The organism is Streptomyces sp. NPDC006872 (genome assembly GCF_040635845.1).
GTDB lineage: Bacteria > Actinomycetota > Actinomycetes > Streptomycetales > Streptomycetaceae > Streptomyces.
This window is the reverse complement of record NZ_JBEYIL010000007.1, coordinates 57,672-173,014: the sequence shown is the minus strand read 5'-3', so window position 1 is coordinate 173,014 and position 115,343 is coordinate 57,672. Positions and strand designations below refer to the sequence as shown.

Sequence of the window (115,343 nt, the reverse complement as noted above, 5' to 3'; positions counted from 1 at the left end):
GACGATCTCGTGGATGTTGGGGGAGGTGGGAATGCCGCTGCCGATGTCGAGGAACTGACGTATCCCCGCCTCCCGGGCGAGATGGCGCACCGCCCGGTTCATGAAGTCGCGGTTGGCGCGCATATGGACGGGGAGCGCGGGCCACTCCCGCACCATCGAGTCCCCCGCCTCACGGTCCGCGGGGAAGTGGTCCTTGCCGCCGATGATGTAGTCGTAGATCCGCGCGGAGTGCGCCGTCCCGGTGTCGATGGCGTTGTCACCGTCGATTTCCGTCTCATCGCTGCTCATGTGTCTCAACCTCCCACTGTCGGAGGGCGGTTGAACCGAGAAGTGGGATTTCTTCGCCGCAGGGGCTTTCGACGGAGGGGAACGCCGTTCCTGGGAGCCTTCCGCGACCGCGCGCCGAAGGCCCCGGACGCCGGCAGGCCCGTCTCAGTCCTCGCCCCCGGTCCTCACCCCTCTTCCTCCTCCTCTTCCTCTCCTTCGAGGAAGTCACCGATCTCGTCGACCACTTCGGCCGCGACCATGCCGACGACGACCCCCACGGCCAGCCCCGCCGCGCCCGCGGCGACGGCCGTGCCCAGGCCGGACCCGCCGTCGTCCGACTTGTGGTCCGACTTGTGGTCCGAGCCGCCGTCGGTGTGCGGCGCGGAGTGGACGTACGCCTGAGCGCCGTAGGCCTCGCGATGCTCGGTCAGCCGGCGTATCCAGCCGTCGACCTCGCTGTTCCAGTCGAGGACGGCGACGTCCTCATGGCGCACGGTGAAGCGGGTCAGCGCGTCGTGCCCGGGGGTGAGCGGGCCGCCGCGCTTGTCGGCCTCCAGCACGACCTCCAGGCCGGACGGTGTGGCGAGGAACGTCAGCTCGATCTCGGTCACCGCGTGCGCGTACCGCGGGGGAGGCGTGAGCTCGATCTCCTGATAGAAGGGGAGCCGTTGCCCGGTGCCGCCGATGCGACCGTGCTCCAGGTCGGCGGAGCGGAAGCCGAACTCCAGCTGCCCGAGCGCTTCGAGGATCGCCTCCTGCACGGGCAGCGGACGGACCGTGAGCGGGTCGAGATCGCCCCGGTCGCGGCCGTCGGCCACCACGAGCTCGGTGCGCACGCCGAGGACGACGCCCAGCGGCTGACCGTACAGCTCGGTGACCGGCGTCTCCCACGGCACCGTGACCGTGAACGGCACGCTGCGCTCTTCGTCCGCACCCAGCCGGAAGCCGCCGCCCACGACGTACCGCTCGAAGGCGACGGCGCCCTCGCTCTCGCCCTCCTCGTGCTCCGCCTCGACGCGCGCGACCAGCTCCAGGCCGATCTCCTCGATCTCCACGACCGCACCGCCGCCCCGGAGGCGGACCTGACCCGACAGCGCTCCGCCCGGCAGCACCGCCCCGCCGTCGAGCACCGTGTCCACCGAGGGGCCGCCTATGCCGATCGCCCCGAGCAGCCGTTTGAACACCATGCCGGTGTCGCTCCTTCACGTCGAACCCATTGCAGTGATCTTTCGCTGAACTCCTCGCGGCGGCAAAGAAGTTCCCAAGTCACCTGTTCGAGTGAGGTGGACCGAGACGGGCGGGGCGGAGACCGGCGGGGCCGAGACCGGCAGTGTGGAGACGGGCAGCGCAGAGACCGGCGGGGCCGGGAGCGGCCCGCTGTGTGCAGGTCGTCCCGGCCCCGCCGGTGCAATCACGTACGTCTACTGGGCGTGGCCCAGGCTCCGTGTCGTCAGGCGGGTTCCCCCGCCTCGGGCAGGGAGCCGCCCTGCAGAACCGCGTCCGCCTTCTGCTCCGTCGCCCGCGCCTCCTTGCGCCGCTTGCGACGGCTCTTGCGCGGCTCCTGGTCGGGCAGCCACCCGAAGGCGATGGAACTGCCCACGACGCCCATCGTGAGGCCGATGACGAAGCCGCCGATGTTCGAGGTGAGCCAGGTGCCCAGGGAGAGCAGGATGGCGATGATCGAGTAGAACAGCCGTTGGGCCGGGTTGAAGATGATCAGCAGACCGCAGAGCATCATCAGGGTGGGCAGAAGGTAGCCCGCCAGGCCCTGCATGCCGACGTGCAGGATGACCGGAAGCGGTGCCTTCATGGTCACCAGGATCTCGCCGCCGCCCAGGACGAGCAGCAGGCCGCCCGCGAAGGGCCGTTGACCCCTCCACTTCCGGAAGCCGTCCCGCCACTGGGTGAAGGTCACTGCGGACAGCCCTCGCTCTTGAAGCTCATGTGCAGACCGGGAAGCTTGAAGACGGCCGCGGTGGCCGCGTAGTTGTGCTGGTACAGGTTCTTGATGACGACCGTGTCGGCCTGCTGGCCGTAGACGCCCGGCGAGCCCTGGATCGGGACCTTGTCGAAGGTGCTGGAGTCCCGGCCGATCTCGATGTTGTTGAACTCGGCGTCGCCCGAGATCTCGTCGGAGTCGATGGCCAGGTTCTTCACGCTCACCGGGGTGGACCCGCCGCCGGCGGTGAGGACCAGCTGGATGCCGCCGAGGTCGACGCTCTGGCACATGTTGGTGATCTTGCCGTTCTTCACGACCGAGGTGACGACCAGGACCTGGCCGCCGGTGTCACCCTCGTTGGGGCTGTTCTCGATCATGTGGTCCAGCGTGCCGAACTGCGCGAAACCCTCTCCGTCGAGTCGGTCGGCGGTGACCACGAACGGCATCCCGGAGATCGCGAACTGCACCCCCAGGGCGCCCTGCGCGGTGAGGACCGCGAGCGTCGCGGCGACGAAGGTGGCGGGCACCGCCATCACGGCGGCCCGGCGCAGCCGGACCTGGCCGCGTCTCTCTGCGGAACCGGTTTCAGGATTCTCGGGGGTGTTGTCGGCGGACGACGTGACGTCCGAGGACGAAGCCATGTCTGCTCCCATGCGCTAAGTGATGCGGGTTGGGCTTCAGCGGCACGTTGTCCTGGCGCGGACAGCGGCTGCTGCGCACGCCTCCTCACAACTCCCGGAAGCCGTAAGGGCTTTCTGGTTACGCAGCAGTAGCCGCCGAGGAAGTTACCGATGGTTACATCGGCGGGTCAAGGGAGATGTGGAAAAAGAGTGTTCATTATGTGCCGCCTGTGGGCTGCAGGTTCTGCCGGCCTTGCACTCGGCCCCCGTCCCTGGCTTTCGCATATATCTGTCGGATCATCAACTTCGTTTCCAGGCCTTGACGTTGACTGTCCATCAGGTCTACAACTCTCCTGGCTCAGCCCGGATCCGTGGCGCCGGATCCGCAGCGCGGCTGCACTGTCCGCGCTCCCGGATCCATTTCGGCCAGTACGGGCCCCTCGGTCCCGAGTTCGATCCCTCCATGGCACCGGCACGGCCGCTTCCCCCCGCGGGTCACGACCGGTCGCCCCTCCCGCCCGGCCCGGCCGGAGTCACCCACCAGTGCCTTCGGCCGGTCACCGGCCGGCTGCCGTTGCCGGTCCGTCACGTACGGAGAAGGCGTCACGGGCCGGCAGCGGCGGACGCCGATCCGCGTCCCCATAGGTCGCGACAAGCGACACGCTGGTTCATCTCGTACCGGGCAACCCCCGAGGAGTCACCCACTCGAGACCCCTCGAGGCTCCTCGGGGCTCGGGGCCGCTGAATGCCCCTGTATCCCCTGAGATCTCAACTCCCCCTCAGCAAGACCCACTTGAGAAAGAGGCACCACATGCGCACCCGCCCCCGCACCCTCCTCGCCCTCGCGGGCACCGTCGCCGCCCTCTCCCTCACGGCTGTCAGCCCGGCCTCCGCGGCCGGCGCGGTGCTGACGACCGCCAGCGGCGACGTCGCCGTCGGTGACGTCCTCAACGCGTCCCTGGCCAGCGGTACCACCGCGACGCTGTACAACAGCGCGACCGGCACCAGTGGCATCTCCTGCGCCACGTCCGGGTTCACCGCCACGGTCACCGACAACCCCACCGCGCCCGGCACCGCCACCGAGTCGCTCACCGCGCAGACCTTCAGCAACTGCACCTCGAACGTCCTCGGCGTCACCGGTGTCACCAGCATCACCGTCAACAACCTGCCGTGGGCCACCACCGTGGCCTCGGACGGCACGGTCACCGTCACCGCGCCGAGTGGTACCGCCGTCCAGACCACGGTCGTGCTGCGCACCCTGCTGGGCAGCGTCACCTGCGTCTACCAGGCGCCCAGCGGTCTGGTCGGCACGGCGAGCAACACCGACAACAGCATCACCTTCGCCAACCAGGCGTTCACCAGGTCGTCCGGTTCGACCCTCTGCCCCGCGGCCGGCTACTTCACCGCCAAGTACGCCCCGGTGACCAACGCCGCGGGCGAGGTCGTCACCGTCAACTGATCACCGTCCGCGCGGCCGATCCGCCTACGGACGGCCGAGGGCCGGACGGTCGGCTGAGCCATAGAAGCGGCTGAGCCGTGCGAACGGCTGAGTGCCCTACGGATCCCGAAGTGCCCCTGTGGGCAACCGGGCTCCGTGGGGCCGGAGTTCAGCGCCGACAGTTCAGCGCCGACGCAGGCGCACGACCAGGGCGGCGCCGCCGGTGAGCACCAACACCGCCGCGGCGCCGCCCGCCAGCATGGGCGCGGACGGTCCCGAGCCTTCCCCGGTGGCGGACGCCACCGGGGTGCTCTCGGGCGTGGCCGCGGCAGCCTGCGCGGGTGCGTCGCCCGAGGCCGCCGAAGCCGACGCGCCGCCGGACGCCGATGCCGAGGTCGGCGTCGGGCTCGTGGACGCCTTGGCCGTGGCCGAAACAGGTGCCTTCGTCGTCGGCGTGCTCTCCGCCCCGCCCCCTGGCTCGTTTTCCGAAACCGCTTCCGGGAACACCACGTCCGAGCACGAGTAGTACGTGTCGGGCGTGCTGCTGTTCTGCCAGATCGTGTACAGCAGCTGACGTCCCGTCCGGTCGGCGGGCAGTTTCGCCGTGAGGTGGTACGCGCCGTCGGTCAGCGCCGGGTCCTTGACCTGGGCGAACGGACGTTCCGGCAGATCAGCCCAGGTAAGCGGTTCCGACGGGTCGTACCCCGGTTTGGTCAGATACAGCTTGAACGTGCCCGTGTGCGGGATCGTCGACGCGTACGTCATCTTCAGGGTCCCGCCCGGGGAGAGCCGGGTCGACGGCCAGTCGGCGCGGGCGAGGTCGAGTCCCTTGTAGGCGGCCAGACCGCCGCTGCACAACTGCCCGTCGGGGATGGTCTGCCGGTCGCGGCCGTTCACGTTCGCGACCCGCAGGTTGTCCCAGGCGGCGAAGGACGTGCCGTTCGTGTCGACGGCCGCCCGGCAGGCGGCGGACTCGGCGGCAGGGCCGCCCTCGGGGGAGCAGGCGTACACGCGGCTCGTCGGATTCGTCGGGGCGCCGTGCGCCTGGGCCGGTCCGGCGGCCCACAGGGCCAGCAGGAGCGGGCTCACGGCGGCGGCCGCCAGGGCTGCGGTGCGTTGTGCGGTCGTGCGGGGCATCGGGGACGTCTCCTCGGCCGGCGCGGGAACGGTCTGTCGTCAGTACGGGAACCCGGCCCGGCGCGTTCAGTACGCCTCCGTACGCCCTCCCTGGCGCACGCCACCGGTCAAAATCGGGCGATCACTGACCGATCGTGCTCGTCGAGGGTGGGTTTCCGGCCGGATCGAGGGTTTCCCCTGTATCCGTATGACTGATCCTTTGCCTATCGTTCCAGCACAGCCGACCCACAGGTAACCCCGACGGGGTCGGCGTCCGCGTCTGGCCGGCCTTCAGCGCTGCTCTTCGATTCACCCCCCGCCGCTTCGATGCCGAAGCGAATCGACCGCCGCTCCGCACTGTCCGGAGCCGGCCACGAAAGGCACGCCCTTGCGCACCTCACCCGCCCTGAGACGGAAGCTGATATCCGCCGCCGCGGTCTCCGCCGCCCTGCTCACCGCCGCGTCGACCGCCTCCGTCGCCGCCGCCCAGGAAACCGTTTCCCAGGGTTCCGCCGTCCCCGCCGCCCAGACCGAGGCCGCGCCCGGCACCCCGGCCGAGCGCCTCATCGTCGGCTACAAGTCCGGTGCCGCCGAGGCCAGTTCCAACCCGGCCGCCGAGGCCGACGCCGCCGCCAAGGGCAAGGAGGCCGGCGAGGACGTCGACTTCCAGCGCCGTCTCGGCACCGGCGCCGCCCTGGTCGACCTGGGAGAGGACCTGACCAAGGCGGACGTCGCCGACGTCGTCGCCCGGTACCAGGCCGACCCGCAGGTCGCCTACGTGGTCCCGGACCGGCTGAACAAGCCGAAGGCGGACCCGAACGACACCGAGTACGCCAAGCAGTGGGACCTTTTCGAGTCCACCGCCGGCATGAACGTGCCCGGAGCCTGGACCACTTCGACCGGCACCGGCGTCACCGTCGCCGTCATCGACACCGGTTACGTCGCGCACACCGACCTCGCCGCGAACATCGTGAGCGGTTACGACTTCATCGGCGACACCGCGGTCTCCGTCGACGGCGACGGCCGCGACAGCAACCCGGCCGACCCGGGCGACTGGTACAACGCCAACGACTGCGGCTCCGGCATTCCGGCCAGCAACTCCTCCTGGCACGGCACCCATGTGGCCGGCACCATCGCCGCGGTCACGAACAACGGCAAGGGCGTCGCGGGCATCGCCTATGGCGCGAAGATCTCCCCGGTCCGGGTGCTCGGCAAGTGCGGCGGCTACGACTCCGACATCATCGACGCCATCACCTGGGCGTCCGGCGGCACCGTTTCCGGTGTTCCAGCCAACTCCAACGTCGCCAAGGTCATCAACATGAGCCTGGGCGGCGACGGGGCGTGCACCTCGGCGACGCAGAGCGCGATCACGGCCGCCGTGAACCGCGGTACGACCGTCGTCGTGGCAGCCGGCAACGAGAGCGACAACGTCGCGAACCACTCTCCGGGCAACTGCAACAACGTGATCTCGGTGGCGGCGACCAACCGCACCGGCGCGAAGGCGTCCTACTCCAACTACGGCTCCCTCGTGGACATCTCGGCGCCCGGCGGCCAGACCAGCACCGGCACCGCGAACGGCATCCTGTCCACGCTCAACTCCGGCGCCAAGACGGCGTCGAGCGAGTCGTACGCGTACTACCAGGGGACCAGCATGGCCACCCCGCACATCGCGGGCCTGGTCGCGCTGATGAAGTCGGCGAACTCCACGCTGACCCCGGCGCAGATCGAGACGGCCATCAAGAACAACGCCCGTGCCCTGCCCGGCGCCTGCTCCGGCGGCTGCGGCGCGGGTCTGGCGGACGCGGCCAAGACGGTGCAGGCGGTGAGCGGCTCCGGCGGCTCCACGGGGGGCACCACCTACACCAACACGACCGCGGTCTCGATCCCGGACAACGGTTCCGCGATCGAGTCCTCGATCGCCGTCAGCGGCCGCACGGGCAACGCCCCGTCCACCCTTCAGGTCGGCGTCGACATCACCCACACCTACCGCGGTGACCTGGTGATCGACCTCGTCGCGCCCGACGGAACCGTTTACCCGCTGAAGGCGGCCAGCTCCTCGGACTCCGCGGACAACGTCAGCACCACCTACTCGGTGAACGCCTCCAGCGAGACGGCCAACGGCACCTGGAAGCTGCGCGTCCAGGACACCGCCGCGCAGGACACGGGCAAGCTCAACAGCTGGAAGCTGACCTTCTGAGCGGACTCTCTCTCAGTCGCCGCGGGCGACGAACGGGCGGGCCGGTCGGTGTGCATCCACACCGACCGGCCCGCCCTACGTCTGTTTCCAGTGAGCAAGTGCCCTTTGTCGAGGGCGAGTTGACTGATGGGGCGTCGACGGACGGCCGTCTTCTGGTTCCATGGAAAGCCAACCGGTCGCCTCGTGTTCCGCCCCGGCCGGAAACAGACGGTTCTTCGTGTGCCGAGGGGATCCGAAGCGCACCGTTACACGTGTCGCCCGACCGCTCCAGCGCCTCACGCTTCGGAAAATGCCTCAGAAACCGCGCACCCCGTCTCTTTTGATCGTCTCCGCGACCGTGCCCCGGATGCTGGTCCTATGGGAGGCTGTGTCCCGGCGGGCCCGTCGTCGACAGGCAAGTCGGGGGAGCGCAGGGGGAGTCGGCGATGTTCGGCGGTATTCACGTACACGGCCGGTACCGCCGTACGGTGAGCTATTGTGTACGCGGGGTAAGAAAAAACGGCATGACCCGTTCTTTACCGGCCCGGGAGAGTATCAGTCGATGGCGAGGCAGTTACGCGCCGAACAGACCCGCACGACGATCATCACGGCCGCTGCCGACTTGTTCGATCGGCATGGCTATGAGTCGACAAGCCTCAGTGACATCGTCGCGCACGCCCATGTCACCAAGGGCGCCCTGTATTTCCACTTCGCGGCGAAGGAGGATCTGGCCCACGCCATCATGGAGTTGCAGTCCCAGGCCGCCCGCCGGGTCGCCGGTGAGATCGACGACCGTGGCTACGCGTCCCTCGAAGCCCTGATCCGTCTGACGTTCGGTCTGGCGCGACTGTCGGTCGAGGGCCCGATCGCCCGGGCCGGCCTACGACTCGCCACCGGGGGAGTGGCCGTCCGGCCGCCCCTGCCGCATCCCTTCGTGGAGTTGCTGGACCTGATCTCCCGGCGGCTGGGCGGCGCGGTCAAGGAGTCCGACATCCACTCGGACGTCGACGTCGACGCCGTGGCCCACTCCCTGGTCTGCTTCGTCGTCGGCACCCGCGTCGTCGGGCGCACCCGCGAACCCGCCGGCCGGCTGCCCCGCCGGACGGCCGAGATGTGGCAGGTCCTCATCCGCGGCCTCGTACCGGTGCCGCGCCGACCGCGCTTCATGAGCCTCGCCGCGCGGCTGGAGCGGGAGATCATGGTCATGGTGTGAGGGTCGACCACACGCGGAGGGAGGGGCGCGCGGCCTGCGTGACCCGCCCGATGCATGAGCGACGTTCGTCGTACGCCCCCGCGATACGGTGAGCCGTATGCACCGTGCCCCCGCCCAGCCCGTGATCCTCGGCAACGAGCCCGGCTCGTTCCCCCACAGCGTCCTGGCCGAACGGCATCCGGCGATCATCCGGCAGGTGCGGGACGCCTTCCCCTACGGTCCCGACATCCTTGAGCGCCTGGACGCGCTGTCGGCCGGCTGCGTCAAGGGCGCGATCGAGCCGCTTCCCGCCGAGGCGCACGACCTGGATCGGTGGCGGGCCTGGGGTCTCGACGTCTATGCCGGCCGTTCCTGGTTCGATGTGCCCTGGCTGTGGTCGGAGAGCTACTTCTACCGCCAACTCCTGGAAGCAGTCGGCTACTTCGGGCCCGGCCCGTGGCAGGGCATCGACCCCTTCCGCCCTTTCAAGCTCGCCGAGCTCGAAGCGCCCGAGACCGACGAGGAACTGGCCGTACTCGACACCCTGGAGAACCGCCCGGTCGAGGAGCAGGACCGCGCACTTCTGCACGGCTCGCTCTGGGGCAACCGTGCCGACCTCGGCTTCCGGCTGTCCGACGCCGAGGCCGAGGAGCGGGCCGCCGCCACGGGGCTGGTCGCCGACGACAGCGAGACGTTGTGGGCGCTGCTGTCGGATACGGATACGGATACGGATACGGATACGGATACGGGCGCGGTAACCGGTACCGCAACGCCAACGCCAGCGGAAACTGCTACCGCAACGGAAACGGCTACCGCAACGGAAACTGCTACCGCAACAGAAACCACCACCAGCGCCGAAGCCGGCACCCTCTGTCTGGTCGCCGACAACGCGGGCCGCGAACTGATCCCCGACCTCCTGTTGGCCGCCCACCTCCTGGCCCATGGGCGGTGCCGCCGGGTCGTCCTGCACGTCAAGCCGTATCCGTACTACGTCTCCGACGCCACGACGGCCGATGTCGTCGACGCGCTCCGGAAACTCACGAGCGCGCCAGGAGCGGCCGCGGACCACGGCCGTCGGCTCTGGGCCGCGATGGCCGACGGCACCCTCACGGTGCGCGCCCACCCGTTCTCCGCAGCCCCGCTGCCGTACGCGGAGATGCCGGACGACCTCCGGACCGAGTTCGCGGCGGCCGCCCTGACGATCGTGAAGGGCGATCTCAACTACCGTCGCCTGGTCGGTGACAGCCGCTGGGCCCCGACGACCCCCTTCGCGGACGTCACCGCTTACTTCCCCGGCCCGGTCGCCGCTCTGCGCACGCTGAAGTCCGACGTGATCACCGGCCTGGACGCCGACACGGAGGCCTCCCTGGTCGCGGCCGAGGGACAGCGCTGGCGCACCGGCGGAACGCACGCGCTGATCCAGGTGCGGGAGTGAGGCGCCGGGCGCGGTCGACTCGCAGGCGTGCTCGGTCGGCTTGCTGAAAACGTTGTCGCGCATTTCTCCGAAGAGCGATGAATCGACCCAACCGACATGTAGTGATCATGTCAAAATCCTGGTAGTCGTGCCGGTATTGCGTTACATCGCTTGCGGACGGGAACGAACCGTTTTCTGCGCGACACCGGCATGGCCACCGTTCCCGGAAACCCCGGAAACCCCGGAAACCCCGGAAACCCCGGAGACCTGGACCACGGCCCCGCGCAGGCGGCCTGGCTGCTCGCCGGCACCGGCATCGTCACGACCCTCGCGCCCCACTCCGTGCTGTGCGCAAGTGATCCGGGGACCGGGTGAGGGCGGATGCTGCGACTCGAGTCCGTCGGCCGGTCCTACGGCGATCACCGCGTCCTGGACGGCATCGACCTCACCGTGCCCGACGGCCAACTCCTGTGTGTCGTGGGCCCGTCGGGCTGCGGCAAGTCCACTTTGCTGCGCACGATCGCCGGGCTCACTCCCGCCGACCGGGGCACGATCACCGTCGACGGGACGCCCGTCACCGGCGTCCCCGACCGTCTCGCCGTCGTCTTCCAGGACTACGGGCGCTCGCTCCTGCCCGCGCTCACCGTCCGCGACAACGTGGCCCTGCCGCTGCGCTGCCGGGGCCTGGACGGGGCGGCCCGCCGCGCCGAGGCGACCCGCATCCTCGCGCGCGTGGGCCTCGACGGCACCGCCCGCCGGCACCCCTGGCAGCTCTCCGGCGGCATGCAGCAACGCGTCGCCATCGCCCGCGCGCTGGTCTGCCGGCCCGCCCTGCTCCTCATGGACGAACTCTTCGGTTCCCTCGACGCCCAGACCCGCGAGGACCTGGAGGACCTCCTCCTGGAGGTGCACCGCGCCGACGGCCCCACCATCGTGTTCGTCACCCACGACATCGACGAGAGCGTCTACGTCGGCGACCGCGTCGTCGTCCTGTCCCCGGGGCCCGGCTCCCGCGTCGTCCTCGACCTGCCGGTCGAACTCCCGGACGAACGCGACCAGATCACCACCCGGGGCCTGTCCGGGTTCACGGCGCTGCGCGCGAAGATCGGGCAGGTGGTCCGGGGGGCACGCTGACGGACATGGCAACTCCCGTACGGTTCACCGATTTCCGCCGATTCACGCGATGGTGTGATCATGTGCCGCCCCGCGGATGGCGGTCGGCGACCCCGGGTAGGGCCCGGCCATGACTCAACCGTTCGAACTCCCGCACTTCTACATGCCGCATCCGGCGCGGCTGAACCCGCATGTCGATCAGGCGCGGCTCCACTCGACGCAGTGGGCGCGCGACATGGGCATGCTGGAGGGGTCCGGGATCTGGGAGCAGGCCGACCTGGAGGCGCACGACTACGGCCTGCTCTGCGCCTACACCCACCCCGACTGCGACGGCCGCGCGCTGTCGCTGATCACCGACTGGTACGTGTGGGTGTTCTTCTTCGACGACCACTTCCTCGACATGTTCAAACGCACCCCCGACCGCGCCGCGGGCAAGGCCCATCTGGACCGGCTCCCGCTGTTCATGCCGCTGGACCTGTCGACCCCCGTGCCCGAGCCGCAGAACCCGGTCGAGGCGGGCCTGAGGGACCTGTGGGCGCGCACCGTGCCGGACATGTCGCAGGACTGGCGGCGCCGGTTCGCCGTCGCGACGGAGCATCTGCTCAACGAGTCGATGTGGGAGCTGTCCAACATCCACGAGGGGCGGATCGCCAACCCCGTCGAGTACATCGAGATGCGCCGCAAGGTGGGCGGCGCGCCCTGGTCGGCGGGGCTCGTGGAGTACGCCACCGCCGAGGTGCCGGTCGCCGTCGCCGGGTCGAGGCCGCTCAGGGTGCTGATGGAGACCTTCTCCGACGCCGTGCACCTGCGCAACGACCTGTTCTCGTACCAGCGCGAGGTCGAGGACGAGGGGGAGAACAGCAACGGCGTGCTCGTCCTGGAGACGTTCTTCGGCTGCACCACCCAGGAGGCCGCCGACACCGTCAACGACATCCTCACCTCCCGCCTCCACCAGTTCGAGCACACCGCCTTCACCGAAGTGCCCGCGCTCGCCCTGGAGAAGGGCCTCAGGCCCGACGAGGTCCTCGCGGTCGCCGCCTACACCAAGGGTCTGCAGGACTGGCAGTCCGGCGGCCACGAATGGCACATGCGCTCCAGCCGCTACATGAACAAGGGCGTCGCCCTCGACGCGCCCTGGCAGAAGCTGACCGGACCCGGCACCTCAGCCGCCGACGTCGGCGCGCTGCTCGCCTCGGCCGCCGCCGAACGCCTGCGCGGGTACGCGCACGTGCCCTTCCAGAAGGTCGGCCCGTCCCTGTTGCCCGATTTCCACATGCCGTACCAGGTCACGCTCTGCCCGCACCTGGAGGCGTCCCGCCCACGTCTCACCGCCTGGTCGCACCGGATGGGCATCCTGGAGGAAGGAGTCTGGGACGAGGACAAACTCGCCGCCTACGACCTCCCCCTGTGCTCGGCAGGCCTCGACCCGGACGCCACCCCGCAGGCGCTCGACCTCAGCGCCGCGTGGCTCGCCTGGGGCACCTACGGCGACGACTACTACCCGCTGGTCTTCGGCGGGCGGCGGGACCTCGCGGCGGCCCGCCTCACCACGGCCCGGCTGTCGGCCTGTATGCCCCTCGACGGCGAGGCGGCGCCCGTCGTCCCCGCCAACGCCATGGAATGCGGCCTGCTGGACCTGTGGGCGCGCACCACCGCGGACATGACCCCCGACCAGCGGCGCACCCTGCGCGACTCGGTGGACGTCATGACCGAGAGCTGGGTGTGGGAGCTGTCCAACCAGCTCCAGAACCGCGTCCCCGACCCGATCGACTACCTGGAGATGCGCCGCGCGACCTTCGGCTCCGACCTCACCCTGAGCATGTGCCGGATGGGCCAGGGGCCCGCGGTCCCGCCCGAGGTGTACCGCGCCGGACCCGTCCAGGCGCTGGAGAACGCCGCCATCGACTACGCGTGCCTCACCAACGACGTCTTCTCGTACCAGAAGGAGATCGAGTACGAGGGAGAGATGCACAACGCGATGCTCGTCGTGCAGAACTTCTTCGGCTGCGACTACCCGACCGCGCTCGGCATCGTGCACGACCTGATGACCCAGCGCATGCAGCAGTTCGAACATGTCATCGCGCACGAACTGCCGGTCGTCTACGACGACTTCGACCTCTCGCCCGAGGCCCGCGAGGCGATGGGGCACTACGTCGCCGACCTGCAGAACTGGCTGGCGGGCATCCTGCACTGGCACCGTGAGGTCGACCGGTACAAGTCCGGTTACCTGGCCCGCCGCACCCACGGCTTCCTGCCGGACCTCGCGCCGGCCGCACCCGCCCCGTACCTGTCGACCCTGTCGACGTCCGGACTCTCATACACGAGATAGATCCCCCGGAGCGCTGCGGCGGGTGGCGTGTTGGACGGCGGCTCGGGCCAGCGCCCGGACGATCGAGTGAGGGCGAGCGCCGTCGCCGGACAGCTCCGGCTGGAAGAGGGAGGCCAGGAAGAAGGGATGGCCCGGGAGTTCGGCGATGCGGACATGGCCGTCCTCGTCCTGGCCGCTGAAGCGCAGCCCGTGGGCGCGCAGGGTGTCCAGGTGCCGGGAGGGGCCGTACGCGCAGAAGTAGCGCTCGACCGTGCGCTCCGAGCCGATCACGGACTGGGCGAGCGAGCCCGGCTCGAGTGTCACCACGCCCTCGTGGCCCACGAGCGAACAGGCCAGCGGCTCGATGAGCAGGTCGTCCGCGTCGGGATCGGTCTCGGCGTGCGCCGCCCGTGTCAACCCGCAGACATTGCGGGCGTACTCCAGCAGCGCGTGCTGGAAGCCGGCGCAGGTGCCGAGGAACGGGATGCCCTCCTCGCGCGCCGTACGGATCGCGGACAGCACGCCCGCCTCGCTCCGGTAGGGGCTGCCCGGCACCACCCACACCGCGTCGAAGCCGCGCACCGCGCCCTCGGCCCCCGCTTCCTCGGAGGGGATCCAGTAGGCGTCCAGGACCAGCCGGTCCCGGGCGGCGAGGGCGTCCAACAGAAGCGGGATCCGGGTGTGCGAGACGACGTTCGGGGAGCGGTCGCCGACCAGGGCGACCCGCGCGATCTGAGCTGCGGTGTCGGTCATGCCCCTCATCCTGGGCGCGCCGCCACTTCACGTCCAACGATGATTCCTGCACTCTCCATAAGCAGAGCTGATGCAGAGCGGATGCGGAACGGACGCAGGCCGTTGCATCCCTGCGACCCTGGACGCATGGACCCGCACCTCCTGCGCACCTACGTCACCGTCGCCCGCCTCGCCTCCTTCTCCGAGGCCGCCCGGGAACTCGGCTACACCCAGTCCGCCGTCTCCCAGCACATCGCGAGCCTCGAACAGGACCTCGGCGCAGCCCTGCTCACCCGCCGCCCCGTCACCCCCACCACGGCCGGTGAGCGGCTCCTCGAGCACGCGGGACCGCTGCTGCTGCGCCTGGACGCGGCCCGCGCGGACGTCGTCCGGATCGCCTCGGCGCCCCCGCACGGGCTGACCCTGGCCGCCACGCCGACCGCCCTCGGCCCCGCCGCCCTCGCCGCGCTGCCGCCGGCCGGCGTGACGCTGCGCGTCCTCGGCCGCGACGACGTACCCGCCGCCGTCGCCGAGGGCGCGGCCGATCTGGGCCTCGTCGACGGCCTGGCCGCGCCCAGCGACCCCCTGCGCCTGCCCGACGTGGCGCCGCTGACCACGAGCGGCGTCGGCGAGGAGCCGGTCGCCGTCCTGCTGCCCGCGAGCCACCCCCTGGCCCGGCGCGGCGGGCTGCGCCTCGGCGACCTCGCCGACGCACGCTGGCTGGACGCCCCCGACGCCGCGCTGCCGCTGGCCCAGCTGCGGGCGGCGGGCGGCGGCCACGGCTTCCGCCCCGCCCTGCGCTACGACGGCGCCGACGTCCGCGTCCTGACCGCCCTGGCCGCCGCCGGACACGGCCTGACCCTGCTGCCCCGCTCGGCGGCCGCAGGAGTCCCGGGAACGGTCGCCGTCCCGGTCGTCGAGCCGCGGGTCGTACAGCGGGTCGAACTCGTGTACGCAGGTGTGCCGTCGGGCGCCGCGCGGACGCTCGTGGAGGCGCTGTCCACGCGCGCGTGAGACGCGGTCCAGCGCGGAGGGGCCCGCGTTCGGGGTGACCGCGCTGTCCACGCGCGCGTGAGACGCCGGTACGGGTCGGCCGTACCGCTCCTGACCCTGGGTCAGTCTCACTCGTTCGTGGCTAGTGGTGCGTCGGAGCGCCGGGTAGAGCACCAGCCGGAGGCGATCCATGGAACAGACAGCGTTGCGTCCCAAGCCCATGCCGGGTCAGGAGCCCGGCGGCGGCGCCAGACCGGGCGGCCGGGGCCGGCGTCCGCACGCCGCGCGCCGCCGCGGCCGACGGCTGACGACCCTGCTGCTCGGTCTGTTCGCCGGCACCGTCCTGGTCCTGTCCGGCGTCGGACTCGGCACCCTGGGGGCGACCGTGATCGGCATGAGCAGGCTGGCCGAGCTGCAGCGACAGACGGCGGCGCAGGGCGCACCGGGCGCACCGGGTTCAGCAGGCGCACAGGGCTCCCAGGGCTCCCAGGGCGCGCTGGGCATCGCGTCCGCCCCGGGCCCGTCGAGTCCGTCCGGGCCGCCGAAGTCGTCCGGCTCCCTGGGGCCGTCCCGAGCGGCCCCCGCGTCCCCGCGCCCCGCCGAAGCCACCCTCGGCCTGGAGGCCGTGGACGCGGAGAAGGCGGGCGCCGAGATCGTCGCCGTCCACGTGCCCGGCCCCGGCTACGCGGCGGGCCTGGTCCGCGGCGACGTCCTGCTGGCGTTCGGCAGCACCAGGATCGACTCGGCGACGGACCTCGCGCGGGCGGTCGACGAGGCGCGACCCGGCGAGGGGATCAAGCTGACGCTACGTCACCGAAGCGGTGGATACCAGCAGTTGACGGTGACCCCGGGCGTCGTCACCTGAGAGCGGCCCGAGGCCTGCCCGAGGTCGCCCCGGGGCCGGCCCCGGGACGGGCGGGCGGCGCGCAGAGCGGCCGGGCGGCCTGTCGGGGCGGGCCGCCACCGAAGCGCGCCGACCCGAGGACCACCGTCCTCGCCCGCCCTTCCTGGCACGGTTCGCGCCGAAGGACGGCCGACTCGACCGGGAAACGTGCCGAAACCCTTGTCGACCGGCTCGCGCGACCCCCGCCGGACGGGCAGGATGCTGCCCGTGGTCGTCACGTCAGTGCGACCACGTCCGTCACACCCCAGTCGCCACGTCCTTCCCGGGAGGCCCGGATGACCGGCACCGCCGCCGCGCCGTTCACCGCCGACGACTACCGGGCCCGCATGGAGCGGGCCGCGCGCGAGGCCGCCGAGGCCGGACTCGCCGGAGTTCTCGTGGCGCCCGGACCCGACCTCGTATGGCTCACCGGCTACGCGCCCACCGCCGCCACCGAACGGCTCACCCTGCTCGTCCTCGCGCCCGGCCGGGACGCCGTCCTCGTCGTGCCGACGCTGGAGGCCCCCGACGCCGCGAAGGCGGTCGGCGCCCCGGCGCTCACCCTGCGGGACTGGACCGACGGCAAGGACCCCTACGCGGCCACCGCCGCCCTCCTCGGGGCAGGCGGCCGGTTCGGGATCAGCGACAACGCCTGGGCGCTGCATCTGCTGGGCCTGCAGAAGGCCCTGCCCGCCACCTCCTACGCCTCCCTCACCGAGGCCCTGCCGATGCTGCGGGCGGTCAAGGACGCGGCGGAGCTGGAGCTCATGGCGGCCGCGGGAGCGGCCGCTGACGCAACGTTCGAGGAGATCCGGAAGGTTCCCTTCGCCGGGCGCCGCGAGACGGAGGTCGGCGCCGACCTCGCCCGGCTGCTGCGCCGCTTCGGGCACTCCCAGGTCGACTTCACCATCGTCGCCTCCGGGCCGAACGGCGCCAACCCGCACCACGAGGTCGGCGACCGCGTCATCGAACGCGGCGACATGGTCGTCCTCGACTTCGGCGGCCTCAAGGACGGCTACGGCTCCGACACCTCCCGCACCGTCCACGTCGGCGAGCCCACCGACGAGGAGCGCCGCGTCCACGACCTGGTGCGCGAGGCCCAGGAGGCGGGCTTTCGGGCGGTGCGGCCCGGCGTCGCCTGCCAGGAGGTCGACCGGGCCGCCCGCGCGGTCATCGCCGACGCCGGCTACGGCGACCGCTTCATCCACCGCACCGGCCACGGCATCGGCGTCACCACCCATGAGCCGCCGTACATGATCGAGGGCGAGGAGCGGCCCATGGTGCCCGGCATGTGCTTCTCCGTCGAGCCGGGCGTGTACCTGCCCGGCCGGTTCGGGGTGCGCATCGAGGACATCGTCACCGTCGCCGAGGACGGCGGCCGCCGTCTCAACGACACCACCCGCGAACTGGTCATAGTGGACTGACCCACCCCCACCAGGAGTTCCCGGCACCCACCCGAACGGCAGCGGCGCGACCATGACCCAGGCACCGACACCCACCCCGGACACCGTCCGCCGACTGGTCCGTGCGCTCCTGGAAGGGGGCGGCGCGAGCGGTTCCGGACCGGAGGTGCGGCCTGTCGCCGAGGACGGCTCCCCCTTCACCTGGTGGGTCGGCGCCCGCCATGTGCTGCGCCTGGCCCCCGACGCCGAGGCGACCCTGCGCCGCCGCCGCGAACTGCGGCTGCGCGACCTGGTCCGCCCGCACGTCCCGGTCGCCGTGCCGACCAGCGTCGCGCACGGCGAGTGGTCCCCCGGGCTGGCCTACACCCTCGACGCCAAGCTGCCCGGCGACACGGCCGAGGAGCACGACGTGTCGGCCGTCGGCGAGGCCGATCTCGCCGGACTGCTCCGCGGGCTGCGCGAGGTGCCGCCCCGGCAGGCCGAGGCGCTCGGTGTGCCGCGCGCCGCCCCGCGCTCCCTGGAGGCGCTGCGCCGGATGGCCGTGGCCGCCGCCGAACGCCTCGCCCGCGCCGACGAGTTCGACCCCGCCCGCCTGCACCAGCTCACCCCGCTCGGCGCCGCGCAGCTCGCCGCCCAGCCCGCCACCGCGGTCCTCGTCCATCACGCGCTGTACGGCGAGCACCTCCTGGTGAGCGCAGACGGCCGGGTGCGCGGCGTCCTCGACTGGACCGCCACGGTCCTCGGCGACCCCGCCGAGGACATCGCCGGGCTCGCCCTCGCGGTCGGCTCCGGCGCCGCCGTCCGCGCCGCCACGCTCGCCGGCTACGGCGCCCGCCCCTGTCTGCGCGGCCTGTGGCTGGCCCGCTGCGACACCGTCGTCCGGCTCGCGGACCGCCTCAAGGGCACCGCTGCGGGCCGGCCGGACCCCGAAGCCCTCTCCCTCCCGCGGGCCCGGCTGCGACGGGCCTGGGAGGCGATCCTGCTGGAACGGGTGACGGAGTTCCGCGAGGACGGCGAGAGCGGGGCGGACGGGGCGGACGAAGAGGGGTAGCCGGGCTCACTCCTGCTCCAGCACCACGCACGCCTCCCCGGGCAGCTGCAGCAGTCCGTCCGGACCCGGTACGGCCACCGGCTCCCAGGCGGCCAGCACGCGGGCCGGGCGCGGGCCCAGCGGGATCGCGGCCGGCTCCTTGCCGAGGTTGACGGCCACCCGGACGTCGCCCCGCCGGAACGCCAGCCAGCGGGCCTGCGCGTCATGGGCGACCTTGATGTCGGCCAGGTCGGGATCGGTGAGGTCCGCCGTCGCGTGCCGCAGCGCGATCAGCTCGCGGTACCAGGCCAGCACGCGCGCGTGCGGCTCGCGCCGCGGCTCGGACCAGTCCAGGCAGGAGCGCTCGCGCGTCGCCGGGTCCTGTGGGTCGGGGACGTCCTCCTCGGCCCAGCCGTGCGCCGTGAACTCCCGCCGTCTGCCCCGCCGTACGGCCTCCGCGAGCTCCGGGTCGGTGTGGTCGGTGAAGTACTGCCAGGGTGTGCCCGCCGCCCACTCCTCGCCCATGAACAGCATCGGCGTGAACGGGGCGGTCAGCGTCAGCGCGGCCGCGCACGCCAGCAGACCGGGGGAGAGGGACGCCGAGAGACGGTCGCCCCGCGCGCGGTTGCCGATCTGGTCGTGGGTCTGGCCGTAGCCGAGGAGACGGTGCGCGGGGACGCGCGCACGGTCCAGCGGGCGGCCGTGGCGCCGGCCGCGGAACCCGGAGTACGTGCCGTCGTGGAAGAAGCCGCCGGTGAGGGTCTTGGCGAGGGCGGCGAACGGGTCGCGCGCGAAGTCGGCGTAGTAGCCCTGGGACTCGCCGGTGAGCGCGGTGTGCAGGGCGTGGTGGAAGTCGTCGTTCCACTGCGCGTGCAGGCCCAGGCCGCCCTCCCGGCGGGGTGCGATCAGTCGTGGGTCGTTCAGGTCGGACTCCGCGATCAGGAACAGCCGCCGGCCCGTCTCCGCGGCGAGGGCGTCCACGGCCGTCGACAGCTCCTCCAGGAAGTGGCACGCGCGCGTGTCCGCCAATGCGTGCACCGCGTCCAGCCGCAGCCCGTCGAGCCGGTAGTCGTGCAGCCAGGCCAGCGCGCTGCCCACCAGGTACGCGCGCACCTCGTCCGAGCCGGGTGCGTCCAGGTTGACGGCAGCCCCCCAGGGCGTGTGGTGCGTCTCGGTGAAGTACGGGCCGAACGCGGGCAGATGGTTGCCGGACGGGCCCAGATGGTTGTGCACCACGTCCAGGACGACGCCCAGGCCGAGTTCGTGGGCCCGGTCGACGAACCGCTTCAGCGCCTCGGGACCGCCGTACGGTTCGTGCACCGCCCACGGCGACACCCCGTCGTACCCCCAGCCGTGCCGGCCGGGGAACGCGCACAGCGGCATCAACTCCACGTGCGTCACGCCCAGTTCGGCGAGGTGTCCGAGCCGCTCGGCGGCCGCGTCCAGCGTGCCCTCGGGGGTGTACGTGCCCACGTGCAGCTCGTACAGGACGGCGCCCGGCAGCGGGCGACCGGACCACTGCGTGCGCCAGGCGTAGCGGTTGTGGTCGACGACCGCGCTCGGCCCGTCGGGGCCGTCCGGCTGGCGGCGCGAGCGGGGATCGGGCCGGACGGGGCCGTCGTCCACCGCGAAGCCGTACCGGGTGCCGTCCGCGGCCTCCGCCTCACCGGTCCACCACCCCGCCCGCTCCGGATCGCGTTCCATCGCGCGCGCGGCGTCGCCGCACCGGAGCGTCACACGTTCGGCCTGCGGTGCCCACACCTCGAACTGCACGGACGGTTCCCCTTCGTCTGTTCACCGTGATGTAGCCCGTCCCGTCCATCGTGCTCCACACGAGATCAATCCGTGTTCGGAACACTCCCATTGGCGCACGCGCGCGTGGGGTGGGCGTTTCCCGTCTTCTGGACACCCGGGGTTCACTGACCGACAATCACGAGCGTGACGTCGTCTTTCGAGTTCAACACGTATCCCGCGCGGTTGTCGGACGCGGAGCGCGACCACGCGCTGAAGGTGTTGCGGGACGGCGTCGCCATGGGGCGCCTGTCGCACGACACGTTCATCCGGCGCATGGAGCTCGCTCTGGCCGCCCGCCGCTCCGACGAGCTCGCCGTCCTGACCGCCGACCTGCCCGAGGAGAAGCGCTTCTCGCGGGTCGTCCTCGGCGCCGTCGAGGCGGTCTCGGGCTTCACCGTCCGGCTGCGCAGGGCCTGGCAGGCCGAGCGGCTGCCCAAGCTGCTGCTGCCGCACCCGGGCACCGCGCACGCGCTGCGCATCGGCCGCGACCCCGCGAGCGGCCTCAGGCTGACCCACGAGAGCGTCTCGCGGGTGCACGCCGAACTCAGCCGCCAGGGCGGCATGTGGGTGCTGCGCGATCTCGGCTCCACCAACGGGACGACCGTCAACGGACGTCGGGTCATCGGCGCGGCCGTGGTCCGTGAGGGCGACCAGGTCGCCTTCGGCCGGATGGGGTTCCGCCTCTCGGTGGACTGACCCCGGACCCCGGACCCCCGCCCTCGGACCCCCGACCGGTCCGGGGCGAACGACCTGCCCGGCCAAGTACCCGCGCGTGCGGCGGTGTTGACGTACCCCCGGCCGATGACTCACTGTGCGTACACCAGATACGCCAGGTGAACCGACGGCGCCGCCTTGTGGAGGTGTGTCCTGCCGCCACTCCTCCGCTACCCGACCGTGGACGAACTCGCGGCCCGCGCGGCCGCGCTCGCCGTCCGCAGCTCCGGGGACGTCCGGTTGCGCCGCGTCGGGGTCTCCCGCGCGGGCACGCCCCTGTGGCTGCTCTCCGTCGGCCGGGGCGCCCGCCAGGCCCTCGTCGTCGCCGGACCGCACGCCAACGAGCCCGTCGGCGGCGCCACCGTCCTGCGGCTGGCCGAACGCGTCCTGGCCGACCCGCGGCTCACCGTCGGCGCCGATGCCACCTGGAACCTGCTGCTCTGCCTGGACCCCGACGGCCTGCGCCGCAACGAGGGCTGGCTGTCCGGCCCCTACAGCCTCGGCCGCTACTTCCGGAACTTCTTCCGGCCCGGCTTCCTGGAACAGCCCGAATGGCTGCCCGACGGCGCGGCCGCCGCCGCGCTGCCGGAGACCCGTGCGCTGCTCCGCCTCCAGGACGAACTGAAACCTTTCTTCCAGTGCTCGCTGCACGGCGTCGACGTCGGCGGCGCCTTCGTGGAACTCACCCGTGACCTGCCCGGACTCTCCCGGCGGGTGGCCCACGCCGCCGCCCGCCTCGGCATCCCCCGCGAACTCGGGCCCTACGACGCCCTGTACTGGCCGCGCCTGGCGCCCGCCGTCTACCGGATCCCGCCCCCGCGCGTGGGCGATCTGGCCGCCGCCATCACCGAGGCCGCCGTCGAGTCGACCTGGTACCACCCGCACCGGCACGGCACGGTCACCGCGGTCGTCGAGGCGCCCATGTGGGGCGTCGCCGCCGTCGAGGACGGCTCCCCGCCCGCCGACCGGGACGCGGTGCTGCGCGCCGTGAGCCATGCCCTGCGCCGTGACACAGAGCTGCTGGAACGTATCCTCACGCGGGTGCGGCCCCGCCTCGCCGATCTCCCGGACGCGGCCCGCCTGCTCGCCCCGGTCGACGACTATTTACTGGTCTGCCCCGGCCTCGCGGACGCCTGGGACCCCGACACCGCCGACCCGGCCCGCCCGCTCCCGCCGCTCAGCACCGCCCATCTGACCGCCCTGCGCATCGCCGGCCGCCGGATCGCCGTCCGGACGGCGGGCCTGCTGCACCAGCTCGTCACCGGCGCCGGAGCCGACCCCTGCGGCGCGCTGCCCGAGCTGGACGGGCTCATCGACGCGTGGTGCGCCGGCTACCAGGACGACTGCGGAGCGCGCTGGATCCCCGTCGCACGGCAGGCGGAGTACCAGGCGCGGGTCGTGCTCGCCGCGTTCGAGCTGGCCGGACGGCCGCCCGCAGCACCCGCACGTGCCCGTTCGGGTGAGTCGGACTGGGGTACCCAGCCCGCCGTGCCGATGCACCGGGAATGACGCACTTCCGCAACCCTCTCCGCTCGGCGAAAGCCGTCCGGCGCACCCTGGCGGCCGCGGCCGCCCTCCTCCTCGCCGCCGGAGCCGCCCCGGCCCTGGCGGCCTCCCACGACGCCCTCCCCGGCAACTGGCTCCAGCTCACCGTCGTCCGCGGCGACGCCCGCTCCAGCGACAGCCGCGGCACCCTCCTGATGTGCGACCCGCCCCAGGGCCACTCCCGCGCCGCCGAGGCCTGCGACGTCCTGGCGAGGGCCGACGGCGACGTCGGCGCCCTCACCGGGGACGGCAGCCGCATCTGCCCGCTCCTGTACGCCCCGGTGACCGTCCGGGCGCAGGGAGAGTGGAACGGGCGTCCGGTCGACTACCAGCGCACCTTCGGCAACGACTGCGAGCGGGAGGCGCTGACGGGGGCCGTGTTCGCCCTGGACGACGACGAGCAGGTGCCCGAGGTCTGAGCAGGAAAGGCGGCCACGGCGGCCGTGGGCCCGCGCGCGTGCCCGCGGCCGCCGTCCGGGTGGCCGCCGTTCGGCTCTACGCAGCCCGTTCGCGCGCGTGCAGGGCCGCCGCCACGACCGTGCGGGACTGATGCTCGACCTGGTGCTCCAAGGGCACCCAGCGGGCCCGGAAACGGTCGGCGAAGGCGTCGCTCCAGGTCTCGACGAGCTGCTCCAGGCGCGGGGCCGCGTGGTCGTCGCTCTCCTGCAGGACCCGCCACAGCATCGCGGCCGCCCGCAGCGGCAGCCGGCGCGCGAAGGCGTCCACGCTGCCGACGTACGCCATCGTCGTGCCCGCCGGCGGTGTGTGGGTCCAGTCCGCGGCCAGCCCCGGCACCAGCTCCAGCGCCCATCTGGCCGCCCGCAGCAGGGGACCGTCGACGCCCTCCAGCCGCGGCAGCGCCTCGACGAGCACCCGCTCCACCTCCGTGGTGTCCCGCAGCAGCCGTCGCGCCAGCCGCTGGATCGCCGCGGCCGGCGCGGGATGCTGGGCGGGGTCGTCCACCATGTCGCTCGCCCACATCGGCACCTCCACCACCGCGGTCAGACCGCCGTAGCGATGGGCGTGGTACCAGGTGCTGTGCCGCGCGTCGTCCGGCATGCTCGGGTAGGCCGCGTCCGCCCCGGCGGCCGGCATCACGTGCACGCCGGGCCCGGAGGCCGGCCAGCCCGCCGCGTCGGAGGCGCCCGTCTCCACCGGGATGTGCAACTGGGCCGCGGACTTCGCGAACGGCTCGGCGAGACCCGGGATGTCCTTGGTCAACTGCACCCAGCTGCCGCCCAGGTCGGTGCCGTGCAGGGTCACCTGGAGGTAGGGCCGCAGCTCGTCGATGACCCGGGTCAGCGCGCGCGTCTCGGGCGGCAGCCGGTCCGGCGGCAGCACGGCGGGGGACCACTCGGGCTGCTCCGGACCGGCCGGCCGGAAGAAGCCGAGGTGGTACTCCAGCAGGCTGCGCGGCGCCGGGGTCACATGCAGACTCGCCCCGTCGGGGTCCGCGCACAGCAGGAAGTGCCAGGACGTGCCGTCGCGCAACTCCCGCTCGTACAACACCCGTTCGGCGAGCGCCAGCAGGGTGGAACCCCCGGTCGGCTCGTTCGCGTGGGCGCCCGCGACGACGAGCACGGCCCGCGGGGCGTGTCCCACGGACAGCAGGTGCAGAGGCCGGCCCGCGCGGGAGACCCCCACCTGCCGCAGCGCACACACGCCGGGTTGATGCGTGGCCAACGCCCGGGCAAAGGAGGTCAGTTCGATCACCGTGGGGTAGCGCAGCTCCGGCAGGAGACTCACCCCCGTATTGGTCCGCCCGGCCTTCGCATCCGCAGTACCCCACGGTCTCTGTGAACTGTCAAGGAGGCCTCGGGGGAGGCTCCAGGGGGCGCTCGGATGCGCGCGCCGGCGGTGGGGTACGGCCGTTCACCCCCGATTCTCCAAGTCCTGTGGACGGCAACGGAGTTCAGTCGCCGACGCCCTCCGCCCGCTCCAGCAGCGCCACCGGCAGCGCCTCGAAGAGTTCCGCCACGCGCGCGTGCCCCGTGAACTCCCGCGCCGGAGCCAGCGCGTCGATCCACCGCCCCGGCGGCAGCGCCAGCCGCGTCTCGCGCCAGCCGCCCGCCTCCGCCAGCCGCAGCGACAGCCGCGTCACGGCCGTCACCACCCGGCCCGAGCGGGCGAACGCCAGACAGTGCGCCGCGGCCGCCCCCTCGGCGGCCAGCGGCTCGTACGTCGCCGGGACCCCGAACACCCCCGGCCGCCGCCGGCGCAGTCGCAGCGCGGCCGCGGTCACCGCGTCCTTGACGCCGGGACGCTCCGGCGGGAACCGCACCGGGCGCCGGTTGTCCGGGTCCACCAGCGCCCGGTACTCGCTCTCCGTGCCCTGGTAGAGGTCCGGCACCCCCGGCATCGTCAGCTGCACCAGCGCCGTGCCCAGCACGTTCGCCCGGATGTACGACTCCAGCTCGCCGCGCAGCGCGGCGATCCGCTCGCCCGGCGGCCCGCACGGCCCGGCCGCCACGAACGCGGCCACCGCCTCCTCGTAGGGCGGCTCCTGCTCCGTCCAGCTCGTGTACAGCCCCGCCTCGCGCGCGTGCTTGAGCAACGCCTCCTGAACGCGTTCCGGGGCCGCCGGACCGAGGCCGAAGACCGTCTGCCAGGCCGCCCACGCCAGCTGCCCGTCCGGCACCTCCGGTTCGTCCTGCTCGCCCTCCTTCGCGCGCGTGACCTCCTCCAGGACGTCCGCCCAGCGCCGCGGGCACTCGGTGAGCACGGCGAGCGCGGCGCGCACATCGGCGCTGCGCTTGGTGTCGTGCGTCGACACGACCGTCCCACCGGTCGGCCAGTCGCGCTGCACGCGCGCGCAGTACGCGTGGAAGTCGGCCGGGGACCCGCCCGGGGCGCCCGGGTCGCCGCCCACCTCGTTCGCCGCCAGCAGCGGCACGTACCGGTAGAACGCCGTGTCCTCCACCGACTTGGCCCGCAGCGCGGACGCCGTCTGCGCGAACCGCACGCGGAACTCCGCCCCCGCCGCACCCTCCCCGCCGAGCACCAGGCCCCGCACCACGTCGACCGCGCCCGCCTCCTCGGGCACGACGAACGCCTGGCGCGCCGCCCGGGCCGCCGCCTCGGTGACGACGGCCGCCGGGTCGCCCGAGGCGTACGGCCGGTAGACCTCCAGCCGGACGAGCAGCTCCTCCAGCGCCGTGCGCAGCGCCCAGGGCGCCCGGTCGCGCAGCGCGGGATCCGCCGACGCGGCGCACACCCGGGACGCGACCCGGGTCAGCCGGTCCGTCTCGGCCGCCAGCTCATGGCCGAGCACCCCGTACGCCGCTCGCCGCACCGTCGCCGCCCAGTCGCCGCCCCGGTCCGTCTGCGGGGCCGCGAAGCGCCGGTAATGGGCCCGGAGCTCCCCGACCCCCGCGGGGTCCGTGAAGAGGCCGTCGACGCGGCGCAGGGCGTCGTAGCCGGTCGTGCCGGCGACCGGCCAGGAGTCCGGCAGCCGCTCCCGGTCCGCCAGGATCTTCTCGACGACCGTCCAGCGGCCGCCGCTCGCCTCGTGCAGCCGCTCCAGGTAGCCGTCGGGGTCGGCGAGGCCGTCGGGGTGGTCGACGCGCAGCCCGTCGACCACGCCCTCGTGCAGCAGCCGCAGGATCGTGCCGTGCGTGGCCTCGAACACCTCCGGGTCCTCCACCCGCACCCCGATGAGCTCCGAGATGCTGAAGAAGCGCCGGTAGTTCAGCTCGGTGCGGGCCAGCCGCCACCACACCGGCCGGTACCACTGGGCGTCCAGCAGCCGCGGCAGCGGCAGCCCCTCGGTGCCTTCGCGCAGCGGGAAGGCGTGGTCGTGGTAGCGCAGGACGTCCCCGTCCACCCGCAGATGCGCCAGCTCCGACCCGAGGGGACCGCCGAGCACCGGGAGCAGGACCTGTCCGCCCTGCGCCGCCCAGTCGATGTCGAACCAGCGCGCGTACGGCGACTCGGGGCCCTCTCGCAGCACCTCCCACAGGGCGCGGTTGTGACGCGGGGCCATCGCCATGTGGTTGGGCACGATGTCCACGACCAGCCCGAGCCCGTGCTCCCGCGCGGTGCGCGCCAGCGCCCGCAGCCCCTCCTCCCCGCCCAGCTCCCCGCGTACGCGCGTGGGGTCCACGACGTCATACCCGTGCGGGGAGCCGGGGACGGCCTCCAGGACCGGGGACAGATGCAGATGCGAGACGCCGAGCGAGTCCAGGTACGGCACGGCCGCCGCCGCGGCCCGGAACGGGAACCCGGGCTGCAGCTGCAGCCGGTAGGTCGCCGTCGGCGTCACGGGAACAGGGGCGTCACGTCGCTCAGAGGTCATGACCACCTACGTACCCGCCCGGCCGCGTTTCGTGTCAAACCTGCCTGCGCCCCCTCCGTCCGCCCCCGGCTAGGTCGGCCGTTGCAGCACGGTCATGCTCCGGTCCACCAGCGTCAGCCGGGCCCCGGCCTGCACCTTCGTGCCCGCGCCCGGCGCCACCGCCGCCGGGTTCGCCGTGTCCACGACCACCTGCCACTGCCGCCCGTGGTCGACCGGGACCACGAACTCCAGGGTCTTGGCCGAGGCGTTGAACATCAGCAGGAAGGAGTCGTCGGTGATCCGCTCGCCGCGCGCGCCCGGCTCGGAGATCGCGTTGCCGTTGAGGAACACCGACAGCGCGGACGCCTGCGCCCGGTCCCAGTCCCGCTGGGCCATCTCCGTCCCCTCGGGCGTGAACCAGGCGATGTCCGACAGCTCGTCGTGGGTGCCCTCCACCGGCCGGCCGTGGAAGAAGCGGCGCCGCCGGAAGACGGGGTGCTCCTTGCGCAGCCACACCAACGCGCGCGTGAACTCCAGCAGCTCGTTGCCGTCCTCGGGCGGCCACTGAACCCAGGCCAGCTCGCTGTCCTGGCAGTACGCGTTGTTGTTGCCCTTCTGGGTGCGACCGAACTCATCCCCATGGCTGATCATGGGCACGCCCTGGGACAGCATCAGCGTGGCGACGAAGTTCCGCATCTGGCGGGCGCGCAGCGCCAGCACCTCGGGGTCGTCGCTCGCGCCCTCCACACCGCAGTTCCAGGACCGGTTGTGACTCTCGCCGTCCCGGTTGTCCTCCCCGTTGGCCTGGTTGTGCTTGTGGTCGTAGGACACCAGGTCGTGCAGGGTGAAGCCGTCGTGGCAGGTCACGAAGTTGATGGAGGCCAGCGGCCGGCGCCCGTCGTCCTGGTAGAGGTCCGAGGAGCCGGTCAGCCGGGAGGCGAACTCGCCGACCGCGCGCGGCTCGCCCCGCCACACGTCCCGCACGGTGTCGCGGTACTTGCCGTTCCACTCGGTCCACAGCGGGGGGAAGTTCCCCACCTGGTAGCCGCCCTCGCCCACGTCCCACGGCTCCGCGATCAGCTTCACCTGGGACACCACCGGATCCTGCTGCACCAGGTCGAAGAACGACGACAGCCGGTCCACCTCGTGGAACTGGCGGGCCAGGGTCGCCGCGAGATCGAAGCGGAACCCGTCGACATGCATCTCCAGGACCCAGTACCGCAACGAGTCCATGATCATCTGCAGTACGTGCGGGGACCGCATGAGCAGCGAGTTCCCGGTCCCCGTGGTGTCCATGTAGTAGCGGCGGTCGTTCGTCAGCCGGTAGTACGACCGGTTGTCGATGCCCCGGAAGGACAGCGTCGGCCCCAGGTGGTTGCCCTCGGCGGTGTGGTTGTAGACCACGTCGAGGATGACCTCGATCCCCGCCTCGTGCAGCGCCCGTACCGCCGACTTGAACTCCAGCACCTGCTGGCCGCGGTCGCCCCAGGAGGCGTAGGCGTTGTGCGGGGCGAAGAACCCGATCGTGTTGTAGCCCCAGTAGTTGCTCAGGCCCATGTCGACCAGCCGGTGGTCGTTGACGAACTGGTGCACCGGCATCAGCTCCAGGGCCGTCACCCCGAGCTCCGTCAGATGCTCGATGACCGCCGGGTGCGCCAGGGCCGCGTACGTCCCGCGCAGCTCCTCCGGCAGCCCCGGGTGGCGCATCGTCAGGCCCTTCACATGGGCCTCGTAGATCACCGTGTGGTGGTACTCGGTGCGCGGCCTGCGGTCGTCGCCCCAGTCGAAGTAGGGGTTCACCACGACCGACGTCATCGTGTGCGGCGCCGAGTCCAGGTCGTTGCGCCGTTCGGGGGCGTCGAAGTGGTAGCCGTACACCTCCTCGCCCCACCCGATCGAACCGCTGATCGCCTTCGCGTACGGGTCGAGCAGCAGCTTCGCCGAGTTGCAGCGCAGCCCGCGCGCGGGGTCGTACGGGCCGTGCATCCGGAAGCCGTAGCGCTGCCCCGGCATGATGCCCGGCACGTACGCGTGCCGGACGAACGCGTCGCTCTCGCGCAGTTCCACCGCCGTCTCCGAGCCGTCGTCGTGCAGCAGACACAGCTCTACTCGGTCCGCGGCCTCCGTGAAGACCGCGAAGTTCGTGCCGGCGCCGTCGTACGTGGCACCGAGGGGATACGCCTCTCCAGGCCAGACCTGCATGGACACGACTCTTTCAGGTGTGTCGCCCCGCCGGGGGCGCCTTGGCTTCGAGTCTCCCGGAAAGTGAGGGAACCGCCTGTGACTTACGCCCCTCTTACCCGACGACCAGTGCAGACGACGCCATGAGCCACCACGAGCCATGCGTCGGGTGCCGAATCCGTGGGGCAGACACGTACTCCCGGGCAACAGGGGGAGTAGGGGGAAGATGTGCGCACGACAGTGCGTCGCCACCTGGGCAAGGTGGTGGCGGGTACGGCCATCGCGGTGGCCGCGACGGCCATGATGGTCGGGATCACCCTGCCGGGCACGGCGGGGGCGGACGACACGGGGGGCGGCAAGGCCGGGCAGAGCGCCCAGCAGGCCGCCGGACAGCAGCAGGGGGACACGGCGGCGGTGCAGCCCGGTGTCGTCGAGGAGGCGCCCGCCGAGGGCGAGAAGGGCGTGGGCCGCGATCCCCTGACCGACGACGAGATCGCGCGCGTCGAGAAGATCGCGCTCAACCGACAGCAGTTCAACGCGAGCCAGGACGTGGACGGCGACCGCGGCCCGCAGAGTCTCGGCGTCGACCTCGCCGAGCCCGAGGCCGACGAGGTGGACGACGCCCGGGCGCCCCGGCGCGCGGAGGTGTCGTTCTACGACTACAAGACCGACACGCTGCTCACCAAGACCGTCAACCTCGACACCGGCAAGGTCGAGAGCACCGGCACCCAGCAGGGCGTCCAGCCGCCGCTCAGCTCCGCCGAGCAGAACGAGGCCGCGAGCCTGCTGATCGCCGACCCGCTGGGCGCGGACCTGAAGGCCGACTTCAAGGACGCCACCGGCAAGGCGCTCACCTCCCCGGACCAGCTGCAGCTCGCCAGCATGGTGTACCGGGCGGCGCCGGGCGCCCAGAGCGCCGTCCTCGACAAGTGCGGGGAACACCGCTGCGTCCGGCTGCTGACGAAGGTCAGGAACGGCCCCTGGATCGACACCCGGTCCCTGGTCGTCGACCTCAGCACCCGCAAGGTCGCCCGGCTCGCCGGCTGAATCGTTCGCAGGCCCGTCCCCCACGTCCGTTCTTCGAACTTGCCTCCTGTCACAGGGATGCAAAGGGAGTCATGTCGTCATGCGCGTTCCGAATCTGATCAGCGGCCGCCGTGCCCGTACGGGGGCGCTCGTCGGCCTCTCCGTGGCAGCGCTGGCCACCGGTGCGGCCGCCGGAGCCGGCCCGGCCGCCGCCCAGCCCAAGGCGGCCCCCGCGGCGGCGGCCGCCGACTGCAGCGCCGCCTACCGCATCGAACAGAAGCTCTCCACCGGCACGACCTGGCGCATGTGCTGGCGCTTCGAGTCCAAGTCGGGCCTGATCCTGGAGAAGATCTCCTACCAGCCCCCCGGCGAGGCCAAGCCGATCCGCGTCCTCAACAGCGCCAAGATCGCCCAGATCCATGTGCCGTACGACGACGGCACCAACGAGTACAACGACATCACCGACTACAACTTCGGCTCGGGTCTGGTGAACATGGCCCCCGCCGAGTGCCCCGGCGGCACCATCAGAACGGTGAAGGTCCCCGACCCGTTCAACGGCGTGAACGCGAACGTCAAGGGCCTGTGCACCACGACCCGTTCGCGCGGCCATGCCTACCGCATGCAGGCGGACTCGAACAAGGTCTTCCAGGCCCAGGGCAAGGACCTGTTGATCTACACCGTCAACAAGGTCGGCTGGTACGAGTACATCACCGAGTGGCGCTTCTCCGACGACGGCGCGATCAACATGAACGTCGGCGCCACCGGCAGCCTCTCGCCCTTCGACTACGACGCCGGCGACGGCCGCGGCTGGCCCATCGGCAAGGGCGCCAAGTCCTCCGCCACCAGCCACAGCCACAACGTGTTCTGGCGGCTCGACTTCGGCCTCGACGGCTCGTCGAACACCAAGGTCGAGCAGTACGACTCGGTGGTCAGCCCGCCCGCCGGCGGACAGCAGGGCCCGACCAACAAGACCACCCGCACCGCCGTCACCAAGGAACTCGCGGGCGACGCCGCGAACATGCGCTGGTGGCGCGTGGTCAGCGCGACCGGCAAGAACAAGGACGGCCACGCGCGCTCCTACGAGTTCGTCCCCGGCGCGACCACCAAGTACTCCGGGCGCCCCTTCACCAAGCACGACGTCTACTTCACGCAGTACAACAACTGCGAGCAGTACGCCAGCAACAACGTCCGCAGCTGCGGCGGTCCGCTGCACGGCTACTCGGTCGACAAGTGGGTGAACGGAGAGACCCTCACCCACCCCGTGGCCTGGGTGAACGTGGGCTTCCACCACATCGCCCGGGACGAGGACCAGGAGCCCATGCCGGTCCACTGGCAGGGCTTCTCCCTGGCCCCCAGGGACGTCACCGCTATGAATCCGCTCACTCCGTCCGCCCTGGCCGGACAGAACGGCGAGCCGAACGGCGGTAGTTGAGAAACGACCTGTCCATCCGGCTGCACCGCCCACCGCTCCCGGAGTACCCTTCCTTGATCGTTGGGACGGGGAGTGCTCGGGGGAGCGGAAGGCGGTGCGCGGGTGGGCTCGGGAGGGCTGGAGCTGCCCCCTGGTGACGAGGGTCACGAGGGAGGCTCCGCAGACGTCCCGCCCGGCACGGTGTCCCTGGCCCGGCCGATGGAGACGAACGCCATCGGACCGGAGCTGGACTGGGACGCCGACGCCTGGCGCGAGGTACGGACCCGCGCGCAGCGGGCCGGCCGGGCCTACATCTGGCTGAACCTCGTCGAGCAGCGGCTGCGGGCCGTGGTGGCCGCCGTGCTGCGGCCCATCTACGAACCCGTCCACGGCGACGAGTGGGTGGTCGCCGCGGCCGGGCCCGCCGGCCAGGAATGGGTGCAGCGCGCCGTCGCCGTCCGCGAAGTCAGCCGCCGCAAGGGCTACTTGCTCGACCCGGCCGACGACAACGTGATCTCCTTCCTCACCCTGCCGCAGCTGCGCGAACTGATGGTCCAGCACTGGCCGTGCTTCGAGCCCTACTTCGACGACCGCAGGGACGTCGAACTCGCCCTGGACGAGCTGGAGGTGACCCGCAACGTCGTCTCCCGCAACCGGGCCCTGTCCGAGGCCGTCCTGAACCAGGCCGAACGGGCCTCCGCGCGGCTGCTGGAGATGCTGGGCACCAGCGGCGACGTGCCCTCGGCCCGCCGGCTGCCCGTCGACGCGGTCGAGGACCTCGTCGGCGACCGGTACGCGGACGTGGTCGCCGTCCACACCGACCGGGTGCGGCTGCTGCGCCAGTTCCCCGCCGAGGACATCTTCGACGGGTCCCGCCGTATCGACGCCATCGGCATCGGCCTCAACCTGCTCGTGCAGAACTTCTCCGGCCGCCGTCTGGTCCGCCTCGCCGAGGCCGGCGCCCGCGTCCGGCTGCTCTTCCTCAACCCGGCCTCCAGCGCGGTCAAGCGCCGCGAGCGCGAACTGGGCATGAAACGGGGCGAGTTGAGTCGCGCCGTAGAGATGAACATCCTGCACATGCGCCGGGTCCGCGCCCGACTGCGCGACCCGGGCGCCTTCCAGATCCAGGTCTACGACGAGACGCCCCGCTTCACCGCCTATCTCGTCGACGGCGACGGCACCGACGGCATCGCGGTGATCCAGTCCTACCTGCGGCGGATGCGCGGCATGGAGGCCCCGGTGCTGGTGCTGCGCAACGGCAACCGGGTGGTGAAGTCGGGCGAGGTGGACGAAGGCGGACTTTTCTCGGCATACCGCGAGGAGTTCGAGCTGGCCTGGGCGGACTCGCGACCGGTGTCCTGATTCACCCCGACTCGGACAGACTTTGACGGACTCGTGCGGACGTGGGTGGCTTCCGGGGGCTTTCGGGACGTCCCCTCGCACCGGTAAGCGGAACGCGATCCTCTGATTGTCAGTGGTGCATGGCAGGGTGGAGACCACTGGGGGAAGCACCACCAAGAAGGGGGGCCGACATGGCCTGGTACCGGGAGCTGCTGATCGGCTTCGACCTGGAGACGACCGGGACGGACCCGCGCGAGGCGCGCATCGTCACGGGAGCCGTGATCGAGGTCAGGGACGGGCAGGTCCTGGGACATCGCGAATGGCTGGCCGACCCGGGCGTGGAGATCCCGGCGGACGCGGTCGCGGTGCACGGGATCAGCAACGAGCGGGCCGCCGGCGAGGGCGCCCCCGCCGACCGGGTCGCGAACGCGATCGCCGAGGTCCTCGTGGGGTACTGGCGCACGGGTGTCCCGGTCGTCGCCTACAACGCGGCCTTCGACCTCACCCTGCTCTCCGCCGAACTGCGCCGCCACCAGCTGCCCTCCCTGCGGGACCGGCTCGGCGGCCAGGATCCGGCGCCGGTGGTCGACCCGTACACCATCGACCGCTCGGTCGACCGCTACCGGCGCGGCAAGCGCAACCTCGAGGCGGTCTGCGCCGAGTACGGCGTCCCTCTCGAATCCGCCCATGACGCCTCGGCCGACGCCCTCGCCGCGGCCCGCCTGGCCGGTGCGATAGCCGCCCGCCACCCCAAGGTCGCATCCCTCGGCCCGGCGGAGCTGCACCTCCGGCAGATCGAGTGGTACGCCGAGTGGGCGGCGGACTTCCAGAGCTTCCTGCGCCGCAAGGGCGACGAGGACGCGGTGGTGGACGGCGTCTGGCCGATGCGGGAGCCGGCGCAGAAACCCGCCTGACGCCGGTGCGTCCCGTCCGGCGCCGTCGTGCGCGGCGGCGGGCCCGCTACTTCATGCGCCTGAGCCGGGCGGCGGCCCGCCACGCCCGCAGCGCCTGGATCAGAACGGATACCACCGGACCGCCTCGTCCCCGTCCCGCAGCGATGCCACCCGGCGCCGGAACTCCGCGAGCGCCTCGGGGTTCGTGGGCGCGTGCTGGGCGACCCACGCGCAGCTCGCGGTCTCGCGGGCGCCCCGCAGGACCGGGCAGCCCGCCCACTCCCGCACGTCCCAGCCGTACGCCGAGGTGAAGGCGTCGTAGTCCGCGGCGGGCAGACCGTACCGGTCGCGGGAGAGCGCCATGACGACCAGGTCGTGCTCGCGCAGATCGGCGGAGACGGTCTCCAGGTCGACCAGGACCGGGCCCTCGGGGCCGATGTGCACATTGCGGGGGAGCGCGTCGCCGTGGATCGGGCCGGGCGGCAACTGCGGGGTGAGCGCGGCGGCGGCCGTGGCGAAGCCGTCGCGGCGCGCCCGCAGATACGCCGCGTCCGCCGGGTCGATCGCGTCGCCCGCGAGCCGCAGCCAGCGTTCGACCCCCGACAGCAGGTCGCGCGGGGGCAGCCCGAAGGCAGGGGCGGGCAGTGCGTGCACCAGGCGCAGGAGTTCGGCCAGATCCCGCGGTCCGGCAGCCCGTACGGGGTCGGGCAGCCGCTGCCACAGGGTCACCGGGTGTCCCTCGGCCAGCAGTGGCTTCGGCTCGGCCGCCCGCACCGCCGGGACGCCCGCCTCGGCCAGCCAGACCGCGATGTCCAGCTCGCGCCGGGCCCGGTCGAGGAGTTCGGCGTCGCGTCCCACCTTCACCACCAGGTCACCGGCGGCGAACACCGCGTTCTCGCCCAGGGCGAGGAGCCGCGCGTCCGCCGCCGGGCCGGGCAGTACCCCCGCCGCGGCCAGTACGTCCCGGGCCCGTGCCTCGTCCATCGTCCGCCTCCGTGTCGCTTGCCGCCCGGCCTCACCGGACGGCGTCGGGATCCGGCCATCCGACGGCCAGTGTCGCATTCGCACAGATCGGACCGCGCGCGTGGTGTCTTGACGGCGTACAGCACCTTCACGACCATGGCGAGGCCCGTCGAAGCCGCGGGAAGGGGGCCGCACACGTGTCGCTTGCGACCGAGAAGAGACGGACCGTGCGCCGGGCGTCCGCCGCCGGACCGCCACGCCGAGCCTCCGGCCACGGCGCCTGGTTCCTCGTCCTGCCCGCCCTCATCCCCATTCTGGGCCTGAGCGTCGGCCCGCTGCTCTACGGGATCCTGCTGGCGTTCACCGACGCACAGTCGGGCCGGACCACCTCCACCCAGTGGATCGGCGCCCTGAACTTCTCCGACCTGCTGCACGACACCCTGTTCTGGGAGTCGTTCCGCATCGGCCTGGTCTGGGCGGTCGCGGTGACGGCCCTGCAGTTCGTGCTGGCTCTCGGCCTCGCCCTGCTCCTGAACGAGGAGTTACGCCTGCGCTGGCTGGCCCGCGCCCTCGCGATCGTCCCCTGGGCGATGCCCGAGGTCGTCGTCGGCGTCATGTGGCGGCTCGTCTACAACCCGGACGCCGGCATCCTCAACGAGACCCTGCGCGACCTGGGCCTGGGCCACGGGCGGGACTGGCTCAGCGGCCTGACGACCGCCCTGCCCGCGGTGATCGTCGTCGGCGTGTGGGCGGGCATGCCGCAGACCACGGTCACCCTGCTCGCCGGTCTGCAGAACACCCCTCGCGAACTGCACGAGGCGGCCGCGGTGGACGGCGCGGGCGCCTGGCGTCGCTTCCGCACGGTCACCTGGCCGGCCGTGCGGCCCATCGCCCTCGCGATCACAGCGCTCAACTTCATCTGGAACTTCAACAGTTTCGCCCTGGTCTACGTGCTGACCAGCGGCGGACCCGGCGGCCGCACCCGGCTGCCCATGCTCTTCGCCTACGAAGAGGCCTTCCGCTACGGCCAGTTCGGGTACGCGGCGGCGATGGGCTGTGTGATGGTCGCGGTGATCTCGGTGTTCCTGGCCCTCTTCCTGGTGGGCCGGATCAAGGGAGGCGACGACCGTTGAGGACCCGCCCCGCGGCCCGCGCCGGTCAGTACACGGCCCTGCTCGCCTACCTCGTCTTCCTCGCCTTCCCCCTCGTCTGGCTGATCTCCGTCGCGTTCAAGCCCGCCCGCGAGCTGGGCAGTCTGCACCCCACCTGGATCCCGAAGGACCCCACCCTCGCCAACTTCCGCCGCGCCTTCGACGAACAGCCCCTGCTGCACGCCGCGTTCAACTCCCTCCTCGCCGCGCTGGGCGCCGCCGTGATCGCCGTGTGCCTGGCCACGCCGATGGCGTACGTCATGGCCCGGCAGCGCACCCGGCTCGCGCGGGCCGCCTCCGGCTGGGTGGTGGTCAGCCAGGCGTTCCCGTTCGTGCTGGTGATCATCCCGCTGTTCCTGGTGCTGAAGAACCTGCGGCTGATCGACTCCGTGCCGGGGCTGGTCATGGTGTACGTCGTGTGGGCGCTGCCGTTCGCGCTGTGGATGCTCGTCGGATACGTCCGCGCCGTCCCCGTCGAACTGGAGGAGGCGGCGGCGATCGACGGGGCCGGACGGCTGCGGACCCTGGTGTCGGTGACGGCGCCGCTGCTCGCGCCGGGGATCGTGGCGACGGCGCTGTTCGCGTTCATCACCGCGTGGAACGAGTTCTTCTTCGCGCTCGTGTTACTGAAAACGCCTGAGAAACAGACGCTGCCGGTCGTCCTGACCCACTTCATCGGGGCGGAAGGGGTCGCAGACCTGGGCCCGCTGGCCGCCGCCGCGTTCCTCGCCACCCTGCCTTCGCTGGTCGTCTTCGCCCTCATCCAGCGACGGATCACGGGTGGCATGCTCACCGGGGCGGTGAAGAGCTGATGCGGACCAGACTGCTGATCGCCGTGGTCCTGCTGCTCCTCGCGGGCTGCTCCTCCGGCGGCGGAGGCGACGACGGCCCCGTCACCCTCCGCTTCCAGTCCCTGGCCTGGCAGGAGGAGTCCGTCACGGCCAACAAGGAACTGGTCGAGGAGTGGAACGCCGCCCACTCCGACGTCAAGGTCGAGTATGTACAGGGGAGTTGGGACAGCGTCCACGACCAGCTTCTCACCTCCTTCGAGGGCGGCGAGGCCCCCGACGTCATCCACGACGCCTCCGACGACCTCGCCGACTTCGCCTACGGCGGCTACCTCGCCGATCTGACCGACCTTCTGCCCGCTCGCCTCAAGTCCGACATCCCGCAGCGCAGTTGGGAGACGACGACCTTCGGCGACGGCGTCTACGGCGTGCCCTTCCTGCAGGAGCCGCGCGTCCTCGTCGCCAACGCGACCTGGCTGCGGGAGTCCGGCGTCCGTATCCCGACCCCCGAACACCCCTGGAGCTGGCCGGAGTTCCGGCAGATCACCGAACAGCTCAGCGGCGACGGCCGATACGGTGTGGCCTGGCCGCTGAAGGACCCCGTCTCCGCCACCCTCAACCTGTCCCTGTCGGCGGGCGGGCAGCTGTTCCACCGGGACGCGGACGGCAAGGTCACCATCCGCTTCGAGGCCGGCGACGAGGTCGTACCGCGCACCGTCCACGAGCAGGTCGGCAGCGACCGCAGCGCCTCGCCCACGACGCTGGGCAGCGGCGGCTCGGACACCCTGCCGGGCTTCTTCGGCGGCCGGTATGCGATGGTCCCGCTCGGCTTCTCCTACCGCCAGCAGATCGTGCAGCAGGCGCCGAAGGGCTTCGACTGGCAGGTGCTGCCCGCCCCGGCGGGCGCCGACGGACTCGCCCAGGGAGTCAGCCCGCAGACGCTCTCCGTCGCCCAGGACAGCCCGCACCGCAAGGAGGCCGTCGAGTTCATCGACTTCCTGCTCCGGCCGAAGAACATGGTGCGCCTCGCGCTGGGCGACTGGATGCTGCCGACCGGCGCCCAGGCCCTCGCCGACCCCGCGCTGCACACCACGAAGGACGACTGGGCGACCGGCACGGCCCTCGCCGCCCATCTGAGCCCGGCGCCCGCCCAGTCCGTCCGGGGCTACCCCGAGTGGAAGGACAAGGTCGCGACCCCCGCGTTCCAGGAGTACTACAGCGGGGCGATCGGCCTCGGCGAACTGCGCGAACGGCTGGAGAAGGACGGCAACCTGGTGCTGGCGCGCTACCAGCGATGAACGGGCGGTCCAGGCCGGGTCGGTCCAGGTCGAGGCGGTCCAGGTCGGGGCGAAGGCCGCCACGGCGAACGGCCGCTTCAGGAACGCGAGTTCAGGAGGGCGAGTTCAGCGAGGCAGATTCGGGAAGGGCCGGTTCGGGGAGGCCGGTTCAGGGCACTGCGGGGCCGGTGATGAGCTGCCCCCGGTCGTCGTAGGGCCAGACGTTGGGGACGCAGCCCTTCATGCCCTTGATCTGCTGCATCATCGCGGGGGCGGGCTTGCCCGCACCGGGGCAGGTGACATGGTTGTGGCCGAGGAAGTGGCCGACCTCGTGGTTGATGATCAGCGCGCGATAGGCCACGACGTCCTTGGCGTAGACGGGCGTGGCCAGCAGCCAGCGCTCGAGGTTGACCATGACGTTCTGGTTCACGCTGCAGTTGTACTCGCCTCCGGTGTTCAGCCCCCCTTGGAGACAGATCTTGTCCACGGTGCCGGGGGTCGCGACCCGGACGACGAAGTCGACGGCGCCGCTGGAGACCCGCTGGAACGCCGAGTTGCCGTCCGCCGTCCAGCCGCGCGGGTCGGCCAGGATGACCTCCACCTGCCGGGCGACGTCCGCGGTGGACAGGTCGAGGCCGTCCTCGACGTCGACCCGGTAGCGCAGCGGCGTGCCCTTGCCCACGCTCGCGCTCGAGCCGTCCGCGACGGTGAACGTGCCCGGCCCGGTGGCCGGGATGTCGGCCTCGGTGGTGCCGCCCGACGGACTGCCGGACGAGCCGGCGGTGCCTCCGCCGGCGGCGGAACTGCCGGCGGAGGCACCGCCGGACCTGCCGGCCGACGGACTCGTGGACGGGCTCGCGGACCGGCCGGCCGGGGACTTGGACTGCGGGCTCTGCGTCGGCCGGGTGGGGCCGGGGCTCGACGCCGAGGACTTCGTGGGCTCGGCCCCGGCATCGGCGGTGCCCTTGCCCGTGCCCGGTAACGTCCAGCCCACGGCTGCGAAACCGGTGACGCCCAGGACGGTCAGTGCGGCGATCCCGGCCCACAGCGCTCCCTTCCGGCCGCGCTTGGCGGAGGACGCGTGCGACGGGCCACTCCGACGGCGACGGTTGTGGGAAGGAGTTGCTTTGTGCGCGGTCATGGTTGTTTAGATTGTGATTGCTATGTGATCGGATCAGGCCCAAGTGATAACGAATAGATAACGACCTGGCTGATGCGGTTTCATGTGATCATCCGGTAACAGAGCCCCGGCCGGGTCAAGGGCGTACGGATACTGGGCGCATGCCACGAGTTCTGCTGATCGAGGACGACCGCGCCGTCCGGGACGGCGTCGCCCTCGCGCTGCGCCGTCAGGGCCACGAGGTCGCCGCCGCCGAGACCGGAGAGGACGGCCTGGACCGGCTGCGCTCCTTCAGGCCGGACGTCGTGGTGCTGGACCTGATGCTCCCCGGCATGACCGGCCTGGACGTGTGCCACAGGATCCGCGATCTGGACCAGACACTGCCCATCGTCATCGCGACCGCGCGGGGCGATGACGAGGACATCGTTGTCGGTCTCGAGGCGGGCGCCGACGACTACGTGGTCAAGCCCGTACAGGCCCGGGTGCTCCAGGCCCGCATCCGCGCCGTCCTGCGCCGGGCGGCCGGCCCGCCCGCCGACGGCGGCGGCATACCGAAGATCGACACGTACGGGGACCTGACCGTCGACCGGGCCGGGCTCTCGGTCACCTGGCAGGGGGACCCCGTCGCCCTCGCCCCGTCCGAACTGCGGCTGCTGCTGACCCTGTCCGCCTCGCCCGGCCAGGTGTTCAGCCGGCAGCAACTCCTGGAAGCGGTCTGGCAGCACAGCTACCACGGCGACGCGCGTCTGGTGGACGCCTGCGTCAAACGGCTGCGCGCCAAGCTCGGCGAGCCCCCGCGCGAGCCCCGCCACATCCAGACCGTCCGCGGCTTCGGCTACCGGTTCGCGGCCCGGTGAGAACCCTGCGAAACCGTTTCCGAGCACCCCAACCACGCGGTCTGCGCATGCGGTTGGTGGTGGCGTTCGCGCTGGTCGCCGCGGTGACCGCCGCCACCACCGGCGCGCTCACCTTCCGGGAGGCGCGCACCGGAGTGCTCCAGCAGAGCCAGGACGCCGTGATCGAACTGCTGCGCACTCAGGTGACCCGGCTCGCCCCCGAGCTGGCCTTCCCGCCCGACCGGGCCGAACTGGGGCGGTTCGCGGCGGAGGTGGCCGGGGCCGAGCCGTCGGGCGCCTGGCGGGTGCTGGCCGCCTACCGCGGACAGGAGGCCACCTCCGAGCCCGGCGACCCGTTCGAGGAGCTGACGCCCGCCCTGCGCAGGGCCGTCGACGCCAAGTCCGCCACCGTCTTCCAGCGGGTGAACCGCGCCGACCACACCGCCCTCGTCGTCGGCATGTCGGTCGCCTTCACCTCCGCCACGTCGCCCAACTGGCCCCTCTCCGGCCTCCAGGTGTTCCTGACGGTCCCGCAGACCACCGAACAGGCCTACGTCGACGCCCTGGTCACCGCCGTGCAGCGGGCCGCCGTCCCCGCCCTGGTCCTCGCCGTGCTGCTCGCGCTGCTCGCCGCCCGCGGGGTGCTGCGGCCCGTACGCGCGCTGCGCCACGCCACCCGCAGCATCGCCGAGGGCCGACTGGACACCCGGCTCGCCGTCAACGGCTCCGACGAACTCGCCGAGCTGTCGCACACGTTCAACGAGACCGCCGCCGCCCTGGAGGAAACGGTTGCCGAACTGCGCGGCATGGAGGCCCGGGCCCGTCGCTTCGCCGCGGACGTCTCGCACGAGCTGCGCACTCCGCTGGCCGCCATGTCGGCCGTCACCGACGTCCTCGACGAGGACGCCGCCGGCCTCGACCCCGACACCGCCACCGCGGTCCGGCTGATCAGCGAGGAGACCGTGAAACTCGCCCGACTCGTGGACGACCTGATGGAGATCTCCCGCTTCGACGCGGGCGCCGCCGTGCTGCACCTGGACGAGATCGACCTCGCCGAATCCCTCCGGCGCACCCTCGCCTCCCGCGGCTGGACCGACACGGTGGACGCCCGGCTGCCGCAGCCGGACGCGCTGCGCGGCCGCGTCGACCCACGCCGCCTCGACGTCGTCGTCGCCAACCTGGTCGGCAACGCCCTGCGGCACGGCGCCCGCCCCGTGCGACTGCGTCTGTACGAGGACGATCGGCCCGGCGCCGAGCGATGGGCGGTCATCGAGGTGCTGGACGCCGGGCCCGGCATCCCCGACAGCGTGCTGCCCCATGTCTTCGAGCGTTTCTACAAGTCGGACGCCGCCCGGTCCCGGACCGAGGGCAGCGGCCTGGGGCTGGCGATCACCGAGGAGAACGTCCGGATGCACGGCGGCGCCGTCCGGGCGGCGAACCGGCCGGAGGGCGGGGCCGTCTTCACCGTCGAACTCCCTCTGCGGCGGGACGAGTCGGGGCAGGAGGCACGACCGTGAAGGTCGCCCGCCGAGCCTCACGCCGCGCCTCGCGCCGCGTCCTGCGCCCAGCCTTGCCCCGCGCCCTGCGCCCTGCCTTGCCCCGAGCCCTGCGCCGATCCCTGCGCCGAGCCGTGCTGCTGTGCGTTCCGGCCCTGTGCACGCTGGTCTCCTGCGGCATTCCCACGACCGGCGTGGTGGAGGCGGGCGGACCCGCGCACGGGATCGCGCCGACGCTACGGATCTACTTCGTCCACGACGGCGCCCTGATCGCCGTCCCCCGCACCACCGACGCGGTGGTCGACGTCCGGCCGGCCGTGCTGAGCCTCCTCGTGGGACCGACGGAAGCGGAGCGGGCGGCAGGGCTGACCACACTGCTGCCCCCGATGAAACTCGCCCCGACACCTGTCCCGACCCGTGACCCGAGCACTCCTTTCGACGCCGTTGGGTCCGAGGAGTCGGCCGCCGAGGCCAAGGCCGAGGCTGCGCAGTCGCTGACCGTGGCCGTGTCGGTGAACGCGCAGAACGGCGACGTCTCGATCCGACTTCCTTATGACAGCAGGGAGTTGGACGATCTCGCGATGGCGCAGCTGATCTGCACCGCCGTCGAGGCGCGGCGCACGCTCGACGCCGGAGCCGAGACGGTGACCGTGACGGTGACGGACGCGCGCGGCCGGAGCGTCGAGGGGTCCGACGAGCGCTGTCCCGGCAGCTGACTCACGTTATTGAAGTTGCACGAGACGTTTCGTCTCGCCTACCGTCGAAGTCATGACAGGTCACCCCGCCCACATCGCCATGTTCTCCATCGCCGCCCACGGCCACGTGAACCCGAGCCTCGAGGTGATCCGCGAGCTCGTCGCGCGCGGGCACCGGGTGACGTACGCGATCCCGCCCGTCTTCGCCGAGAAGGTCGCCGGCACCGGCGCCGAGGTGAAGCCGTGGCGCTCGACGCTGCCCGCGCCCGACGACGACCCCAGCGCCTGGGGGAGCACCCTCCTGGACAACGTGGAACCCTTCCTGGCCGACGCCGTCCAGGCGCTGCCCCAGCTGATCGAGGCCTATGACGGGGACGAGCCGGACCTGGTGCTGCACGACATCACCTCCTACCCGGCCCGCGTCCTCGCCCACCGCTGGGGCGTCCCCGTGATCTCCCTCTCGCCCAACCTCGTCGCCTGGGAGGGCTACGAGGAGGAGGTCGCCGAACCGCTGTGGGCCGAGCCGCGGAAGACGGAACGCGGAAAGGCTTACTACGCCCGTTTCCGTTTCTGGCTGGAGGAGAACGGGATCACCGAACACCCCGATCCCTTCGCCGGCCGTCCCGCCCGTTCCCTCGTGCTGATCCCCAGGGCACTCCAGCCGCACGCCGACCGGGTCGACGAAAGCGTTTACACGTTCGTCGGCGCCTGCCAGGGCGACCGCTCCGCCGAGGGCGAGTGGACGCGGCCCGCCGACGCGGAGAAGGTCGTGCTCGTCTCCCTGGGCTCCACCTTCACCGACCGGCCGGACTTCTACCGGGAGTGCGTGAAGGCCTTCGGCGAGCTGCCCGGCTGGCACCTCGTGCTGCAGATCGGCCGGCACGTCGACGCGGCCGTGCTGGGCGCCGTACCCGACAACGTCGAAGTACGGTCCTGGGTACCGCAGTTGACGATCCTGAGGCAGGCCGACCTGTTCGTCACACACGCCGGCGCGGGCGGCAGTCAGGAGGGGCTGGCCACGGCCACACCGATGATCGCCGTACCGCAGGCCGTGGACCAGTTCGGCAACGCGGACGTGCTGGAGGGGCTCGGCGTGGCCCGCCGCGTCCCCACCTCGGAGGCGACCGCCGAGGCCCTGCGGAAGGCCGCCCTCGCCCTCGTCGACGACCCGGAGGTCGCCCGTCGGCTCAAGAGCATCCAGGCCGACATGGCGGACGAGGGCGGCACCCGCCGGGCCGCGGACCTGATCGAGGCCGAACTCCCCGATTGACCCGCGAACGAGGATGCGCCAAGGGCCCGTTGACTCCCCCGGGAGGTCAACGGGCCCTTGGGTCAGGCGGGTTGTGGAAGCACTGAGGGCTCAGAGGTTCAAAGATTTGTGGGCATGTGGCGTGGAGGCGTCAGACCGTCAGCCGCTCGCCGTCGTCGTCCCGCGTCGTCGCCGTCGTCGACGTCGCGATCGCCTCCGACGACTCGTCGTGCGTGAGGTCGGGCAGCCAGTGCAGCCACTTCGGCAGATACCAGTTGCGCTCGCCGAGCAGCGCCATCACGGCCGGGAGCAGCACACCCCGGATGATCGTCGCGTCGATCAGGACCGCGGCGGCCAGGCCCACGCCCATCTGCTTCATGGACTGCATGGACAGCGTTCCGAAGATCGCGAACACGGCGACCATGATGACGGCGGCGCTGGTGACCACACCCGCCGTGGTGACCACACCGTGCTTGATGGCCTCGTTCGTGCTGCGGCCCCGCAGCCGCGCCTCGCGGATCCGCGAGACGACGAACACGTGATAGTCCATCGACAGGCCGAACAGGATCACGAAGAGGAACAGCGGCAGCCAGGTGATGATCGCGCCGACGCCCTCCGCGCCCACCAGCGACGCCCCCCAGCCGTGCTGGAAGACGGCGACGAGGATGCCGTAGGCCGCGCCCACCGACAGCAGGTTGAGCACGATCGAGGTGATCGCGATCGTCAGCGAGCGGAACGACAGCAGCATCAGCAGGAAGGCGAAGACCACGACGAACGCGAAGACCGGGGCGACGGCTCCGGCCAGCTGGTCGTTGAAGTCCTTCGAACCGGCCACCTGTCCGGTGATCGGCGCCTGGAGGCCGTCGACCTTGCCGAGCGTGGCCGGCCGCACCTCGTCGCGCAGCTTGTCCAGGCTCGCACCCGCCTTGTCCAGGTCGGAGCCGCCGACCAGCGGGACGTACACGTAGGCGATGTTCTGCGCGTCGTGCAGCTTGATCTCGACCGGGCCGCGGGAGGCGCCCGAACTGACCGCCTGCTCCTTGAACGCCTGGAGCGCGGACTTCACCTCGGCGGCGTTGATGTCGTCCGCCTTGACGATCACCTCGGCCGGCTCGGAGCCGCCCGGGAAGGCGTCGTTGACCCGGTTGTAGGTCTGCACGATCGGCAGCGAGTCGCCGAACTCCTGGTCCAGGGTGAGGTTCTGGGTCTTCATGCCCACCGCCGGTGCGGCGATGGCGAGCAGCGCTCCGGCCGCCACGACCAGCGAGATCGCGGGCCTGGCGAGGACGACCTTCAGGACGGCGGTCCAGAACCGGCTGCCCTCGTCGGTCGACCGGCCGCCACCGTTTCCCTTGCCGTTCCTACGCCGCTTGTCCGGGTGCAGGAACGGGATCCGCCCCTTCTCCACCCGATGGCCGAGCAGCGACAGCAACGCCGGGAGAACGGTTACCGAGCCGATCATGGCGACCGCGACCACCATCAGCGAGGCCAGGCCCATCGCCTCGAACGTGGCGAGCCCGGTGAACAGCATGCCCGCCATGGCCACGCACACGGTGACACCGGAGACGATCACGGCACGGCCGCTGGTCGCGGCGGCGATCCGGAGAGCGGTTTCCGGGTCCCGTCCCGCAGCCCGCTCCTCGCGCTCACGGCGCAGGTAGAACAGGCAGTAGTCGACGCCCACGGCCAGACCGACCAGCAGCATCACGGAGCTCGCGGTGTCGTCCATCGGCTGGAAGTGGCTGACGATGCTCATCAGACCGATCGTGGCGACGATCGCGGTGATCGCGAGCGCCACCGGCACCAACGCCGCCACCAGCGCGCCGAAGGCGATCAGCAGAATGCCCAGCGCCACCGGCACCGCGGAGTACTCGGCCTGCTGGAAGTCGTCGCCGAACGCGTCGTCGAACGTCTTCATCATGCTGGCGCCGCCGATCTCCTCGATCCGCAGCGAGGAGTGTTCCTTCTGGACGCCTTCGACGGCCTTGAGCACCGGCTCGACCCGCTCGCCCGCGGTGTCGGAGTCGCCCCGCATGTCGAACTGGACGAGCGCGCTGCGGCCGTCCTTCGAGATCGTGTCCGTGTCGTACGGCGAGGTCACGTCGGTGACCTCGCCGGTCTTGCCGACGGCCGTGACGACCGCGGTGACGGCGGCCCGGAACTCCGCGTCGGTGGCCTTGACGGAGCCGTCCTTCGACTGGACGAGGACGGTCTCACCGGCCGGCTCGTCGATGCCGGCGTCCTCGACGATCCGGGCGGCCGTGTGGGTCTCGCCCCCGAGCTGGTCGCTCTCCTTGACCTCGACCGTGCCCGCCGCCGAGCCGATCCCCATGGCCAGGACCACGAACAGCAGCCAGATGCCCACGGCGGCCCATCGGTGCCGGACGCTCCAGCCGCCGGCCCGCGCGGCGATGCCCCGCACCCGTATGTCTGCGTTCCCCATGACCGGCCTGCCCCCTTGTATGCGGTGACAGCCCCCTGCCGCCACCTTTCGATTCGAAGGTATGGGTTGGATAAAGCCTTCTCGTCGTGCTGTCCGGTGACGTGCGGCGCCCTCGACTCCTCCCGTCGGACCCCGTCGTCTCACCGCTGGGGAGGACAGCGGCCCCTTACATCTATCCCGAGCTCTCGGGGACGGCGATCAGGGTGACGCCGACGACGATGCAGCTGACGAGGCAGACGATGCGGCGGACGACGAGGTCGACGATGCCGCGGACGACGAGGTCGAGGATGCGGCGGACGACGAGGTCGACGCCGGCACCGACCCGAAGCTGATCGCCCGGAGTTTCGGCCGCCCGACCCACCCGGCGGGCGGCCGCCGCGCCCATCCCCGCGGGGCACGACGGCCGCTTAGGGTGTGCGGATGACGACGACGTACGCGGCACTGCTGCGCGGCATCAACGTGGGCGGCAGCAGGAAGGTCCCGATGGCCGAGCTGCGCACCTTGCTGGAGGGGCTCGACCTCGGCGACGTGCGCACCTACCTCCAGAGCGGCCAGGCCGTCTTCTCCTCCGCCCGCGGCGACGAGGAAACACTCGCCGCCGAGCTCACGGCGGCGATCGAGAAACGCTTCGGCTTCGTCGTCGACGTGATCGTGCGGGATCACGCTTTTCTGAAAGCGGTTGCCGAAGCCTGTCCGTACCCGGCCGCCGAGCTGGAGGCCAAGCAACTCCACGTCACCTACTTCTCCGATCCCGTCGACGAGGAGCGCTACGCCGGGATCGACCGCGCCGCCTTCCTCCCCGAGGAGTTCCGCCTCGGTGACCGCGTCCTGTACCTCTACGCCCCCGACGGCCTCGGCCGTTCCAAGCTCGCCGAGCAACTGTCCAGGCCCCGCGTGCACAAGGGCCTCATCGCCACGACCCGGAACTGGAACACCGTCGTCAAGCTGGTGGAGCTGACGGCCCCCTGAGCACGGCGTCGGCCGGTGGGCGGGCGAGGGGGAAGGGAGAGGGTGAGGGCGGAGCCGATCCGGCCGGAAACTTTTCCCACGTGCGTGAGGAGGCGAGCGCACGGCTGTGCGAGGCTCGTCCCATGCGTTACATCATCATCGGGGCAGGGGCGGTCGGGGGCACGATCGGCGGACGGCTGGCGGAGGCCGGGCAGCAGGTCGTGCTGGTCGCCCGCGGCGCGCACCGGGCGGCACTCGCGGAGAACGGACTGCGGCTCAGGGTTCCGGACGGCGAGCTGACCTACCGCCTCCCCGTGGTCGACGGGCCGGGCGAGCTCGGCACACTGCGCGCCGACGACGTCCTCGTCCTGGCCGTCAAGACCCAGGACGGCGAGGCCGCACTCCAGGCCTGGGGCCCGGCCCCGGTCGAGGGCGGCGGCACGGCGGCCGAGCGGCTGCCGCTGGTCTGCGCGCAGAACGGAGTGGAGGGCCCACGCCTGGCCCTGCGCCGCTTCCGGCACGTCTACGGCGTCTGCGTCTGGCTGCCCTCGACCCACGTCGAACCCGGCGTCGTCTCCGCCGCGGGCGCCCCGCTCACCGGCATCCTCCACCTCGGCCGGTACCCCCACGGCACCGACGACACGGTCCGCCGTATCGCCGCCGACCTGGAGAAGGCGCACTTCGAGGCGCCCGTCGTACCGGACGTCTCCCGCTGGCAGTACGCGAAACTGCTGTCCAACCTGGGAAACGCCCTGGAAGCGGTTACCGGACCGATCGACGAACCGGCGGCAGAGGCGTTGTTCGAGCGGGTCCGGGCGGAGGGCGCAGCCGTGCTCCGGGCGGCCGGGATCGCGTACGCGAGCGTCGAGGAACAACGGGCGGTGCGCGGCGACAAGGTCACCCTCGTCCCGCTCGACGGTGCCCCGCGCGGCGGCGGCTCCTCCTGGCAGTCCCTGAGCCGCGGCGCCGGCAGCATCGAGGCCGACCACCTCAACGGCGAGATGGCGTTTCTCGGCCGTCTGCACGGCGTGCCGACCCCGCTGAACGAACTGCTGCAGCACCTCGCGAACGAGTTCGCCCGGGAGCGGAGGGCGCCCGGATCCCTGCCGCTGCCGGAGCTGATCCGCCTGGCCGACGCCGCGGTCGCCGCTGTCGCGTTTGTTCAAGAGCCCTGAGGGCCGCACTGCCTAGCGTGCTGTGCATGAAGTACGACGACATGCGCGAGACGCATCAGTACATGTCCGAATGCGCAGCCGAGGCGTCGCGCATCGCCCGCGGTGTCCCGGCGGCACGGCTGAACGCCCCGACGCACTGCCCCGACTGGGACCTGCGCGCCCTGGTCGACCACTGGGTGCTCTACACCTCCCACGGCCTCGAGCACCGCGCCCTGCGCAGACAGCTCCCCGACGATCTCATCGCCCGCGACTTCACCGCCGACCCACAGTGGGCGAAGGCGTACGCCGACCAGCTCGACCGCGCGGTCGCGGCCTGGGCGGACCCGGCCGTGTGGGAGGGCGAGGTCCCGCTCGGGACGGCCGCGATGCCCGCCGCCGACATCGCCTCGATGATCGTCAAGGAGATGGCCGTGCACGGGTGGGACGTGGCCGTCGCCACCGGCCAGGAGCTGCGCATCTCGGACGACGCGGCCCGCTTCGTCCTCGACGTAGTCGAACGGCACGGCGACCTCTACCGCCAGTACGACGGCTTCGGGGCGGCCCTGCCGGTCCCGGAGGACGCCCCGCTGTTCGAACGGGCGTTGGGCGCGAGCGGCCGGGACCCACGGCAGGGCATCGTCCGGAGAGACGGCTGAGCCGTAGCCCGCGACCTGCGGCCTGAGGTCCGCGACCTGCGGTCCAGCCGGCGTCACCCCATTGTCCGTGTCATGGGCCCGACCCCTTCGGGAAACGGTCCCGGGGGATCACAGGACCGGTCGGCGTCGGAGGCGTCGTTGTGGGCATGGGGGGGCGGAGCAATCTGACGTCCGCCGTCGCCCATGATCGCCCCGCTGCCGCTGCCGCTGCCGCTGCCGCTGCCGCTGCCGCTGCCGCCCGTCGCCGGCTCAGGCGCCGACAGCCGCCAGGGCCGGTGTTCGCGCCGAGTCGTACCGCTCCAGCAGCGCCCGCGCCACCTCCGGTGCCGGTCCCAGCACGTCCGCCAGGACGTCCGCCTCGGCAGCGCCCCGCGCGATGCGGTCCGGCAGGAAACCGGGGGCCAGGACGTACGGCGCGACGGCGACCCGCGAGCACCCCAGCGCCCGCAGTTCGCGGACCGCGTCCTCGGTGCGCGGAAGAGATGCGGAGGCGAACGCGGGCCGCACGGCACACCAACCGGTGCGCCGCCACTCCCGCGCGATTTCTGCGATCACCGCGATCGCCTCCGGGTCCGTGGACCCCGCCGAGGCCAGCACGACCCCGGTCGAGGACTTGTCGGCGGACGTCAACCCCGCCTCGTACAACCGCCGTTCGAGCGCGGCGAGCAGCAGCGGCGACGGGCCGAGCACCTCGGCCTGTCTGATCCGCAGCTGCGGCGGCGCGTCCCGCAGGACCGCCGGGATGTCCGCCTTCGCGTGGAACGCGCGGGTCAGCAGCAGCGGCAGAGCCACGACATCACGGACGACGCCCTCCGTCGCCAGCGATTCCAACACCCCGTGCACGGAAGGGATGTTGAAGTCGAGGAAACCGGTTTCCACGCGCAGCCCCGGCCGCAGCGACCGTACCCGCCGCACCAGGGCGTGGACGGTCGCCGCGTGCCGCGGATCGCGGCTGCCGTGGGCGATGACCACGAGCACGGGATGAACCGGTTTCATTTGCATGGGACGTCAGCTCTTCACCAGCAGACCACGGCTGCGCAGCACCCACCGCTCCAGCGGACTGAAGATCAGCAGGTCGATGGCGATGCCGACGAACAGGATCAGCAGGATCGCCTCGAACACCATCGACATGTCACTGGCGTTGCGGCCGTTCTCCAGCAGCTGACCGAGACCGACGCCGAGATCGGGGAAGGACGCGATGATCTCCGCTGCCATCAGCGAACGCCAGGAGAACGCCCAGCCCTGCTTCAGACCCGCCACGTACCCCGGCAGCGCGGCTGGCAAGGTGATGTAAACGGTTCCCTTCAGACCCGTCGCGCCCATCGTGCGGCCCGCCCGCAGAAACAGCGGCGGAACCTGGTCGACGCCGGACACCAGCCCGTTGGCGATGGACGGCACCGCGCCGAGCAGGATCACCGCGTACATCATCGAGTTGTTCAGACCCAGCCACAGCACGGCCGGCGGCACCCACGCCACCGACGGCAGCGACTGCAGACCGGACAGGATCGGGCCGATCGCCGCCCGCACGAACTTCACCCGCGCCACCAGCAGACCCAGCGGGGTGCCGATCGCCAGGGCGAAGAGGAAGCCGAGCAGACCGCGCGAGACGCTGGTCCAGATGTAGCCGAGCAGCTTGCCCTCGAGCCAGGCGTCCTGGATCGTCCGTCCGACGTCCAGGGGAGAGACCAGCTTGGTCGGGTCGTCGACCATCTTGAAGGTGATCTGCCAGACGACCAGCAGCAGTGCGGTCGCGATGATCGGCGGCAGGATCTTGTCGACGAAGGTCCGCCGGAAGGGCGTACGGCCGGTGGGGACGACCACGTCCAGCGCGTCGAGCCCCGCCTCCACCCCGGCCAGCTCGGTGGTGACCGCCTTCGTCACGGCTGTCTTCGTCTCCGCCGTATCCGTCGTCTTCGTCTCAGTGCTGGCCATGACGGCGGATCTCCCCACGCAGGACTTCGGTGATCTCGATGGACAGTTCCGCCACGGGGGCGTCCTCGATCCGGCGCGGCTGTGGGATGTCGACCGTCCACTCACGCGCCACCCGGCCGGGCCGGGAGGACAGCAGGATGACGCGCTGCGCGAGTCGCACCGCCTCGCGCACGTTGTGCGTGACGAAGAGGACGGACAGCCCCGTCTCCTCCCAGATCCGGGTCAGCTCGTCGTGCAGCACATCCCGCGTGATGGCGTCCAGCGCCGCGAACGGTTCGTCCATCAGCAGGATGTTGCTCTCCTGCGCCAGCGCGCGGGCCATCGCCACGCGCTGCCGCATACCGCCGGAAAGCTCGTGTACACGCTTTCCGTACGCGCCCTTCAGCCGAACCAGTTCGAGCAGTTCCTCGGCCTTGTCGCGCCGCTCGGTCTTCGCGACTCCCCTGAGCTTCAGGGCGAGTTCGATGTTCTTGCCCGCGGTCAGCCACGGGAAGAGGGCGTGCTCCTGGAACATCAGCGCCGGACGGCCGTCCGTCGTGATGGAGCCGGAGGAGGGCTCGTCGAGCCCCGCCACCAGGTTCAGCAGTGTGGACTTGCCACAGCCCGAGGCCCCCAGAAGGGTGACGAACTCGCCGGGAGCGACATCGATGGTGATGTCGTCCAGGACGAGCTGCTGCCCGCCCGGTCCCGCGAAGGACTTCGAGACGTGGTCAAGGCGCGCCGCGTACTCCACGGACTCGGTGGGTTCGGCGGCCTTGGTGAGGGTCGTGCTCATGGTCGTCACCTCCTGGGAACTCATCGGGAATTCGATCAGCCGACGCCGAGACCGGCGTCGTCGACCGTGGACTCGCCCTCGGCCTTGAGGACCTTGTTCAGGATCGTCAGGTCGTAGATGCCCTTGAGGTCGGGCTTCTCCAGCAGGCCCGCGTTGACCGCGTGCTCGGCCTCGGTGTTGAGGGTCGCGGCCAGCGGGTCGTTGATGAACTGGATCGACGTCCACGCCGAGTCCAGTACGTCGGTCGGCAGCGCCTTGCCGGAGTCGACCGCCAGCTGCTTGTTCGCCGCGGCCTTGGCCTCCGCCGGGTTGGCGTTGATCCACTTGTTGGTCTCGACCGAGCCCTTCAGCACGGCCTCGACGACCTTCGGGTGCTCCGTGAGGAACTTCTGCGACACGATGATGTTCGTGATCACGAACTTGTTGTCCGGCCACAGCGACGCCTCGTCGAGCAGCACCTTGCCGCCCTCGGCGACCAGCTTCGACGCGGTCGGCTCCGGCACCCAGGCGCCGTCGATGGAACCGGCCTTGAACGCGTCGGGCGTCACCTTGTTGTCGCTGCGGACGACGGTGACGTCGCCCTTGCCGCTCTGCGCGTCGACCTTCCAGCCCTGGTCCGCGATCCAGTTCAGAAACGCCACATCCTGCGTGTTTCCGAGCTGAGGCGTAGCGATCTTCTTGCCCTTGACGTCCTTGAGGGACTTGATCTTGTCCGAGTTGACGACGAGCTTCACGCCGCCGGACGCCGAACCGCCGATGATGCGCAGGCTCTTGCCGTCGGACTTGGTGTAACCGTTGATCGCCGGGGAGGGGCCGATCCAGCCGATGTCGATGGAACCGGCGTTCAGCGCCTCGATCTCGGACGGCCCCGCGTTGAAGGTCGCGTACGACGCCTTGGTGGCGCCCAACGCCTTCTGGAAGATGCCCTGCTCACGACCGACCAGCGCGGTCCCGTGCGTCAGGTTGCCGAAGTAGCCGATCTTGACGGTGTCGAGCCCGTCGATCTTCTGCGATCCGGCAGCGACCTTTTCGTTGGCGTTGTCGTCCTTGGCCTCGGAACCGTAGCCGCAGGCGGCGAGGGCGAGCAGCGGAAGGGCCGCTGCGGCGGCAAGGCCGCGGCGAAGGAGAGTGGAGCGGGCGGGGCGATTGGCAGGCACGGGAGGGGTTCCTCTCGTTGGCCCGGCGGTCACGGTCTTTCAGGTCGTGGCCGGGAAATCGGCAAAGGGTTTTCGTCGCTTCCGGGACGTCGGGTGGGGGGAGAGGGCGCGCAGGCAGTGCGCGTACGTCAGAGTGCACATCGCGCCACTCCGCCCTGCCCGCTGCCGAGGGCGCCGCTGCCGACACGGCCGCCCTCCTTCGCGAACGTCGAGTAGAAATCGGTTGTGGTCATTTCAGAAGTCCCAACCGTCCTCGTCGGAGTCGTCCTTGACCGGCTCCGGCGACGCGAACGACTCGCCGACCATGCCCGCGGTGAGCGTGGTGCCGTCGGCCGGATCGATCAGGATGAACGATCCTGTGCGCCGCGAGTCGGCGTAGGAATCCACCGGAAGCGGTTCCGCGGTGCGGATCTTCACGCGGCCGATGTCGTTGGCGACGAGCTGTCCCGGGTGCGGGTGCAGGGACAGGTCGTCGAGCGTGAGACGGGACGGGATGTCCTTGACGATCGCCTTGACCGTGCGGGTGCCGTGCTTGATCAGCACCCGGTGCCCGACAGTCAGCGGCTGGTCGGCGACGTGGCACACGGTCGCCTCGACGTCCTGCGTGGTGGCCGGCGCGTCCTTCGTGGGCACGATCAGGTCACCGCGCGAGATGTCGACGTCGTCCGCCAGCAGCACGGTCACCGACTGGGTCGTCCACGCCACGTCCACCGGCTCGCCCAGCAGGTCGATGCCGGAGATCGTCGACGTACGGCCGGACGGCAGCACGGTCACCGGCTCGCCCACCCGGAACGTGCCGGCCGCGATCTGACCCGCGTACCCCCGGTAGTCCGGGTGCTCGGCGGTCTGCGGCCGGATCACGTACTGCACGGGAAGACGGGCGTGGCAGTGCGCCAGGTCGTGACTTACCGGAACCGTTTCCAGGTGTTCCAGGAACGTCGGGCCGCCGTACCAGTCCATGACCGCGGACGGATCGACGACATTGTCCCCGGCGAGCGCCGAGATGGGGATCGCGGTGATCTCCGGGACGCCCAGCTCGCTCGCGTACGCCGTGAACTCCTCGGCGATCGCCGCGAACACCGACTCCTGGTAGTCGACCAGGTCCATCTTGTTGACGGCCAGGACGACGTGCGGGACCCGGAGCAGAGCCGCGATCGCCGCATGCCGACGGGTCTGTTCCACCACACCGTTGCGCGCGTCCACCAGGATCACGGTCAGTTCGGCGGTGGAGGCGCCGGTGACCATGTTGCGGGTGTACTGCACGTGTCCGGGGGTGTCGGCGAGGATGAAGCGGCGGCGGGGGGTGGCGAAGTAGCGGTAGGCGACGTCGATGGTGATGCCCTGCTCGCGCTCGGCGCGCAGGCCGTCGGTGAGCAGCGCGAGGTCGGGCGCCTCCTGGCCGCGGCTGGCCGATACGCGTTCCACGGCCTCCAGTTGGTCGGTGAGGATCGACTTGGAGTCGTGCAGGAGCCGGCCGACGAGGGTGGACTTGCCGTCGTCGACGGAGCCGGCGGTGGCGAAGCGCAGCAGGGTGGTGGCCGAGAGCTCCTCGGCGGTGATCGTGGTCATGGTTAGAAGTACCCCTCGCGCTTGCGGTCTTCCATCGCGGCCTCGGACATCTTGTCGTCGGCGCGGGTGGCGCCGCGCTCGGTGAGCCGGGAGGCGGCGATCTCGGCGATGACGTCGTCGAGCGTGACGGCGCCGGAGTCGACCGCGCCGGTGCAGGACATGTCACCGACGGTCCGGTAACGCACGAGGCGCTTCTCCACGGTCTCGCCGTCCTTGGGCCCGCCCCACTCGCCGGCGGTCAGCCACATGCCGGCGCGCTGGAACACCTCCCGCTCGTGCGCGAAGTAGATCTCCGGGAGCTCGATGCCCTCCCGGTCGATGTACTGCCACACGTCGAGTTCGGTCCAGTTGGACAGCGGGAAGACGCGGACGTGCTCACCGGGTGCGTGGCGTCCGTTGTAGAGGTTCCACAGCTCGGGGCGCTGGCGGCGCGGGTCCCACTGGGAGAACTCGTCGCGCAGCGAGAAGACGCGTTCCTTTGCGCGTGCCTTTTCTTCGTCGCGACGGCCGCCGCCGAAGACGGCGTCGAACTTCTCCGACTGGATCTTCTCCGTGAGGGGAAGCGTTTGCAGCGGGTTTCGGGTGCCGTCGGGACGCTCGCGCAGGGTGCCGCGGTCGATGTACTCCTGCACGGAGGCGACGTGCAGGCGCAGCCGGTGGGCGTCGATCACCCGGTCGCGGTAGTCGAGGACCTCGGGGAAGTTGTGTCCGGTGTCCACGTGCAGCAGCGAGAAGGGGATCGCCGCGGGGGCGAACGCCTTCAGCGCCAGGTGCAGCATGACGATGGAGTCCTTGCCGCCGGAGAACAGGATCACCGGGTTCTCGAACTCGCCCGCCACCTCGCGGAAGATGTGCACCGCCTCGGACTCCAGCGAGTCCAGGTGGCTCAGGGCGTACGGGCTGGCCGTGCTGCCCTCCTCGGCCTTGGCGACGGTCGTCGTCATGCCAGTCCCCTCTCGCTGAGCAGCGCGTACACCGACGCCGCGGACTCCTGCACGGTCTGGTCCTGGGACTGGATCCGCAGATCGGGTGACTCGGGCGACTCGTACGGGTCGTCGACCCCGGTGAGCCCGGTCAGCTCGCCCGCCGCCTGCTTGGCGTACAGACCCTTCACATCACGGACGGAGCACACCTCGACCGGGGTCGCCACGTGCACCTCCAGGTAAGCGGTTCCGCTCTCCTGATGCCGCTTGCGCACGGCCTCACGGCTGTCGGCGTACGGCGCGATCACCGGGACGAGCGCCTTGACGCCGTTACGGGCCAGCAGTTCGGCAAGGAAACCGATGCGCTGCACGTTGGTGTGCCGGTCCTCGCGGCTGAAACCGAGACCTGCGGAGATGAACTCGCGGATCTCGTCGCCGTCGAGCACCTCGACGAGGTGGCCCTCCTCACGCAGCCGGCCGGCCAGCTCGTACGCGATGGTGGTCTTGCCGGCACTCGGCAGACCCGTGAGCCAGACGGTGGCTCCGGTCGTCACGTGGTTCTCCCGGTTCGTAGAAGTGGGGGTGGGGACGGGGTCGTTCATGGAAGTCGCGGTCATGGCGGTCAGCCGTGCAGCCCGCACTCGGTCTTCGCGCGCCCCGCCCAGCGGCCGGCGCGCGCGTCCTCGCCCTCGAGGACCCGACGAGTGCAGGGGGCGCAGCCGACGGACGCGTAACCGTCCATCAACAGGGGGTTGGACAGTACGCCGTGCTCAGTGATGTACGCATCGACGTCGTCCTGGGTCCAGCGGGCGATTGGCGAGATCTTGACCTTCTGCCGCTTCTCGTCCCAGCCGACGACCGGAGTGTTCGCCCGCGTGGGCGACTCGTCGCGCCGCAGGCCGGTGGCCCAGGCGCGGTAGCCCCGCAGTCCCTCCTCCAACGGCTGCACCTTGCGCAACTTGCAGCACAGGTCCGGGTCACGGTCGTGCAACTTCGGCCCGTACTCGGCGTCCTGCTCGGCGACGGTCCGACGCGGGGTGAGCGTGATGACGTTGACGTCCATCACGGCCTCGACCGCGTCCCGGGTGCCGATGGTCTCGGGGAAGTGGTAACCGGTGTCGAGGAACACGACGTCCACGCCCTTCAGGACGCGGGACGCCAGATGCGCGACCACGGCGTCCTCCATGGAGGACGTCACGCAGAACTGCTTGCCGAAAGTGTCCACCGCCCACTGGAGGATCTCCAGGGCGGAGGCCTCCTCCAGGTCGTGGCCCGCCTGCTCGGCCAGCGCTTTCAACTCGTCGGTCGTACGGCCTTCCTGAACGGTGGTCATATCGCGTCCCCTCCCGGTTCGGTGCGCTGAACGCCCCGGGCGAGCAGCCCGAGGAACTTCAGCTGGAATGCGCGGTTGCATGCCGCGCATTCCCAGGCGCCGTGGCCCTGCTCGTTCGGACGCAGGTCCTCGTCGCCGCAGTAGGGGCAGTAGAAAGGGGCGGCCCGCTCGCTCATGAGAGGGCCTCCTCGCTGGCGCGAGAGGCCCAGGCGGCGAACCGCTCGCCGTCCTCGCGCTCCTCCTGGAACCGCTTCAGCACACGTTCCACGTAGTCCGGCAGCTCGTCCGCGGTGACCTTCAGACCGCGGACCTTGCGACCGAAACCGGCTTCCAGACCGAGTGCGCCGCCCAGGTGGACCTGGTAGCCCTCGACCTGCTCGCCCTGGTCGTCGAGGACCAGCTGGCCCTTGAGACCGATGTCCGCGACCTGGATCCGGGCGCAGGCGTTCGGGCAGCCGTTGATGTTGATGGTGATCGGCTCGTCGAACTCCGGGATGCGGCGCTCCAGTTCGTCGATCAGAGAGGAGCCGCGCTGCTTGGTCTCGACGATGGCGAGCTTGCAGTACTCGATGCCGGTGCAGGCCATGGTGCCGCGCCGGAACGGGGAGGGCTTGGCGGTCAGGTCCAGCGCCTCGAGCGCCTCGACCAGCGACTCGACCTGCGGCTCCTCGATATCGAGGACGATCATCTTCTGCTCGACGGTGGTACGCACGCGGCCCGAGCCGTGCGCCTCCGCGAGCTCCGCGATCTTCGTCAGGGTCGCGCCGTCGACTCGGCCGACACGTGGGGCGAAACCGATGTAGAAACGGCCGTCCTTCTGGCGGTGCACCCCGACGTGGTCGCGCCAGCGGGCGACCGGCTGGTCCGGGGCCGGGCCGTCGACCAGCTTGCGCTTGAGGTACTCGTCCTCGAGCACCTGGCGGAACTTCTCCGGACCCCAGTCCGCGACGAGGAACTTCAGACGGGCGCGGGTGCGCAGCCGCCGGTAACCGTAATCACGGAAGATCGAGATGACGCCCTCGTAGACGTCCGGAACCTCGTCCAGCGCAACCCAGGCGCCGAGCCGGACGCCGATCTTGGGGTTGGTGGACAGGCCGCCGCCGACCCACACGTCGAACCCGGGGCCGTGCTCGGGGTGGTGCACACCGACGAACGCGATGTCGTTGATCTCGTGCGCCACGTCGAGCAGCGGCGAGCCGGAGATCGCGGACTTGAACTTGCGCGGCAGGTTCGAGAAGGCCTTGTTGCCGATGATCCGCCGCTGGATCTCCTCGATGGCCGGGGAGCCGTCGATGATCTCGTCCTCGGCGATGCCGGCGACGGGCGAGCCGATGACCACGCGGGGGGTGTCACCGCAGGCCTCGGTCGTGGACAGGCCGACCGCCTCGAGGCGGTTCCAGATCTCGGGCACGTCCTCGATGCGGATCCAGTGGTACTGGATGTTCTGCCGGTCGGTGATGTCGGCGGTGCCGCGCGCGAACTCCTGCGAGATCTCGCCGATCACCCTCAGCTGCTCGGTGGTGAGCCGGCCGCCGTCGATGCGCACGCGCAGCATGAAGTACTTGTCGTCCAGCTCCTCCGGCTCCAGGATCGCGGTCTTGCCGCCGTCGATCCCGGGCTTGCGCTGGGTGTACAGGCCCCACCAGCGCATACGGCCGCGCAGGTCGTTGGGGTCGATCGAGTCGAAGCCCCGCTTTGAGTAGATCGTCTCAATGCGTGTCCGCACATTGAGACCGTCATCGTCCTTCTTGAACTGTTCGTTGCCGTTGAGCGGGGTGAAGTGTCCCGCTGCCCACTGGCCCTCGCCGCGGTGACGGCTCACCTTGCGGCGGGGAGTCGCGGCGGCAGGGTTCTGCGGGGTGGCGGCCATGGTTGAACGTCCTTCGGAACAGGCGGGAAGCGGCTCTGACCTGCGCGTATAGACGCGCATGGGAGAACAGATGCGCGTCATTGCGCAGGAGGGGGCTCTGCGGAGATGTCGGCGGTGCTGGGGCTCGTCAGCTCGCCGGACAGATGGCGCTGGACATGCGGCCGAGGTCGACGTGCCGCCGACTCACCAAGGCAATTCCAGTTCCGGACATGACGAAAGCGTGTCAGGCGATCTGGACCCAGTCCAGCTTCGTCCGAGATGCGGACACCCTTGTCCCGGTATGCGAGACGAGAGTGTCCTCGATCACATGCGCTGCGACGCCTCTTGTCGGCGCAGGTCAGAACGGATAGGAGCAGTGGGTCAGGCCGGGAACGCGCCCGGCCAGGGGCCCGGCGCGGACGCCTCGGGCTGCTCCTCGACCTTGGTGTCGAACAGCTTGAAACCGCGTCGCTGGTAGTTGTCCATCGCGTGCTCGCCGTCCAGGCTGCAGGTATGCAGCCACACCCGCTTGGTCTCGGGCAGTCCGGGCCAGCGGTCCGTGAGGTCCCATGCCCGGGCGGCTCCGTACGACAGCAGGTGCCCGCCGATGCGCCGCCCGCGGAAGGCCGGGAGCAGCCCGAAGTAAACGATCTCTACGACACCGTCGTCCTGCGGCTCCAGCTCCACGTACCCGGCCGGTGTGCCCCGGTCGTATGCGACCCAGGTCTCGACTCCGGGGCGCGCCAGATGTTCCTGCCACTGCGTGTACGTCCAGCGCAGCCGGTCGATCCAGCGGATGTCCCCGCCGACGGACGCGTACAGGAAACGGCTGAACTCCGGGGAGGGGGCCTCGGAGCGGACGATCCGGACGTCCCCCTCGGGCGCGGCGGCCGGGAGGAGGTCGGTCGGGTCGGTCTGCTCCAGGGACCAGGTGGTCACGGGGATGTTGGTCATGCCCGTCAGGGAATCATCTACTTCGTCGTTCTGTCGATCGAGGCCAGCGGCAGTGCGAAGAGCACCCGCCCCGACTGGGTCCAGACCTCGCCGGTCGCCGCCCAGTAGGAAAGGGACTCGGTCTGCGTGCTCCAGCAGCTGTGTGTTTCCTCGCTGCCGCACACCGCGGCGCTCGAGCCGTCGGCCTTGCCGTTCTCGTCGCCATCCGTCGTGCCGACGGTCTGCCGCCACAGCGTCCCGTGCTCGTCCTTCGGGCCGGCGGCGCGGGTCACGTACCAGTCCGGGCCGTAGGACAGCACGCCCCGTACTCCGGTGACGCTCGTCTCGTACGCCTCCGAGGCAGCCACCTGCCCGGTCGTGCTCGCGGCGAGCAGCCCCTCATGGCCGGGCAGGGTGCTGAAGGGGTAGCTCCACAGGCGGGCGCCCCGGTCGCCCTCGTCGAGGGTCCATTCCCCGGCCACCAGGCTGTCCGGCGCGGTGCTGCGGTCGAGGGAGACGGTTGCGGGGTGCGGGGCGTCGGAGTCGTCGCTCAGCTCGTAGGAGCCGATGGCGGGCAGTACGAAGCGGTAACCGTTTGCCGACCAGCCGCCCGGCACCCGGCCGACCGCGTCGTCGGCGACCGTGGCGCGCTGGATGCGGTTCATGTCGTACACATAGAGCGCCGACCGGTCCCCGTCGTCGGCGGTGACCAGCAGCTTGTCCTGGTACCAGACCATCCCGGAGACATGGGAGACCAGCCCCCGGTAGTCGCGGCCGTCGTCGACGGGGACGGCGAGCAGTGCCCAGGTGTAGGAGAGGTGGTTCAGATTGCCCGCGTTCACGAAGCCGACCCGGGCCAGCCCGCGGTCGGCCGCCGTGCCGCCGCTGCGCGACCAGCCGGAGAGGATCACCCGGTTCGCGCCCCAGACGCCGTCGTCGTCCGCGTCCCCCGACGTGGTGACCGCGCCGGGCTGCCAGCCCTCGGTGTCGTCCGTGTTCCAGCAGTACGCACGCGCGGCCACGGGGGAGACAGGCAGAACCTTGCGCTCGGCGGCCGTGCAGTCGATCGCGTCCCGCAGGGTGCGGTCGGCGCCCTCCAGTACCGCACCGACGCCGACCGGTCGGCCCATCCCGGCAGCGAGCCGCTCCAGGGAGGCCTGCGGCACCAGGTTCTCCGCCAGCCGTAGTTTCCCGGTCTCGGACGATGTCGTAAGCGGTTTCAGGCCCCCGGGGCCGTCGTCGGTCACCGTCGCCTGGGAAACACTGACCATGGTGGCGGCAGCGGTGAGCGCGAGAGCGGCGCCGGACAGGAACGCCCGCAGTGCCCTGCCTCGCCTGCGCCGGCGATGTCGGCCACGTTGTCTCATTCGTCCTCCCGAGGCGGGCCAACTGCGCCTGATGATCCGTACGTTGACCGAGGAGCAGGTGGGGTGACCCGTAGAGGGATGCTACGGCAGTCGACTGCCACAGAGGACGAAGACCCCGCAAATATGCGGAAGATGCCGACGGAAGAACTCGGATGAAGCATTGTTGCTACGGTGTCGACATCCGGTCTCGTGCCACCGCGGGCGCGGTCGAATGGGGCAACAAACCCTTCGGATCCGCCGGAAGGAGCACCTCGACCTCGGCGTCTTCGCAGAAACGATACGGCCGGTGTTCCAGAAAACCCCCGAGATACCGCCGCACCCGGGACATCTCCGCTCGCACCGTCACCGTACGGCCGGAGTCGCCGAACATGTCCTCGGCCAGGCCCGCCGCGCTGCGGCCGCCCCGGTGCGCCGCCAGCAGATAGAGCAACTCGGCATGCCGCGGGCTGAGTTCATGCGACCAGGATCCCGCGTCCCCCGACACGGTCACCGACCAGCGTCTGGACCGGGTCAGGTCCAGCACGATCCGGGTCACGCCGCGCGCGGGCGGCTCGGCGGCCTCGTCCACCGACCGCACCAGCCAGCCCCCGGCCAGCGGCTCGATCGAGCACAGCCCGAGCGTCGGCAGCCACCGGCGGCCCGCGGACGTCGACTTGGGCAGCGCGATCCGGCTCGCGTACGGCATCCCGGTCACCGCCGCCGTCCAACCCTCCGCGTCCACCGCGGCCGCCCGGCCGCCGAGCCGGGCCAGCACCGGCGCCGCCACCGCACGCAACTGCTCCAGCGAACTCAGGTGCTTCTCGCGCAGCCTGGACTCGGCGAGCTTCGCCACCGAGTCGACCCAGGCCAGAGTGGCCGGATGCATCGTCTCCAGCGGCCCGCTGACATCGACCACACCGAGCAGCCGGCCGTTGCGCGGATCGGTGATCGGGGCGCCCGCGCAGGTCCAGGTCGCGTGCGAGCGCACGAAGTGTTCGGAGGCGAACACCTGTACGGGCCTGCGCACCACCGCCGGCGTGCCCACACCGTTGGTGCCGACCACGGCCTCACCCCAGTCCGCGCCCAGCTCGAAGCCGAGCCCGTCGGCCTTGCGCAGCACGGGGTTGCAGCCTTCGCGCCACAGCACCCGGCCCTCGGCGTCGGCGACCACCATGATGTGGTGGGCGACGTCCGCGACCGACAGCAACCCCTCGCGCAGCACCGGCAGCACCTCGCGCAGCGGCGACTCCTCCCGCCGCCGCCGCACCTCGTCGGAGCTGAGCAGCCCCACTCTGAAATCGTGCTCGGGGTCGACGCCGCTGCGCAGCATCCGCTCCCAGGACTGCTCGATCACGGGCCGCGGGGCGACGCGCGCCCGCTGGCCGGCCAGCCGGGCATCGCGCACCTCGTTGAGCACCCGCGCCGCCCGTGCGGCGTCGACGGCCGCCAGCTGCGGCACGTTCATCGCTGGCATCACCACTGGGCCTCCCGGGGAGCACAGGCGGACAACCGGATGTCAAGTTCCTGCGCCAATTGTTTCCGGTCTTATCTGAAGGTCTTGCCGAAGGCCCCATCTTGCCGTCCACACATGACGGAGGGGCATAGTCCCGTCACAACCGCCGACAAGTTGCAACCCCCTGCAACCCTGGTGAACATCCACAGCCTGTTTGAAACTTGAGTCAAGCCGTCCCGAGCGGCGATTCTGGCCTCGCAGGGCCATTGCGGCGGGGGTGGTGCCGTGTCGGCGCAGCACCACCCCCGCTTCCTGCCGCCACAGGTTTCTCCAGGTCACAGCGGTCACGGCCGAGGTTCGGCCCGCTCGACGATCGCCGCCAGGTCCAGACTGTGCGGCAACGTCCCGAAGGCCAGACCCCCGTCCCCGCCCAGCCGCGAGGCGCAGAACGCGTCGGCGACCTCCGGCGGCGCGAATCGTACGAGCAGTGCCCCTTGGAGCACCAGGGCGAACCGCTCCGCCAGCCGCCGGGCCCGTCCCTCGACGCCGTCCAGATCGGCCAGTTCCGTCAGCAGGCCCTTGATCGCCCCGTCCAGCCGGTGGTCCGCCCCGCGCGCCCGTCCCACTTCCTGGAGATAGGCGTTCAGTGCCTGCGGCTCGCGCTGCAGTGCCCGCAGCACATCCAGTGCCTGGACGTTGCCGGCGCCCTCCCAGACCGAGTTCAGCGGCGACTCCCGCACCAGCCGGGGCATCCCCGACTCCTCCACGTAACCGTTTCCCCCCAGGCACTCCGACGCCTCCACCGTCACCGACGCACAGCGCTTGGTCACCCAGTACTTGGCCACCGGAACCGCGATCCGCAGCAGCGCCCGCTCCTGCTCGCTCCCGTCGTCGTAGGCCGCCGCGAGCCGCAGCGCGAGCGTGGTCGCCGCCTCCGACTCCAGCGCGAGATCGGCCAGGACATTGCGCATCAACGGCTTGTCGACGAGCTTTCCGCCGAACGCCGCACGGTAGGTGCAGTGGTGGATCGCCTGCGCCACCGCCTGCCGCATCAGCCCCGCCGACCCGACCACACAGTCCAGCCTGGTCGCCGCCACCATGTCGATGATGGTGCGCACCCCGCGCCCCTCCTCACCGACCCGGCGCGCCCATGTCCCGTCGAACTCGACCTCTCCCGAGGCGTTGGACCGGTTTCCCAGCTTCTCCTTCAGCCGCTGGAGACGGAAAACGTTACGGGTACCGTCTTCGAGAACACGCGGCACGAGGAAACACGTGAGCCCGCCCTCGCCCGTCAGCGGGGCCGCCTGCGCCAGCACCAGGAAACCGTCCGACATGGGAGCCGAACAGAACCACTTGTGCCCGGTCAGCTCGTAGGCGCCGTCCTCGGCGAGAGGAGTGGCGACCGTCGTGTTCGCCCGTACGTCGCTGCCACCCTGTTTCTCCGTCATCGCCATCCCGAACAGCGCCCCGGCCTTCAGCCGGGCCGGCCGCAGCACACGGTCGTAGACCGTGGACGTCAGCCGGGGCTCCCACTCCGCGGCCAGCTCCGGATCGGCGCGCAGCGCGGGTACCGCCGCGTGGGTCATCGACAGCGGACAGCAGTTGCCCGCATCGACCTGCGTCCACACCAGGAAACCCGCCGCCCGCCGCACATGCCCGCCCGACCGCGCCCAGGCATCCGTCAGATGCGCCCCCACGCCCTTGCCGAGCAGCCGGTGCCACGCCGGATGGAAGTCGACCTCGTCGATGCGATGCCCGTAACGGTCGTGCGTGCGCAGTCTCGGCGGGTGCTGGTCGGCCTGCACCGCCCACTCCTGTACCTGCGCGGATCCGGCCGCCCACCCGAGCTCCGACAGCTCGTCGCGCGCCTCGACGAGCAGCTCCGGATCCAGGTGCCGTGCCACGGCATCCAGCAGCGCCCGATCGGTGCCGTAGACGTCGTACCCGGTCAGGGGCGGGGGCTGGTTGGTCACGGTGTGCGTGCTGCCTGCCATAGCCCGAACCTACCCTCGGGTACGGCGGTCATGGCCATCCGGAGCCCGCGCGCCGCTCCCCGACCCGGTGAAGCAGTCCGGCCGAAGGTGAGTGCAGCCCCGAACGGCGGATACCTTTAAGGCGTGCAGCCAGCAAGTCAGTCACCCGAGCAACCCGGGAGCCCCACCGGGCGTCTCCACCGGGCGCGTGCCCTTTACCGGAACGTCTCCAAGCGCCGGACCGCCTGGTTGCTGTTGAAGGACACCGTCAACTCCTGCATCGAGTACCGCATCCTCGGACTCGCCGCAGAAGCCGCTTTCTTCACGTTGCTGTCCGTGCCCCCGCTCCTGCTCAGCCTCATCGGCCTGCTCGGCTACGTCGACGACTGGACCGGCACCGACACCATCACCAGCCTGGAGTCCAACCTCCTCGACGCCTCGCGCAGGGTCCTGTCCGACAAGGGCGTGAGCCAGATCGCCCAGCCGATCCTCGACGACGTCATGAAGGGCGGCCGCCCCGACGTCATCTCCATCGGTTTCCTGTTCGCGCTGTGGTCCGGATCGCGCGCGGTGAACGTTTTCATCGACACCATCACCGTGATGTACGGCCTCGACGGCGTGCGCGGCATCGTCAAGACGCGGTTGGTGGCGTTCCTGCTGTTCGTCGCGGCACTGCTGATCGGCTCGGTCGCCCTGCCGCTGATGGTGGCAGGGCCGGACGCGGTGGTGCGGATCCTGCCCTGGTCGACGACCGTGGTGCAGGTCCTGTACTGGCCGGTCGTGATCATCCTGTCCATCGCGTTTCTGACCACGCTCTACCACGTTTCCGTGCCCGTGCGCTCCCCGTGGATCGAGGACGTGCCCGGCGCGCTCGTCGCCCTCGCCATGTGGGTGCTCGGCAGTTTCCTGCTGCGCATCTACCTGACGAACACGGTCGAGGGCGCGTCGATCTACGGCTCCCTCGCCGCCGCCGTCGCCGTGATGCTGTGGATCGGCGTGTCCGCCTTCGCCGTGCTGGTCGGCGCCGCCGTCAACGCCGCGATCGACCGGGTCTGGCCGGCCGCCGCGACGGCCGCGGCCCGCGCCGCCAACGAACGGCTGCGGGAGGAGGAGGCCGCGGAGTACGTCGCCCGCATGGCCGCGGCCCGCTCCCACGAGGACGACGACCCGGACGACCCCGACATGCCGTCCGAGTTCCCCGAGCGGTGGTCCCGGTTCCTCCCGCCGGAGGACGTGACGGGACGGTTCCGGACGCAGGTGAAGAGCTCTCCGAAAGGAAACGGTGCGAACGGGGAGGAACACCCCCGCGAGCAGTGAGCCTTGAGGGGAAGTGAGCCCGTGCGATGAGGTCCTCGGAGCGGGATCCCCGGAGCGGGAGCCCTCGAGGGCGCGACCCAGGGACGGGGGCTACGCCTTCCAGACGCCTGCGCCCGCCGCGTCCCTCGCGAACTCCGCGAAGTCGCGCGGCTCGCGTCCGAGCACCTCCTGGACGCCCTCGGAGAGGTAGGCGTTGCGCCCGTCGAGGAGGGAGTCGAACAGCTCCACCAGGAACGCGACCTCCTCCGGCGGTACCCCGAACCCGGCCAGCTGCTCGCCGTACTGACGCGCTGACACCGGCGTGTAGGTCAGCGCGCGCCCGGTGGCACGTCCGAATTCGGCAACCGCTTCCCGAAAAGTCAGCAGCCGCGGCCCGGACACGTCCAGCGCCTTCCCCACGTACCGATCGCCCGTAGTAAGCGTTTTCACCACCACGTCGGCGACATCCCGCAGGTCGACGAACGGCTCGCGCACCTCCCCACCCGGAAACACCAGCTCACCGCTCTGTCGCAGCCCCTCCACCAGCGGCCCCTCGCTGAAGTTCTGCGCGAACCACGAGGCCCGGACGACCGTCCAGTCGGCGCCCGACGCCTGCAGCGCCTCTTCGGTCGGCAGCGCCCGTTCCTCGCCCCGCGACGACAGCAGCACCAGCCGCCGCACCCCGAGCGCGACCGCTTCCCGAGCCAGCCGCCCGACGGCGTCCGCCGCGTCCGGGGCGCCCACGTCCGTCGGATACACCAGGTACGCCGCGTCGGCGCCGCGCAGGACGTCCGCCCACGTCGAACTGTCGTGCCAGTCGAAGCCCTGCGCCCGCGAGGCCGCCCGCACCGTGAGCCCGGCCGCCTCGGCGGCCCGCGCCACCCGGCCGCCCGTACGACCGGACACGCCGGTCACCACCACGGTCGTCTGCTGCACCGCCGTCTGCGGCGCGGCCGTCTTCGCTGCCGTCTTCTTCGCTGTCTTCTCTGTCGTGTTCTGTGCCGTGTTCTGTGTCATGACTCCAGTCAAGTGCGGTGCGCCGCACGCTCCCATCGCTGAACGGCTCATTCCCATAAGCGCGCGTCTACGCTGGCCACATGGACGCTCCTCCACGCTCGAACATGCTCACGCGGGGGGACCCTCTTGCAGGCCTTCTGGAGGGTCCACGCGCGCGAGGCGCCCTCATGATCCGGGCGTGCTTCGACCCGCCCTGGGGCGTACGGGTCGAGGACCGCGCCCCGCTGACGGTGATGCTCATGGTGCGCGGCGAAGGGTGGGTCGTGCCGGACGAGGCGCAAGGCGTCCGGCTGCGGGCCGGTGACCTCGCCATCGCCCGCGGCCCCGCGCCCTACACCTGCGCCGACGCCCCCGGCACGCCCCCGCAGGCGCTGATCCTCCCGGGCGGACAGTGCGCGTACCCCGACGGACGCCTCCTGAACGGCTCCATGGACCTGGGCGTACGTACCTGGGGCGACCGCCTCGACGGCTCCACGGTCGTCCTCATCGGCACGTACCTGATGCAGGGCGAGATCAACGGCCGGCTGCTCGACGCGCTGCCCCCACTGCTGTCCCTCACCTCCGACGTCTGGCAGTGCCCGCTCACCCCCCTGCTGATGGAGGAGATCGTCCGCGACGAACCCGGTCAGGAGGTCGTCCTGGACCGCATGCTGGATCTCCTGGTCATCGCCGCGCTGCGAGCCTGGTTCTCCCGCCCGGAGGCGGCGGCGCCGGCCTGGTACCAGGCGCTGGCCGACCCGGTCGTCGGGCGCGTCCTGCGCCTCGTCCAGGACGACCCGGCGCACGCCTGGACCGTCGCGTCCCTCGCCGCCAAGGCCGGCGTCTCCCGGGCGGCGATGGCCCGCCGCTTCACCGACCTCGTGGGCGAGCCCCCGATGACCTACCTCACAGGCCGGCGCCTCGCCCTCGCCGCGGACCGACTGCGCGACACGGAGGACACGATCGGCGCGATCGCCCGCCAGGTCGGCTACGGAAGCGCGTTCGCGCTGTCCAGCGCCTTCAAGCGGGTGTACGGGATCAGCCCGCAGGAACACCGGACACGGGTGTCCTAGGGACGGCTGCGGCTCGGCTCTCGCGTGCCGGCACCGTGGCCGCCGGATGAGTCAGGCTCGCGGCCGTGGAAGCGTGCCCCTCAGTAGGCAGCTGCCGGTAAGCGGTTTCACGGCTGTTCTCGGGGCGTAGTGGGTGGAGTGATGGGGGAGTGCGGGAGCGGTGCGCGAGGTCGTGGGTGACGAGGGAAATCGGTTACCGGTCGCAGAACAGGTTGCTGTCGCTTCGTCGGGTGCCCCCGCTGGGTGCCAGGACTCGCCCCCGGAGGGCTGGGACGGGTGCGGCTCCGCACCGGTGCACCCGTTTCCGGCGGCGTAGGCTGGCACACGTGTACGAGGAGAGGGCCTCGTCCCGGCTGACCGGGGCGGTGCTGTGGACGAACACACCGTCGTCGGCGCCCGGTGCGCTTCCTGCGCTTCCCGTGTTGCCCGACGGCTGCATGGACCTGCTGTGGAGCGAGGGCAGGCTGCTGGTCGCCGGACCGGACACCCGGCCCCACGTCCCCGCCGGACCGCCCGTGTCCTGGGCGGGCATCCGCCTCTTCCCCGGCACCGCGCCCGCGCTCCTGTGCGTACCGGCCCACGAACTGCGCGACCTCCGTGTCGAGTTGGCAGACCTGTGGCCCGTGTCGGAGGTACGGCGACTGAGCGCTCGGATCGCCTCGGCTGCGCACCCGACGACAGCGCTGGAGTCGCTGGCGCTGGAGCGGGCGGCCCGTCCCGACCCCGCACTGCGTCGACTCGTCACCGCCCTCGCCGCCGGCCGCGCGGTAGCCGCCACGGCCGATGAACTCGGCCTAGGAGCACGTCAGTTGCACCGCCGCTCGCTGGCCGCCTTCGGCTACGGCCCCAAGAAGCTGGCCCGGATCCTGCGCCTGCAACGTGCTCTCGCGCTGGCCCGGTCCGGCGTGCCGTACGCGGACACGGCGACCCGAGCCGGTTACGCCGACCAGGCCCATCTCTCCCGGGACGTAAGGGAGTTCACGGGCCTGACGCTGCGCGAGCTGTTGCGCTGACAGCCCGGTCTGTCGACCGACGGGCCCGGACTACCGGGCCGCCCGCACCGAACCCGTCGGAGGCCGGCGGGACTGAACCTACGGGGCCGACGGGCGGACGGACACCTTCTGGGCCATGGGGCGGACCCGCTGCGCCTGCCGGGGCGCCTACGGGGCCAACGGCGCGAACAGGTCGACGCCGTTGCCGTCCGGGTCCTGCACGACGGCGTACCGCTGGCCCCAGAAGGCGTCCCAGGGCTTCAGCTCGCCGTGGTGACCGGCGCTCAGCAGCTCCTCGTAGACCGTGTCGACCTCGCCCGGTGTGTCGCAGCGCAGCGCGAGCGAGGCCCTGCCGCCCCCGGACGGTGGCCGCCACTCCGGGAGGAACGAACGGACCGTGTCCTCGGTGTCCAGCAACAGCCGCAGACCTCCCGGTAGTTCGGCCTCGGTGTGCGGCTGCTGCTCGGAACCCTCGGGGAAGGCGAACCCGAGCCGACGGTAGAAAGAGACGGAGGCCGCCATGTCGGAGACGACCAGGCCGATGGCGTCGAATCGTGGACTCATGCGGCCACGGTAGGCACAGCCGACGTGGCCGGTCTTGAAGGAAACGGACACGTCCGGTGCCGGAAAACCGTTCCACACGTGTTTCTGGCGCGTGCCAGGGTGGTCCGATGGACAACCTTGGCCGTCGTGAACTCCTGAGCTGGCAGTTCGACCTGACCTGGTCCCTGTTCGAGTACCACCTCGACCGGCTGGAGCCGGAGGACTTCCTCTGGGAGCCCGCCGCTCACACCTGGACTCTCCACCCGGACGGCGCCGGAGGGTGGACACCCGACTGGGCGGAGACGGAACCCGACCCCGTCCCTGTCCCGACCGTCGGCTGGGTGAGCTGGCACCTTGCCTGGTGGCTGGGCACCGCCAGCGACCACCTCCTCGGCCGCCCGCCCCGAGAGCGCGCCGACATCCGCTGGCCGGGCGCGGGCGAGCCGGCTGTGACCTGGCTGCGCGATCTGCGCGAGGAGTGGACGGCCGCCGTCGCGGAACTCACCGACGCCGACCTCGACCGGACCGCACCGTTTCCCTGGCCGAACGATCCCGAGCACACCGTGGCCCACCTGCTCGCCTGGGCGAACGCCGAGCTGATGAAGAACGTGGCCGAGCTGGGACAACTGCGCCTGCTGAGGGCGGCTTCCCAGGTCAGTCGAACGTAACCGGTCCCCTGGGCGTTTCCACGGTGAATGAGAAGGCGGCCGGTCCCTCGGTGAGCGTGAGGTCGGTGCCGAGGACGGTCAGCACGGGGTGGATCTCGTCGGGCGTCGGGGCGGTGGCGGTCAGCTCCAACAGACGGACGACGGGCAGGTCCGACGCGGAAGGATGAGGTGTGGCGCCCCAGTCGATGAGGAAGGGCACCAGACCGGACGGGTGCGGTGAGCCGCCGTCGGTGAGCCGCCACCGGAGCACGGTGCCGTCGGGGCGACACCGACTCATCTCCCGCACGTCACCGGTGTCGTAGCCTCGCGCACGGGCGGCCGCCACCGTCGCGTCCAGGTCGGGCGGACTGATCGCCCAGCTGATCGTTCGCGCCGACGTGAGTGCGTCCGTCCCGAAAGGACGGGCCTGGGGAGGTGTCGGCTGCTCCGGATCCGGGCCGATGATCTCCAGGTAGGCGCCATGGCCCAGTCCCACCAGGTGGTTGCGGGTTCCGAGCCCGACATGCACTCCTCCCGGCGCCGGGGCCACTCCCGTGCGCCGGGTGAACTCGGCGACCGTCGCCGCCAGATCGGGCGTTGCGACGACGATGTGATCGAGGCGTGCGGGAATGGTGTTCATCCCACCCGAGCCTACGCGCCCCGGTCCGCGTCGCTGCTGATCCTTGAGCTCCGCGCCGACTGAGGAAAACCGAAGAAAGCGGTGTATCCGCGTCGAACTCAATGCCAGTGACCGGGCGTTCGTCACCTCATGAGCACTCGTGTGCATCGTTGGACAACCGCGGCTGCGAGGGCGAAATTTTCGGCTTGATCGCATCTCTGGGACTCGAACTTCTGTCCGCCTAGGCTCGTTCCCATGCCCGATCGTCTGCTTGTGTACACCCGCACCACCGCCTACCGCCACGACTCCATCCCGGACGCCGTCGCTGCCGTACGCGCCTTGGGCGAGTTCGCCGTGCACCACACCGAGGATTCGGCCGCCCTGGAAGCCTCGCTGGACGGGTACGCGGCCGTGGTCTTCCTCTCCACGAGCGGCGAGGTGTTGACCTCGGCCGGACGTCAACGGCTCGCCGAGTACGTCGAGGCGGGCGGCGGTTTCGCCGGGGTGCACGCGGCTGCCTGCACGGAGTACGACTGGCCGTACTACGGCGAACTCCTCGGTGCCCGCTTCGCCCGCCATCCCCAGCACCAGCCCGGCAAGGCGGTGATCGAGGACCACGACCACCCCGCCACCCGCTCTCTGCCTACCGTCTGGGACTTCACCGACGAGTGGTACGACTTCCGCGCCAACCCGCGCGGGCAGGTACGCGTCCTCGCCGTCGCCGACGAGTCGTCGTACGAGGGCGGCGGAATGGGCGCTGACCACCCCCTGGTGTGGTGCCGTGAGCAGGGGCGGGGACGCGTTTTCTACACAGCCCTCGGCCACGCGGCCGAGGCCTACCAGGACCCCGACTTCCTTGCGCATCTGCGAGGCGGGATCACCTGGGCAGCCGGGGTGCGGGACTGAAACCCAGTGGCGTTTCCTCGGTGAACCACTTGCGCCATGTTCGTCTCCGGCTTCGGCTTCGGCTTCGCGGCCCTGAGGCCGTGCACTCCGTCCTCACCGAACGGAAGGGGACGGACGAGCGGTTGCCCGCACCGGACATCACGAACGGGATCGGCGTCGCGACCGCCCCCCGGCTCATGGAGGGCAACATCGACCACCGCCGTCCCGCAGTGGGAAAACACGGCAGAAACGCAGGAAACGGCGAACAGCAGGCGCGACCGTCAGCTTCGCGGCGGTGCCGTGCTCTGTCGCTGCACGAGCCGCGTCGACAGTTCCGTCCGCGTCCCTTCCGGGCGTTCCCCGTCCATCATCCGCACCAGCAGCCGGAGGGCCGTCGCCGCCATCTCGGCCAGCGGCTGGCGGACGGTCGTGAGGGCGGGAGTGGTCCAGCGAGACTCCGGAAGGTCGTCGAAACCGACCACGCTGACGTCGTGCGGAACCCTCAACCCTTGTTCCGCCAGAGCCTGGTAGACCCCGAGGGCCATGCGGTCGGAGCAGACGAAGACAGCCGTCGGGGGCACGGGAAGGTCGAGCAGTTCGACCATGCGACGGTGGGCGACGGACTCGTCGAAACCGCCGTTGCGGAGGTACTCGGGGCGGTGCGCCAATCCGGCGGAGGCCAGCGCAGAGCGGTAGCCGGCGACGCGGGCACTGCTGCACATCTTGCGGCGCGGTCCGGCGATCACGGCGATGCGTTCGTGGCCGAGGGCCAGCAGATGCTCGGTCGCCGTCACCCCGCCCTGCCAGTTCGCCGCGCCCACCGACACCACCCCGGGCGGTGGCTCGACCACGGGGTCGATCATCACGAAGGGGGTGCGGTGTTGCTCCAGCCAGGCGTACTGAGAGTCCGTCAACTCCGTCAGATTGAACAGGACTCCGGACGAACCGCGCACGGTCAGCTTGTCCAGCCAGCCGCGTTGCGGGCGGCCGACGCGGGTGCGGGACAGGGCCGCCGAGACGACCACGTCCAGACCTGCGTCGTGCGCCGCCTCCTCCACGCCGTGCAGCACAGCTCCCGACCAGGAACTGTCCAGCGAGTGCACGACGAGGTCGACCAACCGGGGCGGCTTCGTCGCGTCGAAGCGCGGTCTGCGGACGTACCCGAGCCGGTCCAGAGCCTCCGTGACCCGGCGTCGGGTCTCGGGAGCGACGTCCTCGCGACCGTTGACCACCTTGGAGGCGGTCGGCACGGACACCCCCGCCTCGCGGGCCACGACTGCCAGGGTAGGCCCGGCCGTCACGCTCGCACTCGCCGTACGCACCATCGGTAACCACCTCTCCGGCCCGCCCGAGGGCCAGCGAAAGTTCGACCAGCGCACTTTCGGAGCCGATCCGGAAACGGACGGCTGCAGAAAGCGCTTGCTATCCTAGGTGCGCCTCAGCGTGACGTGAAGACGCCGGGAAACGCGAGATCATGAACGCCTGAACTTTCGAAACTCCGAACGTGTGGGACGGCGGATGACGACGGGCCGCCCTTGTCCGAAAGCGGGTGCGGGCGGCGCGTCACCGGGGGCGACAACCCCGGGGATCCAGGGGATCCGGTGTGGCCGTGGGGAGCGGCAGTGCCAGCGGCCGTCGGCCACCGCGAGGGTGCCGAGTCGGTGCGGGCCCTTTCCGAAGAGCGAAAGATGTGCGCGGCTCTATGTCGACGTGCAGCTCAACCGGAAGTCCCGGAAGTCCGCGGTGAAGGACGCGTCGACCAAGTCCCGGACGTGGATTCCCGCCAGGGTGCCGGTGAAGCGCAGCCGCCCGCCGTGGTCGTCCGACAGTCGACCGGCGTCCAGCGGCCGACCGACCGGTATGCGAACGCCGTCGCGCACGTACCAGAAACGCGCTTCCACCCCGTCGACCGTCACACCCAGCGTGACCGGCGCACTCGCGTCGACATCCACGACCGCCGCCTGCCGCGCACCCTTCCCGTCGCGTTCCACCAGGCTGAGCACCGTCCGTCCCGCACCGCACCACTGCTGCCCGCGCTGCGGCTCGGCCGCGGGTTCCACCCAGGTCAGATCGAGCGAGAGATACGCCTCCGAGTCGTAGCGAAGAATCAGCCCAGCGGCCTGCGTGTAGGTGAAAGGTGCAGCCTGGACGGTGACTTGGACCGTGGAGCGGTGTTCCGTGAGGCGCTGCGCGAGCAGACTCTGCGCCCAACGTGACTCCGGACCGTGCCGCCCGCGCAGCCGGATCCAGCCCGGCCGGGAGTCGAGATCCGCCCACGAGGAATCCGGCGGTTCGCGCAGAGTGCTCCAGGGCCAGCCCAACGGGCTTTCAGGGACAGCTGATCGGGAGAAATCGCAGGAGCTTGAGGGTACGTCGACCTCGACTGCCGGATGCCAACCTCCCTGTCGTAGGCGGGGTTTGCCCTCCGCGTCCCAGATCACTGCTTGGATAGCGGTTTCCCGGCCGAGCGTGCAGCGAGGGCCGTTCGCCGTGTGGAGCGGGCGGGCCATGAGGTGGCTCAGAAACCACTCGCCGTCCGGTGTCTCCACCAGCTCGGCGTGCCCGGCCTTCTGCAGCGGCAGCTCCGGGTCGTCGCGCGAGGTGAGCAACGGTCGCCCGTCGAGTTCGTACGGCCCGGTGAGGGTGCGGCTGCGGGCTGTGCGGACACCGTGCTCGAAACCGGTTCCACCCTCTGCGAGAACGAGGTGGTACCACCCGTCGCGGGCCATCAACTTCGGCCCCTCGACGAGCCGTTCATGCTGCATGAGGAGGTGGGTGCCGCCGACCGCGGCCAGTGTTTCACGGTCCAGCTCGGTCAGGACGATGCCCGCGAAGCGTTGTCCCCCCGGGCGGTGGTCGTTCTGGAGGTTGAGCAGCCAGAGCCGGCCCTTCTCGTGGAAGAGGGCGGGATCGAAACCGTGACTGGCCACGCGACGCGGCGGCGTCCAGGGACCGGTCACATCGGTGGCCGTGGTCACGTAGGCGTCCTGGTCGAAGTACGCCGTGCCGACGGACCGGACGACCGAGTAGACCACCCAGTAGCGCTCGCCGTCCCAGCTCAGCGACGGCGCCCAGATGCCGCCCGAGTCGGGCACGCCGGCCAACGTCCCTCCGGGAGCGGCCCCTTGGACGTGGCCCGCGTACTCCCAGCGCGCCAGATCTCGCGAGCGATGGATCGGGATCGTCGGGAACCACTCGAAGGAACTGTTCGCCACGTAGTACCAGTCGCCGACCCGGATCAGCGAGGGATCGGGCGCGAAACCGCGGATCACGGGATTGCGCAGGACGGTCACTTCAGCGCCCCCAGCGTGACCCCGGTCCGCCAGTAGCGACGCATGGCGACCATCATGATTGCCATCGGGACGATGGACAGCAGCGCGCCGGTGAGCACCAGGCTGGTGAGATCGACGCCCGATTCCAGGCGCTTGCCGCTCCAGTTGTAGAGGCCGATGTTCAGGGTCCAGTTCTTCTCGCCGCGCAGCACGGTCAACGGCAGGAAGAAGGAGTTCCAGGTGTTGACGAAGGCCAGCAGAAACACGGTTGCGCCGCCCGTCGTCATCATCCGCAACACGATGCTGACGAAGATGCGCAGTTCGCCCGCGCCGTCCAGGCGAGCCGCCTCGAGGAGTTCGAAGGGAATCGTGGCCTCCGTGTACACCTTGGCGAGGTACACGCTGAAGGGGTTGATCAGGCAGGGGATCAGCATCGCCCACGGGGTGTCGACCAGGCCGATCTCCGAGAACAGCAGGTACAGCGGGAGCGTGAGCAGGGCGATCGGGATCAGGAACGAGCCCACCACACAGGCGAAGACGACGGGGCGCCCGGGAAACTCGAAGCGTGCCAGACCGTAACCGGTTGCGAGCGCGATCACGGTGCCGCCGAGCGAGCCGACCCCGGCGTACAGCAGCGAGTTGGCTGTCCAGCGCAGGAAGATGCCGTCTTCGTAGGTGAACAGCTGGTGCAGGTTGTCCCATAGGTGCATGCTCGAGAACCACAGACCGTTGCTCTGGTAGAGCCCGGTGCGATCCTTGGTGGCGGCGACGATCAGCCACCACACCGGGAACAGGCTGTAAACGCTTGCCAGGACCAGTCCCAGGAGCAGGAACCGCTGGCCGCCACGGGAACGGGCGGCGGCGTCGGGTTTCGTGCGGCGGTGCACCGCAGGTACCGGGCTCTGCTGCGCACGGTCTTCGGTGAGCGTCATCAGTCGGCCTCCCTCGACGTCAGCCGGTAGAAGAGGAAGGACGCGACGCCCAGGATCAGCGCCAGCAGCACCGACAGGGCGGCGGCGTAGTGGTAGTTGCCGGCGTTGAAAGCCTGGTTGTAGATGATCATGATCGGTGTGAAGCTGTCGTTCACGGTCTGCGGAGTGACGTTCCGGAACAACGCCGGCTCATTGAAGATCTGCAGCATCTGGATGACGGAGAGCAGCCCCGTCAGCACCAACGCCCCACGCACGTAGGGCACTTTGATGCTGCGGGCGATCCGGATCTCCGAGGCGCCATCCAGCCGGGCGGCCTCGAACAGCTCTCGGGGCACGGCTTGGAGCGCGGAGTAGATGATCACCATGTTGTAGCCGATGCCGTGCCAGGTGAGCAGATTGCCGATCGACGGCCAGACCAGGGACGGCGAGAAGAAGTTCCAGTCGGCGCCGAACAGTTTCCCCAGCGGAGTCAGCGGACCGACGTCCGGGCTGTAGAGGTTGATCCACACGATCGCGGCGACCACCCCGGGGATCATGTACGGGACCAGCAGCAGGATCCGGAACCGGCTCGCGGCACGTGACGTGAGTGCGTCGAGGAACAGCGCCAGCACCAGGCTGACGAACAACATCACCGGGATCTGCACACAGGCGAACAGCACGACGCGCAGGATGGAGCTCAGAAACGCCGAATCGGTCAGGCCCTTTTGGTAGTTGTCCAGGCCGGCGAATGTCTCCGTCGCACCCCCGAGACCCAGTCCGGACTGTCGGGTGCGGAACAGGGACTGGTAGACGGCGTAGCCGATCGGTACCAGATACAGGAACACGAAGCCGAGCTGGAAGGGCACCGTGAAGGCGGCGCCCTTCCAGCGCAGGGAATGAATCATCGGTTGAGCCTCAGCCTTCGACGCTGATACCGCGGGACTTCAGGTCGTTGACCGTCCACTCCTGCATGTGCGCGAGCAGATCGGTGACTTTCTGGTCCTTGCTGACGACCTTGGCCCAACCGGCCTGCAGCTCGGTGAACATGGCCGTCCAGTCGGGGCCGAAGGTCCAGTCGGCGGTAACCGTTTTCAGGCTGTCCTTCACGATCTGCTGGGCGGGTTCGTAGTTCGCGCCGAGCAGCTTGTCGGAGATCGCCTCGCCGACGTACGCGTTACTGTCGGCCAGCGCCGGCATCACGCCATTGCCCGTGGTCGGGCTGGCCATCGTCTTGACCGCGCCGTTGTCGGTGGACATCCACAGCGCTGCTTCCGCCGCCTGCTGCTGGTTCTTGCACTCCTTGCTCACCAGGGTCACGCCACCGCTCTGGTTGGTGCCCGCCGGGGTCTTGGCCGCCTCGCCCGTGAACGTCGGCCAGGGTGTGAGCGCCCACTTGCCGAAGGACTTGGTGAAGTTCTGCACCATGCCGGCCATCTGCCAGGTGGAGATCTGCCGGGTGGCGGTGCCGCCGTTGTCGTAGTTGCGCTGTACGGCGGCGTAGTCGGCGAACGAGAGCGTGGAGTTGAGATCGTTGTCGACGATTTCCTGGATCACCTTCGCGGCCTTGAGCGTTCCCGCGTCCTGGAAATTCACTTTCCAGGAGTTTCCGTCGATGGAGTACCAGTGCGCGCCGGCCTGCATGGCGAGCACTTCCAGGGTGCTGGGATCCTCTCCGGCGTAGTTGGTGATCTTGATGTCGTGCTTCTTGAGCTCCTTGCCGGCGGCTATGAAGTCGTCCCAGGTCTCAGGTGCCTTCAAGCCGTACTCGGCGAAGAGGTCGGTGCGGTAGATGGTGAATGCGGGTGCCGAGCTCGTCGGCACGCCGTAGGTCTTGCCCTGCACCTGCCCGGCGGCCCAGGAACCGACGTTGAACTTGTCCTTGCTCGATTCGACGTATTTCGTGATGTCGGCGAGCGCGCCCTGCGATACCCAACTGGTCACGTACTCGGCGGTGTTCTGCACCAGACAGGGTGCGTTGCCCGCCTTGACCGCGTTGGTGAGCTGTTTCTGCATGGTCAACTGGTCAGTCACCTTGGTGTACTCCAGCTGAATGTCCTTGTGGGAGGCGTTGAACGCCTTGACGACCGCCTCTTGTCCGTTGGCCCAGCCCCAGTAGGGGAGGGTGACCGGGCCGGACGCCGAGGAGTCCCCGTCGCCCGACCCGCCGCAGGCGGAGAGCAGACCTGTCAGCGCTAGGCCGGTTGCGGCGGCGCGGGCGAACCTTCTCCTGGAGCTGGTGGAGTTCATCTGACCGTGATCCTTCGGAAAGTAGGCGTCTCGAAATGAGAGAGCGCGGCTCGGTACTGGCCGGGAACGGCGGGCGGGAGGGCCGGACGACGTCGGCGAAGCAGAAGCGGTAGTAACCGGTTGCTGCGACGGTAGGCCGAGGGATCCGGCCATATCAAGGGCCGTGCAGGAAAATGTTGCTTCGCGTTGATGAGCGGTGCCGCACTGCCTGAGTGACTGAGGCCGCAGATGTCTGCATAGAGGCAGGTCAGGGAAGGCTTTCCGTCAACTGATGAAGAGTGCTGCCGGGCCTCCGGGGAGGCCCGCAACCTCGGAAGCAGGAGGAGAAAACGTTTACGTAACTAGATCCGGGGACCGGTCTCAGTCGACGTGGGGCTCACCGAGACCGCTTCGGCGGTTGTACCGAGTCCCGTACGACGACATGAGTGCCCAGCACCAGGTGTTCGGCGTCCGTGCCCTTGCGCCGGGCGGCACCGGGACCCTCCCGACGGTCGGCCACCGCGCGCAGGGCGACCCGGCCCATCTCCTCGTACGGCACGTGCACCGTGGTCAGTTGGGGGGTGAGCTGGGACGCCAGCGGGATGTCGTCGTAGCCCGTGATCGACACGTCGTCCGGCACCCGCAGACCCGCCGCACGTACCGCCTGCATGGCACCCGCGGCGACGATGTCGGTCCCGGCGAGTACGGCGGTGAAGTCCGGCGTCTCATGCAGGGCCGCCTCCACCGCCGCATACCCGTGCTCGTCGTCGTACGGACCGTGCCGCACCAGCCCCGGGTCGAACGGCACGCCGTACGCCTCGAAAGCCCGGCGCGCGCCCTTCAACCTGCCCTGAGCTGTGGTGAGTCCGGCGGGTCCGGGCAGGACCAGGACGCGCCGATGCCCCGCCGAGAGCAGGTGGCTGGCCATGGCATAGGCGCCCGATTCGTTGTCGTAGTCGACCGTGGTGGCCGGGACGTCGCCGTCCAGCGGCGGCCTGCCGACCAGGACCAGATGCGAGCCGGCCGCGTCCAGGGAACGAGCGAAGCGGGCCATGCGCAGCTGGTACTCGTCGTAGTCGTAGGCGCCGCCGAGCAGCACCACTGCGGCGACGCCCTGCTGACGCATCAGGTTGACCAGGGCGAGCTCGCGTTCGGGGTCGTCGCCGGTGGTGCCGACGAGCGACAGCCAGCCGCGCAGCGTGGCCGCGCCCTCGACCCCCTTCGCCACGTGGGCGAACGCCGCGCCGGTGATGTTGTTGATCAGTATCGCCACGGTCGGGGTGCCGCCACCGGCCAGGGAACGGGCGTGCGCGTTGGTGACGTAGTCCAGGTCGCGGACGGCGCGCATCACGTTGCTGCGCAACTCGTCCGAGACCGGGTAGTTGCCCGACAGGACTCGGGAAACGCTTGCTACGGAAACGTCCGCGCGTTTCGCCACGTCCCGGATGGTCGCCCGACCGCCTTTATCGGTCGTCCTGCGCTGACTCACGTTGCGGCTCCTTCACCGTCGTCGGTGCCGTTGTGGGGCACCTCGGAGGCCACGGTTGCGGACATCGTCGTGGCCTGATCACCGGACTGGCGAGGCCTGGCCCCGCGTCGGTGCGGGAACCGTATCCCAATGTTCTTCCAGGTGGACCGGCCTGTGGATAACCCCGACGACGGCTGACGGCAGCGACGCGGACACCGGGATGGACGTGCGCATCAGGCCACCCTGGCAAGGTCGGCGTGGCGTACTTCATGCGCCAGAGGCAGCCCTTCGGCCAGCCGCTCCAGCTCGTCGACGACGATGCGGCCGAGCCGCTCCAGCTCGTTGCCGAGGGACCCGGCGATATGAGGGGTGAGGAAGACGTTCGGCAATCGGTACAGCGGGGAGTCCGCGGGCAACGGCTCGGGTTCGGTTACGTCCAGAACCGCGTGCAGCCGGCCGGAGACCAGCTCCTCGGTGAGCGCTGCGTGGTCGACCAGGGCGCCCCGGGAGGTGTTGATGAGCACGCCGCCGTCGCGGATCAGGGCGAGCCGGGCTCGGTTGAGCATGTGGTGGGTCTCGGGGATGTCCGGCGCGTGCAGGCTGACGATGTCGCTGTGCCGGAGCAGATCCTCCAGGGAGAGCAACTGCGCGCCGAGATCGGCGGCTTCGGCTGTGTCCACGTACGGGTCGTGGAGGAGGACGTCGAAGTCGTACGGGCGCAGCAGTTCCAGGAGGCGGCGCCCGACACGTGAGGCGCCGATGACTCCGATCCGACGGCCGAGGTTGCCGATGGCCGCGGTTTCGGCTGCGGTCGGCTGGGCGTGGGTGCGACGGAAGCGCTCACGGTGGACGAACGTGTCCTTCCCGGCGAGGAGGATCATCGCGAGGGTGTACTCGGCGACAGGGAGGGCGTTGCCGGTAACGGCGCTGGAGACGGTTACCCCCCGGCTCCACACGGCCTCGCCGACCAGTGAGCGGACCGAGCCGGCGGCGTGCAGGACCGTGTGCAGCCGGGGTGCCGAGGCGAGGATGCCTGCATCGAGGCGGGGGCAGCCCCAGCCGGTGATCAGGACCTCGGCGCCGGCCAGCGCCGAAGCGGCGGCGGGATCGGAGAAATCCTGCACGACGAGCGCAGGGTCGATCTCGGCAGTTCGCCGTAGCCGCGCCACGAGGGGGGCGGGGAACAGCAGGGGTAGATGCACCGGATCCATGGCGAATACGGCCCTGGGCAACTGGGCGCTGGGCATGACTCTCCTGAGGTGCGTGGGAAACATTTTCTGAAAGCGTCTTCTACCGTAGATCTGGCGTGGAGACATGGTCAATCGCTCGGAGCGATCGCTGGGGCGGAGGTCCTGCCCAGCCGGATTCCGGGGCAACTGTCCTCTTCCGTCCCGCTGTTGAGCTGGCGATGAGGGTGGGTCTCGTCGCGTATGCGTGCCGACGAAACCGGTTTCCGGGCCCCTGAGGGTGCGGCCTGGGAAGCGGAGAGATCCGGGTTGTTGGTGAGTGGGGCCACAACCGGTTGCTGCCTTGTTCCTCGAAAAGCGGTCCTCGGTCAGCCGACCCTGACGGCCCGATCTGGTCGGACCTTTCGAGGATCGAGATTCGGCCCGGTCGGTCTGATTCCCGCAGGTCAGCTGGATGCCCTCAGAGTCCGGCAGGCGAGCCATAGGCAGCCGGGTAACACATCCAGGCCACGCACAGAGTTTTCGAAAGTCCGCGAGGACCCTTGACGGGCTACCGGGAGCGGAAGAAGCTCTGGCCACTTGGTCGTAGCAACCGGTTCCTACCTGTTACTACGGCAGCTCCCGCGATCTGTCGGGCTCGCGTCCCCGAGTCCGGACATGCTCCAGCCCCGAAACAGAAGGCGAGGTCCGATGCGCTCCCACGCCGGTGCTCCCCCGAGTCGCCGCCGTTTCCTCACTCTCGCGGCCGGCGGCGCAGTGGCCGGTTCGGCGGCGCTCAACGGATGCGCGCTGCAGGTCTCGACCGGTGTGAGCGGGCCAGGTGAGACCGTCACGCTGATGGTGAAGCCTGACGACATCTCCCCGGAACTGATCAAGCAGGCGCAGAGCGACATCGGCGTCAAGATCGTCACGGTCAGGTACGACATCACCAAGTTGATCGGGATGATGACCAATGGCAGCCCGCCCGACCTGGTGCGCGGCGTCGGAGCCGTGGATGCGCCGTACTTCGCGGCGCGGGACGTGATGGAGGAACTGGACTCCTACTTCGCGGCGAGCAGCGTCCTCAAGGCGGACGACCTGGACCCGGTCAACGACCTGTGGCGCTACGACGGCCGTATGCAGGGCAAGGGCCCGCGCTACGGCATGGCCAAGGACTTCTCGCAGGACTCCATGTACTGGTGCAACACCGCGCTCTTCGACAAGGCGGGTGTCGACCTTCCGCCGGAGACCGAGCCGGTGACTTACGAACAGTGGCTGGAGAGTGCCAAGCGGCTCACCCAGCGGAGAAACGGACAGACAACCGTTTTCGGCGGCAGTTACAACGGCGTCCTCACCCCCAACCTCCTCGCCAGTCTGACCGTGTCCGCCGGCGGCAGTCTCTTCAGCGACGACTTCGCCCGGGTCGACTTCACCACGCCCGAGGCCCGCAAGGCCCTGGGCTGGTACGTCGACTACTGCAGGGCCAGGGTCGGACCCAGCATCATCCAGCCGGACCCGAACACCTGGGACGGCCCCACCTATCAAGCGAACCGTATGGCCATGTCGAACTCGGGCTACTGGCTCGGCGGTCTGATCAACGGAGACGAAAAGCTGGCACCGCTCTCCCGACTCGCCCCGGCTCCGGTCTTCGAAGGCGGCGCGAGGATCAGCCCCTGCCAGGCCGGGACCGGCCTGTGGATGCCGAGAAAGGCACGCAACAAGGACGCCGCCTGGCGGGTCTTCGAGTGGTTCTTCGGCGAGGCCCCGGCCGAGGCGCGTGCCTCCAGCGGCTGGGGCATCCCCACCCTGAAATCTCTGCGGGATCTGATGCCTCATCAGAAAGGCTACGAGAAACGGGTGTTGGAGGTTCAAGAGGCGGAACTCCAGTACTTCTCGGTGATCGCCTTCACTCCGTACGCCACGGCAGACTCCCTCTACGCCCTCTTCAACCAGATCGCCCCGGCCGCGATGAAGGGCGACATGGCTGTCGACACCCTCGCCGGGCGGCTGAACTCGGCGATGAACGAGCAGCTCAAACGCGGTAAGGAGCAAGTGGGATGACGGTTGGTCACATCGCGTCGGTGTCGGACCGGACAGGCTCCCAGACGGGTTCTGGCAGGGCCCGCGCCATGGTCCGGCCGCGGGCTTCCGTGACCACGCGCAGGCATCGGGCGTTCTACCTCTTCGCCTCGCCCTGGATCATAGGGTTTCTCCTGCTGACCATCGTTCCGATGGCCTACGCGCTGTGGCTGAGCTTCACCACGTTCGACGGAATCTCGCCCAACTGGCGCTATGTCGGACTCGGCAACTACCGCGAACTGTTCGCCGACTCCCAGACCTGGGACGCTCTGCGTCGCACCGGTCTGTTCGCCGTGACCTCGGTGCCGCTGTCGATCGCCGCCGGGCTCGGGCTCGCCGTCCTCGTCAATCGACCGCTCAAGGCGCGTGGGCTGTTCCGCGCTTTGCTGTATCTGCCGGCCGTGGTCCCTCCGGTGGGCGCCGGTCTGGCCTTCAAGGCGCTCTTCGACCAGAACTCCGGTGCCGCCAATGGTGTGTTGACGCTCCTCGGATTCGACGCCCTCGGCTGGCTCAACGACCCCTACGCCCGTTACGTCCTGCTGATGACCGTGCTGTGGAGCGCCGGAAACATCATGATCATCTCGCTGGCCGGGCTCCAGGACGTGCCTCGCGAACTTCACGAGGCGGCCCGCCTCGACGGAGCGAGCGCCTGGCGGACCTTCCGCAGCATCACCGTGCCGCTTCTGTCGCCGGTTCTGCTCTTCCAGACGGTGACCGGTGTGATCGCCTCCGTGCAGACCGTCATGCCGTTGCTGTTGTCACCGGACGGCACAACTCAGGGCGTCACTGCGATCGCCCAATCCAACTACATGTACATGATGCATGTGTTCGCCGAGTACTTCGCACTGGGCCGCTACGGCTATGCCTCCGCACTGCTGTGGGTGCTCTTCGTCCTGATCCTCATCGTGACCGGACTCATCTTCAGATTCACGTCCGGCGTGGTGTTCTACAACGTCGACCCGGAGGCGAAGAAGTGACCGCCACCAGTCCGGCCACCAGCCCCGTCACCGGCCTGCCGGCCACCTCCGCGCCCCGGATACGGGTCCGCGCCAACCGCCTCGTCCTCTATACCGCTCTCGTAGCGGTTACCGGGCTCTTCACCGGACCCTTCGGCTGGCTCGTCCTCACCGGACTGAAGACTCCGGCCGAACTGGCCGCCTCGCCCGTCCACTGGCTGCCCGGCCACTTCCAGTGGCACAACTTCACCGACGCGTATCAGCTCATCGACTTCCTGGGCTACGCCCGAAACTCCCTCATCATCGCGACTCTTTACGCCACCCTCGTCACCCTCAGCTCTGCCTGGGTCGGCTTCGGCTTCGCCCGGCTGGACGCGCCCGGAAAGAAGACGCTGTTCGGCATCCTGGTCGGCTCGATGATGCTGCCCCAGCTCATCACCCTGCTGCCCACCTACCTGATCTTCGCCAAGCTGGGCATGGTCGACACCTACTGGCCGTGGGTGCTGTGGGGTCTGGCCGCCGCGCCCTACCTGGTCTTCCTCTTCCGGCAGTTCTTCGCCGGCCTGCCACGCGAGCTGGAGGAGGCCGCGATCGTGGACGGCTGCGGCTACACCGGTGTCTTCTGGCGAATCTTCCTGCCGCAGTCCTGGCCGGTACTCTCCGCGAGTTTCGTGATCGCGTTCACCTGGACGTGGGGCGACTACATCGCTCCCCAGCTCCTGCTCTCCACCGATCGGTCCACGCTCGCCGTCGCCGTCATGTCCACGTACGTCAACCCAGCGGGCACTCCCGCCACCAACCTCCAGGCCGCGGCCTCGGTGATGTACGTCGTGCCCATCCTGCTGATCTTCCTTGTCGCCCAGCGCGGCTTCGTCGCAGGGATGTCGACGTCCGGTCTCAAGTAGCCCGACGTCCGACGCCCCCTAGTAACCCCTTTCCGACCTGTTGCAAGGAGTCAGGCATGAACACGCCCCTGTCCCGCCGTACCGCCCTCCAGGCGGCGGGCGCCACCGCCCTGGCGGCCGGCCTGTCCGGAGGCCTCACGGCCACGGCGGCTCACGCGGACGACGACAACTCCGTCCCGAAGCTGGTCACTTACCCGCGCCCGGCGACGCTGCCGACCAACACCAGCTTCAAGGTCCGCGTCCGCACCGCTCCCGACGGCGAGTGGCAGACCCTCGACATCTACCGGCCTCAGCTGGAGGAGATCAACGCCACGACCGGTTCCGGCAAGGTCTTCAACACCTCGATGGTCTACTTCGACTTCCGCGGCTCCGTGGAAGTGGAGGTCACCTACCTCAAGGGCGGCACCACCAAGGTCAGAGTGCGGCCGGACGCGCTGGGCATCACCCCTGAACTCCTCGGTGACACCCTGCGTTTCACCCTCAACGAGCCGCGCGACATCGTCGTCCAGATCAACGACGAGATCTTCGACTGTCTGCACATCATCACCAACCACATCGACCCGCATCCGCCCTGCGCCGACGACCCGGACGTCATCTACTTCGGCCCCGGCGTGCACAAGGTCACCGGCAACGTCCTCACCGTGCCCAGCGGCAAGACCGTCCATCTGGCGGGCGGCGCCGTCCTGATCGCGCAGGTCTACTTCAAGGACGTCGAGAAGGCGGCCCTCACCGGTCATGGCATGCTCCACGCAGGCCCCGGCGGGATCCTCTGCGAGGGCAGCAAGAACATCCGTGTCCAGGACGTCATCATCATGAATCCGAACGGCTATGCCGGCACGTTCGGTGAGAGCGAGAACGTCCACGTCAGGAAGGCCCGTTCGTTCAGTTCGAAGGGCAATGGAGACGGTTTCGACGTCTTCTCCTCGACCGGGATCGTCTTCGACGGCTGTTTCATGCGTAACTCGGACGACTGCTTCGCCATCTATGCCCACCGCTGGGACTACTACGGCGACACCCGTGACATCACCATCCAGAACTGCACCCTGTGGGCGGACGTCGCGCACCCCATCAACGTCGGCACGCACGGCAACACGGACGCCCCGGAGATGATCGAGAACCTGGTCATCAAGAACCTCGACATCCTTGATCACCGTGAGCCTCAGATGGGGTACCAGGGGTGCATCGCCCTCAACCCCGGTGACTCCAACCTGATCAAGAACGTCCGCATCGAGGACGTCAGGATCGAGGACTTCCGTCAGGGCCAGGTCATCCACATGCGGATCATGTACAACACGAAGTACAACACCTCGGTCGGCCGTGGCATCGAGGACGTCTACCTCAAGAACCTCAGCTACACCGGCACCCACGCCAACCCGTCGCTCTTCCTCGGCTACGACGCCGAACACGCCATCAAGAACGTCACCTTCGAGAACCTGGTGATCAACGGGCAAGTCATCGCCGACTCGATGAAGAAGCCCAGCTGGTACTACACCACCGACGCCATGCAGTGGTTCTACAACGAGCACGTACTGAACCTGAAGTTCCTCACCACCGCCGAGGCGGAGGCGGCAGCGCAGTGAGCCCGATCAGCCGCCGCGGACTGCTGACGTCCTCCACCGCAGTGCTGCTCGCCGCAGGCACCAACACCCTGTTCGTGCCCGCCGCCCGAGCGGTGGCGGGTACGACGAGCGGCGACGGGCCCGCCTTCGCCTTCACCCACCCCGGGCTGCTGCACAGCGCGGCCGATGTCGCCCGTATGAAGTCCGCCGTCGACGGTCGACAGTCTCCTGTCTACGACGGCTATCTCGCTCTCGCCGCACACAGTCGATCGCAGACTGCCTACACCATTCAGAATGCGGGCCAGATCACCTCCTGGGGCCGCGGCCCCACCAACTTCCAGAACCAGACCGTCGCCGACTCGGCAGCCGCCTATCAGAACGCCCTGCTCTGGGCTGTCACCGGCGACCGCGCCCACGCCGACAAGGCCCGCGACATCCTCAATGCCTGGACGGCTTCCCTCGCAGTGATCACGGGAGCCGACGGCCCGCTCGGCGCCGGTCTGCAGGCCTTCAAGTTCGCCAACGCGGCCGAACTGCTCCGCCACACCGGCTACGACGGATGGGCGGACTCCGACATCGCGCGCTGCGAGGAGTCCTTTCTGAACGTCTGGTATCCGGCAGTTTCCGGATACATGCTCTACGCCAACGGGAACTGGGATCTGACGGCCATTCAGACCATCCTGGCCATCGGCGTGTTCTGCGAGGAGCGAACCCTGTTCGAGGGCGCTCTTCGCTTCGCCGCGGCCGGCGCCGGTAACGGCAGCGTGGGCCATCGCATCGTCACAGCGGAGGGTCAGGGCCAGGAGTCGGGTCGCGACCAAGGCCATGAGCAGCTCGCTGTCGGCCTCATGGGTGACGCCGCCCAGGTCGCCTGGAATCAGGGCGTGGATCTGTGGGGCTACGAAGGCAACCGCATACTGGCCAACGCCGAGTACGCCGCCCGCTACAACCTCGGCGGCGACGTCCCCTTCAGCCCTGACCTCGACCGCACCGGAAAGTACATCAAGAAAACAGTTTCAGCGACCGGACGGGGCACCCTGCCTCCGATCTACGAGATGTACTACGCCCACTACGCCGCAGTTCGCGGCCTCGATGCCCCTTATGCCCAGGCGGCCGTGTTCCGTGGCACAGGCGGTGCCCGAGTCGTCGAGGGCAGCAACGACGACCTGCCCGGCTGGGGCACCTTCACCTACGCGGGCGCGACCGCCCCGACCTCGACCGTCCCCGCCCCTCCGGCCGGTGTCACGGCAGCGGGCGAGGCGCGAGCCGTCACTGTGTCCTGGCTGCCGTCCGCCTGGGCGACCGGCTACACGGTCCTACGTGCCTCCGCTCCCGAAGGCCCCTACAAACAGCTCGCGACCGGGGTCGGGAAGCCTGTGTTCACCGACGCCGGCGTGTGCGCGGGACACGTGTATCACTACAGGATCGTCGCCTCCAACTCCGTTGGGCAGAGCGGAAGTTCGACTGCTGCATCGGCCGCCGCCGGGCTGCCCCGGCCCTGGTCGACGACCGATGTCGGTGCCGTCCCGGTCGCTGGTTCGGCCGCCTTCGACGGTGAGCGGTTCCTGCTGGAGGCCTCCGGCAGCGCGGACGCCTACCGCCTGGTGCACCTTCCCCTGCGTGGGGACGGTTCGGTCACCGCCCGGATCGTGTGGCCGCTCAGCTCTCAGTACTCCAAGATCGGCGTCACGGTCCGTGCTTCCCTCGCCCCGGACGCGGCTCATGCCTCGATGCTGATCCAGGGGTTGCCGCTGCACACCTGGAGCGGCGTGTGGACCGTACGGCCCACTGCCGGGGCCCCCGTCTCGGCGACCGGGAGCACGCCCGTGCCTCCCTCCCAGCAGGCGGCTATCACCACCAAGGCCTCGTTTCCGATCTCCGATCTCGGTGCGCTGCCGGAGTCCGCGACTCCGATCGAGGCCCCGTACGTGGAAGGCGCCGGCGACGGGTACCGGCTGCGCGCGCCGTACTGGGTGCGGGTGACCCGGAAGGGGCGGCGCTACACCGGCTTCATCTCTGCAGACGGTATGCAGTGGACCGTGGTCGGCACGTCAGAGGTCGACGGGATGTCGCATACCGCATACGCAGGTCTCGCCTTCACCTCCTCCCTCGGCGTCGACGAGGAATACGCCGAGACAGGCACCGGCGCCTTCGACAACGTCAGCGTCACCGGTGCCGACGGGGACGTCTGGTGCACGCCCCGCCCCACCCGTACCGCCCCCGACCTGCACGCCGCAGTCGGCGGCGACGGCGTCAGACTGACGTGGACCGACCCCGACCTCTCCGCCCGATACAGCGTCCTGCGTGCCCCGCGCGCCCATGGCCCCTACCGGGCGATCGCGACCGGCGTCGGCCCTGTCGGCTTCGGCACGCGCATCCGGTACACCGACGTGAGCGGCGCTCCCGGGACGACGTACCACTACGCCGTGGCCAAGACCAACTCATCGGGTCAGGGCCCCCGTTCGGAGCCGAGCAGCGCCGTCGCACCATCCGTCTCCACGACAGCCGACAGAGCCACGCCCGCCGAATCCAAGCCCCTTCCCGCCCCGTGGACGTTCGGCGATCTCGGTGACGTGGTCCTCGATCGACGTGACTACGGAACCCTCGGCGTCGTGGCCGTCCTCACGCCCGGCGACACGGTCTACGACGGCGGGACGTTCGTGGTGCGCGGCGCGGGATCCGACCTCAACGTCAACTCGCAAGGGATGACAGGTCAGTTCGTTCGGCAGCTCGTCGTCGGGGACAGCGAGATCACCGCACGCCTGCTCTCCCGAGAGGGTGTGACGGCCGACCGGGTCGGTCTGCTGATGGCCAAGTCCCTGTCGCCGTTCGATCAGGCGGCCGGTCTGATCGTCACCGGCGGTACGACCGCGCAGCTCATGCTGCGGCCCACGGTCGCGGGCGCTTCCGTTTTCTCGGGCACGACCAACGCCCAGCTCCCCCTGCTCTTGCGGCTGAAACGCACGGGAACCGTTTTCGCCGCCTCCGTCTCCACCGATGACGGCGTCACCTGGACACCCCTCTCAGAGGGCTCGATCCCCGCTTTCGGCGACGCCCCCTACTACGTGGGCCTCGTGGTCTGCTCCCGCAGTCCGCTGGCCCTCGGCAGCGCACGGTTCGGCGAGGTGATCGTCACCTCGGCATAGCCAACCCGGATCCCCCACGGATCCGTCTCACGATGGGAGCCGCACCCCATGAGCCGCACATCCCCCCACCACCACAACGATGTGAGCCGCCGCGGTCTGCTGAAGACCGCCGGAGGTCTCACCTCGGCACTCGCCCTGGGCGCGGGCGCCGCATCCGCCGCCGCTACGGCGAGTGCCGCGCCCGCCGCGTTCACCCACCCGGGCATGCTGCACAACGCCGGTGACATCAACCGCGCCAGGGTCAGGGTCGCCGCGGGCACCGACCCCTGGCTGTCCGGCTGGAACAAACTGACCGCCAACTCCCACTCCCAGCCCACCTGGACGCCCAGGGCGACAGCGACGATCATCCGCGGCGGCACCGGCGAGAACTACGGCCTGCTCTACAACGACATCGCCGCCGCCTACCAGAACGCCCTGCGCTGGCGCGTCGGAGGCACCGAGGCCAACGCACAGTGTGCCGCGGGCATCCTCAACGCCTGGGCGACGACACTGACTTCGGTCACCGGAAGCGCCGATCGGTTCCTCGCCGCCGGCCTCTACGGCTGGCAGTTCGCCAACGCGGCCGAGCTCATGCGGGACTACGACGACTTCGACCTCTCTGCCTTCCAGGAGATGATGGCCAACGTCTTCTACCCGCTCAACAACAGCTTCCTGACCAACCACAACGACGCCTGCATCACCAACTACTGGGCCAACTGGGACCTGTGCAACACGGCCTCCATCCTGGCCATCGGGATCCTCAACGAGGACTCCGCCACGTACGACCAGGCCGTTTCCTACGCCAAGTCAGGAGCAGGAAACGGTTCTATCGCCCATGCCGTGCCCTACCTGTACACCGACGCGGACGGCTACGACCTCGGCCAGTGGCAGGAGTCAGGGCGCGACCAGGGACACACCGTCATGGGGATGGGGCAGATGGGCGCGATCTGTGAGATGGCCTGGAACCAGGGCGACGACCTGTATTCCTACGACAGTAAGCGGTTCCTGAAGGCCGCCCAGTACGTCGCAAAGTACAACCTCGGCAACGATGTGCCCTTCACCACCTACACCTGGGGCAGCGGGCAGAACTGCGCGCAGAATGCGCAGACCGTCATCTCCGCCTCGTCCCGCGGGCAGGTCCGCCCGGTGTGGGCGATGCTGCACTACCACTACAACCGGCGCCTCTATCTGGACGACAAGTACATCTCCCAGATGTGCTTCTCCGTCGCCCCTGAGGGAGGCGGCGGGGACTACGGGTCCACCAGCGGCGGCTACGACCAGCTCGGTTTCGGCACCCTGATGTACGCCAAATAGCCCTGCTACAGGCTCGTGCACCGGAATACCGTGCGCTGTTGTGGTGCTCTGGTGTTACCGGTGCGCGAGCGCGGCGAAGGGCTGGTGAGCAGGTGGCAGCAGACCAGACGAATCCCGTGGGCGAGGGCCAGACAGAGCCCGACCCCGATCCCGTCGTCAGGACCCCCTACGGGGCGGTACGCGGGAGATACGAGCAGGGCGTCGCTGTCTTTAGGGGGATCCCTTACGCGGCACCCCCCTTCGGACCCCGCCGCTTCCGGCCACCCGTGCCGCCCGAGCCCTGGGGTGGGGTGCGCGATGCGGGCGCCTTCGGTCCGACGCCGCCGAAACCGCCGTACTCCGATGCCTTCGCCCCGTATCTGTCCGACCCCGTCGTGCCGGGCGACGACTGTCTCAACCTGAACGTCTGGACGCCCGAGCTCGGTCCGGGCGCTCGGCTGCCCGTCCTCGTGTGGCTGCACGGTGGTGCGCTGACCAGGGGTTCTTCGGCCGTCCCCGTGTACGACGGACGTGGCTTCGCCCGCGATGGAACGGTTTTCGTCTCGATCAACTACCGACTGGGCGTGGAGGGCTACGGACTGTTCCCGGACGTCCCAGCCAACCCCGGACTGCGTGACCAGCTTGCCGCGCTGGAATGGGTCCACCGTTCGATCGGGGCCTTCGGCGGTGACCCTGACAGGGTCACCCTGGCCGGACAGTCCGCCGGAGCCATCAGCGCCGGTGCCCTGATCGCGGCCCCGCAGACGCAGGGACTGGTCCGGCGGGCCGTCCTGCAGAGCGGACCGCCGGAGGCCATCGAGCGGGACAAGGTCCGGCGCATGGTGCGCCGTATGGCGGCCCGGCTGAAGATCCCTGCCACCGCCGAGGCCTTCGCCGCCGTCGACCGGGACCTGCTGCTGCGCACCCAGGCCGACGTGGGCAGGCTCGGCAGTCCCGTTCTGGGCGGGCCCGCCTTCGGCATCGTCGTCGACGGCGACCTCGTCCCATGCGACCCCCTGGCGGCCCTCGTCGACGGGGATGCGGCACGAGGCATCGACCTGCTCCTGGGCTGGACCCGCGACGAGTACCGGCTCTGGCTGGTCCCGGGCGGCCTGCTGGAACACGTCGACCGGCTCGGGCCCGTCGCCCTCGCCGGCGCGATGGCCCGTTGCCACTGCGGCCACGAGGTGCCGCGCGGCTACCGGGCACTGCACCCCGAGGCCGGCACTGCGGAGATCGTCGGTCAGATGGTCACCGACAATCTGTTGCGTCTGCCCCTGCAACGGCTGGCCGACGCCCGTCCCGGGGCGTCGTACGTGTACGAATTCGCCTGGCCGTCGCTCCGGCCCGACCTCGGCTCCTGTCATGCCCTCGAGCTCGCCTTCGTCTTCGACACCGGCGAGACGCCCGAGTCCGCGAAGCTTGCCGGGGACGGCGCTCCTCAGGATCTCGCCGACGCGATGCACGGGGCATGGACGCGGTTCGTCGCGACGGGCGATCCAGGCTGGGAGGCCTGGGACGCAGCGCATCCGGTGCGCGTCTTCGGCGAGGTCGACAACGGACCGTATGAGGGAGACGGTATTCCGCACGAGGTCGACTGTATGTCGTATACCGCATATGGTCTGCGTGATCGTGAGCTGGCCCTCTGGGCGATGGAGGCGAAAGGCACCCTCTCGGGCGAATCCGTCGGCGAGGCGGCGACACCGGACCCTCTGTTCGCCAGAACCGTGCGCGCCACAGAGCTGAGATCGGCGGTGCGCCGGCTGCGCCGGGCCGGGGGAGTGCGCGGCCGCTGACCGCCGGGTCGCCGCGCCGCGAGGGAACGTGGTTTCCATCGGACCCGTGTCACCCGGCCGATGGCGGGCCGTGCCCGTTCCTGGTGGTGATGCGTGCCGATCGTGATGCGCCCCTGCCGTTGTCGTGGCGAAACTCATCGCTTCACCTTGCGGCCGAGGAGCCCTTTCCGAGGCCCGCGACCGAGTCCCGCACCACCACGTGCGTGCCCAGCAACAGGTGTTCACCCGGTGCGTCGGGGGAGCGGCCCAGCACCGTACGGACGGCGAGGCGGCCCAGCTCCTCGTAGGGGACGTGGACCGTGGTCAGGGCGGGACGCAGGTCGCGGGCGAACGGAATGTCGTCGTAACCGGTTAGCGACACGTCGCCCGGCACGTCCAGGCCCGCCTCGTGCAGGGCGGCCAGGGCGCCGACCGCGACCATGTCGGTGGCGGCCACGACGGCCGTGAAGTCCAGATCCTGTTCCAGGGCCCGGCGCAGCAGGCGGTACCCCGAGTCTCGTGTGAAATCGCCGTGCAGGATCAGTGCCGGGTCCACGTCGATGCCCCGCTCGCGGTGTGCTGCCTTGTAACCGCTTTCCCGCCCCAGAGCCGTGGTGTGGTCCGGCTTGCCTCCAAGGAACAGCACTCGCCGGTGCCCCAGCGCGAGGACGTGCGCGACCACGGCGAACGCACCGCCCTCGTTGTCGTACTCGACGACCGTGACAGGCGCCTCCGGACCCAGTGGCGGGCGTCCGCACAGGACGAGCCGGGACCCGGCGCCCGCCAGTGAATCGGCGATCCGGCGAGTGCGCTCGCGGTACTCCGGCGTGTCGGCGGCTCCGCCGACCAGGATGACGGCGGCGGCCCGTTGGGCACGCATGGTCTCCACGAAGTCCAGCTCGTGCCGGACGTCCCCCTCCGTGCTGCACACCAGGCACAGGTGGCCGAGCCGATGCGCCTCGCGTTCCACGCCGTGCGCCATGTGCGCGAACGACGGCCCGGTGATGTCCTCCAGCACGAATGCCAGCGTCGGCGTCCCGGCGCCCGCGACCGCCTTGGCGCGCGCGTCGGCGACATAGTCCAGCTCGCCCACCGCCCGCAGCACCCGCCTGCGGGTCTCCGCGCTCACCGGGTACACACCGCCGAGCACCCGGGACACGGTCGACGCGGACACCCCTGCACGGGCCGCGACATCCCGGATCGTGCTGCGCACCGCGTCCGCAGTCTTCCTCGTCATCCCCGCCCTCCCCTGGGACATCCGGCAGTAACCGGTTTCCCGAGCGGAGGCTAGCAGCGGCGGGCGCGTGGAAAGGAGGCTTACGCGGAGGTCAGCGTCCGGGCGATCGACGCGACAGCCTCGGGACCGACCCGGCAGCAGCCACCGATCAGCCGGGCTCCTGAGGCTCGCCAGCCTCGGACCTGTTCGGGGGTGAAGGTGGCGCGGCCGTTCCAGGCGCGGGCCTGCGCGTCCCAGACCTCGCCGCTGTTCGGGTAGACGACGACAGGCTTGCCCGTCACCCGTGCCGCGGTCGCCACGGCGGCGTCGACGTCCTCGGGGGCACAGCAGTTGATTCCGACCGCGATCACCTCGTCCGCGTCGGCGGCCAGGGCGAACGCCTCCTCCAGCGGTTGTCCGGCGCGTGTACGGTCACCGGCGATCGAGTACGAAAGCCAGGCCGGCACACCGAGACCACGCACCGCGCGCAGCAGAGCCTCTGCTTCGTCGGCATCGGGAACCGTTTCCAGCGCCAATGCGTCGGGCGCGGCGGCAGCCAGCACCTCCAGCCGGGGACGGTGAAAACGCGCCAGTTCCTCGACGCTCAGCCCGTAGCGACCGCGGTATTCGGAACCGTCAGCGAGCATCGCCCCGTACGGCCCCACCGAGGCGGCCACCCACAACGGGTGTGCGACCCCGTTCTCCCGGGCCTGCCGGGCCGCTTCCCGGGCCAGCTTCACGCTCAGCGTGAGCAGTCGGGTCGCCTCCCGGTGGTCGATCCCGCGCTGCGCGAAGCCTTCGAAGGTGGCCTGGTAACTGGAGGTGATCGCCACGTTCGCGCCCGCTTCGAAGTAGGCGAGGTGTGCTTCGCTGATCGCGTCCGGCCGCTCAGCGAGCAGCCGTGCCGACCACAGCTCGTCGCTCAGGTCGTGCCCGGCGGACTCCAGCTGGTTGGACATGCCGCCGTCGAGGACGACGGATCCGGCGGCGAGAGCCGTGGCGAGAGAAGTCTCCGCGAGCGGGGTAGGGGTGTCGCTGGTCATGCCACGACGCTAGTCGAAAGCGGCGGAAGACAGCCCGATGCGTCCAGTGAATGAACGGATCGCTCACAATGTGGGATTTCGGGTTTCGGTAACGCTTTCCCTCCCCCCGTGCCGCTGCTCGCTGCCCCCTCACCTGGCCCCGCCTCACCTTGGAGATCTTCACGCACGTGTGACTGCGTGGGCGCAAGGTGTCCGAGGAGGGCGTTGAGTTACGGAAAGCGGCGGAGGCTGCCGCCTAGGCTGAAGGGCCGACCGCACAGGCCTCGCCCACATCGAGAACGAGCCGCGTGCGATCTTCGGCAAGCGCACGGGCCCGGTCCTTCTGGCGCCCTCACTCGCAACCCCAAGAAACCGTGTCCCCGGTGGGGTCTGGCGCGTCCGGGGCGGTGACCACCGCGCCGCTCTGAAGCTCCTCACCCGAAACAAGGCGACCGACCGACGCTGGGCGGCCTCCGACGACCCCCGCCACTGGAACCACTGGCGGCGCGAGGCCCACGTCCACCAGTCCGGCCTCGCGCAGGTCTGGCAGGCGCACGGCATCCGTGCTCCAGGACTGCTCGCCCGTATCGAACAGCCCGACGGAGATGTGGCGTTGTGGCTCGAGGATGTGCCGGCGAACCCGCCACGCGCTGGCCGCTCGCCCGGCACGTCGAGCACGTGCGCCGACTCGATGCGGCCCAGGGAGCCATCGGCGAGACGGGCGACGAATCGAGGCACACACTCCGAGCCCGACGAGCCGTTCGTCGACCCGTCGGCCGCCTTTACGCAGACCACGTTCCTCGCGGAGTGGGCCGGCGAGGCACGCACGCTGACCTCCACGTTGGGCTTCCCGCAAGCGCCGAGGGCAGCTGACGTAACGGCATGGCTGGACGACCGCGGACGTTGGCGACTGCGGACGTGGGGGGGCGGGCAGTCAAGCGGATGGTCAGCACCACCTCGCGCGATGGGCCATCGCCTGTGAGTCGAGTCATCGCCCGTGCGCCGAGTGCCGTCCACCTCGACGCCGTCCTCCGCCCCGCGTTCGCTTGGTCGCCGGGACCAGCAGTGCACCGAGCAGCCCGGCAGCCAGGACGTACGGCCACCAGCCGAAAGCGCCGCTCTCGGCCGCGCCGACGTTGCGCGCTGCGTCGGTCACGGAATCCGACGAGGCTCGCCCGGGTGTGTTTGCCGAGGTGCTCGCGGTGGTCGCCGTCAGGACCACGTCGTTGCCGTCTCCGGCCTTGTAACTGATTCGGTAAACGGTGTCGGCGAGTTTCACCTCGGCACCCTCGCGCAACCCGTCGAAGGTGCCCGTGATGGGTGTACTACCGGTGTGGTCGAGGACGGTGACTTCCCGCGCAGGGGTCTTCCCGGCCTTGGCGGCAACGTTGCCGGAAGCGGTATCAGTGCCCGTGGAGCTGGAAGACTTACCGGAAGCGGTACCAGCACCTGCCCCCGTCGCGGCTGCGGTCCCCGTCCCTGCCTGTGTCCTTGCGGCCCTCCCTACGCCGGACAGGTCGAGCCCGCCGCCCAGAGTGACCTTGCCGTCCACCTTCAAGGGCGCGTCCGCGACGACCAGTTGACCCTTGTCGTTCTGCGTGTAGGCACCGGCCACCGTCAGCCCGCCCGTGACCACGCCCTCGTTCGTCACGGCGCCCTTCACTGTGCCCTTGCCGCTGAGTGTGCTCGTCACCCGCAGCGCCGAGCCGCCGGTGTCCAGCCGCGCCCCCGCCGACGTCAGCCGGATCGCCCGGCTGTTGGCGAGCGTCGCTCCGCCCTTGAGCGCGAGCGTTCCCTGCTCGACCGTCGTCGTTCCGGTGTAGGTCACGGCGGGGCCGGCGAGGGTCGTCGTCGCAGCTCCGGACTGGACGAGCGAGCCGCCGCCGCCGAGTCGGGACAATGAGAGCGCGTTCTTCGCGTTGTGCACGACGAGCGTGCCGTCGTTCACGATGCGGCGCCGGTCCGTGCCGCTGAGCAGGGAACCGTCTCCCTGCGCCGACCCCAGCCGCAGGACCGCTCCCTTCTTCACGGTTGTCGAACCGTCGTAGTACTGCGCGGCTGCGAAGGTGACGTCGTTGCCCTTGGTCCCGGCTATGACGACATCGCCGGCGCCGGGCGAGGCCAGCGTGTCGTGGTACTTGCCGCCCCCGATCGGCGCGCCCAGGGTGACCGGTCCGTTGTAGTCGAACGTCAGCAGAGAGCGCCGTCCACTGGCTTCGTGCAGATTGATGTAAACGGTGTCTTTTGTTCCCGGCATGAAGATCTTGTGCGTCGTGCCGTCGCCCCACTGCACGTTCGCACCCTCGATGTTGGTGCCGCGCTTGTTCAACTGGTGTGGAATCGAACGCCAGTTGATGTCCGGATCGCTGAGCGAGGGCGCGGTGTCGCCGCCCTGGTCGCTGTAGCTGTACTGCCCTGTGAGGACGATTTTGCTGCCGGGTCGTGTGTGGACGTTGACGTCGCTGCCGTACTCCCGCTGGAAGAAGTCCTGTCGCAGAGTGATCGTCTGATAGAGCGGAGTGTCGATGATCCAGGATCCCTGGTTCAGGATCGCCCGGGCGTTGGGCAGCGACACCGGATACTCGGGGCGGCCGACCGCCATGCCGGTGCCGTTGTCGATGACTCCGGAGAAGGGGTGTGTGCCCGCCAGGTCGAGGGTGCCCCACATGTTGCGTGGCTGGGTGACCAGGCCCGACCCGCTGATCGTGCCGATGTTGAAAGTGCGGGTCAACGACAGCCGTAGGGTCCCGTCGACGCGGACGTTGAGCTGGTTGAGCTGGTACCCGGGGGTGTCGTAGGGGAAGTGCCCGATGAGCCCTGTACCTCCACCGGTGCCGTACTGCAGCGTCGTCCCGCGCTCCACTGTGATCGCGGGCGGGTCGGGGTTGCTGACCGTCGTGTACGGATGGTTTCCGCCCTGTGTGCGCACCAGCTGGCGCCGACGTGACTCGGGCAGGGTGAAGTCGCTGTCCTTGCTCAGGACGAGTGTTCCGCCGCCGCGCACGGTCAGTGTTCCCTGACCGCGGAAAACGCCGTCGTACGTCGTCGCCCCGGCGGGCACGGTGATCACTGTGTCGCCGGTGAGCGTCACGTCCCGGTTCGCGAGGACGTCGGCGGTGACGTCCCTGGCGTCGGCGGCCACGGCCGGGGGAGCGGTGGCCAGGAGGGCCGCGACGGCCGCGAGGACGCCGGCGGCTGCGGCTGAGGTGTGGAGATGGCTGCGCACGCATCGGAGACGCGCGGGCACGCCGCTGATAACAGAAATTCGTTCCATCCGAGGGTTCGTCCCGGCGCTCCGCGGCCCAGTGAATCGCGCTCCCGCCGGAAAACTCCGGAAAGGGCTTTCCATCAAGTCCCGTCAGACCCGTTGACCTGCTCGTAACACACCCTTACCTTTTCGGCGTTCGTCATTCCACATCTCGTTCGCAGTTCCGAACGCCCCTCGCTCGAGAGGCAACCGCGTGTACCCCAACCCGCTCGTTCCCCACCGCGCAGACCCCCAGGTCCATCTCCAGGAAGACGGTTTCTACTACTTCACGGCCACCCACCCCGACTACGACCGGATCGTCCTGCGTCGTTCCCCGACGCTGACGGGACTCGCCGCCGCTTCCGAGTCCGTCATCTGGAGGGCGCACCCCACCGGCGACATGGGCGCACACATCTGGGCGCCGGAGCTCCACCACGTCGACGAGGCCTGGTACGTCTACTTCGCCGCGGCACCCGCCGAGGACCGGTGGGCGATCCGTGTCTGGGTCCTGGAGAACACCAACTCCGATCCCCTCCAGGGCGCTTGGACGGAGAAGGGTCGCGTCGAGACGGCCTGGGACACCTTCTCCCTCGACGCCACCACCTTCACCCATCGCGGTGTCCAGTACCTCGCCTGGGCGCAGCACGATCCCTCCCGCGAGGGTCACAGCACGGCGATCCTGTTGTCCGCGATGGCGAACCCATGGACGCTGACGGGTCGTCAGGTTGTCCTCTCTCGCCCTGAGTTCGACTGGGAGTGCGTGGGACACAAGGTCAACGAGGGGCCGTACGTACTCCGACGCCACGGCCGGATCTTCCTCACCTACTCGGCGAGCGCCACCGACCACCACTACTGCATGGGCCTGCTCACCGTCGACGTCGACGCCGACCTCCTGGACCCGGCCGCCTGGTCCAAGTCGCCGGTGCCGGTGTTCGCCACCAGTGACTCCGCTCATGTGTACGGGCCCGGTCACAACTCGTTCACGGTGGCCGAGGACGGCGAGACCGACGTGCTGCTCTATCACGCCCGTCAGTACCGGGAGATCGACGGCGATCCACTGAACGACCCCAACCGCCACACCCGGATCCAGACCTTCGGCTGGAACCCGGACGGCACCCCCGACTTCGGCGTCCCCGTCGCCGACACCGTGAAGGAGAGTGCGTGAGATGAGACGTGCGTACGCGACCCTGCTTGCCCTCTGTCTGGCGCTGGTAGGCGCCCTCGCCACTGCGGGACCGGCCCACGCGGCACCCGTCACCATCGCCAACGGCATCCAGTTCGCCGACACTTCGGGCAGTCCGGTGCATGCCCACGGCGGCGGGCTTCTCAAAGTCGGTTCCTACTACTACTGGTTCGGCGAGAACCGCAACGCCGACAACACCTTTCGCTACGTGGACGCCTACCGCTCCACCGACCTCAAGAACTGGGAGTTCCGCAACCACGTCCTGACGCAGTCGAGCGACTCCGAGCTGGCCACCGCCAACATCGAGCGCCCGAAAGTCATGTACAACGCGTCCACCGGCAAGTTCGTGATGTGGATGCACAAGGAGAACGGCACGGACTACAGCGAGGCCCGGGCGGCTGTCGCCGTCTCGGACACCGTCGACGGAAACTACACCTGGCAGGGCAGTTTCCAGCCGCTGGACCAGTACATGTCCCGTGACATCACGGTCTTCGTGGACACCGACGGTGCCGGGTACATGGTTTCTGCAGCCCGCGAGAACTACGACCTGCAGATCTACCGGCTCACCGACGACTACACCGCTATCGCAAGTCTGGTCGCCGACCCCTGGCACGGAGGGCACCGCGAAGCCCCGGCGCTGTTCAAGCGAAACGGCGTCTACTTCATGCTCACTTCGGGCGCGACCGGCTGGAGCCCCAACCAGCAGCAGTACGCGACGGCGACCTCCCTCGCCGGTCCTTGGTCGGCGATGACGAACGTCGGCGACTCGACGACGTACGGCTCCCAGACCGCGTACGTCCTTCCCGTCCAGGGGACTTCGGGCACCTCCTATCTCTACCTGGGCGACCGCTGGGGCAACTCCTTCGGCGGAACCGTCAACGACTCCCGTTACGTCTGGCTGCCGCTCACCTTCCCGTCGTCCACCTCGCTGTCGATGTCCTGGTTCCCCGAGGTCACCGTCGACACGGCAGTTGGAACGGTTACCGGCACGAGCGCCACGTACAACACGCTGATCGCCCGGCACAGCAGCAAGTGCGCGGACGTCACGAGCCAGTCCCTCTGGGCGGGAGCCCAGATCAAGCAGTACGACTGCAACGGCGGCAACAACCAGAAGTACTGGTTCAAGTCGGTTGGAAGCGGTTACTACCAGTTGGTCGTCAGGAACAGCTCCCTCTGTGTGCAGGAGAACGCGAGCACGGTCAGCCAGGAGAACTGCAGCGCGACGGCCACCAGCCAGCAGTGGTCGCTGACGACCTCGGGCAGCTACGTCAATGTTGTCTCCCGCGCGAGCGGCGAGTGCCTGGATGTGAACGGCGCGTCCACCGCCAACTCCGCAGCCGTCATCACCTACACGTGCAACGGAGGAACCAACCAGCAGTGGACGCGCGGTACCTGATGTCTTATCAGGCAAGAAGGTCGATCGCGTCGACCGACGTGCCGGCGCTCAGATAGGAAGTCGACCCCGAACCGCTCACCACGTTGATCTTCAGCACGTTGTACTGACTGGTGTCCGTGAGCCAGGCGCTCGCTGGGATGCTGTAGGTGAACGTGTAGTTGTTGCCCCGGTAGGAACCGTTCGTCAGCGACCGGGTGCTCGGCTGGGTGGGCGGGGAGGGGATTGCGGAGGTCCAGGCGTCGTTCACGACGACCTGCGGACGTCCGTTGGCGTAGGCCGTCGTCACGCCGATGCGCAGGGTGTGCGCGGCGGCGGCCTGGGCAGCGGTCAGCCTGAAGTACACGAGCAGACCGCTGTTGACGTCCTTCCAGATGTAGCAGGGGAACGCCGAGGTCTCGCTGCCGCTGCCGATCACCACGTTGCCGGTCCAGGCGGCCGCCCGTACGTCCGACGGGTGCGCGTACGTCATGAGATCGGCGTTCTTGAAGCCGCTCGGTGTACCGGTCCAGTCGTTGATCCGCCAGATCGCGCTCGCGTTGCCCGGGTCGTTCGAGGACGGGATGACGATCGAGTTCAGGGTCGTTGTCCCACCCGCGGATACCGTCACCTGTGTACTGTATACAGCCAGCTCGCTCTTGTAGACGGTCAGCGTGTACGTCCCGGGCAGTGCCCCCGTGATCGAGAAGTAGCCGTCGGACGACCGGGCTGAACCCCAGTACTGAGCCGCCGAGTTGGCGAGCCCGACCGTGTACGGGTAGGCCGCGTTGCGCCCGGTGATGCCGACCCCCGCGACCCGGCCACGGCTGCTTGCGCTGACGTATCCGGAGATGCCGAGCGAGTCCGCCCAGGATGTGGTCAGGGTTCCCGGGAACAGCGACGACGACGGCGCGCCGCCATCCGTGAAGGCGATGACATAGGGGCCCTGGAGGCCGAACCGCTGCTCCTCGGTCTGGTTCTGGCCGTAGTACAGGATCTCGTACAGGCCGCCGCCGTCGGCGCTCTGATGGCGCAGGAGGGAGCGGTAGAAGGGTCCGCCGGAGGCCTTTTCATGGTTGCTGCGCACGATCCACAGACCGACGCTGCCCGTCGTCCAGCCGATGTAGTTGTAGTCGATGACGCGCAACTTGGAGTAGTGCTTGGAGCGGGTCTGGCCGTCGGACTTCGCGAAGACGTCGGAGGCCTCGATGGTGCTGGTCGTGTAGGTGTAGGAGTCGGGCTCGTCGTTGAGGAACAGGCCTGCTTTGACGCGCACGATGTAACGGGTTGCTGAAACGGACGTGTCGGCCTTGTTGGTCCACAGATAGACGTTGTTCTCGCCGCTGCGGGCCGCGTAGTAGTGCTTGAGCGTGCCGTGCGTGACGGAGATCAGGATCGTCGAACCGGACTGCGCGATCGTGACGGTGGAGCTGCCGAGTCCCGACTCGATGTGCGAGTTCATGCCGCCGTAGCCCTGGTACTCGGTGCCCCGGTAGACCAGCGAGGTCAGATCGCCGGTGGTCTTGCTGACCTTGAAGACCAGGTTGGCGCCGGTGTCGACGACGTAGTTCGAGCCGTCGTCGGTGTAGCCGAAGGCCGCCGCGGCGGCCGGGACGGCGAGCGGTCCTGCGAGGGCGGCCGAGCCGGCAGTGGCTGCGGTGCCGAGGACGAAGGTGCGGCGTCGGACCGGCCTGGGGCTCTCGGTTCCGGACATGGGGGTGCCTCCTTCGGAGAGGTGTGGGGGTGCGGGTGCCTGAGAGAGTGACAGTTGAATCGATTTCGCGAAAGGGCTTTCGCTTGCTGGAGGTTGGCAATCTTGTGAAATCGGTCCAAGGGCTAGAAAGCGCTTGCCAGAGGATGTACGGTCCAGCCGCCAGCCCCTGTTGCCGTGACGGAGGAGCCGCAAGTGAGACGTTTCAACATCGCCGTGCTGGCGGCGCTGACCCTGACCGCCGGTCTGACGGCCGTACCCGCCGCCGCTCACGCCCACGGCGGCCGCGCACCCCTCGGCATCGACAACTGCACCGCCAACGCCTGCCACTTTGACGTCCCGCCCGGCACCTACGACGTGAAGGTCGTACTCGGCGGCGACTCCGGGTCGAGCACCGTGGTCAGTGGAGAGACCCGGCGCGCTCTGCTCCCCGAGACCGCTGTCGACGCCGGCGAGCGCATCACCCGCAGCTTCACCGTCGACGTCCGCAGCCCCGAGGGCGAGCCGACGGGAGTCGCCGGAACTCCCGGCCTGGACCTGGTACTCGGCGGCTCGGCGCCTTCCCTGGCCGACATCATGGTCACCCGTGCGCGGCACGTCCGGCAGATCTTCCTCGTCGGCGACTCCACGGTGTGCGACCAGCCCGCCGACCCGTACACCGGGTGGGGGCAGCAGTTGCCGCAGTACCTGCGCAAGGGGGTCGCGGTCGCCAACTACGCCGATTCCGGGGAGAGTACGGTCACGTATCTGGGGAACCCGCAACTCTGGGAAACTGTTCGGCCGCTGATCCGCCCCAGCGACCTCGTTCTGGTCCAGCTCGCTCACAACGACAAGACGACCGATGAGGCGACGTATCGGGCCAATCTCGAGACGCTGGTCGCGGGAGTGCGGGAGAAGGGTGGTCGCCCGGTCCTCGTGACCCCCATCGTGCGCCGCTGGTTCAACACGGACGGCACGCTGAACAATGGAACAGCCCTGCTGGTCAACGGACTTGGCGTCGATCATCCGGAAGTCATCCGCTCGGTGGCCGCCGCGCAGGACGTTCCGCTCATCGACCTCACCGCCAAGACCAAGGCGCTGGTGGAGTCCCTGGGCGTGGAGGGTTCCAAGGCGCTCTACCTCTACAACGAGAAACGCGACAACACGCACACCTCCGTGAACGGAGCCACGGTCTACGCGGGCCTGGTCCGCGATGAACTCGTCGCCCAGCATCTGGTGCCGAGAGGCACCGTGCGGGTGGGATGAACGCCTGGGGGCGCCCCGACCGGAACCGGGACGCCCCCAGGTCCTGGCCTCCCCAGGCTCCGACCCGGCCGCGAACGAAAGAAACAGCAGATGCACCTGCCCCCGCCCGACACCGCCCGCAGCCCCCGCACCGGCTACACCCGCGCCCACTGGGAGGCGGCCGCCGACGCCTTGCTCTCCGCGGTGGAGCCGTACGCCACTGAGGACTACGCTCTCTACCACTTTCCCGGCAGCCGAGAGAGCTGGTCGGGGCGTCTCTCCGACGGTCTGGAGGGATACGCCCGCACTCTGCTGCTGGCTGCCTTCCGCCGCGACGAGACGGCGCTGGAGCGTTACGCAAACGGTCTCGCGGCGGGTGTCTTCGGCGTCTGGCCCCGTATCGAGGACCGCGGTCAGCCCCTCGTCGAGGCCGCGTCGATCGCCCTCGCGCTGCGACTGACCCGGCCGCTGCTCTGGGACCGCCTCGACGACGGCGTGCAACAGCGCGCGGCGGCCTGGCTCGGCGACGCGCTGACCGCCGAACCCTGGCCCTGCAACTGGGAGCTGTTCCCGGTCACGGTAGGCGGTTTCCTCGGATCGATCGGCCACCAGCCGGAGGCCTCGCGCAAGGCGGTCGACCGCGGCCTGGAGCGCATCGAGCAGTGGTACGTCGGCGACGGCTGGTACACCGACGGCGCCGGCCGCGCCTTCGACTACTACAACGGCTGGGCGATGCACCTCTACCCGATCCTGCACGCCTGGCTGGCCGACGACCCCGACCTGCTCACCCGCTACGGCAGTCGACTCGAAGCGCATCTCGCCGACTACGCCCGCCTGTTCGGCGGCGACGGAGCCCCCATGCGCCAGGGCCGCTCCCTCACCTACCGCTTCGCCACCACCGCACCCCTGTGGCTGGGCGCCCTGACCGGCCACACCCCACTGGCTCCCGGCGAGACCCGCCGCCTGGCCTCGGGCGCGTTGAAGTACTTCCTGGAACGGGACGCGGTCGACGAACGAGGCCTGCTGACCCTCGGCTGGCACGGCCCCGACGAGTCGGTCCTGCAGGGATACTCGGGACCGGCCTCCCCCTACTGGGCGAGCAAGGGTTTCCTCGGTCTGCTGCTTCCGCCGGAACACGAGGTGTGGACGGCGCAGGAGGAGGCCGGACCTGTGGAACGGAAGAATGCGGTTACTCCGATTTCCGCTCCCAACTGGCTCCTGCAGTCGACGAGTTCTGACGGTCTGGTGCGCTTGCACAACCATGGCAGTGAGGACGTCCGCTACGACCCGTACTACACGCGGTTCGCGTACTCCACGGTGACGCGGCCGCTGGATTCGCCACCGGACAACGCCGTCATGGTTGATGGCGACCCGCGTCGCGAGGGCATCGTTCCCCTCGGGGTGGGGGAAGGCTGGGCGGCCTCCCGGTACGTGCTGAACTCCGGGGCCGAGGTCACCAGCCTGGTGGTCGCCGACGGCGCGGTGGAGGTGCGAGCGCATCTGGTGGCCGGCGCGGCGCCGGGAACGGAGGTGCAGGTGACGGGCTGGGCGCCGGTGGCGAGCGGGGACGAGTACGAGCATGAGGACGGCGACCTGCGGGCCGACCTGGTGCCGGTGCACGGACTGACGGGCACCTACCCGCTGTCGGGTGCGCTGAGGGACGGCCCCGCCACGCTCTTCGTCGCGCTCGCCCGTCTCACTGCCGAGCCGTACCCTCTGCCCCTCCCCGAACTGGTGTCCGTGGAGGCGCAGAGGGTGGTGTCCGACAACACTCGCGGCGCTTACGACCTCAGCGTCCGCTGGCGGACGGGTGCGGAGTCGCATTTCCGCTTCACGGCTTCAGACGAGCGATCCGCAACGTGGTCGTGGTCGGTGAAGCCCCGGTGAGCGCCTTGGCATAGGTCGGTGTCACGGGGGTGTACGCCCAGGTCAGCGTCCCGTCCTTGAGGACCGCGATGTCGCCGGTGATACGGGTGCCCACGACGGTGTCCGCGCTCTGGAACTTGCCGTTCCAGTCCACGAGACGCAGGTGGGTGCCCGTGAAGGTGCCGGTGCAGGTCCCGCTCGCGCACTTCGCGCTCTTCAGGGACTCCCAGGAGACGAGCAGACGGTCCTTGCCGTACGGCGCGACGTGGACGTTGACGTTCTCCGTACCGACAGCACTGGTGAGATACACGGCTTTACCGGGACCGGAGTTGCGGTTCTTCATGAAGGCGAGCGCGACCTGATGAGTGCTCGTCTTCGGCTTCACCGTCCAGCCGCGGCCGCTGGCGTCGTCCGGGTTCTTCTTCGCCGAGGCGGCGCCACGGGAGGCGAAAGCGGTTGCGTAACGGCCGGTGGACGACTTTACGAGGTCACCGGTGCGGCCGGGAAACGTACCGCCGCAGTACCCGGCCCAGCACTGCTCGCGCTGCACCACCGGAGCTGTGTCCGGGGCCCCGATCCCCGTCGACACGAACAGCCCCGAGCGCCAGTCGTCGAAACAGACAGAGGTGAAGGCGCCGGAGGTCTCGGCATGCAGGGCGATGCCCTCGTTGTGGCTGCAGCCCCAGCTCCAACCACCGCTGAGCTTCGCCCCCTTGGCGCTGACGTACGCCATCTTGTCCCCGTAGTGGCCGTCGGCGAAGCCGCCGGCTCCGTGCACGACGAAGTAGGCGCCGTACTTCGTGCCGTTCCAGGTGAGCTGTCCGTCGAGCAGCGGGGCGGTGTCATGGGAAGCGGTACCGGTGAGTTTCGTACGGAAGGTCTGCTTGGCGCCCGTGTACCGGACGATCGCGGCCGCCGTCTCCTTCCACTTGTTCGTGTCGGCGACGCGGGTGAGCAGTGCGAAGCCGTCGTTGTGCGCGACGAGACCGCCCACCTCCTTGGCGCCCTTGACGACTGTGTCGGCGCCCGAACGCTTCCCGGCTGCGGTCAGCGGGGTGACGTGGACACCGTCCGCCGCAGGCCATGCGACGCGGAGCGTGCCGTTCGGGGCCACCGCGGTGGTCGTCCGCGTCCACTCCCGCGTGTTGTTGTAACCGGCCGACACATAGGGGAACTTGGCGGCGAGCGTGACGGCCGTCGTGGTGGGGGTGAGCTTCGGGGAGGTCGTCGCCGCCCCGGCGGTGGCCCACCACGCGCCGGCGAGCAGCCCGGCGGCCGCGAGAGCTCCGATCGCGGGCTTGCGGGCCGCGCGGATACGGCGATGGCGCGTCGTGCGTCGTGCAGATGTCATGGCCTGTGGTTGCCGCGGGGCAGCGGAAGGTTGCCGTGCCGCAGCGATACTTGCGAAACCGAGGTGACAGACGTGGCCGGGGAGGGGGGCTGGGGGGACCTGGCCAGACGGACTTGACCCGGTGGACGCCGCGATCGGAGTGCGCCGGAGACCTGGAGACAGGGATTATGCGTTGCCGTGCGTAAGCGGTGTCTACGAGAATCCAGCCATGACTTCTGCTATCCGGCACGTGACGATCAAGTGCTCCGACGCCTACTCCCTGGCGAGCTTCTGGTCCGAGGTACTCGGCCAGTCTCTTCATGAGGACGACAACCCGGGAGACGAGGAAGCACTGATCGAGGGCGCGGGTCTGCTCTTCGTGACCGTCCCGGAGGCCAAGAGCGAGAAGAGCCGAATCCATTTCGACCTCCAGCCCCAGGACCGCACCCGCGAGGAGGAGGTCGAGCGTCTGCTCGCCCTCGGTGCCACCTTGGTCGACGACCAGCGCAAGCCTGACGGCAGAGGGTGGGCGGTCCTGGCCGACCCGGAGGGGAACGAGTTCTGCGTGGAGCGCAGCGCGGGAGAGCGGGACGCCGGCTGAGGCAGCGGTGTCGGGGCGGATCCGGAGGGGGTGCTTCGCCGGAAACAGGTCTGCGGAAAGTGGTCGACGGGAACCGGTGTGCGGAGGCCCGCGGAGACCGTTCGGCGGCGGCCGAAGCGATGCGCATCTAGCGTGCGCTGTATGCGTGTACCCAAGGTGACTCCGAACCCGTTCGCAGGCCTCCATCACGCCGGCACTCCCCTCCTCCTGCCCAATGCGTGGGATCACGCGTCAGCGCTGGCCATGGCAGGTCAGGGATTCCGGGCCATCGGTACGACGAGTCTCGCCGTGGCGGCGGCTGTAGGACTGCCGGACGGAGCGTCGGCGACGCGGGACGAGACCCTCAGGCTCGCACTGGTCCTGGGTTCGCAGCCTTTTCTGCTGTCGGTCGATGCTGAAAGCGGTTTCAGCGAAGATCCGGACGAGGTCGGGGAGTTCGCGCGTCAGCTTGCGGCGGTGGGCGCGGTCGGCATCAACCTGGAGGACGGCCTGGGGGCGGTCGACCGGCACGCTGCGAAGATCGCGGCCGTCAAGTCGGCCGCGCCCGGCCTCTTCATCAACGCGCGCACGGACACCTACTGGCTCGGTGAGCACGACGAAACCGAAACACTGTCCCGGCTCGACGCCTACCAACAGGCGGGCGCAGACGGCGTGTTCGTGCCCGGCCTGACCGTGGCTCGGGAGATCGCCGCGCTCGTCGCACGACTCGACGTGCCGCTCAACGTCCTCTACTCGCCGACCGGACCGCCGATCGCCCACCTCGCCGACCTGGGTGTAAGCCGCATCAGCCTGGGATCGTTTCTGTACCGGCGGGCCCTGGGCGCGGCCCTCGATGCGATGGACGAGATCCGCGCGGGGCGTCAGCCGGGTGGTCGGACGCCGACGTACGAAGACGTGCAGAGCCTCGGCGTAGACGGCACCGTCGCCCGCCATGCCTGACAGGGCGTCAGCTACGGGGTTCGTGCTCCTGCGGCCAGTGGGTGAGCGCCATGTGCAGAGCATCGATCACCTTGTCCCACGATCGCTGAACGTCCCGGGGCGCGCCGAAGCCGCCGCCTGCCTCCAGCAGGCAGTACCCGTGAAAGGTGCTGCGCAGCAGGCGGACGGCGTCGGTGAGGTCGGGCTCGTCGAGACCGTAGCCGCGGAGCATCCCGTAGGTGATCTCGGCGGTTCGGCGTAGGGCGGGGGAGTCGGCCGCGAGTTCCCGGTCGAGTTCCGGGTCGATGCGGATCTGTGTGGCGGCGTACCGGCCCGGGTACCGCAGGGCGTACTCCCGATAGGCCCCCGCGAAGGCGACCAGCGCGTCCTTGCCCGCGAGTCCGACGACGGCAGCGGCGATCCGGTCGATCATCTCGCCGCCGACGAGCAGCGCGAGCCTGGTCCGCAGCTCACGGAGGTTCCTGACATGTGAGTAGAGGCTCGCGTCCTTGACACCGAACCGCCGGGCCAGTGCCGAGATGCTGACGTTGTCGAAACCGACTTCGTCGGCCAGCTCAGCGGCGGCTTCGACGAGGCGGTCGGTGGTGAGGCCGACTCGTGGCATGGGGGACCGCCTTGTGCGCTCGGACCTGGAGGTATCACGCAGGATCCTAAGGGCTCCGCAGGTCGGATACCGGACGCTGGGAGGGCTTCGCCGGAGAAGCCGAGCAGGGTGCCTGGATCGCCGCCTCACGCTCCTCTCGACCTGGCACTCCCCGCTGGGCCGACCGCAACTGCCCGGAGACCTGCTCCGCGAGCCCACGGGGCCCGAGCCCACGTGCCCGACTACGGGATCGTCGTCGACAACCCGGCTCTCCACATCCGCACTCGGTACAGCGAATCGGACATCCCCCGATTGCTCGCGGTGGCCTGGTGGGACTGGTCGGGCCGAACACATCACCGCGCACGTGCGGACGATCATGTCGGACAGCGTCGACGACCTGGAAGCCGTCGCGCCCAACTCCGCAGCTCCGGCCCGAGCTGCCCGGGAAACCGTTTCCCCCGACGTGTCCACACGGGGGAGGCCCAGCGCAACGAGCACCCCGCATCAGACGCCGGTGGCGGAGCGGACATCTGACAGGCCAAGGGTGCGGAGAAGCAGGCGGGCCTGAAGAGGAAACGGTTACTGCTGCTTGTCCCGATTCTTCTGCTGGTTCTGTCTACGCCGCTTGCGGCGCTCCCTGCGCGGGCGATACGACTCCTCCACCTCTCCGACCGCTGCCGATACATGTTGTGCGTTCTGCCCGTCAGGCCCGCCCGCACACCACCACACCGCCCGCCCGTGTTCCTCGCCCGGGTGCATGCCGAGCCGGTGCTCGGGGCAGACGGGCCACACCTGCCACAGGTACTCCAGCACCGTGTCCTGCGCCGCGAAGGCGACGGCGGCGAGCGCTGCGCCGGGCCCGGCGCTCCGTTCCGGTGGCAGTTCGTTGCCATGCCAGGAGCCGTTCGGCATGGCGACGTACACGTGCTCTGCAGCCTGCTCGTCGTCGGCCGACTCCTCCGGCCAGGTCGGCCGGGCCACCAGGCGTAGCGGTCCGTGGTCCGGGAGGAGGGCAGCCAGGTCGTGGTTGACGAGGGTCAGCGCCTCGTCCCACACCGGGTACTCGCCCGGCTCGACCGGGCGGGCCTGGGTTTCGTTGAAAGGGGAGTGCACGAGGTCATCGTCGTTCACTCGCGAACTCAACGGCATCTGAATAGCGACAGAGCTGATCTCGGTACGGCTGCCGTGTTTCCGACCTGGCGTTGTTCCCGTCGCCGTCTGCGCCGTGATCCTCCCGGCGTCGAGCGTTCTGGAGCCTCAGCAGGGTGTCCGGGTGCGTCCGCGCGGCGGCCGTTCCGGATGGGCTGCGTGACCGGGGTCGTCGGCGTTTCCCGCAACGTCGATCACGGCATCCGGTCCTTGGGTGCCGCAGGGCGTTCGGCGGACGCAGGGTGGCCGGCGGCGTGTGGCGGGCCCTCCACCACCCTCACGGGGCTGCAGCCGACGTTGGTCCTCATCGCTCTACGGGAGCCCTGCCTACCTGAATCAACCCCGAATCGACTCAGAGTCCGACCTGAGTCCGAGTTCACGCCTTCGGATTGATCCCGTTCGACAGCCCGGTGTACGCGGGCTTCGCCGAGTAGCTCTCGTTGTACGGCAGGGCCGCACCGTAGCCGCTGAACGTGCCCTGCACCCACGAGTACTTGTCGCTGACGCCCCACAGCGTGACGCCGGCACAGCGCGGCACGCCCAGGCAGTTCTCGCTCGCCGTCTTGTAGTCGGTGGACTGCTGGGCGAGTTCGGCGGCGGAAGCGGGCAACGGGATGCGGATGTCCAGCTCTGCGATGGACACCTCCAGGCCGAGATCGGAGAACCGCTTCAGGTTCGCCTTCATCGACGCCGGAAGCCTGCCCACCTCGAAATGCGACTGGAAACCGATGCCGTGCAACGGGACGCCCTGGGCGAGAAGTTGTTTCGCGAGCGCGTACAGGGCGTCGCTCTTGGCGTTGTCGGCCTCGATGTTGTAGTCGTTGATGTAGAGCTTCGCGGCGGGGTCGGCGGCGTGCGCCCAACGCAGCGCGTTGGCGATGTAACCGGTTCCGAGCTTGTTCTGCCACAGTGAACTGCGCATCGAACCGTCTTCGTTGAACGCCTCGTTGACGACGTCCCAGGCGTACACCTTGCCCTTGTAGCGACCCATCTCGGTGTCGATGTGGTTCTTGAGGATGGTGTTCAGCTCAGCTGCGGAAAAGTTCCCGTTCTTCAGCCAGGACGGCAACTGCGCGTACCAGACGAGTGTGTGACCGCGTACGCCCTGGTTGTGGGCTGCCGCATGGGCCACCAGTCGGTCCGCCGCAGCCCAGTTGAAGCTGCCCCGGCTCGGTTCGACGGCGTCCCACTTCATCGCGTTTTCCGCCGTCACCGAGTTGAACTCCCGGTCCAGGACGGATGTGTAGGACGCGTCAGAGGTCAGCGGGGCGTCGCCGACCGCCGCGCCGATCTTCACTCCGCGACCGTCGGCGTATCCGCGCAAGGTGGTGGCGGCCGAGGCCTCCGGCGTGAGATGCGGCAGCGCTACGGCCGCCGTGGCCACGAGCACGCCCGCGACGGCGAGCGGGACGGGGCGCAGAGCGCGACGCCGGTGACGGTGGCTTCCCGGTGCGTGGGGCACGACTGCTCCTCGAGGGGTGAGGGATACGGGCGCTTCACCTGTGTGTCGCCGCCGACGAACGTAAGGTTGCCGGGGACCTGAGAGGCGCCGAGTGCATGAGAGAGGCCGGGGCGGGTGGCGTACAAGGCGCGGAGCAGCCGCTTCCGACGGTCACGGGACATCGCCTCCGAAACCGGTCTCCCGCTCTGGCGGCAGCGGGACTTCAGGATCTTCTGGGCTGCCCAGACCCTGTCCTTCCTCGGTGACTCCTTCGCCCTGATCGCTCTCCCCCTGCTCGTCCTCCAGGTCACCGGCTCGCTGGCCCGCATGGGCCTGCTCACGGCGGTCGGCGGGGCGGCCTCGGTCGTGGCGGCGGTGTTCGCCGGCGCGGTCGTGGACCGGGTCGACCGACGCCGACTCCTCATCGCCTGCGACCTCGTCCGCATGGCGCTGTACGGGCTGATACCGCTGGTGTGGATGTTCGGGCCGCGGATCTGGTTGTTGTACACCGTGCTGCCGCTGTGCGAGGCCGTAGGCATGCTGTTCGCGGTCGGTTACGTAACCGTTGTCCGTGGCCTGGTCGGCACCGGCCAGCTGACCGAGGCCAACGGACGGCTCAATGCGACCGCCGCCGCGGCAGGCGTGCTCGGCCCGTTGTGTGCCGGTGCGCTCGCCGCCTGGACCGGTCCGGCCGCCGCCGTGGGCGTGGACGCGGCCAGCTTCGGAGTGTCGGCGGCGTGCCTGTCCGTCGTACGGATCAGCGGGCGGCCGCCGGACGACAGGTCGCGGGAGTCGCAGAAACGGCAGGTCGAACGTCACGCGGAGCATGAGCATCCTGCAGAGCACAATGTTTCTGGCCAACGACCGGGTGAGCGGGCCGGGTTGTGGCAGGACCTGCGGGCCGGGGCGGCGTTTCTGTACGGCCATCCCGTGCTGCGTGCGCTGACCGCGTTGCTCTTCGTCTTCAGTTTCCTCACGCTCGGCCTGAACGACCTCGTCATCTATCACCTCAAACACGACCTCGGCCATGACGACGGCACGGTCGGATCCGTCATGGCGGCCGGTGCGCTCGGCACGATCGTCGGCTCCCTGCTCGTCGCCCGGGTACACCGCCGGTACGGCTTCGGGCCGACCTGGACGGCTGCGGTGGCGGTGAGCGGGGTCGCCGTCGCGGGACTCGGATGGGCGCGGGACGTTCCCGTCGTCGGGGCCCTCTGTGCCGTCTTCCTGGCCGGTGCCGCTGTGGCGGGCACCTGCTCCATGTCCCTGCGTCAGGAGGTGACCCCGGAGCCGCTGCTGGGCCGGGTCACCTCGGCCTTCTGGACCCTCCAGTACGCGACGGCTCCGGTGGGCGCGGCCGTCCTGACCTGGGCGGCGGAACGGCACGGCACCGCGCCGGTGGCGGCGCTGGCCGGCACGGCCTGTGTGCTGATCGCGTTGGTCGCCCTGGCGACGCCGGTACGGAGAGCCGGGCGGGGGTGACTCCGGAGCGACGGCCGCGAGGTACGGCAGCCGGTGCTCACCCGCCAGACCAGGACGTTGATCGGCACTGACGCGAACACACCCCCCGCGCGGACGGTGCGGGAAGAATGCTGCCCGTCAAGTGGTCGGCGCTGTGCGCAGGCGCCGCACGTCGCGGATGAGCGCATAGGACGCGATCAGGAAGAGCACACCTCCAGCCACGATCCAGAAAACTGATGCTCCGGAGCGGTACTCACGAACGGCGCCGATGAGCAGCACCACGGTGGCAAGGACACCGAAGGCCGAGGTCACAGCGCTGATGCGGTTGGTCACGTGGACATCATCAACGACTACCCCGGCCGACGGGAGTGAACTGAACGAAACGGTCCGGAGGCCGGGCCCATGAGCCTTCCCCGTAGGCGTCGTCCCCGTACGCGTCCACCACAGGAGTCATCCGTTCACCCCCGTGTAGTGCCCCAGGCTCCATCGCCACAGCAGCCGCGAGCCGAGGTATGCCAGCAGGCCCAGCAGTGGGGAGGCCGCCGCCAGCCAGTAGGGGACGCCGGTGTCGTGGCCATGGCCCGTGAGGACGGCGGCCGGGAAGTACGCGACGAACGCGAGGGGGAGGCCGTACGTCAGGAGGCCGCCCACTGCCTTGGGGAGCACGTTGAGCGGATAGCTGCCGAACGTGCCGAGGAGTTCCTCCAGCCAGCGGCCCCAGTAGTCGGCGGCCGGGAAACGCAGCGCTGCGGAGGCGAGCGCCGTGAACAGGGCTGCCTCCAGGAGCATGCCCCCGAGCACGGCGGCGACCAGGTACGAGGTCCGGCCCGCCGTCCAGTCGAGGTGACTGCGGCTGAGCGCGCCCACCATCAGACCCACCGCGACCGTGAGATCGCCGATGGCGTTCGTGGGAAACATGCGCAACTGGACCTGGAGGTGCACCGACATGGGCCGCACCAGGCAGACGTCGATCTTGCCTTCCTGGATGAAGTAACCGATTCCGTGCACTCGTCCCAGGAAGAGGACGAACAGACCATGGGCGAGCATCCGGGTCGCCGGGATGAGCAGCACGTCCGAGCTGTCCCAGCCGCCCATCCCGCTGAAACGAGTCAGCAGCACAGTCGCGAACACGATCACCGAGACCTGCCAGACCGCACCGATCGCGACCATCATCAGAAACTCGGATCGGTATTCCAGCTGGGCGCGGAAGTTGAGACGTGTGATCCGCCATGCGAGGCGTACGGCCTTCAAGGGCATCAGCCTCCTTGTGAGATGACCTGCCGGGCGGCGAGTCGCCACACCAGCCGGGTGAACAGGGCCAGTGCCGCCACCCAGGCGGCCTGTGTGAGCAGCGCGGGACCGGCGTCCGACAGCGGGATGCGGCCCACATAGAGCGACAGCGGCACGCTCAGCGTGGCCTGGAAGGGCAGGAAACCGCTGAGCGTGATGAACCAGTCCGGGAAGAACCACAGCGGTGCGTACACCCCGGACAGCAGGTTCTGCGCGAAGATCAGGATGAGCATCGCGGCGTTGTTGCGCAGGGTGAAGAAGCACAGCTGGTCGATGGCCAGCATCACGTAGTACAGAACCCACTGACCGAGCAGCAGGCTCAGCGCGAACACCCCTGCCACGGCTGCCGAGTCGGGCGGTTCCACCACTCCGGCAGCGAGGCAGACGGCGTATCCGCTCAATGCCCAGGCGAATCCGTAGAGTTGCTCGCCGAGAGCGCGCAGGGCGTAGTAGCGCTGGGGTGACAAGGGGCGCAGGTACCAGTAGACGATGGTCCCGAAGTGCATGTGCTGGATCACAGTGTCCCGGGCCGCGTACTGATCCAACTCCCTCAGCCGGGAGGCCAGTACGGCCAACACGGCGTAGGTGACCGCCTGGTCGCGGGTCATTCCGGCAGTGGTGCCGGTGTGGGCGTACAGGCCGTGCCACAGGGACGCCACCAGCACCACCTGGACGGCCAGCCGCAGCAGGGCGGCGGTCATCCGGGGCGGTGTGTGCAGCTCGCCGAGCGGGGTGACGCGGGCGGCCCGCCAGGCGTGCAGGACGGCCATCAGGCGTCCCCGGCCTGCACGTACGCGGCCCGCATGACGTCCTCCAACTCGGCCTCGTCCAGGGCGATGTCGGTGATCTCGTACCGCTCGACGACCGACTTCAGCGCCTGATGCACCGTCGGTGCGCCGGATCCGTCCGGACCGAACACGACCCGTGAGCCCTCGTGCCGCAGCACCGTGATTCCCGGCAGTGCCACGACCTCGGTGTGCGGGTCCGCGAGCGTGGCCCGCACCTGCCAGGTGGAGCCGAACGTGCGGCGGATCTCGTCGAGGGTGCCGTCGAGGACCAGCCGGCCGTGGTTGATCAGCACCACGCGCTCGGCGAGCCGCTCGACCTCCGTCATGTCGTGGGTGGTCAACAGGACGGTTCGGCCCCGGTGTTCGACCTGGTGGCGCAGGAACTCGCGGACCTGCTCCTTCACCACCACGTCCATTCCGATGGTCGGCTCGTCCAGGAAGACGACGGGCGGGTCGTGCAGCAGCGCCGCGGCGAGATCGCAACGCACGCGCTGGCCGAGGGAGAGGTGGCGCACGCGGGTGTCCCAGAACGAGGAGAGGTCGAGAAGGTCGTCGAACTCCCGTAGCCGAGTGGCGTGTTCGGCCTTCGGCACTTCGTAGATGTCCCGCAGGATCGCGAACGACTCACGCACCGGAAGGTCCCACCACAACTGGGTGCGCTGCCCGAACACGGCACCGATGTTACGGGCGTTGCGCTCCCGTTCCCGGTACGGCACCACACCCGCGACGCGCGCCTCGCCGGAGGTGGGGGTGAGGATGCCGGTGAGCATCTTGATGGTGGTGGACTTGCCGGCGCCGTTCGGACCCAGCAGGGCGAGGAGTTCGCCTCCGGCCACGTCGAAGGAGATGTCGCGGACGGCGTGCTTGGCGACCCGCTCCGGGTTGACCAGGGAGCGCAGGCCTCCGACGAGGCCGGGTCGGCGGACAGTGGTGTGGAAGGTGCGGGACAGGCCGCGCACTTCGATGCTGCCGATCACTCGTTCAACCTCCAGTGAAGCGCGGCCGGCCGGCTGGGGGCCGGTCGGCCGCGGGAGACGTCGTCACCGTGTCGGAATGTCGATCACATGGTCAATCGATTAAATCGATTGATCGGTCCCGGCCGCTTGATCGGCTTCGATCGAGCGTTGCCGATCAAGCGATGTCGATCGGCCGTCCGGTCAATCGGTTGCCGTGAACACGAACGAGAACTCGGCGGGCGCGGCGTTCAGGAAGTACTGCGGCAGCGGGCCGGGGCCACAGGACTGGGAGCCGAGGCCGTGCTGACCGTGATCGAGGTTGACCCACACGGTCTCGCCCGGGACCAGGTCGGTGAG

Annotated in this window: 98 protein-coding genes and 2 pseudogenes (2 of these 100 cut by a window edge); 48 read left to right on the top strand and 52 right to left on the bottom strand. The window is 70.0% G+C overall.

Going from position 1 to position 115,343, the window contains the following annotated elements; translation table 11 throughout:
• The 4 genes from ABZ725_RS21990 to ABZ725_RS21975 all read right to left on the bottom strand — a co-directional run.
• Positions 1-288: the 5' portion of an SAM-dependent methyltransferase gene (locus tag ABZ725_RS21990; RefSeq protein WP_358804281.1), read on the bottom strand. The gene continues 537 nt to the left of window position 1, outside the view; the window shows 288 of its 825 coding nt (coding positions 1-288); the start codon lies at positions 286-288; its stop codon lies beyond the left edge, outside the window.
• 164 nt (positions 289-452) lie between these two features.
• Positions 453-1,454 carry a sporulation protein gene (locus ABZ725_RS21985; protein WP_358804280.1) on the bottom strand — a complete coding sequence of 334 codons (1,002 nt, stop codon included), beginning with the start codon at positions 1,452-1,454 and terminating at the stop codon, positions 453-455.
• Positions 1,455-1,717: 263 nt separating this feature from the next.
• Positions 1,718-2,182, bottom strand: a complete 465-nt coding sequence (locus ABZ725_RS21980) for a DUF6114 domain-containing protein (RefSeq protein WP_358804279.1) — start codon at positions 2,180-2,182, stop codon at positions 1,718-1,720.
• On the bottom strand, positions 2,179-2,847 hold the full coding sequence (locus ABZ725_RS21975; protein WP_358804278.1) for a DUF6230 family protein: 669 nt from the start codon (positions 2,845-2,847) through the stop codon (positions 2,179-2,181). The genes ABZ725_RS21980 and ABZ725_RS21975 overlap by 4 nt, the downstream gene beginning before the upstream one ends.
• A gap of 790 nt (positions 2,848-3,637) precedes the next feature.
• On the opposite strand from ABZ725_RS21975, the gene ABZ725_RS21970 reads away from it, so the two are divergent.
• Positions 3,638-4,285 carry a Tat pathway signal sequence domain protein gene (locus ABZ725_RS21970; RefSeq protein ID WP_358804277.1) on the top strand — a complete coding sequence of 216 codons (648 nt, stop codon included), beginning with the start codon at positions 3,638-3,640 and terminating at the stop codon, positions 4,283-4,285.
• Between the two features lie 162 nt (positions 4,286-4,447).
• On the opposite strand, the gene ABZ725_RS21965 is transcribed toward ABZ725_RS21970, so the two are convergent.
• Positions 4,448-5,401 carry a lytic polysaccharide monooxygenase gene (locus ABZ725_RS21965; protein WP_358804276.1) on the bottom strand — a complete coding sequence of 318 codons (954 nt, stop codon included), beginning with the start codon at positions 5,399-5,401 and terminating at the stop codon, positions 4,448-4,450.
• A 367-nt stretch (positions 5,402-5,768) separates the two neighbouring features.
• Here ABZ725_RS21965 and ABZ725_RS21960 point away from each other — a divergent pair, with 367 nt between their 5' ends.
• The 6 genes from ABZ725_RS21960 (at position 5,769) to cyc2 (ending at position 13,604) form a co-directional block, all read left to right on the top strand.
• Entirely contained in the window at positions 5,769-7,577 is a 1,809-nt protein-coding gene (locus tag ABZ725_RS21960; protein WP_351909356.1) for a S8 family serine peptidase, read from the top strand.
• 541 nt (positions 7,578-8,118) lie between these two features.
• Positions 8,119-8,769 carry a ScbR family autoregulator-binding transcription factor gene (locus tag ABZ725_RS21955; protein ID WP_358804275.1) on the top strand — a complete coding sequence of 217 codons (651 nt, stop codon included), beginning with the start codon at positions 8,119-8,121 and terminating at the stop codon, positions 8,767-8,769.
• Positions 8,770-8,866: 97 nt separating this feature from the next.
• Positions 8,867-10,183: a damage-control phosphatase ARMT1 family protein gene (locus tag ABZ725_RS21950; protein ID WP_358804274.1), complete on the top strand. Its 1,317-nt coding sequence runs from the start codon at positions 8,867-8,869 to the stop codon at positions 10,181-10,183.
• A 150-nt stretch (positions 10,184-10,333) separates the two neighbouring features.
• The gene (locus ABZ725_RS21945) at positions 10,334-10,537 is read left to right on the top strand and encodes a hypothetical protein (protein WP_358804273.1); all 204 of its coding nucleotides are present in this window, start codon (positions 10,334-10,336) and stop codon (positions 10,535-10,537) included.
• 6 nt (positions 10,538-10,543) lie between these two features.
• A complete protein-coding gene (locus ABZ725_RS21940) occupies positions 10,544-11,296 on the top strand; it encodes an ABC transporter ATP-binding protein (protein ID WP_358804272.1) in 753 nt (250 codons plus the stop codon).
• Between the two features lie 109 nt (positions 11,297-11,405).
• Positions 11,406-13,604 (top strand): germacradienol/geosmin synthase Cyc2, encoded by a 2,199-nt coding sequence (cyc2, locus tag ABZ725_RS21935; RefSeq protein ID WP_358804271.1) that lies wholly within the window; start codon positions 11,406-11,408, stop codon positions 13,602-13,604.
• On the opposite strand, the gene ABZ725_RS21930 is transcribed toward cyc2, so the two are convergent.
• Positions 13,590-14,336, bottom strand: coding sequence for a hypothetical protein (locus ABZ725_RS21930; protein WP_358804270.1), 747 nt, complete (start codon positions 14,334-14,336; stop codon positions 13,590-13,592). The genes cyc2 and ABZ725_RS21930 overlap by 15 nt on opposite strands.
• Positions 14,337-14,462: 126 nt before the next feature.
• Here ABZ725_RS21930 and ABZ725_RS21925 point away from each other — a divergent pair, with 126 nt between their 5' ends.
• From ABZ725_RS21925 to ABZ725_RS21910, 4 genes are all read left to right on the top strand, one after another.
• Complete coding sequence (locus tag ABZ725_RS21925) at positions 14,463-15,329, top strand: LysR family transcriptional regulator (RefSeq protein WP_358804269.1); 867 nt, start codon at positions 14,463-14,465, stop codon at positions 15,327-15,329.
• A gap of 169 nt (positions 15,330-15,498) precedes the next feature.
• The gene (locus tag ABZ725_RS21920) at positions 15,499-16,173 is read left to right on the top strand and encodes a PDZ domain-containing protein (RefSeq protein ID WP_358804268.1); all 675 of its coding nucleotides are present in this window, start codon (positions 15,499-15,501) and stop codon (positions 16,171-16,173) included.
• A 314-nt stretch (positions 16,174-16,487) separates the two neighbouring features.
• Complete coding sequence (locus tag ABZ725_RS21915) at positions 16,488-17,615, top strand: aminopeptidase P family protein (protein WP_358804267.1); 1,128 nt, start codon at positions 16,488-16,490, stop codon at positions 17,613-17,615.
• 52 nt (positions 17,616-17,667) lie between these two features.
• Positions 17,668-18,645 carry an aminoglycoside phosphotransferase family protein gene (locus tag ABZ725_RS21910; protein ID WP_358804266.1) on the top strand — a complete coding sequence of 326 codons (978 nt, stop codon included), beginning with the start codon at positions 17,668-17,670 and terminating at the stop codon, positions 18,643-18,645.
• Between the two features lie 6 nt (positions 18,646-18,651).
• Here the strand turns inward: ABZ725_RS21910 and treZ are convergent, their stop codons facing one another.
• Positions 18,652-20,397, bottom strand: a complete 1,746-nt coding sequence (treZ, locus tag ABZ725_RS21905; RefSeq protein WP_358804265.1) for a malto-oligosyltrehalose trehalohydrolase — start codon at positions 20,395-20,397, stop codon at positions 18,652-18,654.
• A gap of 165 nt (positions 20,398-20,562) precedes the next feature.
• On the opposite strand from treZ, the gene ABZ725_RS21900 reads away from it, so the two are divergent.
• The 3 genes from ABZ725_RS21900 to ABZ725_RS21890 all read left to right on the top strand — a co-directional run bounded on the left by ABZ725_RS21900 (position 20,563) and on the right by ABZ725_RS21890 (position 23,096).
• The gene (locus ABZ725_RS21900; RefSeq protein WP_358804264.1) at positions 20,563-21,114 is read left to right on the top strand and encodes a DUF1707 and FHA domain-containing protein; all 552 of its coding nucleotides are present in this window, start codon (positions 20,563-20,565) and stop codon (positions 21,112-21,114) included.
• A gap of 156 nt (positions 21,115-21,270) precedes the next feature.
• On the top strand, positions 21,271-22,641 hold the full coding sequence (locus ABZ725_RS21895; protein ID WP_358804263.1) for a M14 family zinc carboxypeptidase: 1,371 nt from the start codon (positions 21,271-21,273) through the stop codon (positions 22,639-22,641).
• A complete protein-coding gene (locus ABZ725_RS21890) occupies positions 22,638-23,096 on the top strand; it encodes an SSI family serine proteinase inhibitor (RefSeq protein ID WP_358804262.1) in 459 nt (152 codons plus the stop codon). Before ABZ725_RS21895 ends, ABZ725_RS21890 begins: the two co-directional genes overlap by 4 nt.
• Positions 23,097-23,172: 76 nt before the next feature.
• Here the strand turns inward: ABZ725_RS21890 and ABZ725_RS21885 are convergent, their stop codons facing one another.
• From ABZ725_RS21885 to glgX, 3 genes are all read right to left on the bottom strand, one after another.
• Entirely contained in the window at positions 23,173-24,423 is a 1,251-nt protein-coding gene (locus ABZ725_RS21885; RefSeq protein ID WP_358804261.1) for a M14 family zinc carboxypeptidase, read from the bottom strand.
• A 166-nt stretch (positions 24,424-24,589) separates the two neighbouring features.
• Positions 24,590-26,971 carry a malto-oligosyltrehalose synthase gene (treY, locus tag ABZ725_RS21880; protein ID WP_358804260.1) on the bottom strand — a complete coding sequence of 794 codons (2,382 nt, stop codon included), beginning with the start codon at positions 26,969-26,971 and terminating at the stop codon, positions 24,590-24,592.
• Positions 26,972-27,040: 69 nt separating this feature from the next.
• Positions 27,041-29,152 (bottom strand): glycogen debranching protein GlgX, encoded by a 2,112-nt coding sequence (glgX, locus tag ABZ725_RS21875; protein ID WP_358804259.1) that lies wholly within the window; start codon positions 29,150-29,152, stop codon positions 27,041-27,043.
• Between the two features lie 207 nt (positions 29,153-29,359).
• On the opposite strand from glgX, the gene ABZ725_RS21870 reads away from it, so the two are divergent.
• The 4 genes from ABZ725_RS21870 (at position 29,360) to ABZ725_RS21855 (ending at position 33,823) form a co-directional block, all read left to right on the top strand.
• A complete protein-coding gene (locus ABZ725_RS21870; protein ID WP_358804258.1) occupies positions 29,360-30,178 on the top strand; it encodes a Tat pathway signal sequence domain protein in 819 nt (272 codons plus the stop codon).
• A gap of 79 nt (positions 30,179-30,257) precedes the next feature.
• On the top strand, positions 30,258-31,589 hold the full coding sequence (locus ABZ725_RS21865; RefSeq protein WP_358804257.1) for a copper amine oxidase: 1,332 nt from the start codon (positions 30,258-30,260) through the stop codon (positions 31,587-31,589).
• A 72-nt stretch (positions 31,590-31,661) separates the two neighbouring features.
• Positions 31,662-32,930: an SAV2148 family HEPN domain-containing protein gene (locus ABZ725_RS21860; RefSeq protein ID WP_358804530.1), complete on the top strand. Its 1,269-nt coding sequence runs from the start codon at positions 31,662-31,664 to the stop codon at positions 32,928-32,930.
• Between the two features lie 170 nt (positions 32,931-33,100).
• Complete coding sequence (locus tag ABZ725_RS21855; protein ID WP_358804256.1) at positions 33,101-33,823, top strand: 3'-5' exonuclease; 723 nt, start codon at positions 33,101-33,103, stop codon at positions 33,821-33,823.
• Between the two features lie 99 nt (positions 33,824-33,922).
• Here the strand turns inward: ABZ725_RS21855 and ABZ725_RS21850 are convergent, their stop codons facing one another.
• Positions 33,923-34,786 carry an aminoglycoside phosphotransferase family protein gene (locus tag ABZ725_RS21850; protein ID WP_358804255.1) on the bottom strand — a complete coding sequence of 288 codons (864 nt, stop codon included), beginning with the start codon at positions 34,784-34,786 and terminating at the stop codon, positions 33,923-33,925.
• Between the two features lie 176 nt (positions 34,787-34,962).
• Here ABZ725_RS21850 and ABZ725_RS21845 point away from each other — a divergent pair, with 176 nt between their 5' ends.
• From ABZ725_RS21845 to ABZ725_RS21835, 3 genes are read left to right on the top strand one after another with little or no spacing between them, the layout of a single operon-like run.
• Positions 34,963-35,898 carry a sugar ABC transporter permease gene (locus ABZ725_RS21845; RefSeq protein ID WP_358804254.1) on the top strand — a complete coding sequence of 312 codons (936 nt, stop codon included), beginning with the start codon at positions 34,963-34,965 and terminating at the stop codon, positions 35,896-35,898.
• Positions 35,895-36,728, top strand: a complete 834-nt coding sequence (locus tag ABZ725_RS21840) for a carbohydrate ABC transporter permease (RefSeq protein WP_358804253.1) — start codon at positions 35,895-35,897, stop codon at positions 36,726-36,728. The genes ABZ725_RS21845 and ABZ725_RS21840 overlap by 4 nt, the downstream gene beginning before the upstream one ends.
• Positions 36,728-38,002 (top strand): sugar ABC transporter substrate-binding protein, encoded by a 1,275-nt coding sequence (locus tag ABZ725_RS21835; RefSeq protein ID WP_358804252.1) that lies wholly within the window; start codon positions 36,728-36,730, stop codon positions 38,000-38,002. The genes ABZ725_RS21840 and ABZ725_RS21835 overlap by 1 nt, the downstream gene beginning before the upstream one ends.
• A gap of 148 nt (positions 38,003-38,150) precedes the next feature.
• Here ABZ725_RS21835 and ABZ725_RS21830 read toward each other — a convergent pair whose 3' ends face one another.
• Positions 38,151-39,122 carry a DUF3152 domain-containing protein gene (locus ABZ725_RS21830; RefSeq protein WP_358804251.1) on the bottom strand — a complete coding sequence of 324 codons (972 nt, stop codon included), beginning with the start codon at positions 39,120-39,122 and terminating at the stop codon, positions 38,151-38,153.
• Between the two features lie 140 nt (positions 39,123-39,262).
• Between ABZ725_RS21830 and ABZ725_RS21825 the strand changes: the two genes are divergently transcribed.
• From ABZ725_RS21825 to mgt, 4 genes and pseudogenes are all read left to right on the top strand, one after another.
• The gene (locus tag ABZ725_RS21825; protein WP_358804250.1) at positions 39,263-39,958 is read left to right on the top strand and encodes a response regulator transcription factor; all 696 of its coding nucleotides are present in this window, start codon (positions 39,263-39,265) and stop codon (positions 39,956-39,958) included.
• Positions 39,959-40,005: 47 nt separating this feature from the next.
• Positions 40,006-41,454, top strand: coding sequence for a HAMP domain-containing sensor histidine kinase (locus tag ABZ725_RS21820; RefSeq protein WP_358804249.1), 1,449 nt, complete (start codon positions 40,006-40,008; stop codon positions 41,452-41,454).
• Positions 41,451-42,149 carry a hypothetical protein gene (locus tag ABZ725_RS21815; RefSeq protein WP_358804248.1) on the top strand — a complete coding sequence of 233 codons (699 nt, stop codon included), beginning with the start codon at positions 41,451-41,453 and terminating at the stop codon, positions 42,147-42,149. The genes ABZ725_RS21820 and ABZ725_RS21815 overlap by 4 nt, the downstream gene beginning before the upstream one ends.
• A gap of 9 nt (positions 42,150-42,158) precedes the next feature.
• A pseudogene (mgt, locus tag ABZ725_RS21810) lies at positions 42,159-43,398 on the top strand (macrolide-inactivating glycosyltransferase).
• A gap of 130 nt (positions 43,399-43,528) precedes the next feature.
• Here mgt and ABZ725_RS21805 read toward each other — a convergent pair.
• Together ABZ725_RS21805 and ABZ725_RS21800 are read right to left on the bottom strand one after the other, a co-directional pair.
• Positions 43,529-45,820, bottom strand: coding sequence for an MMPL family transporter (locus ABZ725_RS21805; protein WP_358804247.1), 2,292 nt, complete (start codon positions 45,818-45,820; stop codon positions 43,529-43,531).
• 172 nt (positions 45,821-45,992) lie between these two features.
• The gene (locus ABZ725_RS21800; protein WP_358804246.1) at positions 45,993-46,205 is read right to left on the bottom strand and encodes a hypothetical protein; all 213 of its coding nucleotides are present in this window, start codon (positions 46,203-46,205) and stop codon (positions 45,993-45,995) included.
• Positions 46,206-46,240: 35 nt separating this feature from the next.
• Here ABZ725_RS21800 and ABZ725_RS21795 point away from each other — a divergent pair, with 35 nt between their 5' ends.
• From ABZ725_RS21795 to ABZ725_RS21785, 3 genes are all read left to right on the top strand, one after another.
• On the top strand, positions 46,241-46,789 hold the full coding sequence (locus ABZ725_RS21795; protein ID WP_358804245.1) for a DUF1697 domain-containing protein: 549 nt from the start codon (positions 46,241-46,243) through the stop codon (positions 46,787-46,789).
• A gap of 122 nt (positions 46,790-46,911) precedes the next feature.
• Positions 46,912-47,943 carry a 2-dehydropantoate 2-reductase N-terminal domain-containing protein gene (locus ABZ725_RS21790; protein WP_358804244.1) on the top strand — a complete coding sequence of 344 codons (1,032 nt, stop codon included), beginning with the start codon at positions 46,912-46,914 and terminating at the stop codon, positions 47,941-47,943.
• A 26-nt stretch (positions 47,944-47,969) separates the two neighbouring features.
• Entirely contained in the window at positions 47,970-48,578 is a 609-nt protein-coding gene (locus ABZ725_RS21785; protein WP_358804243.1) for a TIGR03086 family metal-binding protein, read from the top strand.
• A gap of 249 nt (positions 48,579-48,827) precedes the next feature.
• Here the strand turns inward: ABZ725_RS21785 and ABZ725_RS21780 are convergent, their stop codons facing one another.
• The 15 genes from ABZ725_RS21780 to ABZ725_RS21710 form a co-directional block, all read right to left on the bottom strand.
• Positions 48,828-49,580 carry a sirohydrochlorin chelatase gene (locus tag ABZ725_RS21780; protein WP_358804242.1) on the bottom strand — a complete coding sequence of 251 codons (753 nt, stop codon included), beginning with the start codon at positions 49,578-49,580 and terminating at the stop codon, positions 48,828-48,830.
• 6 nt (positions 49,581-49,586) lie between these two features.
• Entirely contained in the window at positions 49,587-50,510 is a 924-nt protein-coding gene (locus tag ABZ725_RS21775) for an ABC transporter permease (protein WP_358804241.1), read from the bottom strand.
• The gene (locus ABZ725_RS21770) at positions 50,497-51,309 is read right to left on the bottom strand and encodes an ABC transporter ATP-binding protein (protein WP_351909290.1); all 813 of its coding nucleotides are present in this window, start codon (positions 51,307-51,309) and stop codon (positions 50,497-50,499) included. Before ABZ725_RS21770 ends, ABZ725_RS21775 begins: the two co-directional genes overlap by 14 nt.
• A gap of 11 nt (positions 51,310-51,320) precedes the next feature.
• Positions 51,321-52,442 (bottom strand): aliphatic sulfonate ABC transporter substrate-binding protein, encoded by a 1,122-nt coding sequence (locus ABZ725_RS21765; RefSeq protein WP_358804240.1) that lies wholly within the window; start codon positions 52,440-52,442, stop codon positions 51,321-51,323.
• Between the two features lie 234 nt (positions 52,443-52,676).
• Positions 52,677-54,011: a GTP-binding protein gene (locus tag ABZ725_RS21760; RefSeq protein WP_351909286.1), complete on the bottom strand. Its 1,335-nt coding sequence runs from the start codon at positions 54,009-54,011 to the stop codon at positions 52,677-52,679.
• Positions 54,012-54,013: 2 nt separating this feature from the next.
• Entirely contained in the window at positions 54,014-54,955 is a 942-nt protein-coding gene (cysD, locus tag ABZ725_RS21755) for a sulfate adenylyltransferase subunit CysD (RefSeq protein WP_358804239.1), read from the bottom strand.
• Positions 54,952-55,536, bottom strand: coding sequence for an adenylyl-sulfate kinase (gene cysC / locus ABZ725_RS21750; RefSeq protein ID WP_358804529.1), 585 nt, complete (start codon positions 55,534-55,536; stop codon positions 54,952-54,954). The genes cysD and cysC overlap by 4 nt, the downstream gene beginning before the upstream one ends.
• 20 nt (positions 55,537-55,556) lie before the next feature.
• Complete coding sequence (locus ABZ725_RS21745; protein WP_351909280.1) at positions 55,557-56,267, bottom strand: phosphoadenylyl-sulfate reductase; 711 nt, start codon at positions 56,265-56,267, stop codon at positions 55,557-55,559.
• Positions 56,264-56,443 (bottom strand): hypothetical protein, encoded by a 180-nt coding sequence (locus ABZ725_RS21740; RefSeq protein ID WP_351909278.1) that lies wholly within the window; start codon positions 56,441-56,443, stop codon positions 56,264-56,266. Before ABZ725_RS21740 ends, ABZ725_RS21745 begins: the two co-directional genes overlap by 4 nt.
• Positions 56,440-58,137, bottom strand: coding sequence for a nitrite/sulfite reductase (locus tag ABZ725_RS21735; protein WP_358804238.1), 1,698 nt, complete (start codon positions 58,135-58,137; stop codon positions 56,440-56,442). Before ABZ725_RS21735 ends, ABZ725_RS21740 begins: the two co-directional genes overlap by 4 nt.
• Positions 58,138-58,264: 127 nt before the next feature.
• The gene (locus tag ABZ725_RS21730) at positions 58,265-58,348 is read right to left on the bottom strand and encodes a putative leader peptide (protein ID WP_309486338.1); all 84 of its coding nucleotides are present in this window, start codon (positions 58,346-58,348) and stop codon (positions 58,265-58,267) included.
• A gap of 149 nt (positions 58,349-58,497) precedes the next feature.
• On the bottom strand, positions 58,498-59,070 hold the full coding sequence (locus ABZ725_RS21725) for a GNAT family N-acetyltransferase (RefSeq protein ID WP_358804237.1): 573 nt from the start codon (positions 59,068-59,070) through the stop codon (positions 58,498-58,500).
• A gap of 17 nt (positions 59,071-59,087) precedes the next feature.
• Entirely contained in the window at positions 59,088-60,416 is a 1,329-nt protein-coding gene (locus ABZ725_RS21720) for a hypothetical protein (RefSeq protein WP_358804236.1), read from the bottom strand.
• A gap of 166 nt (positions 60,417-60,582) precedes the next feature.
• On the bottom strand, positions 60,583-61,860 hold the full coding sequence (locus ABZ725_RS21715; protein WP_358804235.1) for a GAF domain-containing protein: 1,278 nt from the start codon (positions 61,858-61,860) through the stop codon (positions 60,583-60,585).
• 332 nt (positions 61,861-62,192) lie between these two features.
• Positions 62,193-63,842 (bottom strand): acyl-CoA dehydrogenase family protein, encoded by a 1,650-nt coding sequence (locus ABZ725_RS21710; RefSeq protein ID WP_358804234.1) that lies wholly within the window; start codon positions 63,840-63,842, stop codon positions 62,193-62,195.
• A gap of 123 nt (positions 63,843-63,965) precedes the next feature.
• Between ABZ725_RS21710 and ABZ725_RS21705 the strand changes: the two genes are divergently transcribed.
• A complete protein-coding gene (locus tag ABZ725_RS21705; RefSeq protein ID WP_358804233.1) occupies positions 63,966-65,138 on the top strand; it encodes a YihY/virulence factor BrkB family protein in 1,173 nt (390 codons plus the stop codon).
• Positions 65,139-65,228: 90 nt separating this feature from the next.
• Here the strand turns inward: ABZ725_RS21705 and ABZ725_RS21700 are convergent, their stop codons facing one another.
• Positions 65,229-66,134, bottom strand: coding sequence for an NmrA family NAD(P)-binding protein (locus ABZ725_RS21700; protein WP_358804232.1), 906 nt, complete (start codon positions 66,132-66,134; stop codon positions 65,229-65,231).
• A 104-nt stretch (positions 66,135-66,238) separates the two neighbouring features.
• Here ABZ725_RS21700 and ABZ725_RS21695 point away from each other — a divergent pair, with 104 nt between their 5' ends.
• Together ABZ725_RS21695 and ABZ725_RS21690 are read left to right on the top strand one after the other, a co-directional pair.
• The gene (locus ABZ725_RS21695) at positions 66,239-67,186 is read left to right on the top strand and encodes an AraC family transcriptional regulator (protein ID WP_358804528.1); all 948 of its coding nucleotides are present in this window, start codon (positions 66,239-66,241) and stop codon (positions 67,184-67,186) included.
• 326 nt (positions 67,187-67,512) lie between these two features.
• Positions 67,513-68,199 (top strand): helix-turn-helix domain-containing protein, encoded by a 687-nt coding sequence (locus tag ABZ725_RS21690; RefSeq protein ID WP_358804231.1) that lies wholly within the window; start codon positions 67,513-67,515, stop codon positions 68,197-68,199.
• A gap of 147 nt (positions 68,200-68,346) precedes the next feature.
• On the opposite strand, the gene ABZ725_RS21685 is transcribed toward ABZ725_RS21690, so the two are convergent.
• Entirely contained in the window at positions 68,347-68,742 is a 396-nt protein-coding gene (locus ABZ725_RS21685) for a VOC family protein (RefSeq protein WP_358804230.1), read from the bottom strand.
• 107 nt (positions 68,743-68,849) lie between these two features.
• Here ABZ725_RS21685 and ABZ725_RS21680 point away from each other — a divergent pair, with 107 nt between their 5' ends.
• Positions 68,850-69,389 (top strand): DinB family protein, encoded by a 540-nt coding sequence (locus ABZ725_RS21680; protein ID WP_358804229.1) that lies wholly within the window; start codon positions 68,850-68,852, stop codon positions 69,387-69,389.
• Here the strand turns inward: ABZ725_RS21680 and ABZ725_RS21675 are convergent.
• Positions 69,376-70,008 carry a VOC family protein gene (locus ABZ725_RS21675; protein ID WP_358804228.1) on the bottom strand — a complete coding sequence of 211 codons (633 nt, stop codon included), beginning with the start codon at positions 70,006-70,008 and terminating at the stop codon, positions 69,376-69,378. The genes ABZ725_RS21680 and ABZ725_RS21675 overlap by 14 nt on opposite strands.
• Before the next feature lie 234 nt (positions 70,009-70,242).
• Here ABZ725_RS21675 and ABZ725_RS21670 point away from each other — a divergent pair, with 234 nt between their 5' ends.
• Positions 70,243-70,893 (top strand): ThuA domain-containing protein, encoded by a 651-nt coding sequence (locus ABZ725_RS21670; RefSeq protein WP_358804227.1) that lies wholly within the window; start codon positions 70,243-70,245, stop codon positions 70,891-70,893.
• Positions 70,894-71,153: 260 nt separating this feature from the next.
• Here ABZ725_RS21670 and ABZ725_RS21665 read toward each other — a convergent pair whose 3' ends face one another.
• From ABZ725_RS21665 to ABZ725_RS21635, 7 genes are all read right to left on the bottom strand, one after another.
• Positions 71,154-72,197, bottom strand: a complete 1,044-nt coding sequence (locus ABZ725_RS21665; protein WP_358804226.1) for a substrate-binding domain-containing protein — start codon at positions 72,195-72,197, stop codon at positions 71,154-71,156.
• Between the two features lie 375 nt (positions 72,198-72,572).
• The gene (locus ABZ725_RS21660; protein ID WP_358804225.1) at positions 72,573-74,165 is read right to left on the bottom strand and encodes a family 43 glycosylhydrolase; all 1,593 of its coding nucleotides are present in this window, start codon (positions 74,163-74,165) and stop codon (positions 72,573-72,575) included.
• Positions 74,162-75,076, bottom strand: coding sequence for a carbohydrate ABC transporter permease (locus tag ABZ725_RS21655; protein WP_358804224.1), 915 nt, complete (start codon positions 75,074-75,076; stop codon positions 74,162-74,164). The genes ABZ725_RS21660 and ABZ725_RS21655 overlap by 4 nt, the downstream gene beginning before the upstream one ends.
• Entirely contained in the window at positions 75,076-75,960 is an 885-nt protein-coding gene (locus tag ABZ725_RS21650) for a sugar ABC transporter permease (RefSeq protein ID WP_358804223.1), read from the bottom strand. The genes ABZ725_RS21655 and ABZ725_RS21650 overlap by 1 nt, the downstream gene beginning before the upstream one ends.
• 10 nt (positions 75,961-75,970) lie before the next feature.
• On the bottom strand, positions 75,971-77,302 hold the full coding sequence (locus tag ABZ725_RS21645; RefSeq protein WP_358804222.1) for an extracellular solute-binding protein: 1,332 nt from the start codon (positions 77,300-77,302) through the stop codon (positions 75,971-75,973).
• A 376-nt stretch (positions 77,303-77,678) separates the two neighbouring features.
• Positions 77,679-78,770, bottom strand: a complete 1,092-nt coding sequence (locus ABZ725_RS21640; protein WP_358804221.1) for a LacI family DNA-binding transcriptional regulator — start codon at positions 78,768-78,770, stop codon at positions 77,679-77,681.
• Positions 78,771-78,982: 212 nt separating this feature from the next.
• Positions 78,983-79,996 (bottom strand): hydroxyacid dehydrogenase, encoded by a 1,014-nt coding sequence (locus ABZ725_RS21635; RefSeq protein WP_358804220.1) that lies wholly within the window; start codon positions 79,994-79,996, stop codon positions 78,983-78,985.
• A 630-nt stretch (positions 79,997-80,626) separates the two neighbouring features.
• On the opposite strand from ABZ725_RS21635, the gene ABZ725_RS21630 reads away from it, so the two are divergent.
• From ABZ725_RS21630 to ABZ725_RS21600, 7 genes are all read left to right on the top strand, one after another.
• Positions 80,627-81,976, top strand: a complete 1,350-nt coding sequence (locus ABZ725_RS21630) for an extracellular solute-binding protein (protein ID WP_358804219.1) — start codon at positions 80,627-80,629, stop codon at positions 81,974-81,976.
• Entirely contained in the window at positions 81,973-82,971 is a 999-nt protein-coding gene (locus ABZ725_RS21625) for a sugar ABC transporter permease (RefSeq protein WP_358804218.1), read from the top strand. Before ABZ725_RS21630 ends, ABZ725_RS21625 begins: the two co-directional genes overlap by 4 nt.
• A 35-nt stretch (positions 82,972-83,006) precedes the next feature.
• Positions 83,007-83,855: a carbohydrate ABC transporter permease gene (locus ABZ725_RS21620; protein ID WP_358804527.1), complete on the top strand. Its 849-nt coding sequence runs from the start codon at positions 83,007-83,009 to the stop codon at positions 83,853-83,855.
• Between the two features lie 56 nt (positions 83,856-83,911).
• Positions 83,912-85,435, top strand: coding sequence for a glycosyl hydrolase family 28 protein (locus ABZ725_RS21615; RefSeq protein ID WP_358804217.1), 1,524 nt, complete (start codon positions 83,912-83,914; stop codon positions 85,433-85,435).
• Complete coding sequence (locus ABZ725_RS21610; protein WP_358804216.1) at positions 85,432-88,560, top strand: alginate lyase family protein; 3,129 nt, start codon at positions 85,432-85,434, stop codon at positions 88,558-88,560. Before ABZ725_RS21615 ends, ABZ725_RS21610 begins: the two co-directional genes overlap by 4 nt.
• 48 nt (positions 88,561-88,608) lie before the next feature.
• The gene (locus tag ABZ725_RS21605; RefSeq protein ID WP_358804215.1) at positions 88,609-89,853 is read left to right on the top strand and encodes an alginate lyase family protein; all 1,245 of its coding nucleotides are present in this window, start codon (positions 88,609-88,611) and stop codon (positions 89,851-89,853) included.
• 92 nt (positions 89,854-89,945) lie between these two features.
• On the top strand, positions 89,946-91,628 hold the full coding sequence (locus tag ABZ725_RS21600) for a carboxylesterase family protein (protein WP_358804214.1): 1,683 nt from the start codon (positions 89,946-89,948) through the stop codon (positions 91,626-91,628).
• A gap of 142 nt (positions 91,629-91,770) precedes the next feature.
• Here ABZ725_RS21600 and ABZ725_RS21595 read toward each other — a convergent pair whose 3' ends face one another.
• The 3 genes from ABZ725_RS21595 to ABZ725_RS21585 form a co-directional block, all read right to left on the bottom strand.
• On the bottom strand, positions 91,771-92,844 hold the full coding sequence (locus ABZ725_RS21595; RefSeq protein WP_358804213.1) for a LacI family DNA-binding transcriptional regulator: 1,074 nt from the start codon (positions 92,842-92,844) through the stop codon (positions 91,771-91,773).
• 80 nt (positions 92,845-92,924) lie between these two features.
• Complete coding sequence (gene mmuM / locus ABZ725_RS21590; protein WP_358804212.1) at positions 92,925-93,866, bottom strand: homocysteine S-methyltransferase; 942 nt, start codon at positions 93,864-93,866, stop codon at positions 92,925-92,927.
• Positions 93,867-94,833: 967 nt separating this feature from the next.
• Positions 94,834-97,071, bottom strand: a complete 2,238-nt coding sequence (locus ABZ725_RS21585; RefSeq protein WP_358804211.1) for an autotransporter-associated beta strand repeat-containing protein — start codon at positions 97,069-97,071, stop codon at positions 94,834-94,836.
• A 235-nt stretch (positions 97,072-97,306) separates the two neighbouring features.
• Between ABZ725_RS21585 and ABZ725_RS21580 the strand changes: the two genes are divergently transcribed.
• Both ABZ725_RS21580 and ABZ725_RS21575 read left to right on the top strand, forming a co-directional pair.
• Positions 97,307-98,257 carry a glycoside hydrolase family 43 protein gene (locus ABZ725_RS21580; RefSeq protein WP_358804210.1) on the top strand — a complete coding sequence of 317 codons (951 nt, stop codon included), beginning with the start codon at positions 97,307-97,309 and terminating at the stop codon, positions 98,255-98,257.
• 1 nt (position 98,258) lies between these two features.
• The gene (locus tag ABZ725_RS21575) at positions 98,259-99,671 is read left to right on the top strand and encodes an RICIN domain-containing protein (protein WP_358804209.1); all 1,413 of its coding nucleotides are present in this window, start codon (positions 98,259-98,261) and stop codon (positions 99,669-99,671) included.
• Positions 99,672-99,678: 7 nt separating this feature from the next.
• Here the strand turns inward: ABZ725_RS21575 and ABZ725_RS21570 are convergent, their stop codons facing one another.
• Positions 99,679-101,361 (bottom strand): rhamnogalacturonan lyase B N-terminal domain-containing protein, encoded by a 1,683-nt coding sequence (locus ABZ725_RS21570; protein ID WP_358804208.1) that lies wholly within the window; start codon positions 101,359-101,361, stop codon positions 99,679-99,681.
• A 192-nt stretch (positions 101,362-101,553) separates the two neighbouring features.
• On the opposite strand from ABZ725_RS21570, the gene ABZ725_RS21565 reads away from it, so the two are divergent.
• Together ABZ725_RS21565 and ABZ725_RS21560 are read left to right on the top strand one after the other, a co-directional pair.
• Positions 101,554-102,603 (top strand): rhamnogalacturonan acetylesterase, encoded by a 1,050-nt coding sequence (locus ABZ725_RS21565; protein WP_358804207.1) that lies wholly within the window; start codon positions 101,554-101,556, stop codon positions 102,601-102,603.
• Between the two features lie 90 nt (positions 102,604-102,693).
• Positions 102,694-104,469, top strand: coding sequence for a DUF2264 domain-containing protein (locus ABZ725_RS21560; RefSeq protein ID WP_358804206.1), 1,776 nt, complete (start codon positions 102,694-102,696; stop codon positions 104,467-104,469).
• Here ABZ725_RS21560 and ABZ725_RS21555 read toward each other — a convergent pair.
• Positions 104,414-105,799, bottom strand: coding sequence for a hypothetical protein (locus ABZ725_RS21555; RefSeq protein ID WP_358804205.1), 1,386 nt, complete (start codon positions 105,797-105,799; stop codon positions 104,414-104,416). The two genes, ABZ725_RS21560 and ABZ725_RS21555, sit on opposite strands and share 56 nt — an antisense overlap.
• A gap of 208 nt (positions 105,800-106,007) precedes the next feature.
• On the opposite strand from ABZ725_RS21555, the gene ABZ725_RS21550 reads away from it, so the two are divergent.
• Both ABZ725_RS21550 and ABZ725_RS21545 read left to right on the top strand, forming a co-directional pair.
• On the top strand, positions 106,008-106,379 hold the full coding sequence (locus ABZ725_RS21550; RefSeq protein ID WP_351909202.1) for a VOC family protein: 372 nt from the start codon (positions 106,008-106,010) through the stop codon (positions 106,377-106,379).
• 141 nt (positions 106,380-106,520) lie between these two features.
• Positions 106,521-107,318, top strand: a complete 798-nt coding sequence (locus tag ABZ725_RS21545) for an isocitrate lyase/phosphoenolpyruvate mutase family protein (protein WP_358804204.1) — start codon at positions 106,521-106,523, stop codon at positions 107,316-107,318.
• A gap of 7 nt (positions 107,319-107,325) precedes the next feature.
• On the opposite strand, the gene ABZ725_RS21540 is transcribed toward ABZ725_RS21545, so the two are convergent.
• Positions 107,326-107,922, bottom strand: a complete 597-nt coding sequence (locus ABZ725_RS21540) for a WHG domain-containing protein (protein WP_358804203.1) — start codon at positions 107,920-107,922, stop codon at positions 107,326-107,328.
• A 207-nt stretch (positions 107,923-108,129) separates the two neighbouring features.
• On the opposite strand from ABZ725_RS21540, the pseudogene ABZ725_RS21535 reads away from it, so the two are divergent.
• Positions 108,130-108,316: pseudogene (locus ABZ725_RS21535) on the top strand (antibiotic acetyltransferase); the annotation flags it as partial.
• Between the two features lie 164 nt (positions 108,317-108,480).
• Here ABZ725_RS21535 and ABZ725_RS21530 read toward each other — a convergent pair.
• Entirely contained in the window at positions 108,481-109,032 is a 552-nt protein-coding gene (locus ABZ725_RS21530) for a hypothetical protein (RefSeq protein WP_358804202.1), read from the bottom strand.
• Positions 109,033-109,426: 394 nt separating this feature from the next.
• A complete protein-coding gene (locus ABZ725_RS21525) occupies positions 109,427-110,512 on the bottom strand; it encodes an endo-1,4-beta-xylanase (protein WP_358804201.1) in 1,086 nt (361 codons plus the stop codon).
• A 159-nt stretch (positions 110,513-110,671) separates the two neighbouring features.
• Between ABZ725_RS21525 and ABZ725_RS21520 the strand changes: the two genes are divergently transcribed.
• A complete protein-coding gene (locus ABZ725_RS21520; RefSeq protein ID WP_358804526.1) occupies positions 110,672-111,973 on the top strand; it encodes an MFS transporter in 1,302 nt (433 codons plus the stop codon).
• A 117-nt stretch (positions 111,974-112,090) separates the two neighbouring features.
• On the opposite strand, the gene ABZ725_RS21515 is transcribed toward ABZ725_RS21520, so the two are convergent.
• The 5 genes from ABZ725_RS21515 to ABZ725_RS21495 all read right to left on the bottom strand — a co-directional run.
• On the bottom strand, positions 112,091-112,285 hold the full coding sequence (locus ABZ725_RS21515; protein WP_358804200.1) for a hypothetical protein: 195 nt from the start codon (positions 112,283-112,285) through the stop codon (positions 112,091-112,093).
• Between the two features lie 117 nt (positions 112,286-112,402).
• Positions 112,403-113,209, bottom strand: coding sequence for an ABC-2 family transporter protein (locus ABZ725_RS21510; RefSeq protein WP_351909192.1), 807 nt, complete (start codon positions 113,207-113,209; stop codon positions 112,403-112,405).
• Entirely contained in the window at positions 113,209-114,012 is an 804-nt protein-coding gene (locus tag ABZ725_RS21505) for an ABC-2 family transporter protein (RefSeq protein ID WP_358804199.1), read from the bottom strand. The genes ABZ725_RS21510 and ABZ725_RS21505 overlap by 1 nt, the downstream gene beginning before the upstream one ends.
• On the bottom strand, positions 114,012-115,007 hold the full coding sequence (locus tag ABZ725_RS21500) for an ATP-binding cassette domain-containing protein (RefSeq protein WP_358804198.1): 996 nt from the start codon (positions 115,005-115,007) through the stop codon (positions 114,012-114,014). Before ABZ725_RS21500 ends, ABZ725_RS21505 begins: the two co-directional genes overlap by 1 nt.
• 180 nt (positions 115,008-115,187) lie before the next feature.
• Positions 115,188-115,343: the end of a glycoside hydrolase family 2 TIM barrel-domain containing protein gene (locus tag ABZ725_RS21495; protein ID WP_358804197.1), read on the bottom strand. It continues 2,817 nt past the right edge of the window; only the last 156 of its 2,973 coding nucleotides appear in the window; its start codon lies off the right edge, out of view; its stop codon occupies positions 115,188-115,190.

Bases quoted from the DNA above. Each gene is read 5' to 3' on its own strand.
- ABZ725_RS21745 (WP_351909280.1), bottom strand. From the start codon at position 56,267: ATGACCACCGTTCAGGAAGGCCGTACGACCGACGAGTTGAAAGCGCTG.
- ABZ725_RS21805 (WP_358804247.1), bottom strand. From the start codon at position 45,820: ATGGGGAACGCAGACATACGGGTGCGGGGCATCGCCGCGCGGGCCGGC.
- ABZ725_RS21605 (WP_358804215.1), top strand. From the start codon at position 88,609: ATGAGCCGCACATCCCCCCACCACCACAACGATGTGAGCCGCCGCGGT.
- ABZ725_RS21800 (WP_358804246.1), bottom strand. From the start codon at position 46,205: ATGGGCGCGGCGGCCGCCCGCCGGGTGGGTCGGGCGGCCGAAACTCCG.
- ABZ725_RS21985 (WP_358804280.1), bottom strand. From the start codon at position 1,454: ATGGTGTTCAAACGGCTGCTCGGGGCGATCGGCATAGGCGGCCCCTCG.
- ABZ725_RS21540 (WP_358804203.1), bottom strand. From the start codon at position 107,922: ATGCCACGAGTCGGCCTCACCACCGACCGCCTCGTCGAAGCCGCCGCT.
- ABZ725_RS21920 (WP_358804268.1), top strand. From the start codon at position 15,499: ATGGAACAGACAGCGTTGCGTCCCAAGCCCATGCCGGGTCAGGAGCCC.
- ABZ725_RS21655 (WP_358804224.1), bottom strand. From the start codon at position 75,076: ATGACGCTCACCGAAGACCGTGCGCAGCAGAGCCCGGTACCTGCGGTG.
- ABZ725_RS21615 (WP_358804217.1), top strand. From the start codon at position 83,912: ATGAACACGCCCCTGTCCCGCCGTACCGCCCTCCAGGCGGCGGGCGCC.
- ABZ725_RS21625 (WP_358804218.1), top strand. From the start codon at position 81,973: ATGACGGTTGGTCACATCGCGTCGGTGTCGGACCGGACAGGCTCCCAG.
- ABZ725_RS21715 (WP_358804235.1), bottom strand. From the start codon at position 61,860: ATGAACGTGCCGCAGCTGGCGGCCGTCGACGCCGCACGGGCGGCGCGG.
- ABZ725_RS21775 (WP_358804241.1), bottom strand. From the start codon at position 50,510: ATGGCCAGCACTGAGACGAAGACGACGGATACGGCGGAGACGAAGACA.
- ABZ725_RS21950 (WP_358804274.1), top strand. From the start codon at position 8,867: ATGCACCGTGCCCCCGCCCAGCCCGTGATCCTCGGCAACGAGCCCGGC.
- ABZ725_RS21915 (WP_358804267.1), top strand. From the start codon at position 16,488: ATGACCGGCACCGCCGCCGCGCCGTTCACCGCCGACGACTACCGGGCC.
- ABZ725_RS21785 (WP_358804243.1), top strand. From the start codon at position 47,970: ATGAAGTACGACGACATGCGCGAGACGCATCAGTACATGTCCGAATGC.
- ABZ725_RS21650 (WP_358804223.1), bottom strand. From the start codon at position 75,960: ATGATTCATTCCCTGCGCTGGAAGGGCGCCGCCTTCACGGTGCCCTTC.
- ABZ725_RS21685 (WP_358804230.1), bottom strand. From the start codon at position 68,742: ATGAGTCCACGATTCGACGCCATCGGCCTGGTCGTCTCCGACATGGCG.
- ABZ725_RS21940 (WP_358804272.1), top strand. From the start codon at position 10,544: ATGCTGCGACTCGAGTCCGTCGGCCGGTCCTACGGCGATCACCGCGTC.
- glgX (WP_358804259.1), bottom strand. From the start codon at position 29,152: ATGCAGGTCTGGCCTGGAGAGGCGTATCCCCTCGGTGCCACGTACGAC.
- ABZ725_RS21645 (WP_358804222.1), bottom strand. From the start codon at position 77,302: ATGAACTCCACCAGCTCCAGGAGAAGGTTCGCCCGCGCCGCCGCAACC.
- ABZ725_RS21910 (WP_358804266.1), top strand. From the start codon at position 17,668: ATGACCCAGGCACCGACACCCACCCCGGACACCGTCCGCCGACTGGTC.
- ABZ725_RS21670 (WP_358804227.1), top strand. From the start codon at position 70,243: ATGCCCGATCGTCTGCTTGTGTACACCCGCACCACCGCCTACCGCCAC.
- ABZ725_RS21780 (WP_358804242.1), bottom strand. From the start codon at position 49,580: ATGCAAATGAAACCGGTTCATCCCGTGCTCGTGGTCATCGCCCACGGC.
- ABZ725_RS21855 (WP_358804256.1), top strand. From the start codon at position 33,101: ATGGCCTGGTACCGGGAGCTGCTGATCGGCTTCGACCTGGAGACGACC.
- ABZ725_RS21890 (WP_358804262.1), top strand. From the start codon at position 22,638: ATGACGCACTTCCGCAACCCTCTCCGCTCGGCGAAAGCCGTCCGGCGC.
- ABZ725_RS21930 (WP_358804270.1), bottom strand. From the start codon at position 14,336: ATGACCGACACCGCAGCTCAGATCGCGCGGGTCGCCCTGGTCGGCGAC.
- ABZ725_RS21730 (WP_309486338.1), bottom strand. From the start codon at position 58,348: ATGTCCGGAACTGGAATTGCCTTGGTGAGTCGGCGGCACGTCGACCTC.
- cyc2 (WP_358804271.1), top strand. From the start codon at position 11,406: ATGACTCAACCGTTCGAACTCCCGCACTTCTACATGCCGCATCCGGCG.
- ABZ725_RS21925 (WP_358804269.1), top strand. From the start codon at position 14,463: ATGGACCCGCACCTCCTGCGCACCTACGTCACCGTCGCCCGCCTCGCC.
- ABZ725_RS21720 (WP_358804236.1), bottom strand. From the start codon at position 60,416: ATGAGACAACGTGGCCGACATCGCCGGCGCAGGCGAGGCAGGGCACTG.
- ABZ725_RS21550 (WP_351909202.1), top strand. From the start codon at position 106,008: ATGACTTCTGCTATCCGGCACGTGACGATCAAGTGCTCCGACGCCTAC.
- ABZ725_RS21795 (WP_358804245.1), top strand. From the start codon at position 46,241: ATGACGACGACGTACGCGGCACTGCTGCGCGGCATCAACGTGGGCGGC.
- ABZ725_RS21760 (WP_351909286.1), bottom strand. From the start codon at position 54,011: ATGACCACGATCACCGCCGAGGAGCTCTCGGCCACCACCCTGCTGCGC.
- ABZ725_RS21970 (WP_358804277.1), top strand. From the start codon at position 3,638: ATGCGCACCCGCCCCCGCACCCTCCTCGCCCTCGCGGGCACCGTCGCC.
- ABZ725_RS21740 (WP_351909278.1), bottom strand. From the start codon at position 56,443: ATGAGCGAGCGGGCCGCCCCTTTCTACTGCCCCTACTGCGGCGACGAG.
- cysC (WP_358804529.1), bottom strand. From the start codon at position 55,536: ATGAACGACCCCGTCCCCACCCCCACTTCTACGAACCGGGAGAACCAC.
- ABZ725_RS21835 (WP_358804252.1), top strand. From the start codon at position 36,728: ATGCGGACCAGACTGCTGATCGCCGTGGTCCTGCTGCTCCTCGCGGGC.
- ABZ725_RS21675 (WP_358804228.1), bottom strand. From the start codon at position 70,008: ATGAACACCATTCCCGCACGCCTCGATCACATCGTCGTCGCAACGCCC.
- ABZ725_RS21790 (WP_358804244.1), top strand. From the start codon at position 46,912: ATGCGTTACATCATCATCGGGGCAGGGGCGGTCGGGGGCACGATCGGC.
- ABZ725_RS21695 (WP_358804528.1), top strand. From the start codon at position 66,239: ATGCTCACGCGGGGGGACCCTCTTGCAGGCCTTCTGGAGGGTCCACGC.
- ABZ725_RS21505 (WP_358804199.1), bottom strand. From the start codon at position 114,012: ATGGCCGTCCTGCACGCCTGGCGGGCCGCCCGCGTCACCCCGCTCGGC.
- ABZ725_RS21700 (WP_358804232.1), bottom strand. From the start codon at position 66,134: ATGACACAGAACACGGCACAGAACACGACAGAGAAGACAGCGAAGAAG.
- ABZ725_RS21710 (WP_358804234.1), bottom strand. From the start codon at position 63,842: ATGGCAGGCAGCACGCACACCGTGACCAACCAGCCCCCGCCCCTGACC.
- mmuM (WP_358804212.1), bottom strand. From the start codon at position 93,866: ATGACCAGCGACACCCCTACCCCGCTCGCGGAGACTTCTCTCGCCACG.
- ABZ725_RS21545 (WP_358804204.1), top strand. From the start codon at position 106,521: ATGCGTGTACCCAAGGTGACTCCGAACCCGTTCGCAGGCCTCCATCAC.
- ABZ725_RS21630 (WP_358804219.1), top strand. From the start codon at position 80,627: ATGCGCTCCCACGCCGGTGCTCCCCCGAGTCGCCGCCGTTTCCTCACT.
- ABZ725_RS21865 (WP_358804257.1), top strand. From the start codon at position 30,258: ATGCGCGTTCCGAATCTGATCAGCGGCCGCCGTGCCCGTACGGGGGCG.
- ABZ725_RS21595 (WP_358804213.1), bottom strand. From the start codon at position 92,844: ATGACGAGGAAGACTGCGGACGCGGTGCGCAGCACGATCCGGGATGTC.
- ABZ725_RS21825 (WP_358804250.1), top strand. From the start codon at position 39,263: ATGCCACGAGTTCTGCTGATCGAGGACGACCGCGCCGTCCGGGACGGC.
- ABZ725_RS21975 (WP_358804278.1), bottom strand. From the start codon at position 2,847: ATGGCTTCGTCCTCGGACGTCACGTCGTCCGCCGACAACACCCCCGAG.
- treY (WP_358804260.1), bottom strand. From the start codon at position 26,971: ATGACCTCTGAGCGACGTGACGCCCCTGTTCCCGTGACGCCGACGGCG.
- cysD (WP_358804239.1), bottom strand. From the start codon at position 54,955: ATGACGACGACCGTCGCCAAGGCCGAGGAGGGCAGCACGGCCAGCCCG.
- ABZ725_RS21770 (WP_351909290.1), bottom strand. From the start codon at position 51,309: ATGAGTTCCCAGGAGGTGACGACCATGAGCACGACCCTCACCAAGGCC.
- ABZ725_RS21820 (WP_358804249.1), top strand. From the start codon at position 40,006: ATGCGGTTGGTGGTGGCGTTCGCGCTGGTCGCCGCGGTGACCGCCGCC.
- ABZ725_RS21680 (WP_358804229.1), top strand. From the start codon at position 68,850: ATGGACAACCTTGGCCGTCGTGAACTCCTGAGCTGGCAGTTCGACCTG.
- ABZ725_RS21665 (WP_358804226.1), bottom strand. From the start codon at position 72,197: ATGGTGCGTACGGCGAGTGCGAGCGTGACGGCCGGGCCTACCCTGGCA.
- ABZ725_RS21725 (WP_358804237.1), bottom strand. From the start codon at position 59,070: ATGACCAACATCCCCGTGACCACCTGGTCCCTGGAGCAGACCGACCCG.
- ABZ725_RS21830 (WP_358804251.1), bottom strand. From the start codon at position 39,122: ATGACCGCGCACAAAGCAACTCCTTCCCACAACCGTCGCCGTCGGAGT.
- ABZ725_RS21850 (WP_358804255.1), bottom strand. From the start codon at position 34,786: ATGGACGAGGCACGGGCCCGGGACGTACTGGCCGCGGCGGGGGTACTG.
- ABZ725_RS21735 (WP_358804238.1), bottom strand. From the start codon at position 58,137: ATGGCCGCCACCCCGCAGAACCCTGCCGCCGCGACTCCCCGCCGCAAG.
- ABZ725_RS21575 (WP_358804209.1), top strand. From the start codon at position 98,259: ATGAGACGTGCGTACGCGACCCTGCTTGCCCTCTGTCTGGCGCTGGTA.
- ABZ725_RS21570 (WP_358804208.1), bottom strand. From the start codon at position 101,361: ATGTCCGGAACCGAGAGCCCCAGGCCGGTCCGACGCCGCACCTTCGTC.
- ABZ725_RS21560 (WP_358804206.1), top strand. From the start codon at position 102,694: ATGCACCTGCCCCCGCCCGACACCGCCCGCAGCCCCCGCACCGGCTAC.
- ABZ725_RS21965 (WP_358804276.1), bottom strand. From the start codon at position 5,401: ATGCCCCGCACGACCGCACAACGCACCGCAGCCCTGGCGGCCGCCGCC.
- ABZ725_RS21955 (WP_358804275.1), top strand. From the start codon at position 8,119: ATGGCGAGGCAGTTACGCGCCGAACAGACCCGCACGACGATCATCACG.
- ABZ725_RS21510 (WP_351909192.1), bottom strand. From the start codon at position 113,209: ATGCCCTTGAAGGCCGTACGCCTCGCATGGCGGATCACACGTCTCAAC.
- ABZ725_RS21635 (WP_358804220.1), bottom strand. From the start codon at position 79,996: ATGCCCAGCGCCCAGTTGCCCAGGGCCGTATTCGCCATGGATCCGGTG.
- ABZ725_RS21555 (WP_358804205.1), bottom strand. From the start codon at position 105,799: ATGACATCTGCACGACGCACGACGCGCCATCGCCGTATCCGCGCGGCC.